Origin of the sequence: Mesorhizobium sp. M0598 (assembly GCF_040320865.1) — a bacterium.
In the GTDB taxonomy this organism is placed as follows: Bacteria; Pseudomonadota; Alphaproteobacteria; order Rhizobiales; family Rhizobiaceae; genus Mesorhizobium.
Genome location: NZ_JAMYQL010000015.1, coordinates 1 through 112865, shown reverse-complemented (window position 1 = coordinate 112865; position 112865 = coordinate 1). Strand labels below are relative to the sequence as shown.

General features: G+C 62.0%; 109 protein-coding genes and 3 pseudogenes (1 of these 112 running past the window's edge). 72 read left to right on the top strand and 40 right to left on the bottom strand.

What is annotated here, in order from left to right; genetic code table 11:
• The 5 genes from drmA to NKI59_RS19635 all read right to left on the bottom strand — a co-directional run.
• Positions 1-3417 carry the 5' portion of a DISARM system helicase DrmA gene (gene drmA / locus NKI59_RS19655; RefSeq protein ID WP_352706180.1) on the bottom strand. The gene continues 120 nt to the left of window position 1, outside the view, so the window shows 3417 of its 3537 coding nt (coding positions 1-3417); the start codon lies at positions 3415-3417; its stop codon lies beyond the left edge, outside the window.
• Position 3418: 1 nt separating this feature from the next.
• Complete coding sequence (locus NKI59_RS19650) at positions 3419-3928, bottom strand: hypothetical protein (protein WP_352706178.1); 510 nt, start codon at positions 3926-3928, stop codon at positions 3419-3421.
• A gap of 7 nt (positions 3929-3935) precedes the next feature.
• On the bottom strand, positions 3936-5039 hold the full coding sequence (locus NKI59_RS19645; protein ID WP_352706176.1) for a helix-turn-helix domain-containing protein: 1104 nt from the start codon (positions 5037-5039) through the stop codon (positions 3936-3938).
• A gap of 72 nt (positions 5040-5111) precedes the next feature.
• Positions 5112-5759, bottom strand: coding sequence for a hypothetical protein (locus NKI59_RS19640; RefSeq protein ID WP_352706174.1), 648 nt, complete (start codon positions 5757-5759; stop codon positions 5112-5114).
• A complete protein-coding gene (locus NKI59_RS19635) occupies positions 5747-9127 on the bottom strand; it encodes an Eco57I restriction-modification methylase domain-containing protein (protein WP_352706172.1) in 3381 nt (1126 codons plus the stop codon). Before NKI59_RS19635 ends, NKI59_RS19640 begins: the two co-directional genes overlap by 13 nt.
• A gap of 39 nt (positions 9128-9166) precedes the next feature.
• Between NKI59_RS19635 and NKI59_RS19630 the strand changes: the two genes are divergently transcribed.
• The gene (locus NKI59_RS19630) at positions 9167-9430 is read left to right on the top strand and encodes a hypothetical protein (protein ID WP_352706170.1); all 264 of its coding nucleotides are present in this window, start codon (positions 9167-9169) and stop codon (positions 9428-9430) included.
• A gap of 290 nt (positions 9431-9720) precedes the next feature.
• On the opposite strand, the gene drmD is transcribed toward NKI59_RS19630, so the two are convergent.
• From drmD to NKI59_RS19610, 4 genes are all read right to left on the bottom strand, one after another.
• Positions 9721-12924 (bottom strand): DISARM system SNF2-like helicase DrmD, encoded by a 3204-nt coding sequence (drmD, locus tag NKI59_RS19625; protein WP_352706167.1) that lies wholly within the window; start codon positions 12922-12924, stop codon positions 9721-9723.
• 278 nt (positions 12925-13202) lie between these two features.
• Positions 13203-13490: a hypothetical protein gene (locus NKI59_RS19620; protein ID WP_352706165.1), complete on the bottom strand. Its 288-nt coding sequence runs from the start codon at positions 13488-13490 to the stop codon at positions 13203-13205.
• Between the two features lie 50 nt (positions 13491-13540).
• Positions 13541-14092, bottom strand: a complete 552-nt coding sequence (locus tag NKI59_RS19615) for an NUDIX domain-containing protein (protein WP_352706162.1) — start codon at positions 14090-14092, stop codon at positions 13541-13543.
• A gap of 256 nt (positions 14093-14348) precedes the next feature.
• Positions 14349-15290: a hypothetical protein gene (locus NKI59_RS19610; protein ID WP_352706160.1), complete on the bottom strand. Its 942-nt coding sequence runs from the start codon at positions 15288-15290 to the stop codon at positions 14349-14351.
• Positions 15291-15623: 333 nt separating this feature from the next.
• Here NKI59_RS19610 and NKI59_RS19605 point away from each other — a divergent pair, with 333 nt between their 5' ends.
• Positions 15624-15770, top strand: coding sequence for a hypothetical protein (locus NKI59_RS19605; RefSeq protein ID WP_352706158.1), 147 nt, complete (start codon positions 15624-15626; stop codon positions 15768-15770).
• Between the two features lie 59 nt (positions 15771-15829).
• Here the strand turns inward: NKI59_RS19605 and NKI59_RS19600 are convergent, their stop codons facing one another.
• Positions 15830-16009, bottom strand: a complete 180-nt coding sequence (locus tag NKI59_RS19600; protein ID WP_352706155.1) for a hypothetical protein — start codon at positions 16007-16009, stop codon at positions 15830-15832.
• A 910-nt stretch (positions 16010-16919) separates the two neighbouring features.
• Between NKI59_RS19600 and NKI59_RS19595 the strand changes: the two genes are divergently transcribed.
• The 12 genes and pseudogenes from NKI59_RS19595 (at position 16920) to NKI59_RS19540 (ending at position 24588) form a co-directional block, all read left to right on the top strand.
• The gene (locus NKI59_RS19595) at positions 16920-17150 is read left to right on the top strand and encodes a hypothetical protein (protein WP_352706153.1); all 231 of its coding nucleotides are present in this window, start codon (positions 16920-16922) and stop codon (positions 17148-17150) included.
• Positions 17150-17389, top strand: a complete 240-nt coding sequence (locus NKI59_RS19590) for an RNA-binding protein (RefSeq protein WP_352706151.1) — start codon at positions 17150-17152, stop codon at positions 17387-17389. Before NKI59_RS19595 ends, NKI59_RS19590 begins: the two co-directional genes overlap by 1 nt.
• A gap of 73 nt (positions 17390-17462) precedes the next feature.
• The gene (locus NKI59_RS19585) at positions 17463-18077 is read left to right on the top strand and encodes a hypothetical protein (RefSeq protein WP_352706149.1); all 615 of its coding nucleotides are present in this window, start codon (positions 17463-17465) and stop codon (positions 18075-18077) included.
• Between the two features lie 2 nt (positions 18078-18079).
• Complete coding sequence (locus tag NKI59_RS19580; protein WP_352706147.1) at positions 18080-19162, top strand: helix-turn-helix domain-containing protein; 1083 nt, start codon at positions 18080-18082, stop codon at positions 19160-19162.
• Between the two features lie 254 nt (positions 19163-19416).
• Entirely contained in the window at positions 19417-20100 is a 684-nt protein-coding gene (locus NKI59_RS19575; RefSeq protein WP_352706145.1) for a hypothetical protein, read from the top strand.
• A gap of 507 nt (positions 20101-20607) precedes the next feature.
• Positions 20608-21054 carry a pyridoxamine 5'-phosphate oxidase family protein gene (locus tag NKI59_RS19570; RefSeq protein WP_352706143.1) on the top strand — a complete coding sequence of 149 codons (447 nt, stop codon included), beginning with the start codon at positions 20608-20610 and terminating at the stop codon, positions 21052-21054.
• An 897-nt stretch (positions 21055-21951) separates the two neighbouring features.
• Positions 21952-22062: pseudogene (locus NKI59_RS19565) on the top strand (exonuclease domain-containing protein); the annotation flags it as partial.
• 62 nt (positions 22063-22124) lie between these two features.
• Positions 22125-22385 (top strand): 3'-5' exonuclease family protein, encoded by a 261-nt coding sequence (locus tag NKI59_RS19560; protein ID WP_352706243.1) that lies wholly within the window; start codon positions 22125-22127, stop codon positions 22383-22385.
• A gap of 3 nt (positions 22386-22388) precedes the next feature.
• Positions 22389-22865: a hypothetical protein gene (locus NKI59_RS19555; RefSeq protein WP_352706138.1), complete on the top strand. Its 477-nt coding sequence runs from the start codon at positions 22389-22391 to the stop codon at positions 22863-22865.
• 84 nt (positions 22866-22949) lie between these two features.
• Positions 22950-23666 (top strand): pentapeptide repeat-containing protein, encoded by a 717-nt coding sequence (locus NKI59_RS19550; RefSeq protein ID WP_502901080.1) that lies wholly within the window; start codon positions 22950-22952, stop codon positions 23664-23666.
• Positions 23667-23791: 125 nt separating this feature from the next.
• A pseudogene (locus tag NKI59_RS19545) lies at positions 23792-24417 on the top strand (inorganic phosphate transporter); the annotation flags it as partial.
• Positions 24418-24432: 15 nt separating this feature from the next.
• On the top strand, positions 24433-24588 hold the full coding sequence (locus NKI59_RS19540; protein ID WP_352706133.1) for a hypothetical protein: 156 nt from the start codon (positions 24433-24435) through the stop codon (positions 24586-24588).
• A gap of 521 nt (positions 24589-25109) precedes the next feature.
• Here NKI59_RS19540 and NKI59_RS19535 read toward each other — a convergent pair.
• Positions 25110-25523, bottom strand: coding sequence for an XRE family transcriptional regulator (locus NKI59_RS19535; protein ID WP_352706131.1), 414 nt, complete (start codon positions 25521-25523; stop codon positions 25110-25112).
• 92 nt (positions 25524-25615) lie between these two features.
• Here NKI59_RS19535 and NKI59_RS19530 point away from each other — a divergent pair, with 92 nt between their 5' ends.
• The 3 genes from NKI59_RS19530 (at position 25616) to NKI59_RS19520 (ending at position 29300) form a co-directional block, all read left to right on the top strand.
• Positions 25616-26218, top strand: coding sequence for a patatin-like phospholipase family protein (locus tag NKI59_RS19530; protein WP_352706129.1), 603 nt, complete (start codon positions 25616-25618; stop codon positions 26216-26218).
• A 438-nt stretch (positions 26219-26656) separates the two neighbouring features.
• A complete protein-coding gene (locus tag NKI59_RS19525) occupies positions 26657-28072 on the top strand; it encodes an ATP-binding protein (RefSeq protein WP_023678416.1) in 1416 nt (471 codons plus the stop codon).
• A 205-nt stretch (positions 28073-28277) separates the two neighbouring features.
• Entirely contained in the window at positions 28278-29300 is a 1023-nt protein-coding gene (locus NKI59_RS19520; protein ID WP_352706126.1) for a glycosyltransferase family 4 protein, read from the top strand.
• A gap of 12 nt (positions 29301-29312) precedes the next feature.
• Here NKI59_RS19520 and NKI59_RS19515 read toward each other — a convergent pair whose 3' ends face one another.
• From NKI59_RS19515 to NKI59_RS19505, 3 genes are all read right to left on the bottom strand, one after another.
• Positions 29313-29672, bottom strand: a complete 360-nt coding sequence (locus NKI59_RS19515) for a tRNA-binding protein (protein WP_352706124.1) — start codon at positions 29670-29672, stop codon at positions 29313-29315.
• A gap of 6 nt (positions 29673-29678) precedes the next feature.
• Positions 29679-30179 carry a type III secretion system chaperone family protein gene (locus NKI59_RS19510; protein WP_023678420.1) on the bottom strand — a complete coding sequence of 167 codons (501 nt, stop codon included), beginning with the start codon at positions 30177-30179 and terminating at the stop codon, positions 29679-29681.
• A 331-nt stretch (positions 30180-30510) separates the two neighbouring features.
• Positions 30511-30813: an accessory factor UbiK family protein gene (locus NKI59_RS19505; RefSeq protein ID WP_352706241.1), complete on the bottom strand. Its 303-nt coding sequence runs from the start codon at positions 30811-30813 to the stop codon at positions 30511-30513.
• 131 nt (positions 30814-30944) lie between these two features.
• Here NKI59_RS19505 and lgt point away from each other — a divergent pair, with 131 nt between their 5' ends.
• The 6 genes from lgt to NKI59_RS19475 all read left to right on the top strand — a co-directional run bounded on the left by lgt (position 30945) and on the right by NKI59_RS19475 (position 36822).
• Complete coding sequence (gene lgt / locus NKI59_RS19500; RefSeq protein ID WP_352706122.1) at positions 30945-31796, top strand: prolipoprotein diacylglyceryl transferase; 852 nt, start codon at positions 30945-30947, stop codon at positions 31794-31796.
• On the top strand, positions 31793-32881 hold the full coding sequence (locus NKI59_RS19495; protein ID WP_352706120.1) for a class I SAM-dependent methyltransferase: 1089 nt from the start codon (positions 31793-31795) through the stop codon (positions 32879-32881). The genes lgt and NKI59_RS19495 overlap by 4 nt, the downstream gene beginning before the upstream one ends.
• Positions 32882-33020: 139 nt before the next feature.
• Positions 33021-33809 (top strand): peptidoglycan editing factor PgeF, encoded by a 789-nt coding sequence (gene pgeF, locus NKI59_RS19490; protein ID WP_352706118.1) that lies wholly within the window; start codon positions 33021-33023, stop codon positions 33807-33809.
• Positions 33809-34960 (top strand): M24 family metallopeptidase, encoded by a 1152-nt coding sequence (locus NKI59_RS19485; RefSeq protein ID WP_023678425.1) that lies wholly within the window; start codon positions 33809-33811, stop codon positions 34958-34960. Before pgeF ends, NKI59_RS19485 begins: the two co-directional genes overlap by 1 nt.
• A 54-nt stretch (positions 34961-35014) precedes the next feature.
• Positions 35015-35635, top strand: coding sequence for a hypothetical protein (locus NKI59_RS19480; protein ID WP_352450502.1), 621 nt, complete (start codon positions 35015-35017; stop codon positions 35633-35635).
• 251 nt (positions 35636-35886) lie between these two features.
• Positions 35887-36822: a ribose-phosphate pyrophosphokinase gene (locus tag NKI59_RS19475; RefSeq protein ID WP_023678427.1), complete on the top strand. Its 936-nt coding sequence runs from the start codon at positions 35887-35889 to the stop codon at positions 36820-36822.
• A 97-nt stretch (positions 36823-36919) separates the two neighbouring features.
• Here NKI59_RS19475 and NKI59_RS19470 read toward each other — a convergent pair whose 3' ends face one another.
• Positions 36920-37801 (bottom strand): AraC family transcriptional regulator, encoded by an 882-nt coding sequence (locus NKI59_RS19470; RefSeq protein ID WP_352706116.1) that lies wholly within the window; start codon positions 37799-37801, stop codon positions 36920-36922.
• A gap of 131 nt (positions 37802-37932) precedes the next feature.
• Here NKI59_RS19470 and NKI59_RS19465 point away from each other — a divergent pair, with 131 nt between their 5' ends.
• Positions 37933-39183 carry an MFS transporter gene (locus tag NKI59_RS19465; RefSeq protein WP_352706114.1) on the top strand — a complete coding sequence of 417 codons (1251 nt, stop codon included), beginning with the start codon at positions 37933-37935 and terminating at the stop codon, positions 39181-39183.
• Positions 39184-39306: 123 nt separating this feature from the next.
• Here NKI59_RS19465 and NKI59_RS19460 read toward each other — a convergent pair whose 3' ends face one another.
• Positions 39307-40497 carry a glycerate kinase family protein gene (locus NKI59_RS19460; RefSeq protein WP_352706111.1) on the bottom strand — a complete coding sequence of 397 codons (1191 nt, stop codon included), beginning with the start codon at positions 40495-40497 and terminating at the stop codon, positions 39307-39309.
• Position 40498: 1 nt separating this feature from the next.
• Complete coding sequence (locus NKI59_RS19455) at positions 40499-41869, bottom strand: SLC13 family permease (RefSeq protein ID WP_352706109.1); 1371 nt, start codon at positions 41867-41869, stop codon at positions 40499-40501.
• A 262-nt stretch (positions 41870-42131) separates the two neighbouring features.
• Here NKI59_RS19455 and NKI59_RS19450 point away from each other — a divergent pair, with 262 nt between their 5' ends.
• The 10 genes from NKI59_RS19450 (at position 42132) to NKI59_RS19405 (ending at position 50922) form a co-directional block, all read left to right on the top strand.
• Positions 42132-43736 carry a sensor histidine kinase gene (locus tag NKI59_RS19450; protein WP_352706107.1) on the top strand — a complete coding sequence of 535 codons (1605 nt, stop codon included), beginning with the start codon at positions 42132-42134 and terminating at the stop codon, positions 43734-43736.
• The gene (locus NKI59_RS19445) at positions 43714-44394 is read left to right on the top strand and encodes a response regulator transcription factor (RefSeq protein ID WP_352706105.1); all 681 of its coding nucleotides are present in this window, start codon (positions 43714-43716) and stop codon (positions 44392-44394) included. The genes NKI59_RS19450 and NKI59_RS19445 overlap by 23 nt, the downstream gene beginning before the upstream one ends.
• A 391-nt stretch (positions 44395-44785) precedes the next feature.
• Complete coding sequence (locus tag NKI59_RS19440; protein ID WP_352706103.1) at positions 44786-45280, top strand: DUF2938 domain-containing protein; 495 nt, start codon at positions 44786-44788, stop codon at positions 45278-45280.
• A gap of 247 nt (positions 45281-45527) precedes the next feature.
• On the top strand, positions 45528-46172 hold the full coding sequence (locus NKI59_RS19435; RefSeq protein ID WP_352469743.1) for a 50S ribosomal protein L25/general stress protein Ctc: 645 nt from the start codon (positions 45528-45530) through the stop codon (positions 46170-46172).
• Positions 46173-46195: 23 nt separating this feature from the next.
• Positions 46196-46921 carry an aminoacyl-tRNA hydrolase gene (gene pth / locus NKI59_RS19430; protein WP_352706100.1) on the top strand — a complete coding sequence of 242 codons (726 nt, stop codon included), beginning with the start codon at positions 46196-46198 and terminating at the stop codon, positions 46919-46921.
• A 3-nt stretch (positions 46922-46924) separates the two neighbouring features.
• A complete protein-coding gene (locus NKI59_RS19425; protein ID WP_352645069.1) occupies positions 46925-47488 on the top strand; it encodes a hypothetical protein in 564 nt (187 codons plus the stop codon).
• A 77-nt stretch (positions 47489-47565) separates the two neighbouring features.
• The gene (gene ychF, locus NKI59_RS19420; protein WP_352706098.1) at positions 47566-48669 is read left to right on the top strand and encodes a redox-regulated ATPase YchF; all 1104 of its coding nucleotides are present in this window, start codon (positions 47566-47568) and stop codon (positions 48667-48669) included.
• A gap of 215 nt (positions 48670-48884) precedes the next feature.
• Positions 48885-49859 (top strand): magnesium/cobalt transporter CorA, encoded by a 975-nt coding sequence (corA, locus tag NKI59_RS19415; RefSeq protein ID WP_352680846.1) that lies wholly within the window; start codon positions 48885-48887, stop codon positions 49857-49859.
• Between the two features lie 134 nt (positions 49860-49993).
• The gene (locus NKI59_RS19410; RefSeq protein WP_023678443.1) at positions 49994-50455 is read left to right on the top strand and encodes a MaoC family dehydratase; all 462 of its coding nucleotides are present in this window, start codon (positions 49994-49996) and stop codon (positions 50453-50455) included.
• Complete coding sequence (locus NKI59_RS19405; protein WP_023678444.1) at positions 50452-50922, top strand: MaoC family dehydratase; 471 nt, start codon at positions 50452-50454, stop codon at positions 50920-50922. The genes NKI59_RS19410 and NKI59_RS19405 overlap by 4 nt, the downstream gene beginning before the upstream one ends.
• A 43-nt stretch (positions 50923-50965) precedes the next feature.
• Here the strand turns inward: NKI59_RS19405 and NKI59_RS19400 are convergent, their stop codons facing one another.
• From NKI59_RS19400 to petA, 4 genes are all read right to left on the bottom strand, one after another.
• Positions 50966-51511, bottom strand: a complete 546-nt coding sequence (locus tag NKI59_RS19400) for an adenine phosphoribosyltransferase (RefSeq protein WP_254819181.1) — start codon at positions 51509-51511, stop codon at positions 50966-50968.
• Positions 51512-51725: 214 nt separating this feature from the next.
• Positions 51726-52598: a cytochrome c1 gene (locus NKI59_RS19395; protein WP_023679477.1), complete on the bottom strand. Its 873-nt coding sequence runs from the start codon at positions 52596-52598 to the stop codon at positions 51726-51728.
• A gap of 88 nt (positions 52599-52686) precedes the next feature.
• A complete protein-coding gene (locus NKI59_RS19390; protein WP_352450515.1) occupies positions 52687-53988 on the bottom strand; it encodes a cytochrome b in 1302 nt (433 codons plus the stop codon).
• A 17-nt stretch (positions 53989-54005) separates the two neighbouring features.
• On the bottom strand, positions 54006-54566 hold the full coding sequence (gene petA / locus NKI59_RS19385; protein WP_023719206.1) for a ubiquinol-cytochrome c reductase iron-sulfur subunit: 561 nt from the start codon (positions 54564-54566) through the stop codon (positions 54006-54008).
• A 281-nt stretch (positions 54567-54847) separates the two neighbouring features.
• Between petA and NKI59_RS19380 the strand changes: the two genes are divergently transcribed.
• The gene (locus NKI59_RS19380; RefSeq protein ID WP_352706239.1) at positions 54848-55192 is read left to right on the top strand and encodes a cupin domain-containing protein; all 345 of its coding nucleotides are present in this window, start codon (positions 54848-54850) and stop codon (positions 55190-55192) included.
• 27 nt (positions 55193-55219) lie between these two features.
• On the opposite strand, the gene NKI59_RS19375 is transcribed toward NKI59_RS19380, so the two are convergent.
• The 4 genes from NKI59_RS19375 to NKI59_RS19360 are packed head-to-tail and all read right to left on the bottom strand — an operon-like array spanning position 55220 to position 59891.
• Positions 55220-55534, bottom strand: coding sequence for a DUF6665 family protein (locus NKI59_RS19375; RefSeq protein WP_023679480.1), 315 nt, complete (start codon positions 55532-55534; stop codon positions 55220-55222).
• 24 nt (positions 55535-55558) lie between these two features.
• Positions 55559-57439 carry an ABC transporter ATP-binding protein gene (locus tag NKI59_RS19370; protein ID WP_352645076.1) on the bottom strand — a complete coding sequence of 627 codons (1881 nt, stop codon included), beginning with the start codon at positions 57437-57439 and terminating at the stop codon, positions 55559-55561.
• On the bottom strand, positions 57436-59325 hold the full coding sequence (locus NKI59_RS19365; protein WP_352706096.1) for an ABC transporter ATP-binding protein: 1890 nt from the start codon (positions 59323-59325) through the stop codon (positions 57436-57438). The genes NKI59_RS19370 and NKI59_RS19365 overlap by 4 nt, the downstream gene beginning before the upstream one ends.
• A 26-nt stretch (positions 59326-59351) precedes the next feature.
• Positions 59352-59891 (bottom strand): hypothetical protein, encoded by a 540-nt coding sequence (locus NKI59_RS19360; protein ID WP_352706093.1) that lies wholly within the window; start codon positions 59889-59891, stop codon positions 59352-59354.
• Positions 59892-60174: 283 nt separating this feature from the next.
• Between NKI59_RS19360 and NKI59_RS19355 the strand changes: the two genes are divergently transcribed.
• The 3 genes from NKI59_RS19355 (at position 60175) to NKI59_RS19345 (ending at position 61717) form a co-directional block, all read left to right on the top strand.
• On the top strand, positions 60175-60633 hold the full coding sequence (locus tag NKI59_RS19355) for a tRNA (cytidine(34)-2'-O)-methyltransferase (RefSeq protein ID WP_352450521.1): 459 nt from the start codon (positions 60175-60177) through the stop codon (positions 60631-60633).
• A gap of 170 nt (positions 60634-60803) precedes the next feature.
• Positions 60804-61247: a redox-sensitive transcriptional activator SoxR gene (gene soxR / locus NKI59_RS19350; RefSeq protein WP_023679485.1), complete on the top strand. Its 444-nt coding sequence runs from the start codon at positions 60804-60806 to the stop codon at positions 61245-61247.
• Between the two features lie 119 nt (positions 61248-61366).
• Positions 61367-61717 carry a hypothetical protein gene (locus NKI59_RS19345; RefSeq protein ID WP_156937440.1) on the top strand — a complete coding sequence of 117 codons (351 nt, stop codon included), beginning with the start codon at positions 61367-61369 and terminating at the stop codon, positions 61715-61717.
• A gap of 36 nt (positions 61718-61753) precedes the next feature.
• Here the strand turns inward: NKI59_RS19345 and NKI59_RS19340 are convergent, their stop codons facing one another.
• Positions 61754-62011, bottom strand: coding sequence for a hypothetical protein (locus NKI59_RS19340; RefSeq protein ID WP_023679487.1), 258 nt, complete (start codon positions 62009-62011; stop codon positions 61754-61756).
• A 103-nt stretch (positions 62012-62114) separates the two neighbouring features.
• Here NKI59_RS19340 and hemF point away from each other — a divergent pair, with 103 nt between their 5' ends.
• The 3 genes from hemF to NKI59_RS19325 all read left to right on the top strand — a co-directional run bounded on the left by hemF (position 62115) and on the right by NKI59_RS19325 (position 64011).
• The gene (hemF, locus tag NKI59_RS19335) at positions 62115-63029 is read left to right on the top strand and encodes an oxygen-dependent coproporphyrinogen oxidase (RefSeq protein WP_352469726.1); all 915 of its coding nucleotides are present in this window, start codon (positions 62115-62117) and stop codon (positions 63027-63029) included.
• Positions 63030-63286: 257 nt separating this feature from the next.
• Entirely contained in the window at positions 63287-63547 is a 261-nt protein-coding gene (locus NKI59_RS19330; RefSeq protein ID WP_023679489.1) for a DUF1344 domain-containing protein, read from the top strand.
• 278 nt (positions 63548-63825) lie between these two features.
• Positions 63826-64011, top strand: a complete 186-nt coding sequence (locus tag NKI59_RS19325) for a DUF1059 domain-containing protein (protein WP_023679490.1) — start codon at positions 63826-63828, stop codon at positions 64009-64011.
• A 3-nt stretch (positions 64012-64014) separates the two neighbouring features.
• On the opposite strand, the gene NKI59_RS19320 is transcribed toward NKI59_RS19325, so the two are convergent.
• The 3 genes from NKI59_RS19320 to NKI59_RS19310 are packed head-to-tail and all read right to left on the bottom strand — an operon-like array spanning position 64015 to position 66555.
• Positions 64015-65283: a CCA tRNA nucleotidyltransferase gene (locus NKI59_RS19320; RefSeq protein ID WP_352450523.1), complete on the bottom strand. Its 1269-nt coding sequence runs from the start codon at positions 65281-65283 to the stop codon at positions 64015-64017.
• Positions 65280-65912 carry a CoA pyrophosphatase gene (locus NKI59_RS19315; protein WP_352706091.1) on the bottom strand — a complete coding sequence of 211 codons (633 nt, stop codon included), beginning with the start codon at positions 65910-65912 and terminating at the stop codon, positions 65280-65282. The genes NKI59_RS19320 and NKI59_RS19315 overlap by 4 nt, the downstream gene beginning before the upstream one ends.
• Positions 65913-65925: 13 nt before the next feature.
• A complete protein-coding gene (locus NKI59_RS19310) occupies positions 65926-66555 on the bottom strand; it encodes a DUF1285 domain-containing protein (RefSeq protein WP_352456465.1) in 630 nt (209 codons plus the stop codon).
• Positions 66556-66700: 145 nt separating this feature from the next.
• Here NKI59_RS19310 and NKI59_RS19305 point away from each other — a divergent pair, with 145 nt between their 5' ends.
• From NKI59_RS19305 to NKI59_RS19290, 4 genes are read left to right on the top strand one after another with little or no spacing between them, the layout of a single operon-like run.
• Complete coding sequence (locus NKI59_RS19305; RefSeq protein WP_352450525.1) at positions 66701-67705, top strand: AAA family ATPase; 1005 nt, start codon at positions 66701-66703, stop codon at positions 67703-67705.
• Positions 67705-68619: a DUF58 domain-containing protein gene (locus NKI59_RS19300; RefSeq protein WP_352706089.1), complete on the top strand. Its 915-nt coding sequence runs from the start codon at positions 67705-67707 to the stop codon at positions 68617-68619. The genes NKI59_RS19305 and NKI59_RS19300 overlap by 1 nt, the downstream gene beginning before the upstream one ends.
• Entirely contained in the window at positions 68616-71438 is a 2823-nt protein-coding gene (locus tag NKI59_RS19295) for a DUF4159 domain-containing protein (protein ID WP_352706087.1), read from the top strand. The genes NKI59_RS19300 and NKI59_RS19295 overlap by 4 nt, the downstream gene beginning before the upstream one ends.
• Positions 71439-71441: 3 nt before the next feature.
• Positions 71442-73529, top strand: a complete 2088-nt coding sequence (locus tag NKI59_RS19290) for a hypothetical protein (protein WP_352706085.1) — start codon at positions 71442-71444, stop codon at positions 73527-73529.
• Positions 73530-73701: 172 nt separating this feature from the next.
• Here NKI59_RS19290 and clpS read toward each other — a convergent pair whose 3' ends face one another.
• The 3 genes from clpS to NKI59_RS19275 all read right to left on the bottom strand — a co-directional run bounded on the left by clpS (position 73702) and on the right by NKI59_RS19275 (position 74860).
• Positions 73702-74007, bottom strand: coding sequence for an ATP-dependent Clp protease adapter ClpS (gene clpS, locus NKI59_RS19285; protein WP_023679498.1), 306 nt, complete (start codon positions 74005-74007; stop codon positions 73702-73704).
• 256 nt (positions 74008-74263) lie between these two features.
• Positions 74264-74479, bottom strand: coding sequence for a hypothetical protein (locus tag NKI59_RS19280; RefSeq protein WP_352450529.1), 216 nt, complete (start codon positions 74477-74479; stop codon positions 74264-74266).
• Between the two features lie 36 nt (positions 74480-74515).
• Positions 74516-74860: a hypothetical protein gene (locus tag NKI59_RS19275; protein ID WP_023679500.1), complete on the bottom strand. Its 345-nt coding sequence runs from the start codon at positions 74858-74860 to the stop codon at positions 74516-74518.
• A 237-nt stretch (positions 74861-75097) separates the two neighbouring features.
• Here NKI59_RS19275 and NKI59_RS19270 point away from each other — a divergent pair, with 237 nt between their 5' ends.
• Positions 75098-75814, top strand: a complete 717-nt coding sequence (locus tag NKI59_RS19270) for a response regulator (RefSeq protein WP_352568020.1) — start codon at positions 75098-75100, stop codon at positions 75812-75814.
• Entirely contained in the window at positions 75811-77220 is a 1410-nt protein-coding gene (locus tag NKI59_RS19265) for an ATP-binding protein (RefSeq protein WP_352575764.1), read from the top strand. The genes NKI59_RS19270 and NKI59_RS19265 overlap by 4 nt, the downstream gene beginning before the upstream one ends.
• 236 nt (positions 77221-77456) lie before the next feature.
• Here NKI59_RS19265 and choV read toward each other — a convergent pair whose 3' ends face one another.
• The 3 genes from choV to NKI59_RS19250 all read right to left on the bottom strand — a co-directional run bounded on the left by choV (position 77457) and on the right by NKI59_RS19250 (position 80543).
• Complete coding sequence (gene choV, locus NKI59_RS19260) at positions 77457-78638, bottom strand: choline ABC transporter ATP-binding protein (protein WP_023679503.1); 1182 nt, start codon at positions 78636-78638, stop codon at positions 77457-77459.
• Positions 78635-79489: a choline ABC transporter permease subunit gene (gene choW / locus NKI59_RS19255; RefSeq protein WP_254819158.1), complete on the bottom strand. Its 855-nt coding sequence runs from the start codon at positions 79487-79489 to the stop codon at positions 78635-78637. The genes choV and choW overlap by 4 nt, the downstream gene beginning before the upstream one ends.
• Positions 79490-79607: 118 nt before the next feature.
• A complete protein-coding gene (locus NKI59_RS19250) occupies positions 79608-80543 on the bottom strand; it encodes a choline ABC transporter substrate-binding protein (protein WP_023679505.1) in 936 nt (311 codons plus the stop codon).
• A 237-nt stretch (positions 80544-80780) separates the two neighbouring features.
• Here NKI59_RS19250 and NKI59_RS19245 point away from each other — a divergent pair, with 237 nt between their 5' ends.
• The 9 genes from NKI59_RS19245 to NKI59_RS19205 all read left to right on the top strand — a co-directional run bounded on the left by NKI59_RS19245 (position 80781) and on the right by NKI59_RS19205 (position 91424).
• Positions 80781-81392: a thymidine kinase gene (locus NKI59_RS19245; protein WP_023679506.1), complete on the top strand. Its 612-nt coding sequence runs from the start codon at positions 80781-80783 to the stop codon at positions 81390-81392.
• A gap of 127 nt (positions 81393-81519) precedes the next feature.
• On the top strand, positions 81520-81909 hold the full coding sequence (locus tag NKI59_RS19240; protein WP_352706083.1) for a c-type cytochrome: 390 nt from the start codon (positions 81520-81522) through the stop codon (positions 81907-81909).
• Positions 81910-82124: 215 nt separating this feature from the next.
• Positions 82125-83213: a hypothetical protein gene (locus tag NKI59_RS19235; RefSeq protein WP_023679508.1), complete on the top strand. Its 1089-nt coding sequence runs from the start codon at positions 82125-82127 to the stop codon at positions 83211-83213.
• Positions 83214-83248: 35 nt separating this feature from the next.
• Positions 83249-84394: a hypothetical protein gene (locus NKI59_RS19230; protein WP_023679509.1), complete on the top strand. Its 1146-nt coding sequence runs from the start codon at positions 83249-83251 to the stop codon at positions 84392-84394.
• A gap of 24 nt (positions 84395-84418) precedes the next feature.
• Positions 84419-86329, top strand: coding sequence for an AAA family ATPase (locus NKI59_RS19225; protein WP_352706081.1), 1911 nt, complete (start codon positions 84419-84421; stop codon positions 86327-86329).
• Positions 86330-86466: 137 nt separating this feature from the next.
• Entirely contained in the window at positions 86467-86883 is a 417-nt protein-coding gene (locus NKI59_RS19220; protein WP_352568022.1) for an endonuclease domain-containing protein, read from the top strand.
• A 109-nt stretch (positions 86884-86992) separates the two neighbouring features.
• The gene (locus tag NKI59_RS19215; protein WP_352706079.1) at positions 86993-88297 is read left to right on the top strand and encodes a DUF6638 family protein; all 1305 of its coding nucleotides are present in this window, start codon (positions 86993-86995) and stop codon (positions 88295-88297) included.
• Between the two features lie 15 nt (positions 88298-88312).
• Positions 88313-89437 (top strand): DUF2333 family protein, encoded by a 1125-nt coding sequence (locus NKI59_RS19210; RefSeq protein ID WP_352706076.1) that lies wholly within the window; start codon positions 88313-88315, stop codon positions 89435-89437.
• Positions 89438-89744: 307 nt separating this feature from the next.
• On the top strand, positions 89745-91424 hold the full coding sequence (locus NKI59_RS19205) for a formate--tetrahydrofolate ligase (protein WP_352466802.1): 1680 nt from the start codon (positions 89745-89747) through the stop codon (positions 91422-91424).
• Positions 91425-91496: 72 nt separating this feature from the next.
• On the opposite strand, the gene NKI59_RS19200 is transcribed toward NKI59_RS19205, so the two are convergent.
• Entirely contained in the window at positions 91497-92144 is a 648-nt protein-coding gene (locus NKI59_RS19200; protein ID WP_352706074.1) for a cysteine hydrolase family protein, read from the bottom strand.
• A gap of 125 nt (positions 92145-92269) precedes the next feature.
• On the opposite strand from NKI59_RS19200, the gene NKI59_RS19195 reads away from it, so the two are divergent.
• The 3 genes from NKI59_RS19195 to NKI59_RS19185 all read left to right on the top strand — a co-directional run bounded on the left by NKI59_RS19195 (position 92270) and on the right by NKI59_RS19185 (position 94432).
• Complete coding sequence (locus NKI59_RS19195) at positions 92270-93259, top strand: helix-turn-helix domain-containing protein (RefSeq protein WP_352706072.1); 990 nt, start codon at positions 92270-92272, stop codon at positions 93257-93259.
• A gap of 187 nt (positions 93260-93446) precedes the next feature.
• Entirely contained in the window at positions 93447-93926 is a 480-nt protein-coding gene (parS, locus tag NKI59_RS19190; protein ID WP_502901081.1) for a type II RES/Xre toxin-antitoxin system antitoxin, read from the top strand.
• A complete protein-coding gene (locus NKI59_RS19185) occupies positions 93923-94432 on the top strand; it encodes an RES family NAD+ phosphorylase (protein ID WP_352706068.1) in 510 nt (169 codons plus the stop codon). The genes parS and NKI59_RS19185 overlap by 4 nt, the downstream gene beginning before the upstream one ends.
• Positions 94433-94489: 57 nt before the next feature.
• On the opposite strand, the gene NKI59_RS19180 is transcribed toward NKI59_RS19185, so the two are convergent.
• Positions 94490-95047, bottom strand: a complete 558-nt coding sequence (locus NKI59_RS19180) for a sugar O-acetyltransferase (protein WP_352706066.1) — start codon at positions 95045-95047, stop codon at positions 94490-94492.
• A gap of 147 nt (positions 95048-95194) precedes the next feature.
• Between NKI59_RS19180 and NKI59_RS19175 the strand changes: the two genes are divergently transcribed.
• From NKI59_RS19175 to NKI59_RS19165, 3 genes and pseudogenes are all read left to right on the top strand, one after another.
• Positions 95195-95656, top strand: a complete 462-nt coding sequence (locus tag NKI59_RS19175) for a DUF4126 domain-containing protein (protein ID WP_352706064.1) — start codon at positions 95195-95197, stop codon at positions 95654-95656.
• Positions 95653-97029, top strand: coding sequence for an FAD-containing oxidoreductase (locus tag NKI59_RS19170; protein WP_352706062.1), 1377 nt, complete (start codon positions 95653-95655; stop codon positions 97027-97029). Before NKI59_RS19175 ends, NKI59_RS19170 begins: the two co-directional genes overlap by 4 nt.
• Positions 97030-97143: 114 nt before the next feature.
• Positions 97144-97887: pseudogene (locus NKI59_RS19165) on the top strand (M14 family metallopeptidase); the annotation flags it as partial.
• Between the two features lie 14 nt (positions 97888-97901).
• Here NKI59_RS19165 and NKI59_RS19160 read toward each other — a convergent pair.
• The gene (locus tag NKI59_RS19160) at positions 97902-98672 is read right to left on the bottom strand and encodes an isocitrate lyase/PEP mutase family protein (RefSeq protein ID WP_352615501.1); all 771 of its coding nucleotides are present in this window, start codon (positions 98670-98672) and stop codon (positions 97902-97904) included.
• Between the two features lie 320 nt (positions 98673-98992).
• On the opposite strand from NKI59_RS19160, the gene NKI59_RS19155 reads away from it, so the two are divergent.
• Positions 98993-101182, top strand: a complete 2190-nt coding sequence (locus tag NKI59_RS19155; RefSeq protein WP_352706061.1) for an anthranilate synthase — start codon at positions 98993-98995, stop codon at positions 101180-101182.
• Positions 101183-101214: 32 nt separating this feature from the next.
• Positions 101215-102144: a cation diffusion facilitator family transporter gene (locus tag NKI59_RS19150; protein WP_502901079.1), complete on the top strand. Its 930-nt coding sequence runs from the start codon at positions 101215-101217 to the stop codon at positions 102142-102144.
• Between the two features lie 222 nt (positions 102145-102366).
• Here NKI59_RS19150 and NKI59_RS19145 read toward each other — a convergent pair whose 3' ends face one another.
• Positions 102367-103449 carry a hypothetical protein gene (locus NKI59_RS19145; protein ID WP_352706058.1) on the bottom strand — a complete coding sequence of 361 codons (1083 nt, stop codon included), beginning with the start codon at positions 103447-103449 and terminating at the stop codon, positions 102367-102369.
• A 135-nt stretch (positions 103450-103584) separates the two neighbouring features.
• Here NKI59_RS19145 and NKI59_RS19140 point away from each other — a divergent pair, with 135 nt between their 5' ends.
• The 4 genes from NKI59_RS19140 (at position 103585) to NKI59_RS19125 (ending at position 105885) form a co-directional block, all read left to right on the top strand.
• Positions 103585-104043 (top strand): DsrE family protein, encoded by a 459-nt coding sequence (locus NKI59_RS19140; RefSeq protein ID WP_352706056.1) that lies wholly within the window; start codon positions 103585-103587, stop codon positions 104041-104043.
• A 171-nt stretch (positions 104044-104214) separates the two neighbouring features.
• Positions 104215-105012: an SDR family NAD(P)-dependent oxidoreductase gene (locus tag NKI59_RS19135; RefSeq protein ID WP_352706054.1), complete on the top strand. Its 798-nt coding sequence runs from the start codon at positions 104215-104217 to the stop codon at positions 105010-105012.
• A gap of 49 nt (positions 105013-105061) precedes the next feature.
• Positions 105062-105358 carry a putative quinol monooxygenase gene (locus NKI59_RS19130; protein ID WP_352706052.1) on the top strand — a complete coding sequence of 99 codons (297 nt, stop codon included), beginning with the start codon at positions 105062-105064 and terminating at the stop codon, positions 105356-105358.
• Positions 105359-105738: 380 nt separating this feature from the next.
• A complete protein-coding gene (locus tag NKI59_RS19125) occupies positions 105739-105885 on the top strand; it encodes a hypothetical protein (RefSeq protein WP_352706049.1) in 147 nt (48 codons plus the stop codon).
• A 270-nt stretch (positions 105886-106155) separates the two neighbouring features.
• Here NKI59_RS19125 and NKI59_RS19120 read toward each other — a convergent pair whose 3' ends face one another.
• The gene (locus tag NKI59_RS19120) at positions 106156-106869 is read right to left on the bottom strand and encodes an SDR family oxidoreductase (protein ID WP_352706047.1); all 714 of its coding nucleotides are present in this window, start codon (positions 106867-106869) and stop codon (positions 106156-106158) included.
• Positions 106870-106986: 117 nt separating this feature from the next.
• Between NKI59_RS19120 and NKI59_RS19115 the strand changes: the two genes are divergently transcribed.
• From NKI59_RS19115 to NKI59_RS19100, 4 genes are all read left to right on the top strand, one after another.
• Positions 106987-107877 carry a LysR family transcriptional regulator gene (locus NKI59_RS19115; RefSeq protein WP_352706235.1) on the top strand — a complete coding sequence of 297 codons (891 nt, stop codon included), beginning with the start codon at positions 106987-106989 and terminating at the stop codon, positions 107875-107877.
• Positions 107878-108101: 224 nt separating this feature from the next.
• Entirely contained in the window at positions 108102-109190 is a 1089-nt protein-coding gene (locus tag NKI59_RS19110; protein WP_352706045.1) for an AbrB family transcriptional regulator, read from the top strand.
• A 180-nt stretch (positions 109191-109370) separates the two neighbouring features.
• Positions 109371-111458 carry a TonB-dependent siderophore receptor gene (locus NKI59_RS19105; RefSeq protein ID WP_352706043.1) on the top strand — a complete coding sequence of 696 codons (2088 nt, stop codon included), beginning with the start codon at positions 109371-109373 and terminating at the stop codon, positions 111456-111458.
• On the top strand, positions 111458-112672 hold the full coding sequence (locus NKI59_RS19100) for an MFS transporter (RefSeq protein WP_352706040.1): 1215 nt from the start codon (positions 111458-111460) through the stop codon (positions 112670-112672). The genes NKI59_RS19105 and NKI59_RS19100 overlap by 1 nt, the downstream gene beginning before the upstream one ends.
• Positions 112673-112865: the final 193 nt, after the last annotated feature.

Sequence of the window (112865 nt, the reverse complement as noted above, 5' to 3'; positions counted from 1 at the left end):
TGGGTCCTGCAGAAGGCGTCTAACTGGCTGCTCGTTCCCATATTTGAACGGATCGCCGCCACTGGTTTGCGTGTCGACAATGGCGATCCAGGCGTGCTTTAGCGCGTCGAGGCGCTGGAGGCAGCGATCGATCTCGGGTTGCGTGGCGCCGCTGACGATCATCTTGGCTCGCACGGTGGCAACAACCGCGACAAAGGCTTGGTCGAACTGCGCGAACCTGCTGGCCGCATCGTTCGGCGTAAGCCCTGGTTCGAAATGCCGAACGCCAGCTACCATGGTGGCCGCTAGAGCTCGGTCGAGAGCACGTGTCGAGAATGGCGTCACGCTAGTCGCTTCGACTGCTCGATAGAAGCTCCTGTGGAACGAACGGAACTGCTCGTAGTGCATGCGGTCGCGCGGTTTGTGCACATTCAGCAGCGTAATCACCAATCCTGGCTTGAGCGCCTCGCGACCGACTCGGGAGGTCGCCTGGATATACTCGGCGGCGGTCTTGGGCTGGCCTTGGACTACCATGAGACCGAGCCGTCCGATATCGAGACCCACCGAGATCATGTTGGTGGCGAGGGCCACGTCTACTGCGCTCTTCTCGCTTGCCGGACGCCCAAGTCGCGTGCGAGCCTCGGAGACCTTGTCAGTGCTGTAGCGCGAAGTTAGCTCCTGGATTTCCCGCAGCTGGCGATTGGCGAAAACTTGTCCGGCAGGTTCCAGTCGCACACGGCTCGACCCGTAGCTACCCAGATGAGCCCTCACCTCGTCATCGACGATACGCCGCGCGCCGCCCAGCTCGCGCAGGGCGTTGAAGTAGCAGAGCGCCGTCAGATACGGATCCGCCGGATCGCCCGCGCCTGTGCCCGCGCTTGCTAACGCCTCCGCTCCGGCCAGGAGCGTTTGAAGTGTCCTAAGGAATACGAGCTTGGGTCCTCTTCCGGGTGAGGCGACACCGACATAGAGCCGCGAGGGCGACGACGTGTCCGCCTCGGCGAAGAAGGAGTCGTGGCGGCTAATTCCCGGCGGTGGGAATATCGCTGTGCTCGTGCGCCCGAAGAGATTCCTGATCTGCGCGCTGGCTCGCCGCACCGTCGCCGTGGATGCTACGATCTTGGGACCGCGTGGCAGATCATTGATGTTGCGGGAAGCCAAAAGATCGAAGGCAGTTTCATACAGTCCAGCGATCGTTCCAAGAGGTCCAGAGATCAGGTGGAGTTCGTCCTGGATCACGAGATCGATCGGCGGCAACGGCACCGGAAGCCGCGTGCCGGCATTCGGTTCGGCGGCCCCATAGAAGCCTGAACCGTCATGGCGAGTGACATTGCCGAAAAAGGCACCAGCGCCTCCTACCCAGGGGACATTGGCGAACTTGTCGATGGTAGCGATCATGAACGCTGGCAACCGCCGATATATTTCTTCGTCGACCACCACGATCGGCAGCCTCTCGGTGCTGGAGAAGTCGCAGTCGATGTTGTCGCAGCGAATATCGAGGCACTTCGGGTCCTGCTGGTTGGGGTGGAGGTGGAACGCATCCGGCTTGAGTTCGCCGCCGCACCACGGACAATTCTTGAGCGGTGCCGGCGCAGGACCGTGGCCATTGCGATAGCTTCGCACCCACTGGATTGCGGAGCCCTGTGCCGGGGTCCTGGAGTTGCCGAAGCTGTTCGGCGTCGCACCACCGCCGACCCACAAGCCGATCTCGATGGGCCACTGACCAAGGCGGCCATGGTCTCGCCGTTCGAGTTCGAGCGCGCAAATCAAGCCCGCCGCACGCTGCAGTTGGTCGAGCGTCAACAGCCGCAGCGTATACCGCATCACGACTGACAGACCCGCGCCGCTCAGGCCAGAGTTGGACAATCGCCGCCGCGCAATCGCAAAGGCGCCGAGGCCAAGGTAGGCCTCCGTCTTGCCACCGCCGGTCGGGAAGAACAGCAAGTCTACCGTGGCGCAATCCTTGTGGAGAGGGTCGACTAGCCCGTCGAGGTTGAGGAGGACAAAGGCGAGCTGAAACAGGCGCCAACTGGGCGCGGTCTGCTGGCCCGGCTTCTTCCCGTTGATGGTGGAGCTACGCTGGCGGTTTGCGCGCGCCATGGTGCGATTCATGATCGCGAAGGCTTCGCGGCTCACCGGATCGGCGGTCAGGCGTTCGATACCGCTCGCGATGCGGCCCCTCGCGACTTTGATGTCATCGAGAAGCTGGTGCGCAACCTCCTGGCGCTTCTGACCGTCTATCTTGCCGACCATCGCGGCTTGTTCGGCGGCCCAAGCTGTGTAGGCAACGGGCAACTGCTCGAGCGCGGCGCGCAGGCTGTCGGCGCTTTCGGCCGCCTCGGCCAGTGCCTCCATGCCTCGCATCACACGAGGGAGGTCTATGTCGGCACCGAGTTTTTCGACGTCCTGACACGGTATGGGAGTGGTGAACACGGTTGTGACCAGGCCGTCACCATCCGCCGCATCCCAGTCGCCGGAGCTGTTGTGACCGGTCGCGTAGGAAGCGACGTCGCCGTAGTGAAGGTCAGACAGTCGCTCGTCAAACTCTTCTGCGTCATACGATGCGCGGTCGTCATTTGGCTCGAAACCGAGCGAGGACTTTAGCTCCAGACGTGCCTGGAAGCAGAAAGCCAGGTCGCCATAGCGCCTGAGGGCTTCGGAACGCCTGTTGACGAGGAAGACCGAGACGGCAAGGAGGTCGCGGCGGCGGCCATCAATGCCTGCGGTGTGCGTCGGCCTAATGGAAACCGCAAGTTCAAGTCCGCCCCCGGGATAAGCCGGGGCTGCACTTTCCGGAACGAGATACCGGTGGAGGCCGTGCTTCAGCGGAATCGACACCCAACGCTCGCGGGGGAGGCGGCGCCACTGAAGGCTGCTGCGAGCGGGCTCGTCAAGCTTGCGTTTCTCCTTGGCTGCGGCCTCGCGCTCCTCTGGATTCACGAGGGCTGAGGCCAAGGGCGGCTCGGTGACGTAGTCGCCCCATGTAACCCGCGCCTCGATTGACGTGGCCTCGCGCGCCAAAAGCACAGTAATCCCGATCGACGACGGCTCAAACGAGCGGCGCGGCGGCGGCTCGGCGGGGCCGGCGTCCTCGCCAGCTCCAGGTTGGGGTGCTCCCTGCTCGAGCCCTTCGGTCTCTCGCTGCGTTTCGAGGGCGAATTCGGCTTGCTGCTCCTCGGCAAGTTCGGCGCGCCTTTCGATGACCGTCTTGCGATGAGGTGCAAGGAACCCGGTCAAATACCAGGTCGACGGGCTTGTCCCCTCCAGCACCTCATACGCGAGATCCGGATCGAAGTCAGGGTGCGGGCCGACCAGATCACGCCTAAGCATTTCGACCAGTCTCTCACGCACCCCGACGGGAGTGGCTGGCTTGGGAAGGACGCTGAGCCGATCCTGCACCGCTAGTGCGGCGCTATTCGGTGGATTCGTGTTCGTCACCTTACTTCCCCTCCCGCTGCGCCAGTTGTGCCAGCGCCTGTTCCAGCCACTTTTGGGTGTATGCTGACTTGAGCTCGATCCTCGACCGGAAGCCGACGTCCCGCAGTAAGCGGTCAAGCGACACTAGGCGATCCTTCAAGCCGAGCCGGATGCCGATCCGGAGGCTCGCCTTGTCTGGGCCGCACAGAACGCAGTTATCCGTTCGGCTGGCCGCATGAGCCCAGAGTGCCTGTTCTCCCGCATCCAAGAAGCCGATCTCCGCGTCGCGCGTCAGCGCTTTGGCGAATTCGGCGTCCTCGACTGGGTGGACCGCTTTGAGCGTGGCCGTCAGCACCTTGCTGTCTATCTGCTCCTCCGGCCGGCGCCTCTGGAAGCCGGTCTGCGTCTCGACAAAGCACACGCCTACCGTTTCCAACGCGTAGCCTCCAGCCAAAGCCTTCCACGCACCAACCCGCCAGCATTCGATGATGACGTTGGTATCGACGAGGACTGGACCGGTGTGGCGCGCCATGTCGACATCACAACTCGTATGGCGCTTCCACGCTATGGGCGGCGAAGAGCTCCGCGAAATCGTCGATCGCGACGCCGAGGATCGAGGCGATCCGCCGCATCGAGGTCTTGCCCTCGTCCAGCGCTGTCGCAACGATCTGCACGAACGGCTTCGAGAAGAGTGGCGGCGGCGCCTGCTTTCCTGGCTTGCTGCCGTTGTTCCTAAGGCTGTCGTCGGAAATGGTTTCGTTCTGAGCGCGGCTCAGCCGCCCCATCCCGACGAGTCTCCAGCGCAGGGCCTGCGAGGTCACTAGCAACTCCTCCGCGACATCATTGAGGTGGTCGGTCAATGTCTTCTCGGTGAGCTGCGCCCAGTTGCCGAACCGATCCAGCACTGCCGACGGCATCAGCAGCGCCGAGGCGAAATTGTCTGCCAACTGCTCGACACGGTTGCGCTTCGTCGGCCTTGCCTCCTCGATATGCTCGGGCGGCATCTTTTCCCAGGTGAGGATATGGAAGAGCTCGTGAGCGAGGTCGAAATGCCGGCGGCCGGCGACCTCATTGCGATTGATAAGCACGACGTCCAGTTCGGGCAGTTGGCAGGCAGCGCCTGAGACACCCTCGATCGGGTCGACCATCAGAACCAGCATGCCGAGCCTTTCAGCCATGATTTCGGCGAGCTGGCGCGCCGGCACGTCTCCCAGACCGAACTCCGCTGCGAACCGCTCGCCGGCCGCAATCGCGTCATCGTAGCTTGACTGCTTGGTCAGGCTCAGCGTCGGCCGGATCAACGGCGGCTGGTGTCCTACCTGGCGTCCGAGCACGCGGAACGCCGCGATGAACCGACCGGCCGTCTCTTCGTAGCCGCGCAGCCTGTCGCCATCGACGCCGGTCTGACGCCAGGAGAAGCGCCCCTCGCCAGCGAGCAAGAACGGGTCAGTGAAGTAGTCGAGCGGAACGCCAAATATCTGAACGGCGCGCAGCAGCTCGTCCGCCGCGACCTTGCGCTCGCCGGTTTCTATAGCAGACAGAGTCTGCCGATCCTTGAAGCCTAATAGCTCGGTCAGGGCCTCTTGGGACAGCTTCCGCTGGTCGCGCAGCGCCTTTATACGCGCGCCGATCGTCGTGGTCATGGGAACCTCCAGGGCCCTATATAGTCTTGCAAAATGCAACTTGCAAGACTTCCTTGCGATCGTGGATTTGCGCTATGCCACCCGCTCCGTCTCGATCACCCGCGTCGCGACATCCGCCATGTAGTAGGTCGGCGCTCTGGAGAGGGCCTCGCAGAAACGATCGGCGAGCAGTGAGCCGATGCGCCGCATGTCTGTGTCGTAGAGGCAAAGATGGAGAACGCGCTCCGAGGTCTGCGTCTCTGGAAAGAATACCTGAAACCCGCTCAACCAAGTCTTGTAGGCCGGCCTTTCATGCTTATGGAGCGGTCTGATAGTCCGGCCGTCACCGTGGCCTATAGCGTTGCGGAGCCATTCTGCAAACGCTTCCACCGGCATGTCTTGGAAGTCGCCGTTGACCGACAGCTCGCGACTATTCGTGCCGATCTGCGGGACTAGCTCAAAGCGGGGCACACGACGCGACAGTGACCATGGCTCTGAGGTGATCAGCTCTTTTGCAAGGGCTTTCCGGAATTCGTCGGCAGCCTGGTCCGCTTCGCCGACCAAGGGTTGTCTTGCCTTCTTCCCAGCGACCCAGCCGCGGTTCTTTGTCCACAGTAGCACCGCGCTGAAGATCGCAAAGGTCTGGGTCACATTGAACTTCGTCGGAGGTGGATCATCCAGCATGGCCTTGAGGCGATTGATAACCGCCCACTCAACGTGGCCATCCATTATTCCGCCCATTCTTGCGTCTCCCGTTCAGTGTGCTCGTCTTCCTCCTGCCGGATACGCGTCCTGCCCTTCTGGTGCAGGCCGGCGGCGACTTCCTGCCGGTATCGTTCGGCATTGAGGGCGAGGAGGCGGGAGAGGACGAGGTCGCGTTGCGTGGCGGGCCAGAAATAGCGGCCCTGGTAGGTGTGGTCGTCCTCGGTGTCTTCGGTGAGGAACTCGGGCTTCTGCATATCGGCGAGATCATCCCAGCCATAGGCATAGAGCACGGCCCGATCCATCTCGTAGTGCAGGTCGCGCAGGCGATGGATGGCCGGACCGGTCTCGCTGTCCCTGTGGAAACGGTTGTAGGTCTTGGTCATCCCCTCGTTGGCGGCGATCATTAGTTCGGCGCGGTGATCGTGATAGGTCTGGCCGATGGCTTCGAGGGTGGAGTCGGTCTCGTAGTTTTGCGGGAAGGGGAAGGTCTCGAAGCAATCGGAGGGGGCGTAGCGCAGATCGTCCTTCATTGAGGACGAGAAGAATCGCGCCCAAATTTCGTGCACACGGGACTGGAGAATGGCGAAGGGAGAGTGCTTGGGGTAGGCGAAGACCACCAAGGTCGACGCAAATACTCCGTCGTTGGCCCGGCGGGCAATCTGCAAATGAGGCGACGTTTGTGGTGTCACGGTGATATAAGACAGGCCTTCCACCTTCTCATAAAGCCCCCTCTTTGGTTCCCCAAACTGCCACCAAACGCGTTTATAATGTTCGCGGTTGTCCGTTGCCCTGAGCGGGCCAACGCGAGTTTTCACTATCTCGAAGAGCGGAGGAGCAGCCTGCGCTGCTTCATTTTCTGATAGCTCGCCAAAGTCAATGACATAGCGCGTGTGCATATGATCCATCGAATTGGCTACGTTCTCGCCCGATGTATATGGCTTGATGAAATGTTCTAGATTCGGATCGCCGGCTATTAGCTTTATCCGAGTGTCTAGACTTTCGGTCTCGCCTTTTGCCGCGCCATCATCCGAAAACAGAAACCCGGCTCCAACTGGGTTCGTCCCCTGAAACGAGCGACGCGAGTTGGCCCTCATTAGCGACGGAGCGTTGTCGAACTCTCCTGCAACGAGGTAGGCCGAGATGCGGACCACCTCACGCTCATTCAATACTGCCGGGCATAAGCTCGTGCCCTTTTTGACGTGCACAATCGACACAACGACCGCGGCTCCCTCGTTCGGCCATCGATAGCGCTTTTTCGCTCGGAGGATAGTTCCGCCGGATTGCAGAATTGTCGCGAGTCCAGTTTCACGAGTATCCCCCTGCCCAACGGTGTTGGTCGCTATCAGTCCGAAAGCGCCGCCGTTCCGCAGGACGTGATACGCTCGCCGAAAGAAGTGTGCGACGAGATCGGCATTGCCATGCGCCCCTTCATGCAGTTGTTGGAGCCATAGCAAATAGCGTGGGCCGGAACTGGCGGTGATTGTGTTCTTGCCCGCAAACGGCGGATTCCCAACGATCGCGTCGAAGCCAGGATTGTCCCGCATGAACACTTCAGGGAACTCGATCTGCCAGTGAAACGGCCGCCAGCCATGGTCGGCCCGGAAGCGCCTCGATTCAGATTCGATCCTGTCCCATTCCGGCCGAAAATTCGCGGTGATCCAGCTCTCGACCTCAGTCCGTGCCTGTTCTCTCGCTTTCGCCTTGTCGGCCGAAAAGAACGCGGCGATCACGGCGTCGCCGACCTGCCTGGCAGGCTCGATCTCCTCCTCGACACGGCGATGTCGCGACTCCTGGATGGCTCGGGTCACGTCATCGGGCGCCGTGCGAATGGCCTCGCGACCTTCAAGCGCCTTTCGCACCTCGTCACGGATCAACTGCCGATAGAGCGGCAGACCAGGCTTGCTGTCGTCCCAGTTCGCCGCCTCAATCTCTTTCTGCGTTAACCCGACAAGACTATCGCCGGCCTTGATCGCATGGTCGAGGAATGAGAATTCGTGCTCGCGCGCGAGCGTCGCGAGCCATAGCGACAAGCGCGCCAGATCCACCGCCATGGGATTGCGGTCGACGCCGTAGACGCAGCGCTGCGCCACCAGACGGCGGGCATGGATCACTTCGTCCTCGTCTGGCGGTATGGTTGGTTTTTCAGCCTTGTGCATGTCCCAAGCCTGTTCAAGGCGCGTGCCGAGCTGGCGGCAGGCCTCGACGAGGAAGGCGCCCGAACCGCAGGCCGGGTCGAGCACCTTCAGCGAAAGCACTGCCTCCGGCGAGGCATTCTCGCCGATGCGCTCGAAGGCCGGCTCAAGCGTGTGGCGCACGATCGGCTCGGTGAGCGAGCGCGGCGTATAGTGCGAACCAGAGCGGCGTCGTTCGTCGGTCGGCTGCAGATAGGGCACGCCGGCGCCGATTGGCGTCGCCCTTGGCGATGCTCGCTCATCCAAGGCGTTGCCCAGCGCCTCAATCAACCCCTCGACATCTTCCGCGCCCTTCACGGCAGCGGCCTGTTTCGTCGAGAGCTTGATGGACAAATCCTTGAGCGATTTCTGCCGGTCGCCTGGCTTTTGCGCCAACAGCGTTTCGAGGCCGATGAAGCTGGGAAGCTTCTTTTCGTCCTTGAGCGCGATCATGCGCTCGGAGGCACGCATTGTGGTAAAACCCATCACCGTCTCGTAGACCGAGCCGATACTTTCAACATCGAGTGCGCGGTAGGAAAGCCGCTCGCGCGCCTTTTGCCCATCGAGGCCGCGACCCTCGACGGTCATCAGCCCGTGCAGGATGCGCAGGATCGTGCCGTCCGAGACCGGCAGCACCTCGACTGCGCCCTTCGGCGAATCCTTGTCCCGCCCTTCGAGAAAGGGGAAGGCATGGGGATCGAACAGCTTGCCGCCACGACGCGCCACCCAGTCGGGATAGCCCCCATGGATGATGCGGAACACCGCGAGCAACTGCCCCCAGGCGCCGCGCCGTTCGTCCATGGTATCGGGGTTTAGCGCCTCGTCATCGAGCAGGCGCGCATACAATGTCTTTATCGAGTAGCCTTGCTCCCACAAAGCCTTCAGATCCGGCTCGCTGGCCGAGGGCAACAGGTCGCGATCCTCGGCGTAGAGTAGGAAGACCAGCCGCATCAAGCAGGTTAGCAACCCCTCATAGAGATGGTGCGGATCGCTTGAGGCCAGCGCTTCGATGCGGGTGGGATCGGCGCGGTGCATACCACGCAACAATTCGTAAAGCGCCTCGAGCACTTGGCTCGACAGTTTCTCGGAAACCTCGTTCTGCGCTTCGCGCGACAACTTGAGCAGATGGCGGAGCCGCGTCTCCGGTGCGCCGGTCCAGAAAGCATTACGACCAAGACAGAGTTTCAGGCCCGCGAGCATCGGCCGGCCTTCGACCCGCCCAAGCGCCGCCAAAGGCCAGGTGATCCATCCTGCTGTCTCGCCGCGCGGCGCATGGATCAGCCGCAGTGTGTTGCGGGCCATGAGGATGCCGGTGCCGACGCCGGTCTCACGCAGCAGCCGTTCGAGTCTTTGGTGCGGGCTGGCCTCCCACTCATTTTCGCCGAACTGCCCGCGCGCGTCGGGATCGAGGTCGGGATGAACCAGCACCAGAACCTGCGCCGGCACGTTGGCCTCACCATCGCCATCGCGCCACAACAGCGCCATGTTTGGTTCCAGCAACGTGCCGTGCTCGGGCAGGGTTCGCGACAACTCTGACGGCACAGCCGATCCGTCCGGAGCCCCGGCGACATACCTTGCCGGCCAGCCGAGGAGCGTGTCGAGAAAGCGCCATGGATCGCGAAGCACAAAATCTCGATCATTCTCGCGCTCGGACTTCAGCGGCATGCCGAGGGCTTCCGCGGCGACGTCGGTGTCGAGCGGACCCTGCCGTAGCGGCGTCAGCCCACTGTTACGCAGCACATTCGCGCCAAGGACCAAGCCCTCGGGTTGCAGGTAGTTCAGCCAATGGCTGGTTTCGTCGATATCGCCCAATGCCAATTGTCGCCTCAGCTCGTTGTGGGCCAGAGATAGACCAGCCCGATCGGCTCGAGCTGGCGCGCCGCCACCGCATAGTTGTCGCGCACCTTCTGCGGCTCGGTATCGAGGTCCGCCTGCAGCCGCAGCAGCTTGCCGTCCCAGGAGCGGCGGTCGGTCTCGAATTGTCTAAGTTCGCGCTCGGCCTGCTGCTTCTGCTCTTCGCTCTGATAGAGATCGAATGAAAGCTGTGCCGGCGGCTCGGCATCGCGCATGCTTTCCCGCACACGTAGGATCTGGCGCTGCAGCAGGTCACGCAGGCCGACCGACTCGCGCTCGCCATTGCCGGCCAGATCGTTGATCGCCGCCGCTTCGGCGGAGGCGGCACGGCGTTCGAGATGTGGCCTGAGATCGGCGATATCCGCATCCACCGACTGCTTAAGGCGTTGGACGATGCCGTCCCCAGGCGACCGCCCGCTGCGCAATGCCTCTTCGAGCTGAGCGATGGTGGTTGCCTCGCCTGTATCACCGAAAGGCTCGAGCGGAACTTCTCGACGCACATCACGCCATGCTGCGGTCACCGGGATGATCTCTTCGTGCAACCTACGTGCATCCGGTCCGAACAGCGACAGCCGACCGATCAGCACGACGCGCGGCTGAGCGCTGGCCCCGACGATTGCCGTCACACGGCCGATAGACGTCCGGAAACCCTGCGACGCGAAGCGCGAAATCAGCCGCTTCACCAGCCGGTGTTCGAGATGCAGCTGGATGATATCCTGTGGCTCGGGCTCGCCATCGGCAAGAACCGGTGGATCGAAGACCAACCCGCGCACCGGTGTCTCCCGCCGCCACTTGGCGCGATCACGCTGGCGTGGTGGACGCCCCGGTCGCAGCTCGTCGAAGAGCGCCGCCCAGGTCGCATCCTTCGCGAAGGCTGGTGAGTCCGGATCGAGCGTGACCGCTTCAGGAACGGCGAAGTGGCCGGGCTCGAGCTTGGCGCCGTCGTCGGCCAGCGCGATCTCGACGATCCGCTTTACGTCCGCACCGGCAACGCCGACACGCTGGCGCGCATCTTCGAGGCGTCGCTGCAACCAGTCCTGTTGTTCCTTCAGTCGCTCGATGCGCCGATCTGCCTCGTCGTCAAGATCGCGCTTTGCGGCCCCAACGCCAGCGTCAGTGACGTTTTCGATCTCATCCGCAAGACGGTCCACCTCGCCACGCGAGATGCCGCCTTCCGCGAGCCGCGTCTCGATCTTGAGTCGCAGCACCTCGCCAGCCGTGCCCAACTGCTTGCGGATGATCTCGGTCTTGCGGATCAACGTATCGAGCACGCGATCTTCGACACGCTGCTTATAGAGAAAATATCGGCAGCTCACCGTGGCCGCGGGCTGCAGCTTGCGGTCGATGCGGCCATTGCGCTGCTCTAGCCGGGATGGATTCCAGGGCAGGTCGATGTGAATGAGGTCGCGGCAGCGGGTCTGCAGGTTAAGACCCTCGCGCGCGGCGTCTGTGCAGACGAGAACGCGGATCGGCGCGTTGTCGAAGGGCGCGTTGAAGCGCTGCTTGATGGCGTCGCGTTCATCAAGGCTGGTCCGGCCCGTGAAGCTGACGATGCGGCCCGCAAGTTCAATCCTGCCGCGGCTGCGCTCGCTCAGGCCCTCCTCGAGACGTTCCACGACCCAACGGCGGGTATCGTCCCATTCCGTGAACAGGATCAGCCTGCGATCCTTCCACGCGTGCTTCTCGTCGAGCATCTCCGCTTCGATCCAGTCAAGGAGCTTGTCGATCCGCTGGTCTGGGGCATGCCGATGCGCCTCAGTGATTTTCAGCATGGCTTCGACATGGGCGATCGCCGCGTTGAGATCGCCGAGTTCTCCACGCGCGTCGTGTGTAATCAGTTCGATGAGATCGTCGCTCTCGTTGACGTCCTCGGCTGCGTCCTCAGCACTTGCCAGCCTGTCCTGCCGGCGCTGGAGCGTCCGCAAGTGCGTCCTGAGTGTGCGATCGAAAGCAATGATCGAGGAAAACAGGCGCTGCTGCAGGTTGGCGAATAAAAAGCTCGCTCGGCTTCCGCCCATATTGCCCGATCGGTAGGCATCCAGCATGGCGGCCAGCTTCAACTCTGGCGCGTCGGACGGCAGCCCATCGATGACGATCGGGGCGACCAGGCGCTCGGGGAACTTGTGCCCAAGCCGGCGCAGGTCTTCCTTCAGCCGGCGCACCATGACCGGCTCGAGGTCTTTGGCGCTCACGTCGATCCCGCGGGTGAAACGCTGCGGGTCCAGGATGTCCAGCAGCGTGGAGAAGGAGTTGGAATGGCCGTTGTGCGGCGTCGCCGACAGGAACAGCCGGTGCTCGAACGGCTGCGCAATTTCCCTCACGGCGCGCGTCAACTGCGACTCGGTCGCCCAGGCGATCCCCCCGGCCGGAGCGGCATGATGGGCCTCGTCCAGGATGAACATCGAACGCGCCCGATATGAGCCGAGGACATCCCGCAAGCCGCTCATGTAGGTCTCATCCGCCAGCACACTGTGCGAGACGATGAACCGAGATCCGATGCTCCACGGATTGGCCGAAAAGCCACGACGCCGGCGACTCTCAAGCAAGTATTCGCGGTCGACGATGGTGAAGTCGAGGCCAAATTTTTGCGACAGCTCGTCCTGCCACTGTGATTGCATCGATGCCGGCGCAGCGACCACGACGAAGCTCAGCCGTCGGCGCAACATTAGCTCGCGCACGATCAGTCCCGCCTCGATCGTTTTGCCAAGACCGACGTCGTCGGCGATCAGCAGATTGACGCGAGGGAGTTCGAGCGCCTTCGCGAGGGGAAGCAGCTGGTATTGTTCGAGCCTGATTCCCGAGCGGAATGGGGCCTGAAATAGCCTCCGGTCGGCGGAAGTCGCCGTGCGCCACTCGGTAGCTCTAAGGTGGGCACCGAGGCGCCGCGGGCTCTCGAACGTGCTCTTTAGTAGGTTCGACCAATCCGATGTATCGACCGGCTCCAGGTCAAGCTCGGCCCTCACGGCGACTCGCAGTCCATCACCTTGTGAGTCGTCCTCCACCGACACCAGATCCAGCGTCGGCACAGGCCCACCCTCGGCGAGCGCCTCTACTATCCATGTCGTCGACCGGGCCCGAACAAAGTCACCCGGCCGAAATGTCAGTCTACCCGCCACAAAGAATCCCCCTACAGCATCATGGACGCGCTTTATCGATACGGTCAACTTAGACGACATCGGTCATACCGTTCCAGATCCAGAGTAAGGGCATTCCCGTGCCGGTTTTGGCCAGCCTGGCGAGTATTGCAGGGCCGATGACGCCAGGCGAACACGGCGCCTGGGCCACCCTATATGCACTGGCGCCGCTTGTTGCGGTCGTGCTGCTGGGTGGCGCTGTCGACCATACAGTTTGCAAGCGCGCCGGTCTGGACCGGCGCGCTCTTCTTGTTCCCCTTTGTCGCGATCTGGGGTGTGCTGCTGATCGACTGGAATAGGGTATAAGGCTAAGCAGCCCTTTAGTGTCGCACCGGTTTTTCAAGCGCCCTAAGGACGGCACCCCACAGGACGATAATGAGGGGCAGAGACACCCAATTCAGGATCAAGTGAAGACCTTGCCAGCTCTGTGGATCACAAAGCCACGGCCAATCGGAAGGCCAGAAAACAAGCTCGGCGGAATCGATTAAAGACAGGCCCGACCAGACACCATCGCGTAAGAACCAAAAAACCTGAATTACAAAACCAACGATGCCCGCATAGAAAATGGACTGTGCCCACAGCCAATCAATTCTGCTTCGACCGGCCATGATTCCTCCTGCCTCATTCGGCTATTTCGCCTCCCACAATGCACTAAAGGCTAAACAACGCGATCGTGAAATAGCGATTTGCGGAATTCCTCGTTACCGGAAAACAGGAAACGCTTGATGATTTTCCAGTGATCCTCGAAAAAGCGGTCCTTCATCGATTCGAGAGACGCGAACGGAAACCAGCCAACGCCACCTGCGTCATCCGCGGCTCCAACGAATAGATCGGTGTGCGGCATCATCAATTCGAACAGAAACGCATTGGTGACCACCCTGCCCCGCCGGGAGCGCTGCGGATCGTCGAAGACCTGGCTCTTGACGAGAACGCGTTCCAGATCGGCTTCTGTCAGCAGCGTGGCACCCTGCGCCGTGTAGCCAGAGAGACCGGTCTCCTCAATCAGCTCGCGCACACAGGCCTGGAAGAAGGTCTCCTGGAGGCCGACGAATCCACCTGGCAGCGCCAGCTTGCCCTCGCCAGGCGCTTTGCCGCGCTCGATGAGCAGAAGCATGCCGTCGCTGGTCGATACGAGCGCATCGGCGGTCAGAAACGGTCCTAGGCCCCTTTGCTTGGCATAGTCTGCGTAGAACTGACTGTCCTCATCCATTGTCTGAACCCTTTTCGCTTTGCTGTATAGAGCACGAGGAACGGTGGGGATAGCGTGTCTAGGTCTCGGCTATACCCTTTGCCCCTACAGTTTAGCTTTTGCCCTGTTTCGCCTTGATCCACATGTCGACTGCATGATGAGGCCTTTATCGGCATGCGATAGGCCACCAAGCCATGTGCGGCTCGGTCGTTTCAGGTCTCCCTTGCTTGCCATGATCGGCCGGTTAAAAACCGTTTCGCATTTGAATCCTTTGCGCTCAAGCGCTGGAGCTTAGGGGCCTATCGGGCACTGGTAACCGGCGCGGCTTTGTGAAGGACAGCTTCTTTGACAGGCCGAACTCGCCGTAGTCCTGCCGGGCGATCTGTTTTAGTTGCCGGGAATTGAAGACGTGGCGCTTCGCGGGCACGGCCTTGCCCCAGCGGCGCATCTTGGTGATGTAGGAAGTCCAACCGGTCGCGCCGGTGATCGGTTTGAGCTCAAGCTGCTTCTTAGCCCAACCGCGATCTTCGATCTCGCCGCCGGCACGAGTTAGCGCCTCGCGGACACGAACGGAATCGACGGTGCCCAATACCACGACACCGTGAGCGTGAAGCCGGTCGAATCCCTGATCGTCGCGGCAAAGCTCCAGTATGAAGGAGTAAGGAAGGTCATGCCCCACCGCCCGCCGAAACTCTCTGCTGATGTTGTTCGAGAGTAGCCGCGCCGGATCGTCGCTGTTCAGGAGCGCACTCTCACGTCCGATCCCCAAGTTGAGCGACCAGGCGAGCCCTCCTTGACGGCCGGCTGCCTCGATGCCGGCTTGAAGCTTGCCGAACTCACCAAGCTTTCGCCATTTCGGCATGGTGCTCTCGCGCTTGCTGCTCTTGGTCTTCGGCTGAGTAGCAGGCGCTATAGGGCGTGAGGGGTTAGGAGCGGTAGGGATACAGGGTGATCGTGGATGGGCTGTGCCGGTAACTGGCGCGTCGATATGGTTGGGCGCGGAATGCCTGGATTTCGGGGCTTCTGACGTATTGGCCGGAACCGCCGTTGTCGCAAATTTGCCGGTGTCGATCGGCTCTACGATCGGCGCTTCAACACGCGGGAAGCCGGTGGGGAGAGCGGCGATGAACTTCGCGAGATCACCGTCAAACTCGGTGTCATCAGGAGAGTCCGTATGTGCGCCCGCCTGACAGCCGGGCTCGGGATTGCTATAATTCATGTAATCACCGTTGTTAGACCGGTCGCTAAAGAAGATGTCGGCCGGTCCTTTTTTGATCGCAGCGAAACTTATAGCGAAAAGCGCGCCGGCTCTCGGGCGGCGTTGTCACTTTCTTCGTGTGCTAATCGGGATCATCCGGGCCAGCCCGCTCGTCGCTCACGCCTGTCCGCGCTTCTTGCTACCTGGCTGCTGAGCAAGACGCGGCGCGTAGCAGCCCACGCATTCACCTGATATCGAGCGCATAGCCGCTGCCGCTCCGGCCATTCCATTTGGCCAATGCGCCAGAGCGGATATATGCTTCACGGACAAATCGAGCCAATCGAGGGCATCAAAATGGAAAGCCTTTGGGAGCTAGTGACTGAGGACGAGGCGATCGAAGCCGCGATCACACGGCATGGCAAAGATCCCACAACGTCGGTCGTCTGCTGCGCCTTCGAGCTGTCCGGCCATGACAAAGACGACCCGGACTACAGGTTCTGATTTGATCTGTTTATGAGGCTTCTAAAGAAGGAACAGTAGGCTGGGGGCTTAGCTCAGTCCTACGAGTCGAGGCCGTAGGGCTCGTGCCCGAGCTCGTTGTGATGGAGGGCCTCCTCCATGCACCTAATGTCGAACGCCTGGCGGCATGCCGGGCAGACGACGAAATACTCTTCCTCCCGGAGGGGCGATGCGTCGTGGGCGTCTTGAGGGATGAGGATTTCGTTGTATTCGTCGGGCATTGGGTCCTCCGGCAACGCCGCCCGCTATTGCGGAACGCCTGCCGGCAGCATTTGTTTCAAAGTAACTGCGGTTGAGGATGAGGCTCTCGGAGCATGCCTACACAGGAGAGGCGCCTGGCCGAGTTTCGAAGCGTGGAAGGCAATGAGCCGGCGCTGCAATACCGAAAATAGCGCGGCTGACGGATCTCTTCGAGGCAAGGGACTCGAGGAACATCTCTTACTGCATCGTGTCACGGCAAAAACGCTGATGTGTGACTCTGGTGTCTCCTAAGTGTCCTTCCCGTGCACTGCCAGTCGCTGTTCAGATCCTCAGTTCGAATACCTATTTCGCCTTGTGATCCAACGCGCCGGATGTTGGGATGTCCGCTCTCGACCCATCATCTTTCGCCAGGTCCTGAACTATTCTGCTGCGGTGCACTAATGGGCGGTGGACCGCTTCTAGACCCTTTAAGCAATGGAGAACTCCCGGGTCTCGTCTGGCCGAACAGTGGTTTACGCATCGCCAGTTTTTTTTCACAGGTCTGGTTTGACAACTTGGTGGAAACCTAGGGTAAACCAGTTATCTTTGCGCAGATGATGACTTTACAGAATGTGGTTGCCAGGGTGACAACCGTGGCCTGGCCGGTAGTGGACCTGCCTGGGCGAAAGTGGACCTGTTGTTGACGTCCGTCACTGTCTAGGCAAGCAAAACCCGCGCCTCCACGGAGTTGGCGCGGGCCGACCGGTGCCACCCGATCTGGCAGCAAAGCGGGGGACTGCTTGCTGCCCGCATTAAACTTCTATCGCTGCCAGCTTGTTCCATGGGTAGTGTCTCAGGTTGAAATTCGATCTGCCGTCAATCGGCGTCAACCGGCTGTCGCACGACGAACCAAACTTCTATATCCTTAGCGGAAAGCATAGGAGATTCCGTATGGCTGACTTCGATATCAATATTTTGAACTCCCATGACGCCGCCGACGCGATCCCGCTGCAGTATATCGCGGCTGCCGTGTTATTGAACTGGAATGTCCTTTCGGATGAGGCGCGTCGGGTCGTGTATGAAACCGCCGTTGCCGGCAACGTCGTCGGACTCCCGCCGACAACCAGCCTAAAAGAACAGATCGACCGCCTTATTCGCAATAACGCGCCGGACGCCCCATAATGCCGACCGGACCTAAAGGCCAGAAGCGCCCCGCCGACGTTATCGGCAATGCCGCCCGCGTCATGCGCATTGCTACCGGCGAGCAAGCCGAGGACGTGATTGACGACGGCAAAGACCCTGCTGCGAAGGCGCTTGGTGCCAAGGGCGGAAAGAAGCGCGCCGAGAACATGACGCCAGAGCGTCGCGCCGAAATTGCTCGCAAGGCTGCCGCAACCCGTTGGAAGAACATACCAAAATAGAATTTGAATATTTTTTGTTGATTTTGCAAAACAGTCGCGTAAGTTCGTCTTTGAAGCAGAGGACCGAATCAACATGGACCAATATTCAGAGTCGGACGTCCGCGAAGCGCTGACTCCATACCACGCGCGAATAAGGGCAGTTATCGAGCGCGGATTTGCCGAATGGCTGTCGGTGTCGGAATGCCGCGCGTCGAAAGGCTTCTCCCCGGTTCTTTATCCGCGCACCATTTCGAACTACGTTTTCGATGCCATCGCGCGCTATGCCCGCACTGAGTTCGCCTCGGACAAATCAGTGCGGACTCTCGATGAGAGTCAGACCGTAAAGTTTTGCTTCGACGGCAAGGTCATCGCCCGGTTCAAGAAGGGTGATGACGACAACCTTGGGCAGAACATTCTCACCTTGGCTGTGTTGGACTTCATTGATCCCCAGATGAATTTGCCGGGGTTTCCGCCAGAGGCCGCGAAAGTCGAGTTCGTGTGGTCCGCGAACGACATCGGCACGGCAGTCCAGAGCATGTTGGTCGTGGCACGAAACAATGATCGTGTCTTGTGGTCCTACGAAATCGATGATGCCGGCGAAAGCAGCGAGAGCAGTGTCATTATCTTGCCGAGCAGCCCGCCGGACGACGACGGCCCGCTCGTGACGCCGAAGATCAAGACCGACGACGAAACCGCCAAAGGCGAATAGCTATGGCCACATTTGGAGATTTGCTGCGCCTTGCGCGGCAGTTGCGAGGATTCACGCAAAAGAAAGCGTCTGATGATTTGGGCATCGCACAGGCGGTTCTCTCTCGGATGGAGAACGGCTTAGTCGAGCCCGATCATCAGTTCATGGAACGGGCTGCCAGTGTCTTTGACCTGCCCGTCGAGTTTTTCTCCATTCAAGATACGGTGTATGGCCCCCCGGTCAGCGTTCATACAATGTTGCGTGGGAAAAAGTCGGAAGTGTCGGCGCGAGACGTGGATATGATTACAGCCGAACTGAATATTCGGCTCTTTCATCTTCGTCGCTTTATGGAGAATGTGGACCTTAACCCCGCCAATGAGCTGCCTGTCTTGGACGTCGAAGTGTATGGCTCGATTCCCAAGATAGCGTCGGTGGTGAGAGCCCACTGGAAGGTGGTCAACGGCCCCGTTAAGAACCTTACACTTCTGATGGAGAAGGCCGGCATCATTATTGGCGAGTCATCCTTTCACGGCGCGCCTGTGAGCGGTGTCACGTTCGCTGCGCCAGGTCGCCCGCCGCTCATACTCGTAAACCGCGATCATCCAGCCGATAGGCTTAGATTTACACTGGCGCATGAGCTGGGCCATTTGGTCATGCATCGTTTCCCGACTGCTCACATGGAGGACGAGGCCAATCAATTTGCTTCGGCGTTTCTCCTGCCGCCACAAGAAATGGTCGAAGCCTTCCGTGGGCGCAAGATCACACTGGAACTGCTTGCGTCGCTTAAGAAGGAATGGCGCGTATCGATGCAAAGTTTGCTGATGTCAGCGCAGTCACTCAATGCGATTTCAGACAATCAAGCGAGATACCTTTGGCAACAAATAAGCGCGCGCGGATGGAGAACGAGGGAACCGGCGGCTCTCGATTTTTGTTTTGATGCGCCGACGGTGCTCCCGAGCATTCTTCGGTCTCACGTGGACGATCTTGGTTTTGATGTGGCTGAGCTTGTTCAGATGTCGCGCGTGCGGGAGTGGGAGTTCAAGGAACTATACGGTTCGCTCGACCGCAACGAACCGACACGTCCGCGACTGCGCATTATAACGTGAACTTTAATGCTTGGCACTAAGCATAAAAGTTCAGATATTAGGGGCATGAACAAGCTGCCCCTCAAAACCCGCATCCAAATCTTGCGCCGAAGCCAGGGCCGAGGGGGCATACAAAAAGCGCGCTGCCTAAACGGGAAAAAGCGGGCTGCTCCCGCAACCCGCTTTCCCTTATTCCCGTCCTCTGGGGGTGTGCGTCAAGCGCAGGGACCGTTTCTAGAGGCTCACCACGTCAACTTAGAGCGGACGCTCCCAGTATGCAAGAGACATTTGAAAAAAACCCTGATTTCGCCACACTCTTTAAGAAATCCCTAAGCTCGCCACGCTTTGGGACATATCTAGGGGCGTCGAACAGCAATGAAAAGGGCGCTCTCCAGTTATACCAGTGGAATGCAAAAATCTCACAATCTCTCTATATATATCTGCAATCCTGGGAGATTTGCCTGAGAAACAAGATGAACGACTTTTTTATTTGGAAATACAGAGAAGGATGGCCGTATAAGCATGGAGAGTTCGTTCGAAACCTTAAAGGCGACGACCGAAGACGGCTCGACGAAACCATTCGCAGACAGGAGAGAGATCGCGGGGTGCGCCCCGTTAGCACGTCGGTTGTGGTATCAGATCTCTCAGCTGGCTTCTGGGTTTCCCAACTTTCAGCGAACTACAATCACTACTCGTGGCGATATAATCTGGCGAAGGTGTTTGCACATGATGCTGACTTGGACCGGGCCGCCGCGTGGACAATCTGCGACGAATTATTGACGCTTCGAAATCGTGTCGCACACCATGAGCCGGTGTTTCACTTACCTCTAGATGACCGTCGCGACAAGCTGGCGCGCATCGTCGCCGCTATGTGTCCCGCGACCTCTGGTTTCGCAGAGGCGACGTGTAACTTCGGAGAGATATGGAAAGAAAAGCCCAAGCTAGCGAAACAGGCCTAAATTTCAAACTGAGACACTACCGTCCATGGGCTCACGGCCCGGTAGTGGGCGTTCATTTCCTCATGCGTCAGGTGGTGATCGACCACGATGCACAGCGGGCGCTTGCCGGAGAAGCGGTTACGCCGCAGCAATCCTGGCTTTTATGCCCTCGCGATACGAATTCGATCCCAACGGAGTAAGCGGTTCGAGAGGGCCGAGTGGGACCAGCACCGTCTCGCCCTGAATCGTTTTGTAGCCTTCCTCGAACCCGTCGCAGAACTCGTCGGTCAACGCCGGCGAGGCCACGAGCAGCAGTCCGGCCGAACGGTAGTTTCCGCATCTCTTCCCCTAAGCAGCCAGAATACTGACGACCAGCCGATCATTGGCCGCCCTCTGACGCGAAATCCAACCGGAGATCAACCCGAAAGAAGCTACACTGCTACACTCGCAGAAGCGCAGTTTGATCCACGTCCTTGCGAGTGCAGCTGCCAAGGTGTGAAATAAGGCGTGAAAAATAGGAGATCGCCGATGCTGATCCGCACGCTGTCTTCACTGGAATGCACGAAAATGCTGGCAGCCAATCGCGTCGGCCACTTGGCATGCGCGAAGGACGGGCAACCCTACGTCGTGTGTTTCAACTACGCCTACGCTGACACTCACCTCTATGCGTTTTCCTTGCTAGGCAAGAAGATCGAATGGATGAGAGCCAATCCCTTGGTGTGCGCCCAGGTCGAGGAACACGGCCAAGGACGCGGATGGAGAAGCGTCATTGTCGACGGCCGCTTTGAAGAACTGAGTGACCGGACCGGCCACGAGTTTCAACGCGGTCATGCATGGGCAGTGTTGAGCAAGCACACGGACTGGTGGGAGCCTGGCGCGCTCAGGCCGATCACACCTCCCATGTCAGACAGCACGCCGCACGTTTTCTTCCGTATTCTCGTCGAAGAGGTGTCGGGCCGTGAAGCAAGTGAGTAGTAGTCGATGCGTTGAACAAATTCCGCCCTCCCGTAGGTCCTGAAGCCGCGGAGCTGATCCGCGGCGCTCGCCGGCAGCGTTGGCCTGGCCTGGAGCACAGCTTCGTTGCTCATGCCTCTGATGTCGTTGCTCTGCATGCATCAGCACGCGTCTCTGTGCGACGGGATGGAAATCCTGCCGGTATCGGCCACGCGTCATCGGTAGCGCCGAGTTGCCACTCAGCAAGATCGAACCCCGCATTTTATCCAATGTTGCCTGAAAGCGATCTCTTGAGAGAACCGTAGTCCGGAACTTGCCGCGCAGGATCCGCGCCGGATCGATCCAGAACAAACCAGGCAGTTTGCCGTCGGCCTTCCAGGTATCGAGCCCGTCCTCGCCTTCGTAGGATTTCGGAATGCTCGCGGGTCGAGTGGGCGTCCTCCGCGGGCGCTCCCCATGAGGATGGGCGCTTCCGGAATTTTATGCTCTGTGGCGCCAAAACGCATCCGGATGGAGGAACGGCGGGCGCCCTAGGACTTCCATTGGGGATGGAATGACGCGACGTTGAAAGTCGGTTGGTTCCTGGGGTTTTGGTCGGGCAGCGGCTGCGCGCAGGTGACGCAGCTGGTTTCGAGTGCACACCCGTTGGCGCAGCGCTTGCTGGCAATCGACGCGATACTTTGTCCCCGAACGGTTGGACATCAGCACCATCGGCAGTGGACCCGCGAATGCCGACTAGCTGCCGACTCCGAACGGATTCGTTGACATTCGAAAGTAGACTGGTCCCAGGCACTGTCGACCGTGTTCATCTCGTGATGGATCTGCCCGTCCCAAAGCGTCGATGAGTTTACTCGTTGACCCGGAGAACTTGCTCCTGGTGGCAAGCGTCGTGCATGATTCATCAGGGCGGGGCGGCGGATGGCTTTTATCTTCTACGATACCGAGACGACGGGTGCTGATCGCTGCTTCGATCAGATACTGCAATTCGCGGCGGTTCGGACTGACGATGATGTCAATATCGTTGACAGCTTTGAGATACGCTCAAGGCTGCTCCCACACATTGTCCCGTCACCACGCGCAATGGCACGGGTGTGCGCGTTGACCAGCTGTTCGATCTGCAGCTCCCGTCGCACTACGAAATGTGCACCCGAATTCATGAGGTATTGGCGGCTTGGTCTCCGGCGACCGTGGTCGGCTACAATTCGATCAGCTTTGACGAGGAGCTTCTCCGACGCGCCTTCTACTCGAGCCTCCTGCCGATCTACACGACCAACACCGGTGGCAATTCGCGGCTAGACATCTTGCCCCTGGCTATTGCAGCGCACACCTTCGCGCCGGACGGCTTTGCCTGACCTGTGAACGAGAAGGGACGGACAAGTTTCAAGTTGGATCGTCTGGCGCCTGCCAACGGCTTCGAACATAGCCACGCCCACGATGCGCTCGCTGACGTCCATGCGACCATTCACATTGCGCGCCTCATAAGGGAGCGTGCGCCTGCGGTGTGGAATTCCGCGATGGAATATCGGGTGAAAGCCTCCGCGACGCGATTTGTCGAGATGAATCCTGTCTTCGTGGCGACACGCCTGCGTTTTGGCCTCTGCTCTTCTAGCCTGGTGACAGCCATTGGGATCAACCCCGACAACTCGGGCGAGGTCTTCACGCTTGACCTGAGGCAGGACCCGACGCTTATCGCGAAGGGGAAGCCGTGGCGCAAGATGCTCGTTCGTGCTGGTCAGAACGGGCGACCGCTCACCACCCTCTGGCGAGGATGCCGCCGTGCAGCGGCATTGACTGGTTCGGGTCAAGAGCTTGAATATGAGAAAATGCGCTAACTGTGACGGCGGTGGTCACCGTGGCTCGAGTGTCAGCAGATGTGGTAAGGTTGAGTGTCGGCGAGTAGCAGAGGTCGAGCAACAATGACTTTGAGGCGAACCAGAGCTTACGGCGCATCCGGCTTGGTTCTAGCGGTTTGCACTGTGTTTGCTTGGCAGAACGCCACTGCTGCTCACAATTGCCAGGCAGCCGCGACGCCTGGCGTCAATTGGCACGAGTGTGACAAGAAGCTTCTCATGCTAGAAGGACAGGACCTGAGCGGGGCGAACCTGTTCGGTGTTGATTTCACTTCGACCGACCTCAGGAACAGCAATCTCGTTGCCGCAAATCTTGAGAAGGCAACGCTTGTGCGTGCTTCCCTGGCCGACTCGACCGCCAAAGGCGCCCGGTTCGACAGAATCGAGGCCTACAGGACCGACTTCAGCCGTATGGACGCGCAGGGCGCGGTGTTTGCGAGCGCAGAAATACAGCGCTCAAATTTCCAGGGCGCCAATCTGACCAATGTTGATTTCACAAAGGCAGAATTGGGGCGTGCGCAGTTCCATGACGCCGATATCAGCGGCAGCCGCTTCTCGTTTGCCAATCTCGCACGGGCGGACTTCCGAGGAGCGAGGTTCACCGCGCCGATAGACTTTGACCGCGCCTTTTTCTTTCTGACCCGTATCGAGGGCGTCGATCTTTCGGATTCGGCGGGTCTGTCCCAGTGGCAGCTCAACATGGCTTGCGGAGACGCCCGGACCGAGTTGCCTTCTGGCTTGACGAGGCCTGAAGATTGGCCCTGTCAATTCCAGCAGGAATAGTTGTCGGCAAGCGAACTGCGGCAATGCTGCACCCGACAGGATTCGAACCTGTAACTTTGTGCCGCGGACATGCCCATTAAGGTCAAAGCCATGCTTCGGCATTGGCGATAAACCGGCGCTCATCTTCAGCTGCTGGCTGGTCGGGGCTGCTGAAGACGGTCGCGGCCATCGTGCTGTCGCCGCTCACCGGCTTCGTGCTGGCTCTGGTGCTGATACTCACCGTCTCCTGGATTTTCGTGCGCCAGACGCCGTTCGCGGTCGACAATACCTTCCGCATCCTGCAATTCGTGTCGGCGTCGCTCTATTCGCTCGGCCATGGCGGCAATGATGCGCAGAAAACGATGGGCATCATCGCGGTGCTGCTCTACTCGCAGGGCATGCTCGGGGGCGAGTTCTACGTGCCCTTCTGGGTGGTGATCACCTGCCAAGCAATGCTGGCGCTAGGCACGCTGTTTGGCGGCTGGCGCATCGTCCACACGATGGGCTCGAAGATCACTCGGCTCAATCCGATGCAGGGTTTCTGCGCCGAGATCGGCGGCGCGATCACGCTGTTCGGCGCGACCTGGCTCGGCATCCCAGTCTCCACCACGCACACCATCACCGGCGCGATCGTCGGCGTGGAGCGGCACGGCGCATCTCTGCCGTCCGCTGGGGCATAGCCGGCTCGATCGTGATCGCCTGGGTGATCACCATGCCCTCTACGGCGCTGATTGCTGCTTGCTGTTATGGAATCGTGGCCCTCTTCAGTTAATGCGGAGCCGGAAGTTTGACTGACGATCGCGAAGGTCGACTGCTGCCGCTGCTCGAAGATCAGCTTTGGAGAAGCGGCCAGAATGTCGCGAAATGGCGCACCTGCAACGTGCTCGGCCGGCAGATCGATGCCGAGGTCACCTGGGAACTGGACCTCGGCCCATCGCCATAATCGATCGGCCCGTCAGTCGTCTGCGCTCCCGCATTCGGCGTCGCTTCTCATTCAGCCGCTTCTCCGGCGGCCATGCCGTGATGATGTGCTTGCCGTCCGACAGAACGTAGATCCGTTCGCCAAGACGATCGATTCTGACGGAGTAGATGGACGTCGTTTTCGATCGCTTTTCGATCGCTTTGGCATAGCCGGATTTGATATCCCGAACCAGATAGGAGAACTCGCCAGGCTCGAGCACGATGCTGTATCTGCGCCAGAGCTGCCGATGAAAATGCCAATGTCTTTTGGGGATGGAAGCGCCGAGCCACCGTGGATTGAAGTAAGGCTTTTTGCTCATTGGTCAGCTGCCCGACTTTGGAACATCTGTCGGAGTCGCTGAACTCGATCCAACGTCGGCGCTGGGTCGGTATCGCCGCTCGCGAGTCTGAGGAACTCGATCCATGCGAGTTCATTTGGCGTGATCGCCATCTCTGCGGTGCGCCTTCGGTAGAAGCCACCCGAAGCTTCGTCGTCGGCGCCCCTCATTTTCCGAATATCCCGCGGAGCGCAGCCCTCGACCTGGACGTCAGATTTGGATCTGAATAGTTTGACGCCTTGCGGATTTCCTCAAGCCAGGCGGCTTCGTTTTCCGTGACGATGGTCCCGAAAATGTTCCGGATTGCTAATTCTGTCGTGCCACCACCGAGCTGCTCGATGGCCATGGTGAAGAGTAAAGCCGGGTCGCATTCGAGTGCCCTCGCCAAGGCTGGGACTCGGTCGAGCGGCAGCTTGCTGCTGCCTACCTTGATGTTCGCCAACATAGTGTGTTGCGAGAAGCCAGCCTCGCTTGCTATTAGCGACTGTGTCTTGCGCGGCTTCAGCTCTAGAATGCGCCTTTCGACAAATTTTGCCAGTCTTGTGTCAGAGTAAGGCCTATTTGTTGTTTGTTTAACCATCGATCTACTCTCTTCGTCTCACAGCATCAACGTGCTGCTTGATCTGTTTATAGCGATCGACTTACGGGTTATTTAGCGTAGAACATGGCGAAATGCGGACGCGGCCAAAGTCGCCTCTCCGCAGCGACGCTCTCGACGAGATGCACCGCAATACGACACCGTCGCTCATCGAGGATATCGAGGCGGGTCAGAAGGCACCTAGGCATCGAGACGTGGCTGGTATCAGGTGTGTCCTGACAACTTTCCGGGAATGGTCGATCATCGGAGCTATGCTAGCCACCGACAAGCCTGTCGCCGAGATTCACAAGCTCTACAAGGAGCATGTTCCAAACGTCATGCGGCTCACCACGAAGACCGCGCGGTCCGCACAATTAGCCAAGCTTGCTGCCGATATCTTTAAGGACGACGGCTTCGATAAGGTCAAAACCGGCATCGGAATCGTCGCAACGCGCTGGCTCCAAGAGACACCCATTATTTTCAAAGCCGATGCAGGCCAGGCACATGGCCGGATAGCCAGCTTCGTCCCCGGCTTTGGCGTTAAGTTGGGAGATGCTGTTCAGGCGTCATGCTCAGCCTACCCATTCTTTTGGAAGAAGACCTTCACCATTCAGGGGACCGAAACCGTCCTGCTAGATGGCCGGTTGTGCGCCAACAATCCCACCCTTTATGCGATCGCCGACGCCGAACTGGCCTAGCTGCATGAAAAACGTCATCAACTGGATGCGCCTTCGATTGGTGCCCCTGACGGTCAGGTGCGTGACGCGATCGGCCAGCATGTTGGTCTTGCTGGAATCACCAGCACCAGCCCGCGATCGTTCCGTCGCCATGCTCAAGGGCCGGCACTGATATCGAGCGGCACGATTCCGTGACGTATATCTTAGCCCGTTTTGGTTTGAGAAAATCGCGAGGTGAGCATACATGTTCATCTATCGAATCGGGAGCAGTCTCGAGCGCAACGTGGAATTGTTGGGTTTGACAATATCGGAATAAACCCTTTGTTTTCAATGCTTGATAAACACGGGTTTGACAGCCTAACCACTTGAACTCAAACGGCTGTTCCAGAACGGCTCAGCGTGGAATAGAATGTCGCCGACAGCGGTCCTTTGCCGGGCCGCCGGTGAGCGAAAAGACGAATGGCGACCACGCAACTCGAACGGCCGGGAGATGGCGGCTTGAGCGCTCGCGCGACGCGGGCGCTCAAGGCCGTGCCGCGCGCCTGGAACCGTTTCTGGCGCCTGGTGTCGCTTTACATGCCGAAGCGGCTCTATGCCCGCTCGCTGATCATCGTCATCGCGCCGATGATCATGCTGCAGTCGGTCGTCGCCTTTGTCTTCATGGAGCGCCACTGGCAGACCGTGACGCAGCGCCTGTCGCAGGCCACGGTGCGCGACATCGCCGCCATCATCGACCTGATAGAGACCTATCCTCACGACGCCGACTACGCCAACGTCATCCGCATCGCCCAGGATCGCATGCAGCTGAAAGTCGACCTCCTACCGCCCGACCCGCTGCCGCCTCCCGGGCCAAAGCCGTTCTTCTCGATCCTCGACGAGATCCTTTCGTCCGAGATCACCCGCCAGATCAACCGTCCGTTCTGGATCGATACGGTCGGCAATTCCAATATCGTCGAGGTCCGCGTCCAGCTCGAGAACAAGGTGCTGCGCGTCTTCGTGCGCCGCAGCCAGGCCTATGCATCGAACACCCATATTTTCCTGATCTGGATGGTCGGCACCTCGCTGGTGCTGCTGATGATCGCCATTCCCTTCCTGCGCAACCAGATCCGGCCGATTCTGACGCTGGCCGAGGCGGCCGAGAGCTTCGGCAAGGGCCGGCCGATGCCGCGCGATTTTCGCCCGCGCGGAGCCGAGGAAGTCCGCCGCGCCGGCTTTGCCTTCATACAGATGCGCGAACGCATCGAACGCCAGCTCGAGCAGCGTACCGCCATGCTGAGCGGCGTCAGCCACGATCTGAGGACCATCCTCACCCGCTTCAAACTGCAATTGGCGCTTGCCGGGACCAAGGCGGCCGATACCCAGGCACTCGACCAGGACATCGACGACATGCAGTCGATGCTGGAAGGCTACCTTGCCTTTGCACGCGGCGAAGCTTCGGAAGACGCAGGTCAGTTCGATCTCGAAGCCTTCTTCGACAAGCTTCGCGAGGAAGCCGCGCTGCGCAAGCGCAAGCTGTCGACCGTGCTTGTCGGCGATCCGCATGTGCACGTGCGCCCCAATGCCTTTGCCCGGCTGCTGTCCAACGTCGTCGGCAATGCATTCCGCTATGCCAAGACGGTGGAGATCAATGCCAATCATGGGCGCGGGTCGCTGCTCGTCACCATCGACGATGACGGCCCGGGAATTCCGCCCGAAAAGCGAGAGGATGTATTCAAGCCGTTCGTGCGGCTGGACGAGGCCCGCAACCTCGACGCCAGCGGCACCGGCCTTGGCCTCTCCATCGCACGTGACATTGCCCGCAGCCATGGCGGCGACATCGTCCTCGAACGCAGCCCGCTCGGCGGCCTTCGGGCGGTGATCAAGGTCCCCGCTTGACGGCAGCGACACCCGGCCTTCATCGGCCCGTCATGAAACCATGGTGAAGAGCGCCAATGAAGCGCGCGATCCTGATTGATTCGGCCCTGCGGCCTCATTTCGACCCCGCGCCTGTCCGGGTGCGCCGGTGCGAGGTCAGAGTGGGGGCGTGGTCGCCGTTCAGGCATCGCGGCGAGGCAATCAAGCTTGCCGCCAAGGGACCGCCATGCGCATCCTGATGGTCACCGACGCCTGGCGCCCGCAAGTCAACGGCGTCGTCCACACGCTGGAGCGCCTCTCGGAGACCCTGAAATCCTTCGATGTCGAGACGGACTTCCTGACGCCGAACATCTTTCGCACTCTGCCTCTGCCGACCTATCCCGACATCAGGCTGGCGCTGACGACGCCGCACCGCGTGGCGCAGCTGATCGAGGCACGCAAGGCGGATCACATCCATATCGTCACCGAAGGACCGCTCGGCATTATGGCGCGGCGCTACTGCCGCAACGCCGGCCGTCCGTTCACGACCAGCTATCACACACGTTTTCCGGAATATCTGAGCGCACGCCTTCCGGTGCCTGAAGCATGGGCCTATCGCTGGCTGCGCGATTTCCACAATTCAGGACAGGGCACGCTGGTTGCCACACAGTCGCTTGCCAACGATCTTGCGGCGCGCGGCTTCACCAAGCTCCGGCCGTGGACGCGCGGCGTCGACACCGATCATTTTCGGCCGGACAAAAGAAAGGACCTGGGATTCCCCGGACCGATCTTCCTCTGCGTCGGCCGCGTCGCGATCGAAAAGAACCTGCCGGCCTTCCTAGACCTCGACCTGCCCGGCAGCAAGTTGGTCGTAGGCGAAGGGCCGGAATTGGCGAAGCTGAAGGCCAGATATCCCGATGCCCATTTCCTCGGCCATCGTCCGAACGACGAACTGGCCGAGATCTACGCCTCGGCCGATGTTTTCGTCTTCCCCAGCCGTACCGACACGTTCGGCAACGTCATCATCGAGGCGCTGGCCAGCGGCACGCCGGTCGCAGCCTATCCCGTCACCGGACCGATCGATATTGTGGGTGACGGCATCGGCGGCGCGGTGTCGGACGACCTGCGGCAAGCAGCGCTCGCCGCCCTTCACGTCGACCGCGCCGAGGCGCGGCAACGCGCGATGCGCTACAGCTGGAAGGCCTGCGCGGAAATGTTCATGGAAACGGTCGAAGAGGCGCTGGGTACCACGCGTAAACTGGCTGCGTGAACAACAGCGCAGCTAGAACAACCTGCCGCCGTCCGGCACCTTGCGCTCGATCGCGCCAAGGACGACGGCGCCCTCCTCGTCAGGAAAGCCGAGCGTCAGCACTTCCGACATGAATGGCCCGATCTGACGCGGCGGGAAATTGACCACCGCGAACACCTGCCGGCCGATCAGGGTTTCGGGCGTATAATATTTCGTGATCTGGGCCGAGGATTTCTTCACCCCGATCACGGGACCGAAATCGATTTTCAATTTGATCGCCGGCTTGCGCGCCTCGGGAAAAGGCTCGGCCTCGACGATCGTGCCGGCGCGGATGTCGACGCGGTCGAAATCGGCAAAGCTGATCTCGGGTTTTCGCGCGTTGCTCGAAACCATCGACGGTCAGGCGTTTCCGTAGGTTTCGAACAGCACGCCGGCCAACGCATCCTTGGCCGAAGTTCCCGACCAGACGACGAACTGGAACGCCTGGAAATAGCATTCGCAGGCCTCCAGCGCCGACGACAGCAGCACCTCGACCTGCTGGCTCGACGGCTCGACCCCACCGGCCAGCAGCAGCGACTGGCGGAACATGATGGCGCCTTCCTGCTCCCAGAGATCGAAATGGCCAAACAGCATCTGCTCGTTGATCAGCGAAAGCAGCCGCATCACCTCGAGCGCGCGCGCCTCCGGGACCTTGATGTCGAAGGCGCAGGCCAGGTGCAGCGCCTCGTAGTCCTCCATCCAGGAGAATGAAACGTGGTAGTCGGTCCAGCTTCCGGCAACCGAGATCGAGATCTCGTCGTCGCCGGCCCGCTCGAAGGACCAATCGTTGTTGTGCGCCACCTGCTCGATAACATCCACCGGATGGATTTCGCGGGAGAATTCGAGTTCGAGAAGTTCCATGAAATGCTTCCTGTCGTTCTGGGAGCGCCACCACACGCTCCGCGGGAGAGGCACACTCGAACAATTCTGCCTAGAACTCGGACGGCCAGGACTTCGTCAACGCAAAGACCCCGGACCGGACCCCACCGCCCGGCGCATGACCCTGCTCCGAATCATGCAACAAATTCAGTCTATTGATCGGGAGTCGCGTGACCAGCCAAATTTTTCGCACTGCGTCATTCGCATGTGGAAAGGCGCTGTCACAAAGATTCACGCAGTACCGGTAAGCGATTCACGACAAAGCGCTTTTTGCGATCCGGCTTTGTGGAAAAGTTTAACGATTTATTTCTTGTTATTTTTTTGCACGCGGCTTTGACGCAGCCGCAGGCGCTGCTTGACCGGTCAATTCGGCAAGCCTGGCCTCGAGCGCCTCGATGCGAGCGGCGAGGCGGGTGTTTTCTTCCCTGGCCTTCGCCGCCATGTCGCGAGCGGCCTCGAATTCCTCGCGCTGCACCACGTCCATGGAGTTGAGTATGCGCTCGGCCTGGCCCCTGAAGGCGGTCTCCACCTCGCGCCGCACGCCTTGCGCGGCACCGGCTGCATCGGTCATCAGCTTGGCGAATTCATCGAGAATGCGGTTCGGTCCGGTCGCCATGGCAAATCCTCGCTTGGTCGAATTGACGTAGTGGCGCACGATTCGGAATGCAAGCATATGCTTGCCTTGACCCCGCCAAAAGCCTGCCGCATGGTCCGCGCCCGAACCTGATTGGGAACCCGGAGACCCTGTTGAGCGAATATTTGCTGCCGCTGGCCGCCCTGCCCTTTCCCAACATCGACCCGGTCATCGTCCGGATCGGACCGCTGGCGGTGCATTGGTACGGCGTCGGCTACATCGTCGGCATTCTGTTCGCCTGGTGGTATGCCAAGCGCCTCGTCACCAACCCAAAACTGTGGCCCGACGGCACCCTGCCGATGAAGCCCGTCGACCTCGACGACTTCATCGTCTGGGCAGCCATCGGTGTGGTGCTTGGCGGACGCACCGGCTACGTGCTGTTTTACGATCTCAAGCGCTATATCGCCCATCCGCTCGATATCGTTGCCGTCTGGCAGGGTGGCATGTCTTTCCATGGCGGCCTGATCGGCGTCATTCTCGCAATGACGCTGTTTTCCCGGTCTCGTGGCATCCGCACATGGTCGCTGTTCGACGTGGTTGCCGCCGGCGTGCCGGTGGGGCTTGGCCTCGTTCGCCTGGCAAACTTCATCAATTCCGAACTATGGGGCCGGCCGACCGACGTTCCATGGGCATTCGAATTCCCCAATGGCGGCCCATTTGCACGCCATCCGAGCCAGATCTACGAGGCGCTGCTCGAAGGGCTGGTGTTGTTCCTTGTCCTGCGCTTCCTCACCCATTCGCGGCTCAAGCTGAAGGCGCCGCGCTTCGTCGGCGGCGCCTTCATCGCCGGCTATGGCGCCTCGCGCATCTTCGTCGAATTCTTTCGCGAGCCCGACCAGCAGCTTGGCTACCTCCTTGGCACGAGCTGGCTGACCATGGGAATGGTGCTGTCACTGCCGATGGTGCTGGCCGGCATCTGGGCGATGGCTACAGCCAAGCCGGTGACAAAACCGCAGCCGGCATGACGCGGCTGAAGACCCGCATCGCCGAGCTGATCGGTGCCGTGGGACCGATCCCCATCAGCGAATACATGGCGCTCTGCCTGTTCGATCCGCAGGACGGCTATTATACGACACGTGAGCCGTTCGGCGCCGCCGGCGACTTCGTCACCGCGCCGGAGGTCAGCCAGATGTTTGGCGAGCTGGTCGCCATCTGGCTCTATCAGGCGTGGCTGGCGATCGACCGGCCGACGCCGGTCGCCATCGCCGAAATAGGCCCCGGCCGCGGCACGCTGATGAGAGATATGCTGCGCACGCTTTCGCGGCTCGATCCGACGCTTACCGCCAGCGCATCGTTCGCCTTGATCGAGACCAGTCCGCGGTTGACCGAGGTCCAGAAACGAACGCTTGCCGGGACGTCGGCCACCATCGCCTGGCATGAGGCCGTCGACACACTGCCGCAGGGGCCGCTTCTGATTGTTGGTAACGAGCTGTTTGACGCGGTGCCCATCCGCCAGTTCGTCCGCGCTGGGGCCGGCTGGCGCGAGCGGATGATCGGTCTCGACGATGCGAACCGGCTGCGCTTTTTCGTCGGCGCCGGCTCGCTTGACCCGATGCTGCTGCCGGAGGGTGCCGAGAATGCGCCGCAAGGTGCCATCGTCGAGGTGGCGCCAGCCCGCGCCGCCCTGATGGCGGCCATCGCCGGGCGACTTGCCGGATTTGGCGGCGCCGGCCTGTTTCTCGACTACGGTCACCTCCAGCCCGGGATCGGCGACACCTTGCAGGCCTTGCGCAAGCACGGTCATGAGGACGTGCTGGCCAATCCGGGGCAGGCCGATCTCACAGCCCATGTCGATTTCGCTGCCCTCGCGGCAACCGTTCGGGCACACAGCCTCGATGCCCACCTTTCAACGCAAGGTGAATTCCTGCTCAAGATGGGGCTTCTCGAACGAGCTGGCCGGCTCGGCGCCAATGCCGATGAGGCAGCTCGCGAAAAGATCGCGGCCGACGTCGAGCGCCTCGCCGGCCCGCTGGCCATGGGCGAACTCTTCAAGGTGCTTGCCGTCCTCCCCGCCGGCATTGCCGTTCCGCCGTTTCCAAGCACGGATTGACTTTTCGCTGCCGCCTCTCTCACTCTCCCGTCTCCGACTAGCGCCCGACATCAACTGCGCCAGCCTTCAACTGACCAGCCTTCAACTGCGCCCCTTCAACTCGCTTGACGAAATCGCCCATACGGACAACAAAGCCGCCATGCTGAATCAGACCAAACCGGATCCCGTTCGGTCGCCCTTGCTGGAAACGGCGCAAGGCATCCGCCACGGCTACTTCACGCGAGTCGGCGGCATTTCCAGCGGCATCTACCGGGGCCTCAACATCGGCACCGGCTCGAACGACGACCAGACGCTGGTGCGCGAGAATCGCCGCCGGGTCGCCGAATGGATGGGCGTGCCTGCAAACCATCTGCTGACCGCTCACCAGGTTCATTCGCCGGACGTCGTCATTGCCAGGGAGCCTTTTGCCGGCGAGCGGGCCAAGGCCGACGCCATTGTCACCGACCGGCCGGGCATTGCCGTCGGTGCCTCGACCGCCGACTGCGGACCGGTCCTCTTCGCCGACGCCGAGGCGCGCATTATCGGCGCCGCCCATGCCGGCTGGAAAGGCGCTTTCACCGGAGTGCTGGAAAACACCATCGCGGCAATGGAAAGCCTCGGCGCCCGGCGCGACCGCATCGTCGCAGTGCTCGGTCCTTCGATCGGCCCACGGAATTACGAAGTCGGACCGGAATTCGTCGCCCGTTTCGTCGACGCCGATGCCGGCAATGCTCGCTATTTCGCGCCCTCCGCAAATGTCGGACACGCGATGTTCGATCTCAACCGCTACACGGTCGACCGGCTGACCAAGGCTGGCGTCAACGCCGAAGGACTTGGCCGCTGCACCTATGCCGAGGAAGAGCTTTTCTACTCCTATCGGCGCAGCACGCATCGCAACGAGCCCGACTACGGGCGGCAGGTTTCGGCAATCGTTTTGGAGGCTGACTGATGGCGCTGCATTTCGAACGCTCGGAATTCGACGCGCGGCGCGATCGACTGATGATCGAGATCGCCGAAAAGAAGCTCGACGCCGTCCTGCTGTTTGCCCAGGAAAGCATGTATTGGCTAACCGGCTACGACACCTTCGGCTTCTGCTTTTTCCAGTGCCTGGTGGTCAAGGCCGACGGCTCGATGGTGCTGCTGACGCGTTCGGCCGACTTGCGCCAGGCGCGCCACACCTCGATCATCGACAACATCGTTTTGTGGACGGACCGCAACGGCGCCAATCCGGCGGTAGATCTGCGCAATCTGCTCAACGAGCTTGACCTGCTCGGCGCCCGGATCGGCGTCGAATACGACACCCACGGCCTGACCGCCTATAATGGCCGGCGCCTCGACGAGCAGTTGCAGACCTTCGGGCAGATCGCGGATGCCTCCGGCATTGTCAGCCGGCTACGGCTGTTCAAGAGCCCGGCAGAAATCGCCAAGGCGGAAAAAGCCGCAAATCTGGCCGACGACGCGCTGGACGCAGCACTGCCGCTGATCAAGCAGGGCGGCGATGAGGCGCTGATCCTCGCCGCCATGCAAGGTGCGATCTTTGCCGGCGGCGGCGATTATCCGGCCAACGAGTTCATCATCGGCTCCGGAGTCGACGCCCTGCTTTGCCGCTACAAGGCCGGTCGCCGCAAGCTCACCAAGAACGACCAGCTGACGCTCGAATGGGCCGGTGTCTTCCACCACTACCATGCGGCAATGATGCGCACGGTGTTGACCGGCAAGGTATCGAAACGCCACCAGGAATTGTTCGATGCCGCCCGCGCCGCGCTACTTGCAGTCGAGAAGGCGATGACGCCCGGTAATACGTTCGGCGACGTGTTCGACGCCCATGCCCGCACCCTCGAAGCCCACAATCTGACCAAGCACCGGCTCAATGCCTGCGGCTATTCGCTCGGCGCCCGCTTCACCCCGTCCTGGATGGATATGCCGATGTTCTATCAGGGTAATCCCGAACCGATTGCGCCGAACATGACGCTGTTCGCCCATATGATCATCATGGACTCCGAAACCGAAACCGCGATGACGCTTGGCCGCACCTATCTGACCACCGAATCCCAGCCGAAGCCGCTGTCCCGCCATGATCTCGACTTGATCGTGCAGTGAATCCATAATGGAAAGAGTGTGAGGGGCGTTCGTCGCCAAGGAGTTTTCAGGCTAATGAGACGATCGCATGTGACGACCGTGTCATTGCTCGTGGCGCTGGCACTGGCGGCCTGCACCAATGCGAAGGACGTTCTCGAACCCTCGGCCATTGCCCCACAATCGACGCAATCGCTCTCCGGAGCCGGAGGTGCCGCAACGCCCCCCGCAACTCCGGCTCAGCCTGCCGGCACCGCGCAAACTGCAGATACAGCGCAGCCTTCCGCTGCAGCAGCCGTGCCGCTCGCCAAAAGCGCGGCTGCCATTGCGCGGACCCGGCTGCAGGTGGCGCCGATCGTCGGCGCCTCGGTAGAAGCCGCGACACCGCTGACCGCCGAGCTTCAGACACGCGCCAGGCAGCGCGGCATCACCTTGGCCGGCAGCACCGACCAGACCCCAACGCATGTGCTCAAGGGCTATTTCTCGACTATGACGGAAGGCAAGGACACTACCGTCATCTATGTCTGGGACATCTATGACCCGGCCGGCAACCGGCTGCATCGCATCAACGGCCAGCAGAAGGCGCCCTCTGTTGGCGGCGGCGAAGGCTGGACGGCGGTCGCGCCGGCGACCATGCAGGCAATTGCCGACCAGACAATCGACCAGTTCGCCACTTGGCTTGGCGGCGGCGCCGGCTGACCTGGAGCATAATTCCGAAAGTGGAATCCGGTTTTCGGAAAAGAGCATGCTCAGACTGAAAGATAGAGCTATCCCGATTCCGTCGGCATGGAACTGGCTCTATCGCCGCATGCTCAAGCCGTAAGCGTTTATTGAGATTAGCCGGCGGATTCCCATTCACGACGCTTGCAATACCGGCGCGGGCCGCTAAAAGCCCGACTAAGAGGCTGGAGTGCTATCGGAGTCTCTCAATCCTTCGCCAGGAACGGTGCATGAAGCTCTTCGCGGGCAATTCCAACAGGGTGCTGGCCGAATCAGTCGCCCGCTACCTCAACATTCCGCTGGGCAAGGCCAGCGTCAGGCGCTTCGCCGACCAGGAAATCTTCGTCGAGATCCAGGAGAACGTGCGCGGCGAGGACGTCTTCATCCTGCAGTCCACTTCGTTCCCGACTAACGATCATTTGATGGAACTGCTCATCATGATCGACGCCTTCATGCGCTCCTCGGCCAAGCGCATCACTGCAGTTATTCCTTATTTCGGCTATGCCAGGCAGGATCGCCGCGCCTCGGGCCGCACACCCATCTCGGCCAAGCTGGTCGCCAACATGATCACGAGGGCGGGCGTCAACCGGGTGCTGACCCTGGATCTCCATGCCGGCCAGATTCAAGGCTTCTTCGACATCCCGACCGACAATCTGTTTTCCGTGCCGGTCATGGCCCGCGACGTAAAGGCGAAATACAAGCAGCTTGCCAATGTCATGGTGGTGTCGCCGGATGTCGGCGGCGTGGTCCGCGCCCGCGCGCTCGCCAAGCGCATCGACGCCCAGCTTGCCATCGTCGACAAGCGCCGCGAGCGCCCCGGCGAATCGGAAGTCATGAACGTCATCGGTGACGTGCGCGGCAAGGATTGCCTGTTGATCGACGACATCATCGATTCGGGCGGCACGCTGTGCAATGCGGCCGATGCGCTGCTTGCCGACGGCGCCACCAGTGTCACCGCCTATACTACCCATGGCGTTTTGTCCGGCGGCGCCATCGCCCGCATCGGCGCCTCGAAACTGCAGGAACTGGTCATCACCGATTCCATCCAGCCGACCCAGGCAGTGCTGGACGCCGCCAATATCCGCGTCATCTCCATCGCCGAACTGATGGGCGAGGCGATCTCGCGCACGGCGACCGAGGAATCGGTGTCGAGCCTGTTCGATTGATGCGTGTCGCGCAAAGTGCAGCGGTTTTGCGATAACGACATGCATAAAAGCAAGAACCCAAAGCGCCTCGCATGAGGCCGGTCGAACGCGACGCCCTTCAGGGCTGCGACTCAGGCCGAGCCGGACCGCTTATTCGTCGCACACCTTCGCCAGCATCACGGGCGCCCCGCATGTAACCGCGTGGCGAGGCTCCCAGCATGCGCTTGAACATGGTGATGAAGGCCGGCACGCTGTCATAGCCGAGATCGAGCGCCACCCTCGTGATCGGCTCGCCGTCGGCCAGCCGTGGCAGCGCCGCGAACAGACAGGCCTGCTGACGCCAGGTCGACAGCGACAATCCGGTCTGGCGGTGGAACGCGCGGGTGAAAGAGCGGCGGCTCATGCCGACGATAGCGGCCCACTCATCGATCGTCGCATGCGGTGACGGTGCCGAGACGAAGCGCCGGCACAGCGTCGCCAGCCTTGCATCGGACGGGAACGGAAGGCCGAGCGGCCGTTCCGGCAGGTTCGGGATTTCGTGCAGCAGGAGCTTCATGATCAGTCCGCCCCGCCCCTCCAGCTCGGCGCCTTGCGGCAGCTTTTCCGATTCCACGATCAGGCTGTGCATCAGGTCGGTGATGCCGACGACACGCAACCCGTCCGGCAGGCCGGGAATGGCCTCCGGCATCACATAGACGGACCGCATGCTGACGTCGCCCAGCATCTCGACGGAATGTTCGGTGCCGGCAGGGATCCACATCGCGTGGTCCGGAGGCACCATCCAGCGCCCATGCCGCGTCGTCACCAGCACGACACCCACCAGCGCGTGCAGCAACTGGCTGCGGCTATGATGGTGCCGTGGCACATGGTAGCCGTCCGGATATTCGGTCGGCAGCGCCACTGCCGGCCCTACGGCCTGCTCCAGCCATTGCCAGCGACGCTCATGTAACAGCCCGAGATCGGTGTCGCCCGCTCTGAATATTTCCCTGCCATGCGGCATCAGCTATGGCCCACTTGCGAAACTATTGGACCAAACCACGAAAGAAGTCGCGTGACAAGCAACGTATAAGGCAGCCGGCCCTATAAGACCGCCTGCGGGAAGCGCCCGCCAAAAAGACCACGGAGCCTGCCTTGACCGATACCACAGCAACCGCCGACGCCAAGCCGGCAGCGGCCAGCCACATTTCAGCTCAGGCGACGGCCTTCACCGTCATCCTGGCGGTGAGCTTCTGCCATTGCATCAACGACATCATGCAGTCGCTGCTGTCGGCGATCTATCCGCTGCTGAAGGACAATTATGGTCTCGATTTCTGGCAGATCGGCCTTTTGACTTTCACCTTCCAGGTGACGGCATCCTTGCTGCAGCCGGTGATCGGCATGATTACCGACAAGCGGCCTATGCCTTATTCGCTGCCCTACGGCATGGCTTCTTCGTTGATCGGCCTGGTCGTGCTGGCCTATGCCGGACATTACTCGCTGCTCCTCATCGGCGCCTCGCTGATCGGCATCGGCTCGGCGATCTTCCACCCGGAATCCTCGCGCATCGCCCGCTTCGCCTCTGGTGGCAGGTTCGGTCTGGCACAGTCGCTGTTCCAGGTCGGCGGCAATTTCGGCCAAGCCATGGGTCCGCTGCTGGCAGCTTTCATCGTCGTGCCCTTCGGCCAGACCAGCATTGCCTGGTTCGCCGGCGGCTCGCTGATCGGCATCATCGTGCTGTGGCAGGTCGGCGGCTGGTACAGCCGCCTGCGTGCCGCACAGGGCACCCGCAAGGCGGCAGGTTTCGTCTCGCCCTTCCCGCGCCGCAAGGTCCTGGGCGCGCTGGCGGTGCTGACCTTGCTGGTATTGACCAAGAACGCCTACATCGCCAGCCTGTCCAGCTACTACACCTTCTATGCCATCCATAAATTCGGCGTTTCGGTGCAGATGTCGCAGGTCATGCTGTTCCTGTTCCTCGGCGCCTCGGCCCTGGGCATCCTGCTCGGCGGCCCGTTCGGCGACCGCTACGGACAAAAGGCGATGATCTGGTTCTCGATCGTCGGCGTGCTGCCCTTCACGCTGGCCCTGCCCTATGCCAATTTCGAGTGGACGATGGTTCTCACCGTGCTGATCGGCCTGATCCTGTCCTCGGCCTTCTCGAACATCGTCGTCTTCGCCCAGGAACTGGTGCCCGGCCGCGTCGGCATGATCGCCGGCATCTTCTTCGGCTTCGCCTTCGGCATGGGCGGCATCGCCGCCGCCGTGCTTGGCGTCGTCGCCGACATGAAGGGCATCGATTTCGTGTTCCAGGTCTGCTCGTATTTGCCGCTGCTCGGGCTGCTGACGGTTTTTCTTCCCAACATGAAGGAAGCGAGAAAGCTCAATGCGGGGACCACGATCGGGTGAAGTTTGGGTTGGACTTCGGCTTCCCCGCCCATCGGGCAGCGCGAAATTCGGTTCTCGACAAAGACTTCGAGCCGGTCAGGGCCGCCGCGTAGCGACATCGCGGCCATTGGCTGACACGCTCCGTCATCTGAACTTGAAAGCACGCGTCGCCCACATCAGCCGGAATGCCTGCTCGGCAGCGTTCGCCAGCAGCGTGTCGGCGTCACGGATCGCATCTTCGAGGGAACACGGTCGGCACAGAATGCTGAAGAAGGCATCGATGCCGATGTCGTGCGTCGCCTCTGCACCTGCTCCGATCGTTCCGGCCAAGGCGATGACGGGCAGATTGTGACGTTTCGCGCGCCGGGCAATCTCGGCTGGTATCTTTCCAAAGCTCGTCTGACCATCCAGGCCTCCCTCGGCTGTCATGACGATGTCGGCGTTTGACAGCCGATGATCGAGATCCATATACCGCAGGATCAGGTCGAAGCGCGGATGCAGCCGGGCCCCGGCAAAGGCGTGAAGTCCGGCGCCGAGTCCCCCGGAAGCTCCTCCGCCGACAAGCGGCGTCACGTCGACGCCGAGGTCGCGGCGAACGACGTGAGCGACATTTTCCATGCCCTGCTCGAGCAAAACCACCTGGTCAGGTGTTGCACCCTTTTGCGGGCCGAACACCCGGGCGACGCCTCTCTCGCCGAGCAGCATGTTGTAGGGATTTACCGCGACGTCGATACGAACATTCGAAAGGCGATGATCACGACTGGAAAGATCGACACGAGCTAGCGATGAGAGGGCCGAGCCGCTCCCCGAAATGGGACGGCCGCCGCCATCGAGCAGACGCACGCCTAATGCTTGGGCCATGCCGGTTCCTGCATCGTTGACACCCGAGTCACCGCAGCCGATCAGAATTCTTTCCGCGCCAAGATCGAGCGCAAAACGAATCAACTCACCAACCCCATAACTTATAGTGCGGGTCGGGTCACGCATGTCCGTGGGGACGAGCCGGAGCCCGGCAGCCGCCGCGATTTCCAGAACTGATGTCCGTTTCTTTCTTCGCCCGAGAAAACCGACATTGGCCGCCACGGGTTGTCCCACCGGTCCCGTCACTGTGACGGAATGCAGCTCGCCATCAGACAATTCAACAAGGGTCCGCGTAAAATCCTCGCCGCCATCCACCATTGGAAGGCCCAGGATCTTTGCTGTCGGAACGGCATTGCGAACGCCCCGCGCCAATGCAGCGATGACATCACGAACGCCGAGGCTCTCCTTAAAGCCGGAGGGTGCGACCAATACTCGAAGCCGTCTTCGTTTCGTCAATCCTTTCTTTTTCGACATTCTACGGCTCTCCAGGAAGTTGCAGATGGAGCGTGTTGAGCAGGGCTCCGGTGGCTGGCCACACGGCGACCGCGAACACGACGATGAGGATGAACTGCATCGGCAGCAGGATTGAGCTGAGCAAGGCGAGGTCTTTCGGGCCGTAGCCTTCCTCGTCGACCCCCGCGAAAAGCGCCACCGGTTTCGCGCAGATCGCGAGGGTTTGGCAAAAGCCAGTCGCCGAGACGAGGACAAACATTGCAAGGAGAGGGTCGAGCCGCGCTGTCGATGCGAGCATTAGCGCCGGGGGCAGCAGCACCGAGACACGCGCCGTGCGACTGTGGATCACGAGATGACTGAAAAGCCCAAGCAAGGCTAATAAGGAGATAAGCGCCAACGGGCCCAAGCCGGTGCCGCGCAGTGGATCGACCGTCGTCTCGATCAACCACCGATTGAGGCCTGATGCCGTCAGGCCGTCTGCCAAGCAGATCGTCGCCGCCAGAAACAAGAGCAGCTTCCACTCCGCACTCTTGATTGCATCGCCAAACGCCACGGAGCCGACTCCAGGAAGCGTGGCCAAGAGAGCGCCGCCAAGAGCGATAACGGTGGCATCAAGTCCGTGGACAGGTTCGGTCAGCCACGCGATGACAACCCCGCCGGCGATCCAGAGTATCGGCTGCCGTGCCAATCCGGCACCGCCACTAGTCACCGTCGTTGGCTGCAAAAGGGTCATCCGCCGTTCGACCGGCGACAGGAAAAGCCGGAGCAGGCATTCGACCGAAAGGAAGGTGCTCACGGCCGCAAACGGCAGGCCGAAAACGATCCATTCCAGATAGCTTACTTTCACACCCGAGAGGCGGCCGACCATTTCGATCGCCAGCAGATGGGCACCGGCGCCGACGGGCGATGCAATGGCCGAGAGCAGGATAACAGTGGGGAACAGCAGCGCGAAGGCCCTTCGCAACCGGGCGCTTCCACAGCGTCCCGCGATCGCCTGATAGGCGGGGATCATCAAAGCTGCGCGACCTGAGGTCGACGGAATGACGAAGGCTGTGGCGATCATGACGGCCGTCAAGGAATAGGCGATTGTGCGAACCGATCGCATGCGCCCCGTCACGAGGCCGAGAACGCGATCTGCGACCCCACTCGCCTTGAAGGTGGCCGCCAATATGAAGGAGGCAAGCAATAGCCAGATCAACTCATCGCCGAGCGCATGAAACAGCGCGCCTGGATCACGGTTGACCAGCAGCGCCATTGCCAATCCGGCGGCGATTGCAACGAAGGCATCGTCGAACCGCGTTAAGGTCCACCCGATGATCGCGACAAGCAGGATCTCGAGCGCTCGCCGGGCGTCGGACGGGAGCGCGGGGAGGCCGAATTCAATGATGGCCACACACAGGGATGCACAGGTTCCGATCAGTGCGGCTCGCCATATCGGCCAGAGCACCGGCGGTGTCCTTTCCCGAAGGGTGGCGTCACTGTCGGTCCGAAAATCTACTTGTGCCAACCGAAACCTCGTCTAGTTCGTCGCCAACGTGGCGATGAGGGCGTCGCACACCCTCCGCTCGAACTTAGGAGGTTCCGATTAGACGCTTGGGAGGGCTCCGGTTAGAATTTGGTGAGAGGCATTATCCGATCGCCGGCAGGATTACCGCATGACCGTTCGAGGCCGCATCTTCCTATTTCAAATCGTCATTCTCGCCCTTGTCGGACTGATTTCAGGACTGGCATTCGCAACACTCCAGCTGACAGAGGAATTCGTCCGCCGAATCGACAGCGTCCACGGGCGGTTCGAGGCGCTCGCCGAACTCAATGGGCATGCCAACAATTACACCGAGCAACTCGCTGAAGTCTTGCTGCTTGGGCCCGAGCAAATGCCGGATTTCGAAGCGGCACGAGAAGCAGTGAAATCCGGATTCTACAAGCTGGAGGGCGCCACTCGCGAGGAACTCGGCGCTCTCGGATATTGGAGCGATAGACGCCAGGAGGAGGCCGAACTCAGATTCGTCGGCCGCATCAAGGCGCTGTTTAAGGCGATCGATCGGGCCGCCCAGCGACTGTTTAGCCAGCGAACAAAGGGGGATCCAAAGGGCATCGTAGACGCCTTCCGCAACGATGTGGAGCATCGACTGGAGAGCGATCTCGAAGAAATGATCGAAGCCGCTTTGCACGATGAGCGCAGGGAGGTTGGAGAGGAACTCGCCGGCGTCCGTGGCGCACAATGGCGACTGCTGCTGCTGACCGGCGGCTTCGCTGCGTTGCTCATGCTGGGCAGTCTAGGGTTCGGCCTCGTCCTGCGACGATCAATCGCCACACCTGTGCGTGAACTGAACGAAAGCGCCAAAGCCATCGCTGCAGGCAAGCTCGACCATCGCGTTTCCGCGACCGGACGCGACGAGTTCGCTTCCCTCTCGCGAAGTTTCAACAGCATGGCCGAGGCCCTCGAGATCGAACGTGCTGCTCTGATTTCGGTACAGGACCGCTTGGAGGCGGAGGTTCAGTTGCGCACCCGTGAACTGCGGAAAGCCAATGAGCAACTGAGAGCTATCGATAGCCGACGCACACAATTTTTTGCGGAGGCAAGCCACGAACTCCGCACGCCGTTGACGATTCTCCGCGGAGAGGCCGACGTTGCCCTCCGCGGCCAACCGCGTGTTCGACCTTACCGCGAAGCTCTGAGCCGAATCCGCAATTACGCTGAAGATATGGCTCGCAACCTGGGGGACCTTCTGGCATTCGCCCGCTCCGAAGCCGAAAATTTCAGGTTCTCCTTGCACAACATCGATACCGGTGAGGTTGTGAAGGCGGCCGTTCAGGAGGCTTCCGTACTCGCAGGTCCCAAGCAGATTTCCGTTGATCTGTCGCTCAACCCAGACCATTGCCTCATTCGGGGTGACGCCCAGCGCCTAAAGCAAGCGCTGCTGATCGGCTTCGACAACGCCATAAAGTACTCAAAGCCATATCAGACGATAGCAGTCGAGATGGCTGAGCGTCATGGAATGGTTGAGATCGCCATCCGCGACAACGGTTCAGGGATCGATGTCAACGATCTCCCGTTCGTGTTTGACCGTTATTATCGCGGGCGTGTCGGCGGGAGGTCCGCAGCCGACGGCCTTGGTGTTGGCCTCGCGATCGCCAAGGAGATTATAGACGGGCACAATGGCACAATCGGCCTTGAAGGAATTGAGCCTTCGGGAACCCTCCTCAGAATCAGACTGCCGCTGGTACATCGCACCTATGATTCGAATCCTGATCGTTGAAGACGACCGGCGTGTCTCCGACTTTCTCCGCCGGGGGTTGGAGGCCGAAGGCTTCCACGTGAGTGTCGCGGAGGACGGTCGCGAGGGACTAGCCATTATTCGCACGGATCCATTCGATCTCGTGATCCTGGACCGTCTGCTTCCCTACCTGGACGGCCTTGAGCTGTGCCGGATCGTGCGATTGGAGCAGTGGCCGGTTCTCATCCTGATGCTGACCGCGAAGGAGACAATTCAGGATCGCGTAGATGGGCTCAAGGGCGGTGCCGACGATTACCTGACGAAACCGTTTGCGTTTGATGAACTGGTGGCCAGGATTGACGCGCTGCGCCGACGCCGTCAGGGTGCAGTGGATCGGCAGTTGCTTCGAGTGAGCCGTCTCAATCTCGACACGAGCGCTCGTCGTTTTACGGACGGCGACCGGGAAATCAGCCTTACCCGACGCGAATTCGACCTTCTGTATTTCCTCATGCTCAATGCGGGGAAAGTGGTTAGCCGCGAGCGCATCCTCAACAATGTCTGGTCATACAGCTTCGAACCCGGGACGAAGATCGTGGAGGTATACATTCGCTATCTACGTGCGAAGCTCGGGCCGGATGCATCGGCTAGCATTCAGACGGTTCGTGGGATCGGCTACATGCTGGTCGAGCGGAAGCCATAGAAGGTAGAGCGAACCTCTTTATCGCACCGTTCTCGCCACTCGCTGGAAACCTTCCCTTCCGCAACGCCGCTTCCACCGCCGAATAGGGTGTTCATTGGCTTCCCTTCATGCTTCCGGCGCGCCGTCCAGCCGCCGTGGGCATTGCCCCGCCGGGGTCCCAGCTTTCCATTTATATTCGGGCTCGGCCCGGCGACGCCGATTTGGCGGCCGCTAACCGCTTTCGTAATTCACGCCCTCTACCCCCAGGCCTGCAGCCGCCCAGTCGGGCAAGCCGCCTTCGAACCGGCGCGAGGCCCAGCTTCGCGCCCTCAGGATTGCCAAAGCGTCGGCAGACAGAACGCACTGGACCCCACGACAATAGGCGACAACGAGTGAAACAAGAGATGCCAAAATGTTGGAGTTCGTTGTTCGTGCGGCCGTCGTTGGAATCGGCGCGACAGCCCTGATGGACCTCTGGGGATGGTTTCTGAAGCGAATGTTCGCGATTCCACCGCTTGATTACGCCTGGGTCGGCCGCTGGATCGGGCACTTTCCACATGGACGTTTTGCACATGCGAATATCGCACAAGCTGCCCGCGTTCGCGGCGAAACCGCCATTGGATGGAGTGCGCATTACGCGACCGGCATCGTATTTGCCGCAGCGCTGATTGGAGTGTGGGGCCTCGACTGGGCACGGCACCCGACAGTGCTTCCGGCCCTGTTGGTCGGCGTCTGCACCATCGTCGCCCCGTTCTTCGTGATGCAACCGGCTTTTGGGATCGGCATCGCGGCTTCGAAAGTTCCCAACCCGCGCACTGCGCGCCTGCGCAGCCTTATGGCCCATCTGTCTTTCGGGGTTGGGCTGTACGTTGCAGCATTGCTTTCGGCATTGCTACTTCCGGCCTGATGGGACACGGTCCATCCTTGGCGCCCTTCCGCCCGCTTGCACCTCGCGCCGCCTTCCGCTATAGAGCCGCCACCCGCGTAGACACCCTTGGAGGCAACGCGGCGGAAGGCCGCCTTCCCGCATGATCCCAAAAAGTGGATTCCGGTTTTCGGACCAGGTCATGCGTTAGCTATGTCGGCTTTCGACGTTTACGGCCCCGGCACGTTGCCGGCCGCGAACGCTCCAGAACAACGCGAAAGGAAATGCCATGAGCCACGATACTTACGAGCTCAAGGCCGAAGCGCGCGAACAGGTCGGTAAGGGGTCCGCCCGTGCAGTTCGCCGCAACGGTAAAGTGCCTGCAGTGATTTACGGCGACAAGCAGCCTCCCTTGGCGATTGCGCTGACCTACAAGGACATCTACTACAAGATCCATGGCGGCGGGTTTCTGACCACGGTCGCCACGATCGATGTCGACGGCAACAAGATCCAGGTTCTGCCCAAGGATTTTCAGCTCGACCCGGTCAAGGATTTCCCTGTCCATGTCGATTTCCTGCGCATCGGCAAGGATACCGAAGTCAACGTCGATGTGCCCGTGCACTTCATCAATGAAGACAAGTCGCCCGGCATCAAACGCGGCGGCGTGCTCAACATCGTGCGCCACGAGGTCGAGTTCCACTGCCCGGCCAATGCGATCCCGGATTTCATCACCGTCGATCTCACCGGTACCGATATCGGCGATTCGATCCACATTTCGGCCGTCACCTTGCCGGCCGGCGTCAAGCCGGTGATCTCCGACCGCGACTTCACCATCGCGACCATTGCCGGCTCCTCGGCGATGAAGCCGGAGGCTGCGGAAGAGACGACTGAAGCGGCTGCGCCCGAAGCGGCTCCTGCCGCCGAAGAGAAGTAACCCCTTCCCGCCCGGAGGCGACGATGCTTGTCTTTGCAGGCCTCGGCAATCCGGGCGCGAAATACGCCAACAACCGGCACAATGTCGGCTTCATGGCGGCGGACGCGATCGCCCGCCGCCATTCCTTTTCGCCCTGGTCGAAGAAATTCCAGGGTCTGATCGCCGAAGGCACGCTTGCCGGCGAAAAGGTGATCCTGATCAAGCCGCAGACCTTCATGAACCTGTCCGGCCAGTCGGTCGGCGAAGCATTGCGCTTCTACAAGCTCGGCCCTTCGGCGCTGACTGTCTTTTATGACGAGATCGACCTTGCCGCCGGCAAGGTGCGGGTCAAGGTCGGTGGCGGTTCCGGTGGCCACAACGGCATCCGCTCGCTCGACCAGCACGTCGGCAAGGATTTTCGCCGTGTGCGCATCGGCGTCGGCCATCCCGGCGTCAAGGAAATGGTGCACGGCCATGTGCTTGGCGATTTCGCCAAGGGCGACCGCGAATGGCTGGACGTGCTGCTCGACGCAATCGCCGATGGTGCCGGATTGCTTGCCAAGGGCGACGACAATTCGTTCATGAACCGCGTGACGCTGGCGCTGCGCGACAAGCTCACGCCGACGGACGACGACGATCGCCCGCCGCCCAAGGCGCCAAAGGCGCAAAGCCACGTCCGCCAGGCGCGGCCGCAGCAGCCGGCGGCCAAGCTGCCCGAAACCGGCCCGATGGCGGCCATGCTGAAGAAGCTTTTTGGCGGCAAGGAATGAGCCATGGATCTGGATGACATTCAGGAATTGGTCCGTCTCATCAGACAGAAGTATGTTGATTATTTCGTCGCCGCTGCCGGCGAACTTGCTCGCAACAGCCAAGGATCGCATGCGACCGAAATCAAGTTTTCGAACGTCGATTCCTTCTATCGAAATTTCATCGCGGTTGATTTCGTCAGTAATGACGGACAGCCAAATCCGCAATTCATCAACAGCGATTCCTATGTGAAATTCTCTCCGGATATTCACGCCGGGATGGGTGGAATGGATGTCCTCATCTCACCTTTCAGGTGGGATGAGGTTCATTTTAAATTCCCTATAAATGAGCTCGACGGCGATCTCTTCGACGAATGGTTTCGCGGCTGGTTCGATATCGATGGCGAGCGTGAAACATCGGAGACCGTCGGAAACGTCATTCACAGTGCGCAATTGCTCGACGGGCAACTGACCATCGATTTCGGAACCGCTGAGGTCGACGCGTTCTGGCATCTTCTGCAAATACTGAGCAGGTCCGGCGTTCGTTCGTTGGCGATAGGCACCGATGACATCGCGCAGCGTCTGAATTGAATTGCGCCTTGACGATCATCGGCGCTTTCGCCCATAGCCCTGATCAAATTTCGATTTCCCGATAGGACCAGACAAAAATGGGTTTCAAATGCGGCATCGTTGGCTTGCCCAATGTCGGCAAGTCGACGCTCTTCAATGCGTTGACCAGGACGGCGGCGGCGCAGGCCGCCAATTATCCGTTCTGCACCATCGAACCGAATACCGGAGAGGTGGCGGTGCCCGACCCGCGCCTGCAGAAGATCGCCGCGATCGGCAAGTCGAAGGAGATCATCCCGACCCGCATCTCGTTCGTCGACATTGCCGGCCTAGTGCGTGGCGCCTCCAAAGGCGAAGGGCTTGGCAACCAATTCCTCGCCAACATCCGTGAGGTCGACGCCATCGTCCATGTGCTGCGCTGCTTCGAGGATGACGACATTACCCATGTCGAAGGCCGCATCGATCCTGTCGCTGATGCCGAGACCGTCGAAACCGAATTGATGCTTGCCGACCTCGACAGCATTGAGCGCCGCATCGTGCAGATCCGCAAGCGTGCCGCCGGCAAGGACAAGGAAGCAGCGACCGTACTTCCGATGATGGAAGCGGCGCTTGAACTGCTGCAGGCCGGCAAGCCCGCCCGCATCCTGCTCAACGGCATCTCGGCTGAGGATCTGCGCATCCTGCAGGGGCTGAATCTCTTGACCTCACACCCGGTGCTTTACGTCTGCAACGTCGCGGAAGCCGATGCCGCCACCGGCAACGCGCATACCAGGGCGGTCGAGAAGATGGCCGCCGCGCAAGGTGCCCGCACCGTTGTGATTTCCGCGGCGATCGAGGCCGAGGTCGCCCAGCTCTCGGACGAAGAGGAAATGGAATTCCTGGCAACGCTCGGTCTGGACGAACCCGGCCTGAACAAGGTCATCCGCGCCGGCTACGAGCTGCTCCAGCTCATCACCTACTTTACCGTTGGCCCCAAGGAGACACGCGCCTGGACCGTGCACAATGGCGCCAAGGCGCCGCAGGCGGCAGGCGTCATCCACACCGATTTCGAGCGCGGCTTCATCCGCGCCCAGACCATCGCCTATGACGACTTCGTCAGGCTGGGCGGCGAAGTCGCGGCCAAGGAGGCCGGCAAGGCGCGCGACGAAGGCAAGGAGTATATCGTCCAGGACGGCGACATCATGCTGTTCAAGTTCAACACCTGAACCGGCGAGGAAGCCCAATGGTCACCATTGCCGTCGCTCGATGACAAACTTCAAAGCAGGGTCGCAGTGCCTCTTGCGCTGCTTGACGGGCCATCGTGCGGGGTCTAAGGGGCCTCTGCACCGGCCTCGCGCCTCGCCTGCCCGCGTCCGTGCGATGTGACTGACGCGCCCCCTCCAAACGAACGCTCTTTGGCAACAGCAAGGGAGACCCGGCGATGATCAAGGCCTTCGTCGTCGACAATGATCGCCTGCGCCTGGTCGACGATCTCCTGCAAAACAGCGACACTGTCGTCTGGGTCGACCTCTTCAACCCGACAAAGGAAGAAGAGACGACAATCGAGACCTGGCTCGGCGTCGCCGTTCCGACCCGCGAAGAGATGGAAGAGATCGAGATCTCGAGCCGTCTCTACGTCGAGGACGGCGCCTACTTCATGACCGCCATTCTGCCGGCGCAGACCGAGGTGAACGATCCGTTGATGTCGCCGGTTACCTTCGTGCTCGCCGGCAGCAGGCTGATAACCGTGCGGTACCACGAACCGAAGGCGTTCAAGACCTTTCCGCTGCGCGCCGAAAAGGTGGCGACCGGTTGCACCAGCGGTGACACCATCCTGATCGGACTGCTGGAGGCGATCGTCGACCGCCTCGCCGACATTCTGGAGCGCGCCGGCCGCGACGTCGAGGCGATCTCGCGCGACATCTTCGAGGCACGCTCGACCAAGGTTTCCAAGCGCAACCGCGACTTCCAGGAGCTGTTGAAAGGCATTGGCCGCAAGGAGGACCTCGCCTCCTCGATCCGCGACAGCCTGATCTCGCTGCAGCGCCTTGCCGGCTTTCTCGCCCATGCCTCCACGCAAAGCAGGATGAGCAAGGACACCCGCGCTCGCATCAAGACCTTGTCGCGCGACGTGCTGTCGCTCGCCGACCACGCCACGTTCCTGTCGCAGAAGATCAGCTTCCTGCTCGACGCGACGCTCGGCATGATCTCGATCGAGCAGAACGCCATCATCAAGATCTTCTCCGTCGCCGCTGTCATCTTCCTGCCGCCGACGCTTGTCGCTTCGATCTACGGCATGAATTTCGACATCATCCCTGAGCTCAAATGGCACTTTGGCTATCCCTTCGCCATCGGCATGATGGTGCTTTCGGCAATCCTGCCCTTCTGGTATTTCCGCCGCCGCGGCTGGCTATAGGGTCGTCAATACCGCGCTGCGGCTTGGGCGCAGCGGGCTGGCGCAATAGAAATTGCTTGACCAAATGCCACGCTGCCTGCATCCGGGACCCGGACCCGTAGCGATCGTACAATCCTGAACAGGATTTCCAGACCATGACCGCAAAGACCTGGGCTTATGAGGATTTTGTCGAGGGCGCTTCGCTCGACCTCGGCACCAAGCTGGTAAGTGCCGCCGAAATCATAGAATTCGCCGGTGAATTCGATGCCCAGCCGATGCATCTCGACGAGGCCGCGGGCCAGGCCAGCATTCTCGGCGGGCTGGCGGCTTCGGGTTGGCACACCTGCGCCATGTTCATGCGCATGCTGTGCGATGCCTTCCTGCTCGACTCGACCTCCCAGGGCGCGCCGGGCGTCGACCAGGTCAAATGGAAACGGCCAGTCCTGGCCGGCGACCTGTTGACCGGCAGCACCACCGTCCTTGCCAAGCGACTGTCCAGATCGAAACCCCGCCTTGGCTTGGTGACCATGCGCAGCGAGTTGTTCAACCAGCGCGGCGAAGGTGTTTTCGAGCTCGAAAACACCGTCATGTTCCTCACCCGCGAGGGCCGTGCGTGAGCCTCGACGAATTCTTCTGCATCGGTATCACCGTCACGCTCGGTTCACATCGATTCGAACCGGAGGCGATCAAGGCGTTCGCCCGCAAATACGACCCGCAGATATTCCATATCGACGAAGAGGCGGCGAGGAACAGCATATTCGGCGGGCTCTGCGCCTCGGGCTGGCACACCGCCGCCACCTGGATGAAATTGAACCTCGAGGCTGGCATAGAGGCAGAGGTCGCCCGCTGGCCCGGTCCTGGGCCGGTGCCGGAATTCGGCCCCTCGCCCGGCTTCAAGAATCTCAAATGGCCCAAACCTGTCTATGCCGGGGAAACCGTGACTTTCACCCGCACCGCGCTGGCCCATCGTCCCATCGCCTCGCGACCGGGCTGGCGGCTGCTGACGCTCCGCTCAGAGGCCTTCGATTCGACCGGCGACAAGGTCATCGAATTCGAAAGTGCCGTGCTGGTGAAGGTGGAGTGAGCGGAGTTCTTTCCCTCTCCCACAGGGGAGAAGGAAGAAACGCTCAATGCCCCTCAAACCCGATCAGCGTCCTCACCGGTACGCCGAGCGCCTCTAACCTCTCTCGGCCGCCAAGGTCCGGCAGGTCGATGACGAAGCAGGCGGCGAGGATATCGGCGCCGATCTGCCGCAATAGCTTGACGGCCGCCTCGGCCGTGCCGCCGGTGGCGATCAAATCGTCGACGAGGATTACCTTCTCGCCTGGAGAAACACCGTCCTTGTGCATCTCCATCTCGTCCAGCCCGTATTCCAGGCTGTAGGCGACGCGCACCGTCTCGTAAGGCAACTTGCCCTTCTTGCGGATCGGCACGAAGCCGGCCGAGAGCTGGTGGGCGATGGCGCCGCCGAGGATGAAGCCGCGCGCCTCGATGCCGGCGATCTTGTCGATCTTGAGGCCGGCATAGGGATGCACCAGCTCGTCGATGGCGCGGCGGAAGGCCCGCGCATTGCCGAGCAGCGTGGTGATGTCGCGAAACAGGATGCCCGGCTTGGGATAATCCGGAATGGTGCGGATCGCGGCAAGCAGCGTCTCTTCGAGCGAGGATTTCATCAAGCGGCTCTCCGGGCTATTCAGATTCGGGTGAAGACGTGAAAGGAATGGGCCAATCGTAACCCGGTGCCGCCAAGTCCGGCTACCGCCATGTGGCGCCTGACGGAAAATTGTCCGGCAATGGGACCTGCTCAGCGTCGGCTGCGATGAATCGACATGCCTGCAATGAAAAGGGCGCCTTTCGACGCCCTCGCATTCTCGTATATCGCAGGGCTCAGTGCGCCACGCCGGCCCACACCTTGCGTTTTGTCAGGTAGACCAGCGCACCGAACAGCAGCAGAAAGACCAGCACGCGAAAGCCGGTCTTCTTGCGGTCCTCGAGGTGCGGCTCGGCCGCCCACATCAGGAAGGCCGACACGTCGCGCGAATACTGGTCAACCGTCTGCGGCGCGCCGTCATCATAGGTAACCTGGCCGTCGGAGAGCGGCTTCGGCATCTTCAGCGACACGCCGGACAGGAAGTACGGATTGTAGTGCGTGCCTTCCGGTATGACCATGCCCGCCGGCGGCTGCTGGTCGTAGCCGGTCAGCAGCGAGTGGATGTAGTCGGGACCGCCCTGGGCATATTGCGTGAAGATGTCGAAGACGAAGCGCGGGAAGCCCCGTTCAACGCCGCGCGCCTTGGCCAGCAGCGACATGTCGGGCGGTGCTGCGCCGCCATTGGCCGCCGCCGCCGCTTCCGCATTGGGGAACGGCGCCGGGAAATGGTCGGACGGCTTGCCGGGGCGATCGAACATGTCGCCGGCATCGTTCGGGCCGTCGTGGATCGTGTATTCGGCCGCCAGCGTCTTGATCTGCGCATCCGAATAGCCAAGGCCTTCCAGCGTGCGGAACGCCACCAAATTCATCGAATGACAGGCCGAGCAGACTTCCTTGTAGACCTTCAGCCCGCGCTGCAGCTGGGCCTTGTCGTAGGTGCCGAACGGCCCGGCGAAGCTCCAGTCCATTTCCTTTGGTTCGTGTATCGGGAAATGCGTCGGCGCCGCCTCGTTGTGCGCCTCTTCCTGGGCGCGCGCTCCAGTGCCTGTGGCCCCAATGCCCGCGGCCACAAGGCCAAGCAGCGCCAGCGAGGTGAGAATCTTCTTCATGCAAATCCCCTTGAGATTCTCTGACGCGCTGTCATCGTCTCGAGCATGATCTTGTCCGAAAACCGGTTTCCACTTTTCGGGATCATGCTCAGCCTTTGGTTTCCGGCGCGGCCGTGGCGCCGGCGGGATGTCCACCGCCACCCTTGTTCTTCCCGAGCACCGCCTCGGTGATCGAATTCGGCAGCCGCCGCGGCGTCTCGATCAGCCCAAGTACCGGCAGCGCTACCAGGAAGAAGGCGAAGTAGAACAGCGTCGCCATCTGCGCCATGAACACATAGCTGCCCTCGGCCGGCTGCGAGCCCAGCCAGCCGAGCAGGATGGCGTCGGCCACGAACAGCCAGAAGAACAGCTTGTACCAGGGCCGGTAGACTGCCGAGCGCACCTTCGAGGTGTCGAGCCACGGCACCAGGAACAGCATAACAATCGCGCCGAACATGCAGAGCACGCCGCCGAGCTTGGAGTTGATGGGCCCGATATTGAAGGTGATCGCGCGCAGGATCGCGTAGAACGGCAGGAAGTACCATTCCGGCACAATGTGGGCCGGCGTCTTCAGGGGGTTGGCAACGGTGTAATTGTCCGGATGGCCGAGATAGTTCGGCAGATAAAAAACGAAATAGGCGAAGACGAACAGGAACACGATCATGCCGAACCCATCCTTGATGGTCGCGTAAGGCGTGAAGGCGAGCGTGTCGGTCTTCGATTTGACCTCGATGCCGGTCGGATTGTTCTGGCCGACGACGTGAAGCGCCCAGATGTGCAGCACGACGACGCCGGCGATCATGAACGGCAATAGATAATGCAGCGCAAAGAAACGGTTCAGCGTCGGATTGTCGACCGCGAAGCCGCCGAGCAAAAGCTGCTGGATCCAGTCGCCGACCAGCGGGATGGCGGTGAAGAAGCCGGTGATGACGGTGGCGCCCCAGAAGCTCATCTGGCCCCAGGGCAGCACATAGCCCATGAACCCGGTCGCCATCATCAAGAGGTAGATGATGCAGCCGAGGATCCACAGCAGCTCGCGCGGCGCCTTGTAGGAGCCGTAGTAGAGCCCGCGGAAGATATGGATGTAGACGGCGATGAAGAAGAACGACGCGCCGTTCGAATGCAGGTAGCGCAGCAGCCAGCCGGAATTGACGTCGCGCATGATCTTCTCGACTGAATCGAAGGCGAGAGTGCTGTCGGCCGCGTAGTGCATGGCCAGCACGATGCCGGTCAGGATCTGCGCCGCCAGCATGAGCGCGAGGATGCCGCCGAAGGTCCAGGCGTAATTCAGATTGCGCGGCACCGGATAGGCGATGAAGCTGTCATAGACCAGCCGCGGCAGCGGCATGCGCGAATCGAACCAGCGTCCGATGCCGGTCTTGGGCGTATAGGTCGAGTGTCCCTCGCTCATGGAAAATATCCCTTGCCTCAGCCGATACGGATCTTGGTGTCGGAAATGAACTGGAACACCGGCACCGCCATGTTCTCGGGCGCCGGCCCCTTCCGGATGCGGCCGGCGGTATCGTATACGGAACCGTGGCACGGGCAGAACCAGCCGCCGAAATCGCCTTCCTGGCCTAGCGGGATGCAGCCGAGATGGGTGCAGACCTGGACCATCACCATCCAGGCTTCCTTGCCCGGCGTGGTGCGGTTGGCGTCGGTTGCCGGGGCGTCGGCCGGCAAATTGGCGTTGCGGGCGATTGGATCCTTGAGCTCGGCGAGATTGACCGCCTCGCCGTCCTTCATCTCTTGCTCGGTGCGGTTGCGCACGACCACCGGCTTGCCCCGCCACTTCACAACGAGCGACATTCCTGGCGTCAGCGAAGATACGTCGACCTCAACCGAGGCAAGGGCCAGCGTCGAGGCATCCGGACGCATCTGATCGATGAACGGCCAGGCGACAGCGCCCGCGCCGACCACCGCCGCCATGCCAGTGGCGACGTAGAGAAAATCACGACGGTTGGGATCCTGGGTGTCGGTTGCGCTCACGGGTGCCTGATCCTTTCGCCTTTTCCGTGCCGGCGGCCGAGCCTTGTTCCCCGCTCAATCGCGCCGGCCCGACTGCGCATGGCGAACAGGCTAGCGAATTCCTCCGGCATTTGGGACTTGGGTTTATGCGTGAAGCCTGTTTTTGTCCAGACGGGTGAAGGCACAAGGGCAGATTGTCGCGGGGGCGTAATTCGCACGGCGGAACGATTGGAAAACAGCAGCAAAACCAAATGGCTGCGTTCGCCTCGACAGCTGGCGCTGGCCCGGTTTATCCTCGGCCTATGGCGCATGTCATAGACCGCGACAAATGGGCCGAAGCGCCCGACCGCTGGCAGGGCGAGCTGCAAGGCGGAGCTTACGGCTCCAACATCTGCCTGATCTTCAACTACCTGCCTGAGATCGGCGGCGGCCCCAGGCTGCACAGCCACCCCTGTTGCGAGATTTTTATCATCCGGACCGGGACCGGCCTGTTCACCGTCGGCGACCGGCAGATCGAGGCCACAGCCGGCCAGATCCTGATCGTGCCGCCGAACACGCCGCACAAATTCACCAATCTCGGGCCAGGCCCGCTGGAAACCACCGACATACACGAGAACGGCAGCTTCATCACCGAGTGGCTGGAATAACGCTTCCCAAACCAGTTCCGGTTCGGATCATGCGCTAGCGCCGAGCCTGGCCAGCACGGCCTTGGGAATGTTGTATTCCCGGATCACCGCGTCGTGCTTGCGCAGGCCGCAGAGTTCGCGCTGGATGAAATACCCGTGCACCGCTTCGGCTGCATCCCTGAGCAGCCGGGCACGGTCGACACTGTCGCAATTCTCGCGCAGCCTCGTCAATGTTTCCTCGACGCGCCGGCCGGCGCGGCCGAGCGCTGCCGCCTTTTCACCGAGGATTTCATGGCCAAGCAGGTCCAACGCGCTCTCCTGCGCGCCGGACCGTCCGAAATTCGATGGCATTCTCACCGCCATGATTTCACTCCGCTTTATAGAAAACTACTCCGCCGGCCGGGTCTCGGCCAACGCGCTCTCTTCGTTGAACAGGAAGCCGCCGGACTGCCGCTTCCATAGCCTGGCATAGAGCCCGTCCAGCCCGACCAGCTCGTCATGCGTGCCTTGCTCGACGATGCGGCCCTCGTCGAGCACCACCAGCCGGTCGAGTGCCGCAATGGTCGACAGCCGATGCGCGATGGCGATGACCGTCTTGCCTTCCATCAGCCTTGCCAGATTTTCCTGGATCGCCGCCTCGATGTCGGAATCGAGCGCCGAGGTCGCCTCATCGAGCACCAGGATCGGTGCATCCTTGAGGAAGACGCGGGCGATCGCCACGCGCTGGCGCTGGCCGCCGGAGAGCTTGACGCCGCGCTCGCCGACATAGGCCTCGTAGCCGATACGATCGCGATTGTCGCGCAGACCGAGGATGAACTCGTGCGCCTCGGCCTTCTTCGCTGCCGCGACCACCTCGGCGTCGGTCGCTTCCGGCATGCCGAGCTTGATGTTGTCGCGCAGCGAGCGGTGGAAAAGTGCCGTATCCTGGCTGACGACGCCGATATTGGCGCGCAGCGAATTCTGCGTGACCCTGGAGACGTCCTGCCCGTCAATGGTGATCTTGCCGCTCTCGAGGTCATAGAGGCGCAGGATCAGATTGACCAAGGTCGTCTTGCCGGCGCCGGACGGGCCGACCAGGCCGACCTTTTCGCCCGGCCGCACGACGAGGTCGATGCCGTCGAGCACGCCGGACCCCTTGCCGTAGTGGAACTCGACATTGCTGACGTCGATGCGCCCGCCGCCGACGACAATCTCTTTCGCGTCCGGCGCATCGGTCAGGCCGAGCGGCTGTGAGATCAGCGCCTTGGAGTTTTCCAGCACGCCGAGGTTCCGCAAGATGCCGTTGAGCTGCATCATCAGCCGGCCGAGCAGCATGTTCAGCCGCAGCACCAAAGACAGCGTGAAAGCCACGGCGCCGACTGTGATCGAGCCCTCGACCCAGAGATAAACGGCAAAGCAGGCGATCGCCGTGATCATAATGCCCGACAGCATCGTCAGTGCCATGCGCACGCCGGTCAGCCGGCGGGTGAACGGGCGCAGCGCGTCGAGATAGATGTCGAAGCCGTTCCTGATATAGCGGTCGTCGCCATCGGCCGAGAACAGTTTCAGCGTCTGCACGTTCGAATAGGAATCGACAAGGCGGCCGGTGATCATCGAGCCGGCTTCGGCGGTGGCTTCGGCATGCTTGCGGATCGCCGGCAAATAGCGCCTGGCCAGCAAGCCGAAGGCGGTAATCCAGATCACCACCAGCACCGCCAGCCGGAGATCGAGCCCGGCGACCAGCGCCAGCGTCGTCACCGTATAGACGACCATGAACCAGACGACCTCGATGAAGCTTTCCATCAGATCGCCGGTCGCCTGTCCCGCCTGCCAGACCTTGGTCGCGATACGTCCGGCAAAGTCGTTCTGGAAGAAGGCGTAGGATTGGCGCGAGACATGGCGATGCGCCTGCCAGCGCACCAGATTATAGAAACCCGGCGTGATCGTCTGCTCGTCGACCAGCGCCGACAGGCCGACGACGATGGTGCGGATGACCAGCACCACCGCGATCATGAAGACAAGTTCCGGGCCGGCGGCAGTCCACAGGGCGTGCCAGCTGCGTTCGCCGGGAAGCTGGTCGAGGATGTCGACCAGCCGCCCGACGAAATAGAACAGTCCGGCTTCGACTAACGGCGCGATGCCGCCGATCAGCAGCATGGCGAAGAAGGCGATCTTCGCCTGCCCGACATAATGCCAGAGGAAACCCCTGACGCCGGCAGGTGGCCGAAGGTCCGCAGGCTCCCGGAATGGATAGACCCAGTTCTCGAACCAGCGGTAGATGGCAGTCATTCGGCGGCTTCACCCTTGACGAGTGCATCGTTGGCGGCTGCATCGTTGGCAGAGGGGCCCTCGTCGAGCAGGAAGCCGCCCGACTGGCGCTGCCAGAGCTGGGCGTAGAGCCCGCCGCTGGCAACGAGTTCCTCATGCGAACCTTCCTCGATGACGCGGCCCTTGTCCATGACGACGAGCCGGTCCATGGCGGCGATCGTCGACAGCCGGTGCGCAATGGCGATGACGGTCTTGCCTTGCATCAGTCTGTAGAGGTTCTCCTGGATGGCCGCCTCGGCCTCGGAATCGAGGGCGGAGGTCGCTTCGTCGAGGATTAGGATTGGTGCGTCCTTCAGCATAACACGGGCTATGGCGATGCGTTGCCGCTGGCCGCCGGACAGTTTGACGCCGCGATCACCGACATGCGCGTCGAAACCCTTTCGACCGTTAGAATCCGACAATCCAGCGATGAAATCCAGCGCCTCGGCGCGCCGCGCCGCCTCGACCAGCATCTGGTCACTGGCGTCCGGCCGGCCATAGAGGATATTCTCGCGCACCGAGCGATGCAGCAGCGAGGTGTCCTGCGTGACCATGCCGATCTGGGCGCGCAGCGAGTCCTGCGTCACCGCCGCAATGTCCTGGCCGTCGATCAGGACCTTGCCGCTTTCGAGGTCGTAGAAGCGCAACAGAAGATTGACCAGCGTCGACTTGCCGGCACCCGAACGGCCGACGATGCCGACCTTCTCGCCCGGCTTCACCGTCAGCGACAGGCTTTCGATTACGCCCTTCTGCTTGCCATAGTGGAAGCGGATGTCCTCAAAACGGATCTCGCCCTTGGTCACGGCAATATCCTTGGCGCCAGGCCGGTCTTCGACGAGGCGCGGCAGCGAGATCGAGGCGATGCCGTCCTGCACCGTGCCGATATTCTCGAACAGCGTGGACATCTCCCACATGATCCATTGCGACATGCCCCAGAGCCGAAGCACGAGGCCGATGACCAGGGCGACGGCGCCGATCGTCACGGCTTGGCCGAGCCACAGCCATAGCGAGATTGCGGTGACCGAAAACAACAGCAGCGAATTCAGGACGTAGAGCAGGCCGTAGAGCTGTGTCACCAGCCGCATCGACCGGTAGACTGTATCGAGAAAGCCGGCCATACCGTCCTTGGCGAAGGATGCCTCGCGCCGCGCATGCGAGAACAGCTTGACCGTCTGGATGTTGGAGTAGCTGTCGACGACACGGCCGGTCATGGTTGAGCGCGCATTGGCCTGCTCCTCGCCGACCTTGCCCAGCCGCGGGATGAAATAGCGCAACAGCAGGACATATCCGGCAAGCCAGACGGCAAGCGGCGCAGCCAGCCGCCAGTCTGCCGAGCCGACAATGAACAGCATGCCGAGAAAATAGACGACGATATAGTTGAGCACATCGATGAGCTTGATGACGCACTCGCGCACCGCGAGCGCGGTCTGCATCAGCTTGGTCGCGATGCGCCCGGCAAACTCGTCCTGATAGAAGCTCATCGACTGCTTGAGCAGGTATCGATGCACCTGCCAGCGGATACGCATCGGATAATTACCCATCAGCGTCTGCTGGTTGAGCAGCGAATGGAACCAGACCGTCGCCGGCAGCGCGAAAACCACGATGAAGGCCATGCCGACCAGCTTCAAGCCTTCGGTCTGCAGGAACGTCTCGCGATTCTGTCCGGACAGCCAGTCGACGATCCGGCCCATGAAGCCGAACATCCACACCTCGGCAAGGGCGATGGCCGTCACCAGTACCGCATCGAGAGCGATGTAGGGCCACGCGCCGCGCGTATAATGCACGCAGAAGGCGATCAGTGTCCGCGGCGGCTCGACCGGCTCCTTGGCAGGGAACGGATCGAGCCTTTTTTCAAACCAGCTAAACATAGAGATGCTCACAATACTGTTTCCGCTCACGCGGCACGCGAACGGACGAGGTGTCCAGACCGCATGGCGTCAAGGACCGGCGATACGGAATCGTCCGCCTCGCCGGTCCTGCTTCGCGCTATATAGGTTGTCGCGGGCCTTTCGCCGACAGTCTCGTTTGACGATGCTGACGACGTTTTGACGATCCGGATTTTCGCGCTGGTTTTTGCACCAGGCCGGATCAGCCTGATGATCCGGCGCACCAGCGACGGCCGGCTATAGTCCGGAACGGCGCGCGAGAAATCGACGTCCGGCAGCATGCCGCGATGCGGACGCCGGCGGGTCTCGTGAACCGCCGTCGAGTAGGTCTCGCCGATCAAAAGCGCCCAGGTCGCAGTCTTGCGCTCGTGCAGGCTTCTTGAGCCGGGTATTCTACAGGGATCGAACATCGGTCCGTCCTCCAGTTGAAGATGCAGATAGAAGGGTGAACCAACCCAGGCCGCGGGCACGCGCGGCGCGGCAAAGGTGGCATCGGTCGAAGCGTGTTCAGGTGGGGCGTTCAGCCCCTTCCACAGCTTGAAAAACATCGCAGGATTCCTTCAAAGGCCGAAAAAGGTTTCGGCGGGAATCGGTGCGATTGAAGTCTAGAAGGTCAGGAGAATCGTCGTACCGAAACCGCCGTCGGGCTGGTAAGCCCACGAGAGGGGTGGTGGATGTGCATGGCCATCATGAATTACCCCTCCATCGGTTCGGGTTGACAATGCTGGCCGTATAACCGACTTCGCAGAAAATGACCACCCGCCAGTCCAGGAATTTCCAAAACCGCGAGAGCTCTGTGGCTGATCTGCCACTTATTAGAAAGACGCGGAAATGAACGACCGTCTCCGTATCGCGCTCTACCAGCCTGATATCGCCGGCAACACCGGGACAATCCTGCGCTTCGCCGCTTGCCTCGGTCTCGGCGTCGACATCATCGAACCGGCGGGCTTCCCGCTCGGTGACCGGGCGCTGAAACGCGCCGGCATGGACTACCTCGAAATGGCGGCGCTCACCCGCCATGTCGACTGGCACGCCTTCGAGGACTGGCGCAAGCTTGCCAAGCGGCGGCTGGTGCTGCTGTCGACCAAAGCAGCTGCCGCCTACACGGATTTCGCCTTTGCCGGCGACGACATTCTCTTGTTCGGCCGTGAATCCGCAGGCGTGCCGGACGCCGTTCACGAGGCGGCGGATGCGCGACTGATCATCCCGATGCAGCCCGGCGCGCGCAGCATCAACGTCGCGCTTTCCGTTGCGATGGTGGCGGCCGAGGCGATCCGGCAGCTCCGCTAGGATGTGTACGCGATCGCCGGCCGCAGCGACCAAGGCGTCGTCCTCACGCAACACTGCGTCCTCTCCGGTCATTCTCATCCAGACGCCCATCGCCTTCTCCTGCCGTTTGCATCTTCGAGGCTTCTTCGCTACAAGCTCAACTTAACTTGAGGTCAAGCGGAAAATCGGAGATGGCTGCGGCAACGGAATTAACAGTCGGCCAGGTGGCGATGCGCAGCGGCGTGGCGGTGTCGGCGCTGCATTTCTACGAAGCACGCGGGCTGATCCGCAGCCACCGCACATCAGGCAACCAGCGGCGTTATGGCCGCGACGTGCTGCGACGGGTGGCGATCATCAAGGTAGCTCAGGAGGTCGGCATTTCGCTGGCCGAGATCGGCACAGCCCTTCGATCATTGCCTGAAGGCCGGACGCCGACGCGCGAGGATTGGAACCTGCTTTCGACGGCTTGGCGCGATGACCTCGACCAGAAAATTAGTCAGCTCAAGAAGCTGCGCGACGGGCTGAGCGACTGCATCGGCTGCGGCTGCATGTCGATCGACAAATGTCCGCTGCGGAATAAGAACGACAGGCTGGCAAGGGACGGCGCGGGCGCCCGCAGGCTGGTCGTGCGTTGAAGCCATGACGGTCTGGACGGGTTCAGCGAACTTATCCTGTCCGTTAGTCACTATACAGTCTTGTGAAGTTCATGTGCCCGTGCTTGATACGCCCCTGCAACTAACCTTGGGGGGCAGAATTGAAATTTGCATACAAGACTTACGCCGCGTTGCTTGGCGCCATTGTGTTGGCTGGATGCATGCCGAGCGAAGGTGAATGGAATACGGCAAGGACTTTGGTTCAGGGCAGTCCTGCCATGTATAAGAAAGTGCTTACGGAATGCATCAGGCATTCGGAGCAATCGCCTCTCAGTTCGAAGCAGGAAGCTGGCAAGATCATGAATGTCAGCGCAGCCGCGGCGCCACGTGTCTGGTGCGGAAGAACCGTGCGGGCCTTCGCGAATGGGCGCCTGACGTATGCCGAGATGAAAAGAGCGCATCTTGGAACGGGCGACAGAAGCGTGTTTATCAAGATCGTTCAGGGCAGATGAACTAGCCCTGATACGTTCAGCCTCGAGACCGGAGCGTTAATCGGCCGCCGGCAGCCGCCTGATGGTGAATTCGATGACGTCGCCCGGCCGCTCGAACCAGCTTTCGATCTCGGTCCAATAGGCCTGCTTGGGAAAGCGCTCGAACCATTCCTTCGCCTTGAGACGAGCATCGGAGCGCGGCAGCACGAACGTCTCGCGCAGGAAGCCGTCGCGCGGCATGCGCGCGTTCTCGGCGCGCGAACGGTCGAGCCTCTTCTTCAGGCCATCCAGCGGCGGTCTTGCCGGGGTGCGCACGAAAGAACTCCATTCACAGTTGACCCTTGCACCCAAGAGATTAGGGATCGCGGCCGGAAAAGACGAGTCATTTGTCGGGCGCGCCCGCAACCGGAGACAGGATTTGCAACGACCCGAGATACCGGCGGGGCTGCCAGCCGACATCGAACAGAAGAAGACGAAGGCACGGCTGTGGTTCGAGACGTTGTGCGAGCGCATCTGTGCCAGCTTCGAGCAGATCGAGCAGGACCTGCAGGGGCCGCAGGCTAGCTGGTCGCCCGGCCGCTTCGAAAAGACGCCGTGGCAACGCGATGCCGGCAAGGGCGGCGGCGGTATCATGTCGATGATGCACGGCCGCGTCTTCGAGAAGGTCGGCGTCCACACCTCGACCGTCCACGGCGAGTTCTCGCCCGAATTCAGGAAGCAGATGCCGGGCGCCGAAGAGGACCCCTCCTTCTGGGCAAGCGGCATTTCGCTGATCGCCCATCCGTGGAACCCCAACGTGCCGGCCGTGCATATGAACACGCGCATGGTCGTCACCTCGCGCCAGTGGTTCGGCGGCGGCGCCGACCTGACACCGGTGCTCGACCGCCGCCGCAGCCAGGACGACCCCGACACGATCGCCTTCCACAGAGCGATGCAATTTGCCTGCGAGAAGAACGCGGCGATCGCCGACTACGTGAAATTCAAAGCCTGGTGCGACGAGTACTTCTACCTGCCGCACCGCGACGAGCCACGCGGTACCGGCGGTATCTTCTTCGACTGGCTGCATTCGGATGAGGACAAAGGCGGCTGGGACGCCGATTTCAACTTCGTCCAGGACGTCGGGCGATCTTTTCTCGTCGTCTACGGACATCTGGTGCGCGCCAACTTCAATGACAACTGGACCGATGGCGACCGTGACGAGCAGCTCATCCGCCGCGGCCGTTATGTCGAATTCAACTTGCTTCACGATCGCGGCACCATCTTCGGGCTGAAGACCGGCGGCAATGTCGCCTCGATCCTGTCCAGCCTGCCGCCAGAAGCGAAATGGCCGTAAAATCTCGGTGAGCACGACGTGAGCCGCAATCGGGTCCAAATCCCCAGAATTTGACGGCGAATGTGGCGCAAGGCGCGCCAGAAAATATCTTTTTCGTCTAATATACCATTGTAAAGATTGGGTTATTTGTCGCGTCGGGCCGGGAAACGCCGGCGGTTCTTTACTCCCGAGAGCCGCGACCCGACGTGACCGGACGGCCCATGATTGAATGGGGCACCTTTCCCAAGCGGTGCCCGCATTTTCCAGGAGAGCATGCCATGCGCAAGCTTATTATGACCGCAGCCGCCGCTGCCGTTCTCGCCTCTGGTACTGCCGCATTCGCTGCGGTCAAGCACACCACCGGCACGATCAAAAGCTTTGATGGAACGGCGATGAGCCTAGTTCTGGATAACGGAGCCACCTTTACGTTGCCCCAGACCTTCAAGGATCCTGGCCTGAAGGTCGGCGAAAAGGTCCGCGTCACGTGGGATATGAGCGGCAAGGATAAAATTGCCGAGGCAGTCAAGATCGTGAAGTGATGTCCTGCCCGCTGGAGCAAGACGAGGTCTTACTCCTGGGTGGCGTAAGAGGGCGGAGCAGCGATGCTCCGCCTTTTCGCAACCCGATCACCAGAGGGCCGCGTGTCGGCTTGGACGCACGGCACTCTAAGGCAACCAAAACCGTTCGATCGTGTTATGCTTAGCTGGCCAGCGTGTAGCCCGGACCGTACGCGGTTTCCGGATCGCGCAATCAAAGGTCTGGAGCTTCCGTGTCAGTGCGCTGCGCGGCGCTCCAAGGAGGAGATGAGGAGAAGCCGATGAAGGAATTCCATTGCGGGTCGCTCGTACCCGGCTGCGAGTGGCACACACGCGCCGAGGAGGAGGCTGAGGTCATGCGCCGTGCCGTCGAGCATCTGCGCGAGACGCACGGCGAGACGGTGATCCGCGAGACGATGATCGAGGCGATCCGCTCGCGCATCGAAAAGGTCCGCGACGCAGCGTGACAGTCAGGATTCGAGTGCCTCCGCGGCGCGCTTGAGCAGCGCGCCGCGATCAAGCGCAAAACCGGACTCGACCCATTCCTTTTCGAGATTCTTCAAGGTTGCACCAAGCTTCGGCCCCGGTGATGCGCCAAGCGTCGTCAGATCGGCGCCCTTGACCGGAAAAACAGGGTTTTGCCATTTTGCAGCGAAGGCAAGCAGGCGCGAGAAGCCGCCGGCTTCGAGCAGTGCGTCATTGTCCTCGACCGCGCGGGCTCGAGCGGAAGCGAGCAACAGCCGCAACCGATCGACAAAGCCTTGGCGGTCGCCAAAATAAAGCCTTTTCGCCAACTCTCCTTCGGTCGTTTTCGGATCGACGGCAGCTGTGATCGCCCAATTCCGCAGCCGGCTTGCTTCGCTCACGGAAAGCCTCAATCTCTCGGCAAGCGTTTTCATGCGCGCGGCATCCGGCGGCACGATGGCTTCCAGCCTGAGCAGCGGGTCCGGCGCCCAGGCCAGATCCTTCTCGGTCTTGGTCAGCCCGTGGATGGCATCGATGCCCCATTTCTCGCTTTCCGGCAAAACGGCGGTCAGAACGCCGGCCTGGCGCATCCACAGCAGCGCCCGCGACGGATCTGGCGCTGACAGCAATTTCTTCAATTCCCACCAGACGCGCTCGACCGAGAGCTGGTCGAGCCCCTGCTTCAGCCGGGCACAAGCCTTCAACCCTTCGGCATCCGGCCTGCCGTCGCCATACCATGCGAAGAAACGGAAGAAACGCAGGATGCGCAGATAATCCTCGCGGATACGCGCTTCCGGATCGCCGATGAATCGCAGCCTCCGCGCTTCGATATCGGCGATACCGCCGACCAGATCGACGACCGTTCCATCGGCTTCGGCATAGAGTGCATTGATGGTGAAATCACGCCGCTCAGCGTCGGCTTTCCAGTCGCGGCCGAACGACACTTTGGCGCGCCGGCCGTCGGTTTCGATATCGGCACGCAGCGTGGTGACCTCATAGGCCTTGCCGTGGCCGACCGCGGTGACTGTGCCATGCTCGATGCCGGTCGGTACCGTCTTGAAGCCTGCCGCCTCGGCGCGCCGGATGGTTTCCTCGGGCACCGTGGTGGTGGCGATGTCGATGTCGGCGACCGGCTGGCCGATGAGCGCGTTGCGCACCGCACCGCCGGCGACACGCGCCTCCTCGCCGCCATCAGTCAGCGCGGCGAGCAGGCGCTGCAGGTGGCGTTCGCCGAGCCACCCGGCCTTGCCCGCGATCGACACTGGATCGCTCACGAATAGAGCCTTTCATAAAGCGTACGGATGATGCCCGCGGTGACGCCCCAGATGCGCTGGCCGCCATAGGGCATCTCGTAATAGAACCATTCGAGGTCGTTCCACATGCGACTGTCTCTGGTGTGGTTGGCGGGGTCCATCAGAAAGCCCAGCGGCACCTCGAAGACGGCATCGACTTCGTCGGAATTCATCGTCAGGCTGAAACCGGGCCGCACAATCCCGAGCACCGGGGCGATGCGATAGCCGCTGCCGGAAACGTAGTCCGGCAGACGGCCGATGATCTCGATGTAATCACTATCGAGACCGATCTCCTCGGATGTCTCGCGCAACGCCGCCGCTTCCGGGCTCGCATCGGTTGGATCGATGGTACCACCGGGGAAAGCCACCTGCCCCGAATGGTTGCGAAGCTTTTCCGCCCGCCTGCTCAAAAGGACCGTGGCTTCATGGCCATGATCGACCACCGGGATCAGCACGGCGGCATCGCGCAGCGCCTTGGCCAGCTTCAGCCTGGGATGGCCCGGATTGAAGCGGTGGTCGCCAAAATCGTCGCCGGCATGCGCCAGCGGCTGCGCCGCGACGCGCTGGCGAAACCCGGCAGCGGAAAACGGCAACGGCATCACCTGATCCATCATAGGCGGTCCATCATGCGCTCAGCCGTTTCAGTTTCTCAGCCGGCATGATCGGATAGACCTCGCCTTTGGAACGGACGGCAAACATCGTCTTGCCACCGATGTCGATCTCTTCGCCGTGCTCGACCAGCTCGTACATCACCGGCCGTGCCACCAGCGCCTCCAGCCGCCCGCGCACCAGCACATAAGGCTTCAGGCCACCTGTCTCGTCCTCATCGACGAAGCGCAGCGGGTGTCCCGCCCCAGCCTCTACCACGTCGCCGACATTGGTGCGAAAGGTGACGATTTGTCCGTCGCCGGCGCCCGACACGTCCATCTCGACGGCAATGAAGGGCGCGTCGGCGACGCGGATGCCGACCTTTTCCACCGGCGTCACCAGGTAGGTTCTACCGTCCGCGTCCTTGCGCAGCACTGAGGAAAAAAGCTGCACCAGCGGCATCCGGCCGATCGGCGTTCCCAGATAGAACCAGGTGCCGTCCTGCTTGATTTCCATGTCGAGATCGCCGCAAAATGCCGGATTCCAGCGTTCCACCGGCGCCGGCCCCTTGCCAGCGCGCGTCGCGCGCGAGACCAGCGCCTCCAGCCCGCGCGCCTCGGTCGCGGCTGTCAGCCTCTCTTCACGATAGTCGGCGGCTTCCGTCATGGTCACGAAATAGTCACTGTTGTTCCGCTTGTCAGCCTAAGTCTGTGATTTAAGTTCATTGCAGGCGCCATGCGAGGCCGAATCGCGGCATTCTCTGCGGCACCAAGGTGCCAAGCGGTGTTTCCAACAGAAGGATCGATGCTGCATGAGCGTTATGATCAAGGAAAGCCCGATCAGCGAAAAGGACATGGTGGCGCAGGCCGAGAAAGCGCTGGCCGACATTTCGAGGGTCCGTGACGGCGTCGGCCGGGTCATTTTCGGCCAGGAAAGCGTCGTCGAGCGCACGCTCGTCGCATTGCTGGCCGGCGGCCATGCGCTGCTGGTCGGGGTGCCCGGCCTCGCCAAGACCAAGCTGGTCGAAACGCTGGGCATCGTGCTTGGCCTCGATTCGCGCCGCATCCAGTTCACACCCGACCTGATGCCATCGGATATTCTCGGCTCCGAGGTGATGGAGCAGGATGAATTCGGCAAGCGTTCGTTCCGCTTCATTTCCGGGCCGATCTTTGCGCAACTGCTGATGGCCGACGAGATCAACCGCGCCTCGCCGCGTACCCAGTCGGCGCTGCTGCAGTCGATGCAGGAATACCACGTCACCATTGCCGGCGTGCGCCATGATCTGCCGTCACCGTTCCACGTTCTGGCGACGCAGAACCCGCTGGAGCAGGAAGGCACCTATCCGCTGCCGGAAGCGCAGCTCGACCGCTTCCTGATGCAGGTCGATATCCTCTACCCCGAGATCGAGGCGGAGCGCCGCATCCTGCTGGAAACCACCGGTATCGAGGATGCCAAGGCTGAAAACGTGCTGCAGCCGGCGCGGCTGAAGGACATCCAGACGCTCATCCGCCGTATGCCGGTGCCGGAAAGCGTCGTCGAGGCGATCCTCAAGCTGGTGCGCTCAGCGCGCCCCGGCCAGGGCAACGCCGATACCGACAAGCACGTCGCCTGGGGCCCAGGCCCGCGCGCCAGCCAGGCGCTGACGCTGTGCACCCGCGCCCGCGCCCTCTATGATGGCCGGCTGGCGCCGTCGGTCGACGACGTCCGCGCGCTCGCCGAGCCGGTGCTGCAGCACCGCATGGCGCTGACCTTCGCCGCCCGCGCCGAGGGCACCACGGTTCGCGATGTTGTGGCGAAGCTCGCGAAAGGGATTTGATGGCGCGCATCGGTGAAGCGCAGGCACCGGCAGCGACGCGCGATGCGCTCGCCAGAGGCCGGTTGCGGGCTTCGTTGGTGCCGGACCTACTGGTCGAGGCGCGCCGCATCGTCAACACGGTAATTGCCGGCTGGCATGGCCGCCGCAAGCGCGGTATCGGCGAGAATTTCTGGCAGTTCCGGCCCTATGTCGAAGGCGATTCTTCGCGCATTGACTGGCGCCGTTCCGCCCGCGACGATCACACCTATGTCCGCGACCGTGAATGGGAGGCCGCCCACACGGTGTGGCTGTGGGCCGATCCCTCGCCTTCCATGCTCTACAAATCGACCGGAGCCAGCGTTTCCAAGGAATCGCGCGCCCTGGTGCTGGCGCTGGCCATGGCCGAGCTTTTGTCGCGCAGCGGCGAGCGCATTGCCTGGCCGGGCCTGACCGACCCGTTCACCGCCCGCAATGGCGCCGAGCGCATCGCGGCGCAACTGATGCACGCCGGCGACCTGCCGGCAAAGCCCGACCTATCCGGCATTCGCCGGTTCTGCGACATCGTCCTCGTCAGCGATTTCCTCGACCCGGTCGAGGACACCATTGCGTGGCTGGACGTGCTCGCCCGCCACGGCGTGCGCGCCCATCTGGTCGAGGTCGCCGATCCGGCCGAGGAAAGCTTCCCCTATGCCGGGCGCACCGAATTCACCGATCCTGAGACCGGCGACAAGCTGACCGCCGGCCGCGCCGAAATGCTGGGCGAGGAATATCGCCTGCTTTATGCCGCTCGCCGCCAGGAATTGGCCGCGTGGTGCAAACGGCTTGGCTGGAGCTTTACCGTCAATCATACCGACCGTCTTGCCTCCGAGGCGCTGGTGCGCATCCACATGGCGATGACCGGCGAAGGCGCCTTTGCCGGGAGGGCTCGCGCATGAGTTGGCTGCCGCTCTCTTTCGGGGCGCCGATGGTGCTGTGGGGCCTGCTGGCGCTGCCGGTGATCTGGTGGCTTCTGCGGCTGACCCCGCCAAGGCCGCAAACCGAGGTGTTTCCGCCGCTCAGGATTCTCGCCCGCGTGCTGAGGCGCGAAGAAACGCCGCAGCAAAGCCCTTGGTGGCTGACGCTGCTCAGGCTGCTGATGGCCGCGCTTATCGTGGCAGCACTTGCCGAACCGGTCTTCAACCCGCGCGAAAAGCTGCCGGCCGAGGGCGCCGCCCTGGCGCTGGTGATCGACAATGACTGGGCAAGTGCCGCCGACTGGGGCAAGCGCGTCGCCACCGCCGAGCGGCTGATCGCCGATGCCAATTCGAACGGCGTGCCGGTGCTCATCGCTTTCACCGCCGAGAAGCCGAATGCCGAGATCGGTCCCTTCGATGCCGCTGCCGCGCTCGACCGGCTGCGCGCGGCAAAGCCGCGGCCGATCCCGACCGACCGCCCCGCCGTCTATGCCCGCGTAGCGTCAGCCTTGGAGTCGCTGCCTGGCGCCAGCGTCGCGGTGCTCGCCGATGGTCTGGCGGCGCAAGGCGACGAAGCCGCGTTCAACACGCTGTTGTCGAAGAACGCAGCACGGGTCGTCTGGGCCGTCTCCGACCGGCTGTCGCTGACCGGTCTGACCGGCGCCGACAACCAGGTCGACGGCTTCGCCCTGACCGCCATCCGCGCACCGGGCGATCCGGCACCTGCACAGGTGACGGCCGGCGCCTTCGACGACAAGGGCCGCCGCATCGCCGACGCGACGCTGACCTTTGCCCCGGGCGGATCCACCGCAACCGGCACGATGGCGGTGCCGTTCGAACTGCGCAACGACTTCGCCTACGTCGCGCTCGATGGCGAGCGCCAGGCCGGTGCCGTCCGCGTGCTCGATGAGAGCTCAAAACGCCGGCGCGTCGGGCTGTTGTCGCAGGCCGAGGCCGACCAGGCGCAACCGCTGCTGTCGCCGCTCTACTACATCCGCCGCGCCCTGCAGCCGTTCGCCGATCTGGTCGAGCCGTCGAGCGTCGATCTCGCCGACGCGATCCCGCAACTGCTCGACCAGAAGCCGGCGATGATCGTCATGGCCGATGTCGGCACCATTCCGGAACAAGCGCGGCAAAGGCTGGTTGACTGGGTCGACAAGGGCGGCACGCTGGTGCGTTTTGCCGGTTCGCGGCTGGCCGCCGCCGGCAATGACGACGATCTGCTGCCTGTCCGGCTGCGCACAGGCGAGCGCTCGCTTGGCGGCGCACTATCATGGACGGCGCCGCAGCCGGTCACCGAATTCCCGAAAACCGGCCCCTTCGCCGACCTCGCGCCGCCCAGCGAGGTCACAGTCACCAGGCAGGTGCTGGCCGAACCGACGCCCGACATGGTCGAGCGCACCTGGGCCACGCTTGCCGACGGCACGCCGCTGGTGACTGGTATGAAGAAGGACAAGGGTACCCTCGTGCTGTTCCACGTCACCCCCGAGGCGACATGGTCCAACCTGCCGATCTCCGGCAGCTTCGTCGAGATGCTGCGGCGCATCGTGCAACTGTCGCGCAACCAGGGCGCGGCTGTCGCCAATGCCGAGGCCGCCGCCACGTCGCTGGCACCCTATCGTATGATCGCCGCCGACGGCACGCTGGTGCCGCCGACGCCGGATGCCAGGCCGCTGGTGCCCGGCGCCGGCCCGCTGCCGGTGACGCTGGAAAATCCGCCCGGCCTCTACGGCTCCGAGACAGGAGTGTTCGCTCACAATCTGCTCGGCGGCGACAGCGCATTCACGCCGCTGGCCCGGCCTGAAATCACGGTGCCGGTCACCACCATCCAGTATGCCTTCGACGAGCAGCACAACCTCAAAGGTCCGCTTGTCACGGCCGCCCTGGTGCTGATGGTGCTCGACACGCTTGCCGTATTCTGGATGGGCGGCCTGTTGTCGCGCCGGCCGCGCCGTGCCGGCGCTGCGGCGACGGCAGCCGTCCTGCTGATTGCGCTCGGCGCCTTGATTGGCCACGCGGACGTCGCGCGCGCCGACGACGCCAAACCGGGAGATACGGAGGCGATCGGGGACATTTCAAAGACCCGGATCGCCTACGTGCTGACCGGCGAGCCGGGTGTCGATTCGATCAGCCGCGCCGGGCTCGAAGGCCTGACCCGCTTTCTTATCGAAAAAACCGCGCTCGAACCCGGAGCACCGGCCGGCGTCGACATCTCGAAGGACGAACTTTCCTTCTATCCGCTGATCTACTGGCCGATCGATCCCTCGGCCCCGCTGCCCAGCGAGGCCGCCATCGCCCGCATCGACGCCTACATGCAGCAGGGCGGAACGGTCTTGTTCGACACCCGCGACCAGTTCGCCAATGGCATTGGTGCGGATTCGACCAGCCCGGCGACGGAGCGGCTGCGCGACATCCTCGGCAACCTCAACGTGCCACCGCTGGAGCCGGTGCCGTCGGACCACGTGCTGACCAAATCCTTCTACATCCTTCCGGAGTTTCCTGGCCGTTTTGCCGGCAGCCCGCTTTGGGTCGAGGCATCGCTCGAAGCCAGCAACACCGAGAACCGCCCGGTGCGCACCGGCGACGGCGTTTCGCCGATCATGATCACCGCCAATGATTTCGCCGGCGCTTGGGCCGTCGACGAGAATGGCGACCCGCTATTGCCGACGGTGCCTTCGGATCCGATGCAGCGCATCTATGCGCTGCGTGCCGGCGTCAACATCATGATGTACATGCTGACCGGCAACTACAAATCCGATCAGGTGCACGTCCCGGTGCTGCTCGAACGGCTGGGGCAATAGACCATGAACTGGTCGCTCTCCTTCGAACCGCTCATCACCTGGCCACTGCTCGCAGTGGTTCTGGTACCGCTGCTGCTGCTGGCGCTGGTCGGCCTTTGGTTTCGCCAGCGCGGCGCGGTCTTCCGCCTGGCAGCCCTGATTGCGCTGGCTGCGGCGCTGCTCAATCCGGTGTTCCTCGACGAAGAACGCGAGCCGCTGAAAAGCATCGTCGCCGTCGTCGTCGACCGCAGCCAGAGCCAGGATATCGGCGACCGCACCAAGCAGACCGACGCGGCGTTAGCCGGGCTTCAGCAGCGTCTCGGCCGCTTCAAGCAGTTCGACGTCCGTGTCGTCGAAGCCGGCAAGTCCGAAGCCGCTGACGAGCGCACCGAGACGCGGTTGTTTTCCTCGCTCGAAAATGCTTTCCGCGACGTGCCGCCGTCGCGCATCGGCGGCGCCATCATGATCACCGATGGCGAGGTGCATGACGCGCCGCCCGGCGCACCCGATTTCAATGCCCCGCTGCACGCGCTGATTACCGGCAACGAGCATGAGAAGGACCGCCGCATCCGCTTCGAGAATGCGCCGCGCTTCGGCCTCGTTGGCAAGCCGCTCGACATGACCTATCGCGTCATCGCCACCAACAACGAAACCGGCCCGGTCGATGTCCGCGTATCGGTCAACGGCGAGCAGGTATCGGTCGAGCACGCCAACATCGGCCAGGCGATGCCGCTGCAGGTGACCATTCCCAGCGCCGGGCGCAACATCGTCGAACTCGCCATCAACCACGAGCCGGGCGAACTCACCGACACCAACAACCGCGCCATCGCGCTGATCGACGGCATCCGCGAAAATCTGCGCGTGCTGCTTGTTTCCGGCGAACCGCATGCCGGCGAGCGCACCTGGCGCAATTTGCTGAAATCCGACGCTTCGGTCGACCTCGTGCACTTCACCATCCTGCGCCCGCCGGAAAAGCAGGACGGCACGCCGATCAACGAATTGTCGCTGATCGCCTTCCCGACGCGCGAGCTGTTCGTCGAGAAGATCAAGGATTTCGACCTGATCATCTTCGACCGCTATCAGCACCGCGACGTGCTGCCGATCCTCTATTACGACTACATCTCCGAGTATGTCGAAAAGGGCGGCGCGCTACTGATCGCGGCAGGCCCCGAATATGCCGGCGAAAGCTCGATCGCCCGCACGCCGCTGATGTCGGCGCTGCCGGCAATGCCGACCGGCGAGGTCATCGACAAGGCCTTCTATCCGCGCCTCACCGATACCGGCCAGCGTCATCCGGTAACGCGTGGGCTCGACGGCTCCGCGACCGAGCCGCCGCACTGGAGCCGCTGGTTCCGCACCATCGGCGTTGAGAACCCCGAGGGCGAGGTGGTGATGAAGGGCGCCGACAACCGGCCGCTGCTACTGCTCGATCGCAAGGGCGAAGGCCGCGTCGGCATGCTTCTGTCCGACCAGGGCTGGCTGTGGGCGCGCGGCTTCGAGGGCGGTGGCCCCCACGTCCAACTCTACCGGCGCATCGCCCACTGGCTGATGAAGGAGCCCGAACTCGAGGAAGAGCGGCTGACCGCCGACGGCCGCGGCATGGTGCTGGAAATCCGCCGCCAGACGATGAGCGACGACCCCGGCCCGGCGCAAGTCATCACGCCGTCCGGCAAGGCACTGATCGTCAGGCTCGAGAAATCCGAACCAGGCGTCTTCCTCGGCAGCGTCGAGACCAGCGAAATCGGTCTCTATCAGGTCGGCAATGGCGACCTGACGGCATTGGCCCATGTCGGGCCGGTCAACGCTCCGGAATTCACCGACGTCGTCTCCACCGAGAACCGGCTGAAACCACCGGCTGACGCAACCGGCGGCAGCGTTCGCCGGCTGGCGCCGGCATCGGCCATTGGCAACCTGGCCAGCACCGTCACGCTGCCATCCGTAGTCCCGGTCCGTTCCTCGGGCGCGGCTTCCGGCAATGACTGGATCGGCCTGCGCACCACCGACGACAGCGTGCTCAAGGCCGTCTCGCGCGTGCCGCTGTTCGGCGGCTTCCTCGGCCTCGGCCTGCTGCTTCTGGCGATGGGCTCGATGTGGTACCGCGAAGGGCGGTAACGCGGTTTATCCTTCTCCCCTTGTGGGAGAAGGTGGATTGGCGCGCAGCGCCAAGACGGTTGAGGGGTGCTGGACGGAGTGCCGTCCTTGCCAAGCTGGAACACCCCTCATCCGACCGAGCTTCGCTCGGCCACGTTCTCCCACAAGGGGAGAAGGAAGAAAGCGAACCGCCCTACTCCTCCGGCTCCGTCGTGAACATCAGCGGGTAGCCCTTGGCCTTGCCGGCATCGGTTGCCCGCGCCGCCTTAGTCTCGGCGACATCCCTGGTGAAGACGGCGACAACGCAGACGCCGCGCCGGTGCGCGGTGATCATTATCCTATGCGCCTGGTCTTCGCTGAGCTTGAACTCGGCCTTCAGCACCGTCACGACAAACTCGCGCGGCGTGAAATCGTCATTGACCAGGATGACCTTGTAGAGCTTCGGCCGTTCGACCTTCGGCTTCGTGCTGGTACGGGGTTTTGTCGTGATTTCAGGCATTGGACCGGCAATTGCGTACGACAGCTTTGCGGTCATTTTGACATGGGCAAAAGCGGTCGTCCATTCAACCGCGCGCGATCGGCTTCCCGGCAGGCGCAGTTCAAAAGTCCGTGCCTATGTGGGAACTGCCGTCTGGCGTTCAACGGGGGTGTGGGCCGGGACTGGCCCTACTGTCTGCACGCAACAAAAAAGACGACCGCTCCAGGCAAATCGCAACTGGAGCGGTCTTCTCATAGGGTAGAAAGATGTCGCTTGATCAGGCTTTCGGAGCTGCCTTGACCGCGTGCTTCTTGTGCTTCTTGACGGTCTTCTTGGCAGCGACCTTCTTCACGGCCTTGGCCGGCGCAGCGGTCGTCGTTGTCGTCGCAGCCGGGGTGGTGGTCGCGGCATTGGCGCTGCTGGCGCCGAGAACCGGCATCGAGACGGCCAGCGCGATGGCGAGACCGAGGGCGGAGAGGAGGGACTTTTTCATGGCTTCACTTCCTTTTTGTGCAGATCGGATTGAGTGTCACTGAACGGGATCGATCGGTGTCACTCCAAGCAGCTTCAAAGCGTTCGCGAGCATCCGGATTCCCTGTGCCTGTTTCTTGTTGGCGCAGAACCGGTTTCCCTTTCTTTGAAGTGCTTTCGCCGCGGTGACCTGCGTTGCCGCGGCATGGGTTTCGAGGGCTTCGTCAAACTGGCGGTTCAGATCGATGCAACGCTCGCTGCGGGTGGTCGCCACCTTTGCATCGGCCGCCTTTGCATTGGCCACCTTCGCATCGGCCAGTTTTGCATCGGCATGTTCGACCGCGGCAGTGACGAGCGAAATGGAAAGCAACGCACCCATCAGACTGATCGAGAACCTTTGCATTGGTCTGTCCGTAATCCCGTAACGCGTGTCGCAGCCGATGACCTGACCGCCACGGCACCACTTATGCCTTTGATTTTTTTCGGCAGTTTTTCCGGATTGTAGAATTTTGTTTCTGGATTGTTTCTGGGCAGCCCGGATCGGGCCGCCGATCTTCACTGGCCAACTTATGGCCTGAATTCTATCGTCTGGCTGACGGCCGAAGCAGCGCTTGGGCGATCCACAAATGACAGGTTCCCGGTGAAATCCGACCCCCACATACTGATCGTCGACGACGACAAGGGCATTCGCGACCTCCTTCAGGAATTTTTCCAGAAGCGAGGGCTGCATACATCGATCGCCGCCGACGGCACCGAGATGGAGACCATCCTGCGCCGCGCCCAGGTCGACCTGATCGTCCTGGACGTCATGCTGCCCGGCAAGAGCGGGCTGGAGCTCTGCCGCGAGTTGCGCGCCAATTATTCGACGCCGATCATCATGCTGACCGCGGTTACCGAAACTACCGACCGCGTGGTTGGGCTGGAGATGGGCGCCGACGACTACGTGCCGAAACCCTTCGATCCGCGCGAGCTGCTCGCACGCATTCGTGCCGTCTTGAGACGCAATGGCGCCGCCGAACCGCGACGCGCCGCCTCGCGGCAGATCTACCATTTCGCCGGCTGGACGATGGACTGTTCGCGCCGCCGGCTGATGGCGCCCGGCGACGTCAGGATCGAGCTGACGATGGCCGAATTCAATCTCCTGCAGACCTTCGTCAAGAGCGCGCAGCGCGTACTGAGCCGCGAGCAGCTGATCGAGCTGTCCGGCGGCGACAGCGGCTACAGCTTCGACCGCAGCGTCGACATTCTGGTCAGTCGGCTGCGGCGCAAGATGGAGGACGACCCGAAAACGCCGAAGCTGATCTTGACGGTGCGCAGCGGCGGCTACCAGTTCCTGCCTGAGACGACCTCCGAATGAGACGCATCCTGCCGCAAACGCTGCCGGTCTGGGTGCTGCTCATCGTCATCGCCGGCCTGCTGATCAGCCAGATCGCGACCCTCTACATCGTTTCGCGCGACCGTGCCGCCGCCAATGACGTCGTCGATCTCTACCGGCTGAACGACCGCGCCTTCTCGCTGGTACAGCTGATGCATGACGCCACCCCCGAACAGCGCAAGGCGACGGCCTCCGGCCTGTTCAACGCCACTTATGCGCTCACCGTTTCCAACACGCCCGCCGTTACTTCCTCGATAGCCGGCGACGACGAGCTGGCCGAATTGGAGGACATATTGGTCGGCCGGCTATCGAAGTTCGGCATCACCGACGCGCGGGTCCGCCGCGACCCGGCAACGCACGAAGCCGACGCTCCCGGCGGGACGGTCGCCGGTCCCGATATTGGCCAGGTCGAGCGCGACCTGCTGGTGCTGGCGGCCGATTTCGCCCAGAGCGACAAGCTGACGGCTTCGCTTCGTTTTGCCGACGGCCAATGGCTGAACTTCACCGAGCCGAACACGCCGGCCGGGCCGATACTGAGCTTCGATAGCCTGCCACTTTATGCCTTGATCGCCGGGCTGGTGGTGGCTTCCTCGATCTGGTCGCTGCGCCGGCTGACGGCGCCCTACCGGATGATGGAGACCGCGGTGAAGCGGATCGGCGAGGACCTGAAAAGCCCGCCGATCGCCGAGAGCGGCAGCCGCGAGGTGCGTACCGCGGCAAAGGCGGTCAATGCCATGCAGGCGAGGCTGCGCGCCTACGTCGAGGACCGCGAGCATCTTGCGGCCGCACTGGCGCACGACCTGCGCACGCCGCTGACCAGGATGCGGCTGCGCCTCGAACTGCTGAGGAATTCGTCCGTGCGCGCCGCACTGGCGCACGACCTCGCCGACATCGAAGGCATTGCCAGCTCGGTCATCGACTTCGCCACTTTCGAGGTGACCGAGGAGAAGAGCGAGAGGATCGATTTCTGGTCGCTGGTAGAATCGATCGCCGACGGCTTCGACGAGGTCTCCTTCGACAATGAGGACGCGCGCTCGCGCGGCCTGATCTGCGTCGCGCGGCCGGTCGCGCTACGGCGCTGTGTCACCAACCTCGTCCAGAACGCGGTGACCTATGGCAAGAGGGCGCATCTCAGCCTGCGTCAATCAGGCAAGACAATCACGCTGGCGATCCATGACGAGGGTCCGGGCATACCGCAAGCCGAGCTCGACGCCGTGTTCGGCTCGTTCGTGCGCCTGGAACAGTCGCGCAACCGTCAGACCGGCGGCCTCGGCCTCGGCTTGACCATCGCCCGCAACATCGCCCGTAGCGCCGGCGGCGAAGTCAGCCTGTCCAACCATCCCGATGGCGGCCTGATGACGGAGCTGCGCCTGCCGCTTGCGGTTTAGCTTGCGGTATCGGGCTAAGCCGGCGTTCCTTCGCGCCCCCTCTGTTCTGCTGGACACCTCCTCCACAGGTGGGAAGATTGGCCGTCGTCGCCGATTTCGCCAATTACAAACGTTGGAATGTGAGAGCCGTCCGCGAAACCGCCGATCTCCCCCAAGTAGGAGAGATGTCCGACAGAACAGAGGGGGGCGCGACAGAACTCGGCGTTTGGTCTTGGTTCTCTCCCCAAGGAGAAAAACTACCTTCTCAACACCGCGCTCAGCACATCCCTGACGCCGATGGCGCCGACAAAGCGCGACTGGTCGTCGAACAGCGCCACCGGTGCCGTCTGCGAGCGATGCATGGCCAGCATCACGGTCTTCAGCGAGGTGCCGGGATTGGCCCAGAACACCTGCGCCGTCTCCTCCGGCTGGGCTTCGACATCGGCGCAGGACACCCATACCGCGGGCTTGCCGTCGCGCTCGGCCGCCGCCACCAGCCCATGCTCGTCGATCTTGAAACGCGTCGTCCTGCGCCGGTCGAGCCACACCCAGCCGTTCTCGCCGTGTTCGAGGTCGCGGCGGTCGCGCATGACGTTCCACGCGGTCAGCACCGAGAGCGGGTTCACATTGGCGATGAAGTCGCGGACATAGTCGTTGGCGGGCCGCAGCACGATGTCTTCCGGCGCGCCGGTTTGCACGATGCGCCCGCCTTCCATGATGGTGATATGGGTGCCGATCTTCAGCGCCTCCTCGAGGTCGTGGCTGACGAAGATGATGGTCTTCTTCAGCTCGGCCTGGAGCTGCAGCAACTCGTCCTGCAGCTTGGTCCGGATCAGCGGATCGAGCGCCGAGAACGGCTCGTCCATGAGCAGGATCGGCGCCTCGGTGGCAAAGGCGCGCGCCAGGCCGACGCGCTGCTGCATGCCGCCGGAAAGCTCATGCGCATATTTCTTCGACCACTGGTCGAGATGAACCAGCTTCAGTTGCCTGTTCACCCGCTCCTTGCGCTCGGCTTCGGGTACGCCGGCGAGCTCGAGGCCAAGGCCGACATTCTCCTCCACCGTGCGCCACGGCAGCAGCCCGAACTGCTGGAACACCATCGCCACCTGCTTCTGCCGCAGCCGCCGAAGCGTCGCCTCGTCGCAGGTGACGACGTCGACCGTACCGTCGCCGTCCTTGACCAGCACCTGGCCGCGCGAGACGACGTTCAGCCGGTTGACGGCTCTGAGCAGCGTCGATTTGCCGGAGCCGGAAAGCCCCATCAGCACCGAGATCTCGCCCTCGTTCACGGTGAGGCTGGCGCCGGCGCAGCCCAGTACGTTGCCGGTCTGTTCGAGGATCTCGGCTCGGGTGGCACCACTGTCGATCAGCGCCAGCGAGCCTGCCTGGTCGGCGCCGAAGACGATGTCGACATTCCTGAAATCGACGGCGACGGTCATTTCTTGCCTCCCACGCCGATGCGCGTCATCCGGTCGAGCACGATGGCGAGCACGACGATCGCCAGCCCTGCCTCAAGCCCGAGGTCGATCCTGCGCGAACCGAGCGCCCGGTTGATTTCCGTACCGAGGCCGCCGGCGCCGATCAGGGCGGCGAACACCACCATCGACAGCGACAGCATGATCGACTGGGTCAGCCCAGCCATGATGGTCGGCAGCGCCGAAGGCAGCTCGACCTTCCACAGCAGCTGGCGCTTGGTGGCGCCGAACGCCTCGCCCGCCTCGACGATCGATTTCGGCACCGAGGTGACGCCGAGATGGGTGAGCCGAACCGAGGTCGGGATGACGAAGATGATGGTGACGATCAGGCCGGGCGCGTTGCCGAGGCCGAACAGGGTCAGCACCGGGATCAGGTAGACGAAGGTCGGCAATGTCTGCATCAGGTCGAGCACCGGCAGCATGACGCGATACACCTTCGGCTTGTGCGCGGCCCAGATGCCGAGCGGCACGCCGATGGCCATCGACACGGCGGCGGCGGCGACCACCAGCACCAGCGTCTCCACCGTCTGCTTCCACAGGTTCTGGTTGAGGATGAACAGCAATCCGATGAATACCGCCAAAGCCAGGCCTTTCGAGCGCTGCAGGAAATAGGCGAGCAGAGCGATCAGCGCGATCAGCAGAACCGGCGGCAGCAACAGCAGCCCGTCGACGATGCCGTCGAGCAGGAAGTTGAGGCTGTTGGAAAAAGCCCTGAAGATGGTGTCGAAATTGTCGGTGAGAAAGCCGAAAAACGCCTTCCCCCATGCCCCGATGGGAATCTTGTAACTGACCAGGAATTTGGAGATCGGATCCATCTAGCCCCTCTTCTACCGGCGCCGTCCTTCGCCGGACGGTCATCTTGTCACAGGATATGAAAAAGGGCAGCCATTTCTACCGTGGCTGCCCCTTGTCTCGTCATGCCAGATGGTCGGGTCAGCTTCCGAGCGCCGTTTTCACCGCAGCCGCCGCATCGCCGCCGTCGAAGGTGGTGACGCCGGCGATCCAGGGAGCGACCGCGTCCGGGTGCTTCTTCAGCCAGTCGGTCGCGACCGTATTGGCGTCGCCGCCCTTCAGGATCGCGTCCATCATCTCGCCTTCCATGTCCAGGTTGAACTTCAGATTGGCGATGAACTTGCCGGCGTTCGGACATTCGCTCATGTAGCCCTTGCGTACATTGGTATGCACCGTGGCAGCACCAAAGCCGCTATCTCCCATCCCCTCGAGATAGGTGATCTTCATGGCGCCCATCACCGGATGCGGCGTCCAGCCGAGGAAGGCGATCCATTCATTGTTCTTCATCGACTGGTCGGCCTGGGTGAGCATGCCGGCCTCGGAAGATTCGACCAGTTCGAAGCCTTCGAGATTGGTCTTCGGATCCTTGATCATGTCGAGGATGATGCGGTTGCCGTCATTGCCGGCCTCGATGCCGTAGATCTTGCCGTCGAACTTGTCCTTGAATTTGCCGAGATCGGTCAGCGTCTTGACACCGGCATCGGCGACATAGGTCGGAACGACGATGCCGTAGCCGGCACCGCTGAGATTTTCACTGACGGTCTCGACCGAGCCTTCGGCGGCATAGTCCTTGATGTCGTTGGTCATCGACGGCATCCAGTTTCCGAGGAACACGTCGAGATCTTTGTTCTTCAGGGACGCATAGGTCACCGGCACCGAAAGCTGGATCACCTGCGGCTCGTAGCCGAGCGCCGTGAGCAGCACCGAGGCGACGCCGGTGGTCGCCTGGATGTCGGTCCAGCCGACATCGGACAGACGCACCGTCTTGCAGCTTTCCGGATCGCCGGCGAAGGCCCCAGTCGTGGATAGAAAAGCCGCCAGGCCGAGGCCGGCGACGAATGAACTCATACGCGACATGAAAATTCTCCCATTTCAGTTCTCGGTGAAGCGAAGCGACGGTTTTATCTCCGCCTTTGTTCCGTCAGCCAAACATCATTCTGCTGCGGTTTCAAGCACTAAGGCAATCACGAACAACGGCGCAGGCTGGCCGATCAGCGACACGCCCGCCGCTTTCCGGATGGAAGTCGCCTTTTCCCGGTGGAATGTAGGCGCTCCCCCTCCCCGCTTTGTTGCAACTCGGCTTAAAAGGACGGCATGGCCAAGCTGTACTTCCATTATGCGACGATGAATGCCGGCAAGACGACGATGCTGTTGCAGGCCTCGTATAATTACCGCGAGCGCGGCATGACGACGATGCTGTTCATCGCCGGCCACTACCGCAAGGGCGATACCGGGCTGATCTCGTCGCGCATCGGCCTGGAGACGGAAGCCGAGATGTTCCGCGACGGCGACGATCTGTTTGCCCGGGTCGCCGAGCATCACGACCACGCCACGGTCCATTGCGTCTTCGTCGATGAGGCGCAGTTCCTCGAAGAGGAGCAGGTCTGGCAACTCGCCCGCATCGCCGACCGGCTGAACATCCCGGTCATGTGCTACGGCCTGCGCACCGATTTCCAAGGCAAGCTGTTTTCCGGATCGCGCACCCTGCTGGCAATCGCCGACGACCTGCGCGAGGTGCGCACCATCTGCCGTTGCGGCCGCAAGGCGACGATGGTGGTGCGCCTCGGCGCCGACGGCAAGGTGGCGAAACAGGGCGAACAGGTGGCGATCGGCAAGGATGTCTATGTCTCGCTCTGCCGCCGCCATTGGGAAGAAGAAATGGGCCGCGCCGTGCCCGACGATTTCATCGGCTTCACCAAAACCTGACCAGCGCTATTGCTTTCATCCGACCTCCCGGCCGACATTCGTTCACCAATCGCGCCATCGTGCGGCGCTTGTTTAAGGCCTGCTTGCTATTTCAGAACCTCTCAGCCAGAGCCGTCGGGGAGTTCCCATGCTTCGAGCCATTTCGTCTGCCGCTGCTTTCCTCATCGCCGGCGCTCTTGCCGCGCATGCCGACGGCGATGCCGCTCTCGGCAAGAAAGTCTTCAACAGATGCATGGCCTGTCATGAGGCCACGAGCGACCACGACAAGGTCGGCCCGCATCTGCTGGGTGTCGTCGGCCGCACCGCCGGCACCGCGGACAGTTATCTCAGCCGCTACTCGCAGGGGATGAAGGACGCCGGCGCCGCCGGCCTGGTCTGGGACGAAGCAAACCTCGCCGAATACCTGCGGGCGCCGCGGCAGAAGGTCCCCGGCAACAAAATGGCCTTCTCCGGCCTGACCAGCGACGACGACATCGCCAATGTCATCGCCTACGTCAAGGCCGATCCCAAGCCCTGAGCGTCGCTCCCGACCTAAAGTCCAGCCGCGGTTGAAGCGGTGTCTGACCGGACGGCAGTTACACCGTAATCATTGCCTGACTATCCTGCGGTCGGCCTCCTGAAATTCTTTTGTTTTCCTGTAATCCCATGTCTTCCGTCTTTCATTCGCCAAACCCGGCACATATATTCGCGGCGGTTTGCGAAACGAAACCGATGCCGAAGCGGGAGGCCCCAATGGCGACATTGCAGAATTTCGATGCCGAGATTGCCAAGACCAAGCAGGTCGTAGAGGACATGCGCACCAAGATCGAGCAGTCCGGTACTGTGCTCGACACGCTCGCCACCGCCGACAAGAAGATCGGCGACGCCAATTTCGACATCGAGAATGCCCGCATTGAGGATGTGCTGAAGCAGCAGAAGGTGATGGAAGGCAATATCGCCGACCTGATTATCGGCCTCGAGGACGCCACCAACGTCTTCGGCGCCGAATTCGAGAGCATGAAGAACTACACCGGCTGGGAAAATTTCGTCGGTGTCTTCTCCAGCCAGCGCAAGCAGCGCCTGCGCACCGACCGCGTCCGCAACATGTCGCTGGCCGGCAATCTGCAGGAGCTGCTGGCGAAATCCGACACCATCGTCGGCATCCTCAAGGCTCAGAAGCAGGTTCTCGACACGCGCTACAAGACCTCCGAGGCCAGCCTGTCGCAGGTGATCGAGCGCCGCAAGACCACCATGTCCAATCTCGAGACCGTGCAGAAGCGCATCGAGGAGCTCAACCCGATGCTGCTCGACATCGAGAACAAGATCGCCGCCTCGACCAGCCAGAAGGTGCGCACGCAGCTGGAAGGCGAACGCTCGAAACTGGCCACGGAATACAACGAGAAGCAGGCCAAGGAGCAGGAATTGCTGGCCGAAAGCCAGACGCTGGAGCGCTACACCTCGATGTTCCAGACCTTCGTCGATTCGCTCAACAACCAGATCGCGGCGCAATCGACGCTGATCAACAAGCTGACCATCGATACCGAGCAGCGCATCGTTCTGTACAAGGCGCTGGAAGATTCGCTGAAGACCGCCGCCCAACAGGATGTCGCCCACAAGATCAACACGCTGGGCAGCCAGGTCGACAACACCGCCGAAGAGACCATGGCCGGCATTGGTGCCGCCTCGCAAAAGCACATCGGCGATCTGCTTGAAATGCACGAGAAGAACATGGTCGCCACCGCCGACATCCAGCGCCGCAAGAAGCTCGCCGACGATGCCTTCGCCCGCCGCTTCGACGATGTGATGAAGAAGCACAATTCGGCAAATTACGTGCAATCGTAATTGCTGCACGTGCACTGCTCCCAAGGGCTGGCAGCATGACCCCCGAAAACGAAGCTGCGGCGCGCTATTTCTCGGCGATCACGGCGGCACTTGGCGGCCTCGAAGTGTTCATGCGCGACGATCGCTCGCCGCTCTATCGGCACGGCATCGTCGCCAAGGTCGTCGCCGAATATATTGCGCGGCTCGACAAGTCGTTCTCGTGCTGGCGCAACCGGCTGGGCTTCACCGAGACGTTCCGCATCTCGCGCGCCGAAAGCGGTTTTCCGGTCTTCCAGAACCTGCTCGAGTTGGAGAACGACCGGCTCCAGGCCGATGCGCGCCTCGCCAACCTTCCGCTGGCCGATGAGCTGCGCGAGGAAATGGCGGACTTCATCCTGCGCCACAAGGAATTTCCCGAAGCGCTGCAGAAGTCGATGGCCGAGCGGCTTTACCTCGAGGACGTCAAGAGCGAGACCACCTTCGGCCCGTTCACGCTGGCCCAGACGGTCAAGGTGTCGGTCAATCCGAAGACGTTGCGCCCCTATTATCTGGTCCACTGGGCCTGCTTCGACGGCAGCGCCAACCTGCCGCTTGTGTATATGGTGACGGTCGAGGATTCCTCGGACGACATGATCCGGCAGCTTGTCGACTCCAGTGGCAAACTTAATGAGAGGGTCGACATTCCGCTGCCGGTCGACGGCTTGCTCAATCCCGAGCTTGCCCACCGTTTCGACGATTTCACCGAGAAGAATTCCGCCTACGCGCTGTCGCCGGCGACCATCGCGGTCAACCTCGACAAGGATTTCGAGCCGCTGCATCCCAAGCAACTGCGTCGCGTCGTGCTCGGCCCGTTCTATTCTGCAGGGATTACCGACAACAATTCGACGGTGAGCGAAGTGCTGGCCAAGGTGCGCAAGCCGGAAAACGCCTGGCTGCTGACCTGGACCATCCAGGAGGTCTTTTCCAAGGCCGAAAAGCCAGGCCGCAAGGGGCTGTTTTCGAGCGAAAAGACGACGCAGGAATTCTTCATCAATACCGACGATCTCGAGGCCGCGCGGCAAGGCGTGTCGAGCTATGAGAACCATGCGTTGATTCCGCACGAGGCCTATCAGGCGCTCTATGCCGCCGGCGAGGCGCAGAAGATCTTTTCGGGCTACAAGGTCCACATCCTGTCCAAAGGGCAGGTCATCAGCGACGTCTGACCATCAAATCGCGGAGCATCCTCCATGGACACCGGCCTGACCACCATCCCGGAAGCGGCAATTGAAAAGCACCGTGCCACTGCGCAAAGTTTCATCACTCGCATCGTCGTGCTGGAGGACCCATCGCGCGAGTCCGGCACCGCGCTTGCCGGCACCAACCGCCGCTTCGTCTCTACCGTCTCGGTCGGCTCGGTGCGCCGCACGCGCGAGGTCGAGCTCTCCAAAACCGTCGCCGCCGTCCATTCCGACGACCAGTTGCTGACTATCCCGCAGCACACGCTGTTGTTTCGCGCCCGGCGCGGCACAGCGATAGCGCTGGCCATATCGGATGTCTTCGCCGAGGGCTCGGACCTCGAAAGTCTGCAGGCGAAAAACGCCCGCGCGCCGCTCGAAGGCGATGAAGCTGCCACCTTCAAGAAGCTGCTGTCGGCCTCTGCCTACATCTCCGCCTTCAGCCTTGCCTCCTATTTGTTCCAGCTGATCGACAGCGACGGCGAGGCGCCGAACGACACGCCCGAGCCGGACTTTCTGTTCGACACGCCACAGGATGCGGTGAAGTCGATCGTGGCCGGGCTCGACAGGGCGATAGCGGGTTCGAAGGACGATGCCGACCTGATGACCCGCGCCCGCGCCTTTGCCCGCGTCGCCATCGACGGGCTGTTGGCGCGAAAGGGCCGCTTCGACGGCATCGGTCCGTTCGAGAACGCGCATATCCGCATCGACGTCGACGATTTTACCCTTGACGGCTTCGACGTCGCGCCGGGTAAGCGGGCAAAGCCGCTGGTGATGACCTTCAAAAAACCGGAAGAGGTCGTCGGCAACCACATCGCCAAATACCAGTCGGTCAAGCTTGCCAAGATGCTGATGGCCTATGACTTCGAGCGCGAGCTGAACCCGTTCGTCGAGCTCGGCGGCTTCCTGTTCACTTTTATCGGCGATGGCGCGCCCGGCACCGGCAAGACAACCTTGATCCAGATGATCGCCGGTCTTCTCAATGGTTATTGCCAGGTCGCCGGTTATCCCTTCGCCTACGAGAATTTCGGCGTCGACCAGATCTCCTCCTACCAGGGCAAGTCCGGCCAGAACTGCCGCCAGTTCATCAACAATGTGCTGAACCCGCGCGTCATCGGCTTCGGCACCATCGACGATATCGACCAGGTGGCGGCACGCCGGTCCGACGACCGCGCCTCGGCCGGCCAGCAGGAAATCACCGGCGTCCTGATGGACGCCTTTGGAGGTGCGGCGACCGTGGTGCGCGGCAACTGCTCGTTCGGCATGTTCTCCAACTATCCCGAAAACGTCGACGACGCGCTACGCCAGCGCGCCGGCGCGCGCTGGCTGGTCGACGGCCCGCAGAGCCGCGACGACTACATCGACATCTTCGTTCTGCTCGCCGGCAAGAACCACAAGATCCCGCTCGGCGACCACAAGCTCTATGTGGCGCAAGAGATCCAGCGCGCGGTGATGGAAGCTTACGAGGAGCATGAGAAGCCACAGGAAGACGGGTTGATGAAGGTCTATGAGCGCTACATGAAGGAGAATGGCGCGCCAAAGACGATGGCCGACATCGGCACTTATCTGCATATGATCAAGGATGCCGAGCCGCGCTTTACCGGTCGCGCCATCAAGAACGTCACCGATGCCATCAAGATGCGTGCCATGGACATCGAATTGCCCGACGAGTGGTTCGAAAAGCCGGAAGCCTTCATGCACAAGGGTTACGACGACAAGAAAGCGATGATCGAGGAGCTGCGCGGGCCATTCTCGATGGACATGGTCATGCAGGAGATCAACCGCTACGCGGATTCCGAATTCCGCTATTCCGACAAGTCCGATGATGCGGCGGTGACCAAGATGATCCGCGACACCCGTCTGCGGGAGCGTGCCGTGCGCGAGATCGAGGAGTTGAAGAAAAAGGGGCTGTGGAATGCGTGAGGTTTCTTCTCGCCGGATACCACTGCCCCTGGTGCGCTGCATAAGCTCCCACAGCAACGCTGAAAGACGTGGCTCAAAAGCTGACGCCCCCCTCTCCCCGTTCTTCACGGGGAGAGGGTAAGGGTGAGGGGCAGCGCATGCGTGGACCAGAAATAGACATAACCAAGCGCGCAAGGCGCCTGCGTCAATCCGACAACGATGCAGAAACCGCGCTCTGGATGGAGTTGCGCGACCGCAGACTGAACGGCCATAAATTCGTACGGCAGTTGCCGATAGGCTCTTACTTCGCCGATTTCGCCTGCAGAGACTGCCAGCTGGTCGTCGAAGTCGATGGCAGTCAGCATGTCGGCAGCCAATATGATCGAATCCGGGATCGCTTCATCGTCTCGAATGGCTGGTCCATGCTGCGCTTTTGGAACGTCGACGTATTGAAGGACCGGGAAGCAGTCCTTGAGACAATATTGGCTGCGATCGAAGGACGCCTCGAACGCCATATCGAAACGCATGATCTTCGATTTGTCGCCGCCAAAGGGTATGGAGAGACATGTCCTTGACCGTTCGCGCCGCCCCTCACCCTTACCCTCTCCCCGTGAAGAACGGGGAGAGGGGGGCGTCACCGCTGGAGCTCGATCCTCCAGCGCAAGATCCATTGGTATCGCGCACATGAGCCCCGCCAAGAAACCCGATCTGTTGCGCGACAACGAGCTGATCTACGGCCGGCTGCTGACGATCGACGAGCCGCACCTGATCCAGCGCTACAACAAGGCGATGGTCGCGTTCGGCTTGAAGCCGACCAAGTTGAAAAGCTTCGAGATCGATCGCACTGGCTTCTCGCCGCAGGTCGCCGAGGAATGCGGCGACTACAGCTACCTCGATCCGAACGAGGTCAACCGTCGCTTCATCATCCTGACGCCGTCGCAGATCGACCTGCCGGTGGTGCACACGGCGTTCTCCAACACTTCGCTGCTGATGTACGAGTTCATGTCCAAGAACCAGCGCGCCATCGATGCGCTGACGATCAAGGACGTCATCTACGGCGAGATCGAGGATTCGGTCCCCAAGGTCGACGACATCGAGGACCTGCTGTCGATCAATCAGGTCGAGTTCAAGGTGTTGTCGGCGGAGGATGTGCTCGGCAAGGCCGCCGAACTCGGCAAGCTGGTCGACCGGCTGAAGCAGGAGCCGGATGCCTGGCGCGACAACGCCATGCTGGCCCACATGGTCGAGCTGGCGAAGATCTGCGGCGACATCCGCGAGAATGCGCTGGTGCCGGACCAGGTGATCTTCCGCCACAATGCCTATTGGACCAGCCATTTCGGCGGGCTCTATGTGTTTGTCGATCCGGACGTGACGACGGTGATCAGCGACCCGGCAGCGCCGGGCTTCCGCCGCTCGCGGCCATGGCAGGTGAGTTACCTTTCGATCCACGACGCCGACAAGGTGTTCAAATTCCTCGCTTCGACCGGCCGCATCGAGCTGCCGCGCGCCTCATGGATCGAAACCTCCGGCTATCTCGAGCATCGCGCCGAAATGGTGGTGCGCGCGCTGATCCGCGACGCCGAGCCCGACCGCAATCTGACCGACGTCGACAAGGTCTGGCTGCAGACCTGGATCCACGGCCATACCGATCTGATCACCAGGGACGGCAATTTTCCCTTCCTCAACGCCGCCAAGCGCGAGATCGCCCAGCTCGGCCATCTCAAGATCGAGGACGTGTTCCCGCAGCAGCGCTTCCTGGTCATCCGCGCCAAGCCGGACCATCCCGACGCCTGGCTGACCAACCAGCTGATCTCGGACTTCGTGCCGCAGGACTTCGTTTCGCGTTACGTCTTCAACAAGCCGGGCTTCTACAGGGACTATGAAGGCTTCAGCGACGCCTGGCGATCGCATGTTGTGGACGTTCTGAAAACCACATATCTGAAGGACAAGGTGGCGTTTCGCACACGCCTCTACGGCTTGACTGACTGAGGGGGTGACATCGCCATGCTTGATCCGATTGTGAATTTCTTCACCCGGATTTTCCAGTGGATTGGCCGCGGCATCGGCCTGCTCTTCAGTGCGGTTCTGTGGCCGTTCCTGTGGGCGGGGCGCTGGTACACGCAACGCGGCTGGATCCTGAAGGCGGTGCTCGGCCTGGCTGTGCTCGTGCTGATCGGTCTCTATGTCAACTTCTTCTACGCCACCCAGTGGTGGAACAATTTCGACCCGAATTACGTCGACAAATACACATTCGAAAAACGCAACAGCTCCGCCGGTGAACAGGTTTCCGCCGGCGCCGGCACCGACACGGCCAAGACCTGCGGAAATTCAGCCATTGCCCAGGTCGCTGCCGACCTGACCGACTTCAACGTCAACCAGAATGCCTGGGTGTCGTCGATGATCCTCTACAAGCTCGGCCTGTTCGGCATCGACTGGGACCACACGCCGTTCATGGACAACAAGGCGTCGTTCCAGCGCGGCATCAACCAGGCGGTGCGGCGCACGGCGACCGAGCTTGCCGACAATCTCGGCCGCGTCCGCACCACCTCGCAGATCGACGCCGACCTGCAGGACGCCCGCGGCAATCTGCAGTTCGATGAGGAAACCTGGTATTTCGGCTTGTACCCGTTCGGGCCCAAGACGCCGACGCCGAGCTACTATCGCGACGCGGTGCGCAAGCTGCGTTCCTTCAACGCCCGCCTCGCAGCCTGCCAGGCGACGTTCGATGCCCGCGCCGACAATCTCAAGCAGTATATCGACCGCATCTCGTCCGACATCGGTTCGACCTCGGCGATCCTCAAGGAGCGTGCCGAAAACCACAATAATGGCTGGTTCGACACACGCGCCGACGACCGCTTCTGGTTCGCCTATGGCCAGCTCTATGCCTATTACGGGCTGATGAAGGGCGCACAGGCCGACTTCGAGGACGTCATCAAGGAAAAGCACCTGCAGAACCTGTGGGATACGATGGACGCGCAATTCGTCTCGGCGCTGCGCATCCAGCCCTTCATCATCGCCAATGGCCGCGAGGACGGCTGGCTGTTGCCGACACATCTGACGACGATGGGTTTTTACATACTCAGGGTGCGCTCGAACATGGTCGAGATCAGCAACGTGCTGACGCAGTAGCGGATCGTCCCGCACAGCCGGCGCTGGTGAATTTGCGCCGTTGCTTCTGTCGCTTTTCGCGTATTACGCGGCTGTTTTGAGACGGCGGAACCGCGCCTGCTCTGGCTTCTATACGGCGCGGCAACCGGCGCGAAAAGAACCTGTAGCAGGGCAGCCGGCCGCAGAGGCATTTTCTTCGTAGGAAACATAGTTGCATGAAAGTTGACGCCGCGGCAGCGACAGGGGTAGAACATGCCCGCGCCTGCAATGCCGGGCTATTCTTGCGACCACACTAGTCAAATCCGTCCAATTCAGAGGGAAGTCGTCCATGGCCGAAGTGAAGTCCGACATCGAGATCGCGCGCGGCGCCAGGAAGAAGCAGATCCAGGAGATCGGCCAGAAGATCGGCATTCCGAGCGAACATCTTCTGCCCTACGGCCACGACAAGGCGAAGATCTCGGCCGAGTTCATCAAGTCGGTGAAGGGCAACAAGGATGGCAAGCTGATCCTCGTCACCGCCATCAACCCGACACCGGCCGGCGAAGGCAAGACGACGACGACGGTGGGCTTGGGCGATGGCCTCAACCGCATCGGCAAGAAGGCCATCGTCTGCATCCGTGAGGCTTCGCTCGGACCGAATTTCGGCGTCAAGGGCGGTGCCGCCGGCGGTGGCTACGCGCAGGTCGTGCCGATGGAGGACATGAACCTCCACTTCACCGGCGATTTCCACGCCATCACCACCGCCCATAACTTGCTGTCGGCGCTGATCGACAACCACATCTACTGGGGCAACGAGCTCGGCATCGATACCCGCCGCGTCGTCTGGCGCCGCGTCATGGACATGAACGACCGGTCGCTGCGCGAGATCATCTGTTCGCTCGGCGGCGTCGCCAACGGTTTCCCGCGCGAGGCCGGTTTCGACATCACAGTCGCCTCGGAAGTCATGGCCATCCTGTGCCTGTCGACCGACCTGAAGGACCTGGAAAAGCGCCTCGGCGACATCATCGTCGCCTATCGTCGCGACAAGTCGGCCGTCTATGCCCGCGACCTCAAGGCCGACGGTGCGATGGCCGTACTCTTGAAGGACGCCATGCAGCCCAATCTCGTGCAGACGCTGGAGAACAACCCGGCCTTCGTGCATGGCGGCCCCTTCGCCAACATCGCGCATGGCTGCAACTCCGTCGTTGCCACGACGACGGCGCTGAAGCTTGCCGACTACGTCGTCACCGAAGCCGGTTTCGGCGCCGATCTCGGTGCCGAAAAGTTCTTCGACATCAAATGCCGCAAGGCCGGCCTGAGGCCGGCGGCGGCGGTCATCGTCGCCACGGTTCGCGCCATGAAGATGAATGGCGGCGTCAAGAAGGAGGACCTCGGCAAGGAGAACGTCGAGGCGGTCAAGAAGGGCTGCGCCAATCTCGGCCGCCACATCGAGAACATCCGTCAGTTCGGTGTGCCGGCTGTGGTCGCCATCAACCATTTCTACTCCGACACAGAGGCCGAGATCCAGGCGATGAAGGACTACGTTGCCTCGATGGGCGAAGAGGCGATCCTGTGCAAGCACTGGGCCCAGGGATCGGCCGGCATCGAGGAACTGGCCAAAAGAGTCGTGGCATTGGCCGAATCCGGCGCGTCGCAATTTGCCCCGCTCTATCCCGACGCCATGCCGCTGTTCGAGAAGATCAACACCATCGTCCAGCGCATCTATCGCGGTTCCGAAGCGATCGCCGACAAATCGGTGCGCGACCAGCTCCACGCCTGGGAGCACGCCGGCTACGGTCATTTACCGGTCTGCATGGCCAAGACGCAATATTCCTTCTCCACCGATCCGAATCTGCGCGGCGCGCCGACCGGCCACACCGTGCCGGTGCGCGAGGTCAGGCTGTCTGCCGGCGCCGGCTTCGTCGTCATCATCTGCGGCGAGGTGATGACCATGCCCGGCCTGCCCAAAGCGCCATCCTCGGAAAAGATTTTCCTGAATGAAATGGGCCAGATCGAAGGCCTGTTTTAGGGATAATCAACGCTTGAACGGCAAAGGGCGCCGCAACGCTGCGGCGCCCTTCTGCCTGTTCGCAACAGTCTCCTACGCCGCGCTTCGCGCCAGCGCGCGCTGGTTGGAGGCATAGGGTGTGTCGTGCTGGGGTACCACGCCGGTCTTCAGGCAATCGATCCACTCGGCGGTTTTGAGAACGGCCGCGAAGCGCGACTGCAGGACGATCGTCACCACGCGATGGATTTCCTCCCCCGAAGCGTAGCCGGCGCTGTTGGCGTACGGCAATGACCCCGTTGCGTCCGACAGGAACTCCACCTCGAAGCCCATATGCACGGCATGGATGACCGTCGACAGATCGCAATTGTGCGTCATGTAGCCGATGACCGTGATCGTATCGATAGAGTTGGCGCGCAGCCACTCCTCGAGGTCCGTGCCGGTGAAGGCGCTGGGCAAGTTCTTTTCGATGTAGTGGTCACGGTTTCGCCTGGCGATTTCCGGGTGCAACTCGGCGCCATGGCTGCCCTTGGCGAAGACCGGTGAGGTTTCCGGCGCCAACTGTTTGATGACCACCACCTTGACACCTGCCTCGGTGGCCGCGTCCATCGCTCGCGCTACATGGACGACGCTGTCGCGGAACGGCGGATGCTGGATGGCGAGGTTGCCGCCGTCATAGTCGTTCTGAACATCGATGACGATGAGGGCGCGGCGTGGAGCTTTGCCTTTGGCTGGTTGCGACATGAGTTTTCCTTTCCCGTTGGACATGATGGTGGACGATAAGCTCGGCACCGGATTGCAGAAAGTGTCCCGATTGACATTATTCGAAAGAATTGGGACAATCGGCCTCACCCGTTGCTGGAGCTCCCATGACCGATCCTGCCGTTGCCGCCATCGCCTTCGATGGCATCAGCCCGTTTCATCTCTCCGTGCCGTGTCTCGTGTTCGGCGCGGATCGCACGGAGCTCGGCCTGCCGCGCTTCGACTTCCGGGTCTGCGCGATTGAGGACGGGCCGATCCGCACCGATGCCGGGCTGACCATCAGCGTCCCGCACGGGCTTTCCGCGCTCGATGACGCCGACATCGTCATCGTGCCAAGCTGGAAGGATCTCGGGAGCTCGCCTCCAGCCGCATTGATCGACGCGTTGCTTGGCGCGCACGAGCGCGGCGCGCTGATCGTCGGACTGTGCTTGGGAACGTTCGCTGTTGCGGCTACCGGACTGCTTTCGGGGCGGCGAGCGGCGACGCACTGGGCCTACGCGGATCAGCTGCAGGAACTCTATCCCGACATTCTCGTCGAACCGGAAGTGCTCTACATCGACAATGGCGATGTCGTGACATCCGCCGGCGTCGCCGCCGGGCTCGACTGCTGCCTGCACGTCGTACGGGCTCGTTACGGCGCCGAGGCGGCACTTCGCCTTGCCCGGCAGATTGTGCTTTCTCCGCACAGGCAGGGCGGGCAGGCGCAATTCATCGAACGTCCCATCGCCAGGACCGGCAATGCGGACCGCTTCACCCAGGCTCTCGAAGCGGTGCGCAAAACCCTGGGTGAGCCGCACAGTCTGGACAACGTTGCCGGTCTCGCCGGCCTCACCCGCCGGACGTTCACGCGCCGTTTCCAGAAAACGATCGGCACCAGTTTCGGCGACTGGCTGACCGATCAGCGCGTCCAGCTGGCGCAACGGCTGCTGGAAGCAACGGAAAAATCGATGGACACGGTTGCCTTCGAGGCCGGCTTCGGCAGCGCTACCTCGCTGCGCCAGCATTTCGCAGCGCGCCTCAGAACCTCGCCGGCGCAGTACCGGCGCGAATTCTCGAAGAGTGCTCAGGAGGAGCGCGTGGCGCACATGCCGAGGTGAAATTCGGCTCGCGCTCGATTCCAGGGCAATCGCTTCAGTGCCGACGTTGGACTGCCATCTGGCCCGAGTAGGCTATCTTTTCTCTCGAAGCGATTGCCCTGCTCTCGATCCTGTCGTGCTTGAAAGGCTCTGCGTCATCTGTCATATATTAAAGCGACAGATGACGCGAAGAGGGCTCGCCGTGGCGATGGCATTGGAAAAGACTGCGCCAGCAGCAAAAAACAAAGAACTTCAGAAGGTGGCGAAATTGCTAGGCGGCAGCCGCATTCTGGCAAGGCGCCTCAGCAGCGCTTTGGATGCCCACGAGTTGCTTCTGCACGGCCTGCCGGCTTCAGCGCTGGACCATCTTATCGGGCAACTCGTCTTCATCCAGAAGACCGATTCGCTGGAGAAGGCCGTCGGCATGAGCCTGCGCACCTACCAGCGCCGCAAGGATGCTCCGTCCAAGCCTCTCAGTCAGGACCAGAGCGGACGAACCTGGAAGTTCGCGGAGATCCTGTCGAAAGCTACCGACGTGTTCGGTTCGCAGGCGGAGGCAGAGCAATGGCTGGAGCGCCCGGCGATTGGGCTCGACCAGCGTCGTCCAATCGACCTTCTGGCGACGCCGGCGGGGATCGAGCTTGTAGAAGACTATCTGGAACGGCTTGAATATGGCGTTTATGCATGACGCCGCTGCCGGCGGCGCTTGGTGGCTCCGACCTCATCGGATGGCGCCTCGATCAAGCCGCGTTTGCGCCTACATGGGATAGTGGCGAGGGCGCATACAGGGTGGGCGGACGCTGGAACAGCAAGGGCGTGCGCGCCGTCTACTGCTCGATCGATCCGTCGACTGCGATCCTCGAGGTTGCGGTCCATAAGGGCTTCAGGGCGCTCGACACGATTGCGCATGTCATGACGGCAGTAATCGTCAGCGATGTCGCGGATGTGCATATCGTCGACCCCGCCGCCGTGCCCAACCCCAACTGGTTGCGCCCGGGCATTCCGAGCTCCGGGCAACAGGCGTTTGGCGACGATCTTCTGCAACGGCACCGGTTCGTGGTGATTCCGAGCGCGGTATCGCAGCATAGCTGGAACCTGATCTTCGACGCGAGCCTCGCCAGAGGGGCATACGCCATGAAGACCCAGGAGGCGTTTGCGCTCGACACACGGTTGCATCCACCTCCGGCCAAGTGACATAGCCGCCCCATGTCCATCAGAACGAGGACGTGACCGGCGACAGAAGCACGGTGCTCAGTTGTTGCTGATTACCCGTGCCGGATTGCCGACCACCGTGGTGTTCGCCGCCACGTCGCGCGTCACCACAGCACCGGCGCCGACGATGGCGCCATCGCCGATCCTGACTCCGCCGAGGATGACGGCACTGCCGCCGATCCAGGCATTGTCGCCGATCTCGACCGGCTTGGCGATCTCCAGCCCTGCCCGTCGCCCGGCAGCCTCCTTGTGGTGCTCGGCGCAATAGATCTGCACATTCGGGCCGAGCAGCGTTCCCTTGCCGATGCGCACTGGCGCCGTGTCGAGAATGATGCAGCCGGCATTGAGAAAAACGCGGTCGCCGAGAAAGATGTTGAAGCCATAAGCGCAGTGGAACTGCGCCTCGATCCGGGCGCCCTCGCCCGCAGCGCCGAGCAGCGTCCGCAATCCAGGCCCGATGTCGCGACGCTGCCGGGGCGGCAGGCTGTTGTGCTCGAACACCGCGTCTCGCGCCGTGATGCGCAACGCCTCCAGTTCCGGATCGAGGCAGCAATACCACTCGCCCGCCGCCATTTTCGTGCGTTCGCTTCCGGCCATGGCCGCAACTCCAGTTTCAACTTTGCCAAAGCACAAGTGGTGAAAATACGGAAGCGCCGGCGGCGACACCACCTCTGGTCAAATACCGGACCTATGGTAGCTTGCTCTCTCGGACCTGTCCCAAGCCGGCCATCGAGGGGATCAATCATGCTGTACATTTTTGCACTCCTGATTGGCATCGTTGCCGGGCTTCGCGCCATGACCGCGCCCGCCGCCGTCGCGTGGGGCGCCTGGCTTGGCTGGTTGCCGGTCGCGGACACCTGGGCGAGCTTCATGGGCCACTGGATCGCCGTCGGCATCTTCACCATCCTGGCCATCGCCGAACTGGTCACCGACCAGCTGCCCTCAGCGCCGAGCCGCAAGGTGCCGCAGCAATTCGGCACGCGTATCGTCTCGGGCGCTTTCACCGGCGCGGTGATCGGCGCCACCGGTGGCGCCACCATCGGCGGCCTGATCGCCGGCGCCATCGGCGCGGTGATCGGCACGCTGGGCGGCGCCGAGGCGCGCAAGCGCCTGGCCACCGCCTTCGGCAAGGACCCGCCCGCCGCCTTCATCGAGGACGCGGTGGCGATCGTCGGCGGGCTTCTGATCGTGGCGGCGGCGGCATGACGGCAAAGACATTCGACGCCATCATCGTCGGTGCCGGGCAGGCCGGCCCACCGCTCGCCGGCAGGCTGAATGCGGCCGGCATGAGCGTGGCGCTGATCGAGCGAAAGCTGGTCGGCGGCACTTGCGTCAACACCGGCTGCACGCCGACCAAAACGATGGTGGCAAGCGCCTATGCCGCGCATCTCGCCCGCTCCGCCGCGGATTACGGGGTGACGCTATCCGGTCCCGTCGGCGTAAACTACAAGGCGATCAAGGCGCGCAAGGACAAGGTCTCCAACGACGCCCGCGGCAATCTCGAAGACTGGATTGCCGGCATGGACAAATGCACGCTCTATCGCGGCCATGCGCGCTTCGTAAGCGCCAACACGGTGCGCGTCGGCGACGATCTGCTGAGCGCCGAAAAGATATTCCTCAACACCGGCGGGCGCGCCTCGGTGCCCGACCTGCCCGGCATCGACGGCATTTCTTACCTGACCAATTCCTCGATGATGGATCTCGACGTGCTGCCGCGCCATCTCATCGTTGTCGGCGGCAGCTACGTCTCGCTCGAATTCGCGCAGATGTTCCGCCGCTTCGGTTCCGAAGTCACGGTCATCGAAAAAAGCCCGCGTCTGATCGGTCGCGAGGACGAGGATGTCTCGGACGCCATTTTGTCGATCCTCGAAAACGAAGCCATTGCCGTCCATCTCGGCGCCGACGACATCCGCTTCGCCAGGCGAGGCAACGAAATCGCCGTGACCTTCTCGCCAGGCAAGGCGGCTGCGGTCGGCTCGCATGTGCTGCTGGCGCTCGGCCGCACGCCAAACACCGACGATCTCGGCCTCGACAAAGCCGGCGTCGAGGTCGACAAACGCGGCTTCATCGTCGTCGACGACCAGTTGCGCACGAGCGTGCCCGGCATCTGGGCGATGGGCGACTGCAACGGCAAGGGCGCCTTCACCCACACCTCGTACAACGATTACGAGATCGTCGCCGCCAACCTGCTCGACAATGATCCGCGCAAGGTCAGCGACCGCATCGAGGCCTATGCGCTCTATATCGACCCACCACTCGGCCGCTGCGGCATGACCGAAGCCGCGGTAAGGAAATCCGGCCGCCGCGCCTTGGTCGGCCAGCGGCCAATGACCCGCGTCAGCCGTGCAGTCGAAAAAGGTGAGACGCAAGGTTTCATGAAGATCCTGGTCGATGCCGACACCAAGGAGATCCTCGGCTGTTCGGTGCTCGGCCCGGGCGGCGACGAGGCGGTGCACTGCGTGCTCGACCTGATGTATGCCAAGGCGCCGGTCAGCACGCTGGCGCGCGCCGTGCACATCCACCCGAATGTCTCGGAGCTTCTGCCGACCATCGCCCAGGAACTCAAGCCGCTGGTGTGACGGCCGGGTAGAATCGTGCGCCCATGGCGGCGCCGGCTGGACCAATCGACAGCCCAGCGGCAAAAGGGCATGTGTTCCGCCTCTTCTCCCGGAGGCATCCCATGCAGAAGTCCATCGAACGGCTTTCCGCGGCTCGCCGCGCCCGACCTCACGCTGCTGCCGGCGCACGGCACGGTCGACCAGCGGCTGAAAACGCGGCTGCTGCAGCTCTCCATCGGCCACGACATCGTGCTCGACCTGCATTGCGACGATGAGGGCCTCGCCTATCTTTACGTCCACACCAGCCTGTGGCCGGCCATGGCGGATTGTGCAGCGGCCATGGGCGTCGACGCGGTGATGCTGTGGGACGAAGACCCCGACGGCACCTTCGAAGGCGCCTCGATCATGCCGTATCAGAACGTTCCCGCCGACGTCGCGTGCCTCGACCGGCGCGTCGCCACCACCGTCGAATATCGCGGCATACTCGATGTCGACGGCGCCCTCGCCGGCGCCGATGCCGAAGGGCTCTACCGGCTGCTGGTGGCGCGCGACGTCATCCAGGATCAGGCGCTGCCCGCGCCTGGCAGCTTCGTTGGGCTCGTCGCGCCGCTCGAAAACATCGAGATGATGCCGGCGCCCTGCTCGGGCGCGATCCTTTACGACGTGAAGCCGGGCGACCGCGTCACCAAGGGTGCGCGCCTTGCCACCATCGTCCACGCGCCCGGCGAGCCCGACGGCCGCACGGAAGTGTTGGCGCCGCAGGCGGGCCTCATCCTGACGCGGCGTTCCCGCCGCATCATCCGCGCCGGCGAAGACCTCTTGAAGCTGGTCGGCGACGGGACGAGCGCCGATGCAAGGTCGGGAACGCTGGAGGACTGACGCACCCCGCCAGGTTATCCCGAAATCGCTTGTCGCGCCTTGGCCTCCAGCCATTCGGCCATCTGCCGGTACGGCACCGGACCATGGCTCACGCGGGCGACGCCGAGTTCGGCAAGCCTCTGGCGCGGCGGCACATGCGCCAGGGCAATGATGTTGACCGGCAATGCCGTTGCCTCGCAGAGCGCCTCGATCAGGCCTTCATCGGCAAGCCCCGGCGCAAAGAAGCCATGCGCTCCGGCCCTTTCGTAGGCGTGCGCCCGCTCGATCGCCTGATCGAGAAGAGCCTTGTCGTGCGCATTCGGTTTAGTCTTCAGGAAAATGTCGGTTCGGGTGTTAATGAAGGCCGGAATACCCGACGTCTTCACCGCCGCTGCAGCCGCTTCGATCCGCCTTACCTGTATGGCGATGTCGTGCAGCCCACTGCCGCCGACGATCTGATCCTCGAAATTAAAGCCGACGGCTCCAGCCTGCACGGCGAGCGTCACGCTGCGGGCGACAACCTCCGGAGCAACCCCGTAACCCCCCTCGAGGTCCATGGTTACCGGCACATCCACCGCCGCAACGATGCGTTTGATGTTTTCGAGCGCCAGTTCCAACGGGATTTTCTCGCCATCGGCGAATCCGAAAGCGGCCGCGACCGGCCAGCTTCCGGTGGCGATGGCCTTGGCCCCTGCTTTCTCGATGACCTTGGCGGAGCCTGGGTCCCAGGCATTGTAGAGGACAATCGGGTTTCCCTTGACATGGAGGGAATGGAACGTCCGTGCGCGGTCGAACTGCTGGGTCATTTGATGTTTTCCCGTCTTCCTGCTGTTTGATGCAGAGTCTAGGCAGGACTGCCGGTCTTGGCCATGTGCCATGGGTTGCGAAAGCGGCAGCCACCCCACAGACTTTCAAACCTGTTGCGCATACCGCTTTTCGCGGCTATGGATTTCGCCATGAATATGCGTTCGATCAAGACCATTTGGTGGTGGGCTCGCTGACAGCGGCCTGTTCGAACGCGTTCGCGTGACAATAGAGGGTGGCCGCAGCGGAATGTCCGGGCGGCCATTTGTTTTTTCAAGCCATTCCCGGGTCCGTTGCCCCAAAGACGCTGATGGAGACGGCAATGACGACGAAAATTCTGGAGAATGGCGCCGAGCGCTTCGTCACGGCGGGTGGCGTGGCGATTACCCGCCAGCGCCATGACCGGCCTTACGAGGGGGCGATCGACGGCTATGTCGATGGGCTGAATTCGCGCCGCGGCGCCGTGTTCTCCTCGAATTACGAATATCCTGGCCGCTATACGCGCTGGGACACCGCCATCATCGATCCGCCGGTGGTGATCTCGGCACGCGGCCGCGCCATGCGCATCGAGGCGCTGAACCGCCGCGGCGACGTGCTTTTGCCGGTGATCGGCACGGTGCTTGCCGGCCTTGACGATGTCACGATCGCCGAGACGTCCAACAAACTCATCCGCCTCGAGGTCGCCAAGCCCGATCGTATCTTCACTGAAGAGGAACGCAGCCGCGTTCCCTCCGTCTTCACCGTGCTGCGCGCCATCACGGCTTTGTTCAGGACCGAGGAAGACGCCAATCTCGGCCTCTATGGCGCCTTCGGCTACGACCTCGCCTTCCAGTTCGATCCGGTCGACTACAAGCTCGAGCGCAAGCCAAGCCAGCGCGATCTCGTGCTGTTCCTGCCCGACGAGATCCTCGTCGTCGACCACTATTCGACCAAGGCCTGGACCGACCGCTACGACTATTCCGGCGATGGCTTCTCGACCGAAGGCCTGCCGCGCGACGAAATCGTCGAGCCGTTCAGGACCGCCGACCGCATCCCGCCGCGCGGCGACCACGAGCCCGGCGAATATGCCAAGCTGGTGCGCAAGGCGATGAAGAGCTTCGAGCGCGGCGACCTGTTCGAAGTGGTGCCGGGGCAGATGTTCTACGAACGCTGCGAAACCCAGCCCTCCGAGATTTCCCGCAAGCTGAAGAGCATCAACCCTTCGCCCTATTCCTTCTTCATCAATCTCGGCGAGGGCGAATATCTGATCGGCGCCTCACCGGAAATGTTCGTGCGCGTCAACGGCCGCCGCGTCGAGACCTGCCCGATCTCCGGTACCATCAAGCGCGGCGACGACGCAATCTCCGACAGCGAGCAGATCCTCAAGCTGCTCAATTCGAAGAAGGACGAATCCGAACTCACCATGTGCTCGGACGTCGACCGCAACGACAAGTCGCGGGTCTGCGAGCCGGGCTCGGTGCGCGTCATCGGCCGCCGCCAGATCGAAATGTACTCCCGCCTGATCCACACCGTCGACCACATCGAGGGGCGGCTGCGCGAAGGCATGGACGCCTTCGACGCCTTTCTGTCGCATGCCTGGGCGGTCACCGTTACCGGCGCGCCGAAATTATGGGCCATGCGCTTCATCGAGCAGAACGAGAAGAGTCCGCGCGCCTGGTATGGCGGGGCGATCGGCATGGTCAATTTCAACGGTGACATGAACACCGGCCTGACGCTTCGCACCATTCGCATCAAGGACGGCATCGCCGAGGTGCGCGCCGGCGCCACGCTGCTCTTCGACAGCATTCCCGAGGAAGAAGAAGCCGAAACCGAACTGAAGGCATCCGCCATGCTCTCCGCCATCCGCGACGCCAAATCAGGCAATGCCGCCAGCACCGAACGCAGCACCGCGCGTGTCGGCGACGGCGTCAACATCCTGCTGGTCGACCACGAGGACAGTTTCGTCCATACGCTCGCCAACTATTTCCGCCAGACCGGCGCCAACGTCTCGACGGTGCGCACGCCGGTGCCGGACGAGATCTTCGACCGGCTGAAGCCAAACCTGGTCGTGCTGTCGCCCGGCCCCGGCACGCCGAAGGACTTCGACTGCACCGCCACCATCAAGCGGGCCCGTGCGCGCGACCTGCCGATCTTCGGCGTCTGCCTCGGGCTGCAGGCGCTGGCCGAGGCCTATGGCGGCGAGCTGCGCCAACTGCACATCCCGATGCATGGCAAGCCGTCGCGCATCCGCGTGTCGAAGCCGGGCATCATCTTCTCCGGCCTGCCCAAGGAGGTGACGGTCGGCCGCTATCATTCAATCTTTGCCGATCCGGTGCGGCTGCCTGATGGTTTTGTCGTCACCGCCGAGACCGAGGACGGCATCATCATGGCCTTCGAGCACCGCAAGGAGCCGATCGCCGCAGTGCAGTTCCACCCAGAGTCGATCATGACGCTCGGCCACAATGCCGGCATGCGCATCATCGAGAACATTGTCGCGCACCTGCCGCGCAAGGCCAAGGAAAAGGCTGCTTAATTCGAGGGCTCAGCGTTGGGATCTTTTCCCCAGTGACCGCGGCGGAAATCAAAGCCGCCGCCAGGCAGAAGGTCGCCAGCCTCGCCTTCTGGTCGATCGTCGTCGCCTGCGTCGTGCTCGGCCTGAAGCTGGTGGCCTGGTACGTCACCGGTTCGGTCGCGCTTTATTCAGACGCGCTGGAATCGATCGTCAACGTCATTGCCTCTGCCGCCGCCTTTTGGGCGATCCAGGTCAGCTACAAGCCAGCCGACCAGGACCATCCGTTCGGCCACCACAAGGCCGAGTATTTCTCGGCCGTCCTCGAAGGCGTGCTGATCGTGCTTGCCGCCTTGCTGATCCTCAATGAGGTCTGGTGGTCCTGGCAGCATCCCGCCCTGCTTGAACAGCCATGGACCGGCCTTGCCGTCAATGGCGTAGCAACGGTCATCAACGCCGTCTGGGCCATGACGCTGATCCGCACCGGCCGAAGCGAAAAATCGCCGGCTCTCGTTGCCGACGGCAGGCACATCATGACCGACGTGGCGACCTCGGTCGGTGTGTTCATCGGCCTGGTCGGCGCCGTACTGACCGGCTGGCAGGTTCTCGATCCGGCTCTTGCGGTGATCGTGGCGCTAAACATCCTGTGGCAGGGCTGGCACGTCATCGGCTCGTCGATGAACGGGCTGATGGACCGCGCCGTCGACACCCAGGAACATATCCGCATACGCGACATCATCTCGGCCAATTGCAAGGGCGCGCTCGAGGTCCACGACCTGAAGACGCGCATCGCCGGCCGCGCCACCTTCATCGAGTTCCACCTGGTCGTCGACGCCGACATGTCGGTCGGCGCCAGCCACGTCATCTGCGACCGCATCGAGGACGCGCTGCAGGCAGAGATTCCTTCCGTCCGCGTCATCATCCATGTCGAGCCCGACGACGAGGCGAAACTGCCCAAGGGCACGACGGCCGTGCCCTTCGCGTGAGGTGGCGTCGCGGAGAAAAATCGCTCAGTCGTGATCCTTCGCGCCCCCCTCTGTCCTGCCGGACATCTCCCCCTCAAGGGGGGAGATTGGATGTCGCTTCGGCTTTCGCCAATCTTCAAAGAAGAACGCTGTCGGTGAAGCTGCCGATCTCCCCCCTTGAGGGGGAGATGTCCGGCAGGACAGAGGGGGGTGCTGTCTCGCCGGCATCGCGTCTCTGAACTGCTACAGCCCGCAGGCAGCCTGCGGCATAGGCTCCAGCCGGTAGACCTTGTCGTCGGACATTGTGTCGCCTTCCGCCGCTTTCGAGCACAGATCGACGATCGGCAGGCCGCTGTTCGGGTTGGCCAGCATCATCATGCCGTTGGCGCCGCGGCGAAGGAAGACCTCCTGTTGCGCGATATCGCAGGAGGCACCACCCGTCTTCGCGCTCGCCGCGCAGCGCCACTGGTCGCCCTCGCCCTGACAGTTATAGACCTGCGTGACCTTGGCCGATTTCTGCCGCGTGGTAACCGAAACGGCGATATCGGCGCCGCTTGGCCAATTGGCCGGATCGCCCTCCTTGGCGAAAGACGCCAGCTCGACCGGTCCGCGGAACACCCTGATCGACTGGGTCAGCTGGTCTGGATGCGAGCCGAGATGCGCGGCATCGTAGTCGCGTCCGTAGCAGAAGGCCTGGTCCGGCTTCAGTCGTTCGCGCAATGGCGGGCCAAGGGCCGGGTCGATCGGGTCGATGCGCGCGAACTCCGCCTTGCAGGTGGCGGCCGGCATCGGGTCGAGCCTGAAGCCGTTGTCGTCCTTGCCCAGCGCCTGCCTTTCATACTCCGCCTTGCCGAGCTCGTCTTCCGATCCGGCGTCGAGATAGAGGTCGGGCTGCACGTCCGAGACGATCAGCCGGCCTTTGTCGTCGACCTTCAGCGAAGCCATGGTGCGATCGCAGTCCATGCCGCAGCGGATCGGGCCGGTCTTGCCGTCCTCCGACTCATGACTGCACCAGCCGCCGAGCCATTCAGGCGCCTCGGCGCCGCGCACCGTCGTCGCCATGAAGCCATTGTAGGAGGAATCGATGCCGGCGCTTGGCTCCTCGTCTGGCCGGCTGACCGGATCGCGGCCGTAATAGAAGAAGATGCGCGTCACCTTCTGCTGCGGATGCGACTTGAGATGCGCGACGTCATAGACGCGGCCGAAGCAGGCGTCCTTGCCGTCGGGGCTGAGCTCGGTGAGTTTGAGCGTGTCATCGGCGAAAGCAGAGCCGGCGACGGCGGCGAGCAAGGCAACCCCAACTCCGGCGCCCACAATGGTCCCCATTATGGTCCTCCCCATTATGGTCTTCAACGTCATGCTACCCCTCCGTTGCCCCGACAAGACGTGGCTTCAATTTATGCTAGGATCGAGGCCGAGGCCACGCAATTTGCGCCGGCCGGATAAATGGGAGATGAAGCCATGCGACGCCGCGATATTTTCCGCGTCGGTCTTGCCGGGGCCGCGGGGCTTTTCGGGCTGCGCCCCATCAAGGCCGCAGCTAGTGAAGTCAAGCCGGCGGCTGCCGAAGAGGAAAGGCAAAAGGTCGCCTATCACCTCAGCGACCTCGACAAGGTCAATTTCGTGCTCGGCAACATCAAGAACCACTTCGAAGGCACCGACGGCAAGGTCGACATCGCGCTTGTCGTGCACGGCCCGGCACTTGCCGCCTTCAAGTCGAAGGGCATATCGGCCGCCATTTCCGGGCGGTTCGCCGGCCTTGTCCAGGATGGGCTCAGCCCGCACGCTTGCACCAACACCATGCACGGCATGGATATCGGCCTGGCCGACCTGCTCGACGGCTTCCATGCAGCCGACAGGGGCGGCGTCGTCAAGCTCGCCGAATTGCAACGCCAAGGCTACGCCTATCTCAGGCCATAGGGCAATTCCAGGAAAAGTGTGAAACGGTTTTCCGTCCGGAATTGCGTCAAGACAAAGAGGGAGCGGTTCGCCGTTTCCGTGAAACGGTGAACCGCTCTAAACTTTTACGGACTTGAACGCGAGGACTGCGAGGGCCTACGAAGAGCAGGCAGAGTCCCCGGAGGAATAGACGTGCCAGCCACCACCACCCTTGTCAGCCCCTCTCTGGTCATCCCCGACCTTGCCGGAAAGGCGGTCCTGGTCACCGGCGCCTCGACCGGCATCGGCGCGGCGCTCGCACTCGCCTACGCCGCGCAGAAATGCCGCGTCGCGCTGCACTACAATTCGAGCCGCGCGGCTGCCGAAAACCTGGCCGCGACCATTCGCAACGGCGGCGGCGACGTGTTCCTCGCCCAGGGCGATTTCTCGATCCCCGCCGATGTCGAGCGCGTCGTCGAGGACAGTGCGCAACATTTCGGCCGGCTCGACGGCCTCGTCAACAATGCCGGCGGCATGCTCGGCCGCGTGCCCTATGCCGAGCAGACCGAGGCGCATTACGACGCAGTGATGGACCTCAACGCGCGTTCCGCGCTGACAGCTTCGCGCAAGGCGATCCCATGGCTGAAGCGGCAGGGCGGCTTCATCGTCAACACCTCCTCGATCGCCGCGCGCAACGGCGCCGGTGGCGGCGCCGGCCTTTACGGCTCGGCCAAGGCCTTCGTCTCCAACATCACGCGCGGCATGGCCAAGGAGCTGATCGGTTTCAACATCCGCGTCAACGCGGTGGCGCCCGGCACGATCGCGACACCTTTCCACGAGCGCTACTCGACCGACGACCAGATGAAAGGCATGATCGCCACCATCCCGCAGGGCCGCGCCGGCACCGCCGAGGACTGCGTCGGCGCCTATCTGTTCCTCTCCTCCGATCTGTTGAGTGGCTACATCATCGGCCAGGTGATCGAGGTCAATGGCGGGCAGTTGATGCCGTAGACGGCGAACTGCATACTCCTGGTTGCGTCATCTCAACGGAGCAAAGCGAATGTACGGACTGATCGGCAAGATGCGGGCGATGCGCGGCCAGCGTGACGCAATGATGGATATCCTGCTCGCCAGCACCGGCGCCATGCCCGGCTGCCTGAACTACATCATCGCCACCGACCCGGCCGATGCCGACGCGATCTGGGTGACCGAAGTGTGGACTGACGCCGAAAGCCACAAGGCTTCGCTGCAGCTGCCCGAAGTCCAGGCGGCAATCGCCAAGGCACGGCCGATCATTGCCGGCTTCGAGTTCCAGGTGGAGACGCATCCTGTTGGCGGGTTCGGGTTGGCCGATTGAGGCCGGAGAGCGGGCGCTGATCGAAATTTACAGCCTATGTAGGCCGCACCAGCATCCCTGCCTCGTCACAAGAGGTCAGCGCAACGCCTCCACCTTGTTGCGATCACCGTCGTCATTGCTGCCCCTGCGGTGGTTCTAGTCTAGGCGTCTCGTCGCCCGGAGCATCGCCTGGGCTTATGCACCGGGGCCGGAGCCTCATTCCGAGGATCACCCGCTGGATCTCGCCGCGGAGGGAAAGCGTGCCGTCAGCGTCCACGGTATCGCGGCACTCGAGAAATGGACCTGAACTCTCCTCCGCTCGAAGGGCTCGTTCTCCGTTATGGGCAGCTCTACGGGCCCGGAACCGGCACGGATCTGCCCACAGGTCCGCCGCACTGAATGTGGATGCCGCCGCCTATGCTGCCTTGCTGGCGGTCGACAGGGGACGAGACGGCATCTTCAACATTGCCGAGCCGAACGAGTTCGTGGCGAGCGAAAAAGCCCAGATGAAACTCGGCTGGCGCGCCAACTTTCGCCTGTCAACATGATGGCGGCCGGCTGCTGCATCACCTCGGCGTGTGCTCGCCGAATAACAGATGCAGCTGGCGACGGCGCTTGTGTCATGAAATTGAAAAGGCAATGTCAGCGTGATGGAGACGGCCACTATGATTGGCTTCAACAGCATGGGCGGCGCCTTCACGGTGGCCTTCAGCAATCACACGGACCCAGCACTTTTCGCGAGGAAGCACAGCCGCTCCAAGATTGCAGAGGTGCAGCAGGGGCAACACCTTTGTCGGTCACCGCGCGTTGAACGCTGTCTACGCTATCGCACCGCCGCCATCGACGCGCACGGTCGAACCGGTGGCAAAAGGCGTCGTCAACAGAAACAGGACAGCATTGGCAACATCTTCCGGCCGGCCGATGCGGCGCGTTGGGAGGCTCAGAGCCGCCCGCTCGAACATGGCGCTTCGCTTTTCCTCCGGCACCTTGCCCCAGAGCGGCGTATCGATCAGCCCCGGCGAAACAGCATTGACGCGCATCGGCGCAAGTTCGAGCGCCAGGCCGCGGGCAAGCGCTTCCAGTGCGGCATTGATTGCGCCTTGCAGGACCGACGTAGCTGAGGGCCGCACGCTCAGAAAGCCGGAGACGAATGTGAGACTTCGACAGTCCCGGATTCTGGCCGCGCGCGCGACACGATAGGCGCCCCAGAACTTACTTTCCATCGCGGCTTTGGCGTCGCCAAGAGAGAGACCGCGAACCGGGCCCGTCGGAGTTTGTGCCGCAGAAATGACGATGTGATCCCAGCCGCTGCCAGCGGCGAAAAATGCTTCGATCGCATGCTCGTCGCCCGTGTCGAGTTCTTTCCCGTCACTCTGGGAACCAAGTATCGAGAGTGCATCATCCAATTTTTTGGCTGAGCGGGAAGCTATGGTCACCTGCGCGCCGGCAGCGGCAGCTACTTTGGCCGTCGCCAGCCCGATCCCGGAACTGCCGCCGATAACAAGAACCTTCTGATTGGCGAGAACCGGCATGAGCGCTTTCCTTTTTCAACTGAGGCGAAGATACGCCCTATCCGTTGCAGCAAGAATGGCTTAAATCTGAAAGAAATTCTTGCTGTGTGGACAACAATGGTCGACAGACTTTTGGATATGACCGTGTTTGCGCGCATCGCGGAGGATGGCAGCCTCAGCGCTGCAGCGCGGACGCTCAACCTGTCGCTCCCAGTCATCAGTCGAAGGCTTTCGCAGCTGGAGGATCGGCTTGGAGTCAGGCTGATCAACAGAACAACGCGGCGTCTGACGCTCACCGATGACGGCATCGCCTTCCATGCGCGCTGTGCCCAGATACTCGCCGACGTCGACGAGGCCGAAACGGAAGCAAGCAAGGGCCGCGACAAGGCGACGGGACTTTTGCGCGTCACATCTTCGGTCGCCTTCAGCCGCAGGACGCTCGCGTCCCTGCTTCGAGAGTTCGCTGAGCGGCATCCGGATCTTAAGATCGAGCTCCATGCCACCGACAAGGTCATCAACATCGTCGATGCCGGTTTCGACCTCGCCGTCCGTTTCGGCACCCTCAACGATTCCAGCCTGATCTCACGGCAGCTTGCCGCGAACGTTCGTGTGATTTGTGCGGCACCGGCTTATCTCGACAAGCACGGTCGGCCGGCAAGTTCGGACGATCTTCTCGATCATGATTGCATCGTTTTCGGCGATCCACCCCTTGATCATTGGACGTTCGTGGATGGCCAGGAGGTACGGGTCAAAGGGTGCCTCAAGACGAATGATGGCGAACTCGCCCATCAATGGGCGCTTGACGGTGTCGGGCTGGTGATGAAGTCGATCTGGGATGTCGGCGGTGATATCCAAGCTGGCAGGCTGGAATTGGTGCTTCCCGAATTCAAACTGCCGGCCGCGCCCATTCACGCGATCTACCCGCATAGCAAGCTCGCCGCGGCCAAGGTCCGGCTATGCGTGGCGTTCCTGCGGGAGCGAGTGCATGCGAGGGCGCCAGGGGCCATTCCAGGATTGCGCGGTTGGTGAGACCACAATTGGAGCGGCCGCAGATTTTCTCGATCTCAGCTTTCGACGAACGGCCGCTTCGCATTGAACGCTTGAAGCTTGTGAGGCGCTACGCCCACACGGCCAAACGGCACTGCCAATATCCGGTGAAATCGGCTGATGGCTTCCGCTTCAAGGCGTTGCCGGCAAGACGCTCGACTTGTTCGCCGTAGCGTTGCGCCGGCCACCGGTCTAAGAGACCATCTATGGATTCTTCCCCGAACCCACCGGCCATCGAGCACCTGGCGCGGATCCACAAGGCCTGGCAGTGGCCCGTCCTGGTGGTGGTCTCGGTGCTGTTTGCCGGCGCGCTGGAACTCGCCGCCCTGCCCGCCGCGCTTTTGATCGGACCGATGCTGGCGGCCATCGCTGCCGGCACCAACGGCGCCACGGTGCGCGTGCCGCGGGTTCTGTTCGGTTCAGCCCAGGCGGTCGTCGGCTGCCTGGTCGCCAGCTCCATCTCGGCCGACATCTTTCCCGTCTTCTACAGGGAATGGCCGCTGTTCCTTGGCGTCGTGATGGCGACGGTCGCGGCATCCAGCCTGCTCGGCTGGCTGATCAGCCGCTGGCGCATCCTGCCCGGCACCACCGCGGTCTGGGGCTCGTCGCCGGGCGCCGCCACCGCCATGGTGCTGATGGCCGGTGCCTTCGGCGCCGACCAGCGCCTCGTCGCCTTCATGCTTTATCTGCGCGTCATCTGCGTCTCGATGACGGCAGCCCTGGTGGCCAAGCTCTGGGTCGACACCTCGGGCATCGAGGTGCCGGCCATCGTCTGGTTTCCGCCGATAGACCCGCAAGGCTTGGCCGCAACATTCGGCGTGGCGCTGGTTGGCGGCCTCGCCGGAAAGCTTTTCCGGCTGCCGTCGCCGTTTTTCCTCGGCACCTTCATTTTCGGCACCGTGATCCATCTCGGGCTCGGCGTGACCATGCAGTTGCCGCCCTGGCTGCTCGCCTTGAGCTATACGATGATCGGCTGGAGCATCGGCCTGAATTTCACCAGGGCCATTTTGCGCCACGCGGCCCGCGCGCTGCCACAGATCGTCGGCTCGATCATTGCCCTGATCGTCTTTTGCGGCGGCCTCGCCTTCCTGATCAGCCGCCTGCTCGGCATCGATCCGCTGACCGCCTATCTGGCAACCAGCCCCGGCGGCATGGACAGCGTCGCCATCATCGCCGCCGCAGCGCAGCATGTCGACATCTCCTTCGTCATGGCGCTGCAATCGGCACGCTTCCTGATCGTGCTTCTGGTCGGCCCAAGCGTGGCGCGGCTGGTGGCGAGAAGCCTCAAACCATAGCAGCTTGCCTCTCCCTGATTGGCAGCTGGTTTTCCCGAAACCGGTCGCACTTTGCTGTCGCCGACCGTATCGGGCCAACGCGCACGAGCTCAAAAAATAACTTGACTCAAATACTCAGATTTGAGAGCCCCTTCCGTCAATGTACGGAAGAGTGGAGACGAGTTGATGCGGAAACGGACGATGACATGGCTCCTGGGGTTATCATTGCCGGGCAGCATGGCCCTGCTCGACCTGTCCGGGCCGGCTCACGCCCAGGACCAGGGCGGCGTCACCGTTCTCAACAAGATCGAGGTCGATGCCGAGAGCGACGAGATCCTCGTGCAGGACGGCTATGTCGCCAAGAAGGACCGCATCGGCACCAAGACCGACACGCCGATGGTCAAGATTCCGCAAGCCGTTTCGGTTGTGACGCAAAAGCAGATCGAGGACCAGAAGCCACGCACGCTGAACGAATCGCTCGGCTATGTCGCAAGCGCCAATCCGAACAGCTTCGGCTTCGACACCCGCTATGATGCCTTCTTCCTGCGCGGCTTCCAGGCCTTTTACAACGGCATGTTCCGCGACGGGCTGCGCCAGTACAACGGCCCCTCGGCCTGGTTCAAGACCGAGCCCTACGGCATCGAAGGCGTCACCATCCTGAAGGGTCCGGCCTCCTCGCTTTACGGCATCAGCGGTCCGGGCGGCATCGTCAATCTGGTCACCAAGCGCCCCAAGGAAGAACAGTTCCGCGAGGTCGAAATGCTGCTCGGCGAGCACAATCGCTTCCAGGCCGCACTCGACGCTTCCGGCCCGGTGAACGAAGACGGTAGCATTCTCTATCGCTTCACCAGCCTCGGCCGCACCAGCGACACCGACCTGGTCGGTTATCCCGACGACAAGATCTATCTGGCGCCGGCAGTCACCTTCAAGGCGGATGAGGACACCAAGCTGACCATCCTCGGCGAATATTCGAAATCCGTCACCGGCGGCACCGCTGCCTTCTACAATTCGGGCGGCGCTCTGACGGACCTTTATGAGGGCGATCCCGCCTGGAACGACTTCGACCAGACCCAGGGCCGCATCGGCTACGAGTTCGAGCACCGTTTCAACGACGTGCTGACGGTCCGGCAGAATCTTCGCTACAGCGCCGTCGACAGCGACATCGAGTACAGCGGCCATTACCCGGACGGCCCGGACCTGAAACGCTACTGGGGCCACTACACCGAGACCATGAAGAACTTCGTCGTCGACAACATGGCGCAGTTCGAATTCGATACCGGCCAGGTCAGGCACACGGCGGTAGCCGGCATCGACTACGCCTGGTCTAATTATGACGCCGGCAGCGGTATCTCCTATGTCTCCGTCGACGACATCAAGGCTGCTCCGGTTCCTTACTATGGCGGGCAGGAGATGAACCAGCTCGGCGCCTATCTGCATGACCAGATGGAGTGGAACGATTTCACCCTGTTCGCCAGCGGTCGCTACGACTGGGCCGACACCACCTCGACCGCCGCCGACTTCACCAAGTCCAAGCAGAACGACAGTGCCCTTTCCGGGCGGCTCGGCCTGTCTTACCAGACCGAATGGGGCATCACGCCCTATGTCAACTATTCGACGTCGTTCTCGCCCAATATCGGCTTCGTCTATGACGATGTCAGCAGCCCCATCGGTCGTGTCGCCCGTCCGACCATCGCGACGCAGAAGGAAATCGGCGTCAAATACGAGTTTGCCGATTACAACGCCGCCATCAGCGCCGCTCTGTTCGACATCGACCAGAAGGATGGCGTCGTCTTCGACGCCTCGACCGGCATCAACAAGCAGCGCCAGCTCGACCTCAACTCGCGCGGCGTCGAGCTGGAAGCCAGCGCCTCGCTCGACAACGGCCTCAGCATACTCGCCTCTTACACCTATCTGCGCGTGAAAATCGAACGCGGCGCCACGGGAACCGCAGGCAAGGAACTGTCGGCAACGCCAAATCACATCCTGTCGCTCTGGGGGCAGTACCAGTTCGAGGACGGCACGCTGCAGGGGCTCGGGCTGGGCAGCGGCGTTCGCGTCGCCGGCAGCAGCTATGGCGACGACACCAACACCTTCAAGAACGACGCGCGCGCCTTCGTCGACGCCTCGCTCTCCTACGATTTCGGCTACCGCAATCCCAAGCTCGAGGGCGTGAAGCTGCAGGTCAACGCCAAGAACCTGTTCGACACTCAAAAATCCATCTGCTCGGCCGGCTATTGCTACCGCGACGAGGGCCGCTCGCTGTTCGCTAGCCTGCGCTACCGCTTCTGATGTCGATCGCCGTTTCCAGCCGGGCATCGACGCCTGTCGCGATCGTCCTGGCGATCGGCGGGCTCTACGTCGCGCAGAGCCTGATCGGCGGCATCACCTGGGCGGGCCTGCCGGCGGTGATGCGCGACCAGGGCCTGCCGCTCGACCGGATCGGCCTGGTTTCGCTGATCGCGCTGCCATGGGCGCTCAAGTTTCTATGGGCGCCGGCCGTCGAGCGCTATCGGCTGCCGCCGGTCGGCAAGAACCGCACCGGCACGATCGTCGCCGCCGGTGGGCTCGTGTCCATCGCCGGGCTGTGGGCCGTCGGCGCGCTCGGCCCGGAGGCCTGGTGGCCTGTCCTGGCCTGCCTGACCATCGTCGCCTTCGCCGCCTCGACGGTCGACATTGCCTGCGATGGTTTCGCCGTGCAGAGCCTGGCTAAGGAAAACCACGGTTGGGGCAATGCCGCGCAGGTCGGCGGCGCCTATCTCGGCTCGGCCATCGGCGCCGGCCTGTTTCTGCTTCTGGTCGACGCTTATGGCTGGCGCATCGCCGTTTGGGCGATGGCCTTGCTGCTCCTGCCGCTCGGCCTTCCCTTCCTGCTTGGCGTGGCCAACCGCGCGCGCGAGGAGACGCGCGAGCATGTTCCCAGCCTTCTCGACGCGTTGAAGCGTCCCGAAATTCGGCGCGGCCTGGCAGCGTCGGCCATCTATGTCCTGGCCCAGAAGGCGGCGCTCGCCATGCTCGGACCATTCCTGATCGACGCCGGGCTCGACCTCTCGATGGTCGGGCTTGTCAACGGCGTCGGCAGCATGTTCGTCGGCCTGGCTGCCGCACTCGCCGGCGGCGCTCTCGTCAAATGGTTCGGCCCGCGCAACGTGCTCGTCCTGGCGCTTTTCCTGCAGGCCGGATCGCTGTTCTTCTTTTCGGTCTTCGATTTTCTTGGTGGCTTCTCGACCACCGCTTTGATGGCCATCGCGGTGCTCAGCTCGTCCGGCTTCATGGCTCTCGGTTTCGTCGCGCTTTACGCGCAGTTCATGCGCTGGTCAGATCCAAGACAGGCGGGCGTCGACTTCACGCTGTTCCAGTGCATGGACGCACTGATGAGCATGGCCGGCGGGATCGCGGCCGGCTACGCCGCGCAGTATTTCGGCTATGGCGCGTTCTTCGCAGGTGCCGGCCTCGTTGCGCTGCTGGCGGTGCCGGCGATCATCATCGTATCCGACCGCCGGTGACCCCGCCCGCCCTTGTGCAGCAGGGGAATCGCATATTGAAGTTTGGGGCATTTGCCAGGCCGCGTACCCCCACCCCTAACCCCTCCCCACTGTTTGGACTGGGGACATCGCGAACAGATGTGCGAGGACATCGCGAACAGTTTTGCATGCTATCGCGCCAGGACATTGAGGTCGATGGTTTCTATTTTCTGAT

What these genes read in the sequence shown, in the direction of transcription:
- NKI59_RS19355 (WP_352450521.1), top strand. Translation starts at nt 60,175, where the DNA reads ATGAACGACCGTCTCCGTATCGCGCTCTACCAGCCTGATATCGCCGGC.
- NKI59_RS19470 (WP_352706116.1), bottom strand. Translation starts at nt 37,801, where the DNA reads ATGCCGCATGGCAGGGAAATATTCAGAGCGGGCGACACCGATCTCGGG.
- NKI59_RS19360 (WP_352706093.1), bottom strand. Translation starts at nt 59,891, where the DNA reads ATGTTTTTCAAGCTGTGGAAGGGGCTGAACGCCCCACCTGAACACGCT.
- choW (WP_254819158.1), bottom strand. Translation starts at nt 79,489, where the DNA reads ATGGATCCGATCTCCAAATTCCTGGTCAGTTACAAGATTCCCATCGGG.
- NKI59_RS19570 (WP_352706143.1), top strand. Translation starts at nt 20,608, where the DNA reads ATGCTGATCCGCACGCTGTCTTCACTGGAATGCACGAAAATGCTGGCA.
- NKI59_RS19475 (WP_023678427.1), top strand. Translation starts at nt 35,887, where the DNA reads ATGAAGCTCTTCGCGGGCAATTCCAACAGGGTGCTGGCCGAATCAGTC.
- NKI59_RS19370 (WP_352645076.1), bottom strand. Translation starts at nt 57,439, where the DNA reads ATGACTGCCATCTACCGCTGGTTCGAGAACTGGGTCTATCCATTCCGG.
- NKI59_RS19595 (WP_352706153.1), top strand. Translation starts at nt 16,920, where the DNA reads ATGGCTGACTTCGATATCAATATTTTGAACTCCCATGACGCCGCCGAC.
- NKI59_RS19300 (WP_352706089.1), top strand. Translation starts at nt 67,705, where the DNA reads ATGGCGCGCATCGGTGAAGCGCAGGCACCGGCAGCGACGCGCGATGCG.
- NKI59_RS19235 (WP_023679508.1), top strand. Translation starts at nt 82,125, where the DNA reads ATGGCGACATTGCAGAATTTCGATGCCGAGATTGCCAAGACCAAGCAG.
- NKI59_RS19425 (WP_352645069.1), top strand. Translation starts at nt 46,925, where the DNA reads ATGGATCTGGATGACATTCAGGAATTGGTCCGTCTCATCAGACAGAAG.
- NKI59_RS19305 (WP_352450525.1), top strand. Translation starts at nt 66,701, where the DNA reads ATGAGCGTTATGATCAAGGAAAGCCCGATCAGCGAAAAGGACATGGTG.
- NKI59_RS19180 (WP_352706066.1), bottom strand. Translation starts at nt 95,047, where the DNA reads ATGGCCGGAAGCGAACGCACGAAAATGGCGGCGGGCGAGTGGTATTGC.
- NKI59_RS19585 (WP_352706149.1), top strand. Translation starts at nt 17,463, where the DNA reads ATGGACCAATATTCAGAGTCGGACGTCCGCGAAGCGCTGACTCCATAC.
- NKI59_RS19105 (WP_352706043.1), top strand. Translation starts at nt 109,371, where the DNA reads ATGACATGGCTCCTGGGGTTATCATTGCCGGGCAGCATGGCCCTGCTC.
- NKI59_RS19645 (WP_352706176.1), bottom strand. Translation starts at nt 5,039, where the DNA reads ATGACCACGACGATCGGCGCGCGTATAAAGGCGCTGCGCGACCAGCGG.
- NKI59_RS19140 (WP_352706056.1), top strand. Translation starts at nt 103,585, where the DNA reads ATGCGACGCCGCGATATTTTCCGCGTCGGTCTTGCCGGGGCCGCGGGG.
- NKI59_RS19295 (WP_352706087.1), top strand. Translation starts at nt 68,616, where the DNA reads ATGAGTTGGCTGCCGCTCTCTTTCGGGGCGCCGATGGTGCTGTGGGGC.
- NKI59_RS19160 (WP_352615501.1), bottom strand. Translation starts at nt 98,672, where the DNA reads ATGACCCAGCAGTTCGACCGCGCACGGACGTTCCATTCCCTCCATGTC.
- drmD (WP_352706167.1), bottom strand. Translation starts at nt 12,924, where the DNA reads ATGTCGTCTAAGTTGACCGTATCGATAAAGCGCGTCCATGATGCTGTA.
- NKI59_RS19395 (WP_023679477.1), bottom strand. Translation starts at nt 52,598, where the DNA reads ATGAAGAAGATTCTCACCTCGCTGGCGCTGCTTGGCCTTGTGGCCGCG.
- NKI59_RS19130 (WP_352706052.1), top strand. Translation starts at nt 105,062, where the DNA reads ATGTACGGACTGATCGGCAAGATGCGGGCGATGCGCGGCCAGCGTGAC.
- NKI59_RS19230 (WP_023679509.1), top strand. Translation starts at nt 83,249, where the DNA reads ATGACCCCCGAAAACGAAGCTGCGGCGCGCTATTTCTCGGCGATCACG.
- NKI59_RS19120 (WP_352706047.1), bottom strand. Translation starts at nt 106,869, where the DNA reads ATGCCGGTTCTCGCCAATCAGAAGGTTCTTGTTATCGGCGGCAGTTCC.
- NKI59_RS19330 (WP_023679489.1), top strand. Translation starts at nt 63,287, where the DNA reads ATGCGCAAGCTTATTATGACCGCAGCCGCCGCTGCCGTTCTCGCCTCT.
- NKI59_RS19145 (WP_352706058.1), bottom strand. Translation starts at nt 103,449, where the DNA reads ATGGGGACCATTGTGGGCGCCGGAGTTGGGGTTGCCTTGCTCGCCGCC.
- NKI59_RS19610 (WP_352706160.1), bottom strand. Translation starts at nt 15,290, where the DNA reads ATGAATTATAGCAATCCCGAGCCCGGCTGTCAGGCGGGCGCACATACG.
- NKI59_RS19325 (WP_023679490.1), top strand. Translation starts at nt 63,826, where the DNA reads ATGAAGGAATTCCATTGCGGGTCGCTCGTACCCGGCTGCGAGTGGCAC.
- corA (WP_352680846.1), top strand. Translation starts at nt 48,885, where the DNA reads ATGATCAAGGCCTTCGTCGTCGACAATGATCGCCTGCGCCTGGTCGAC.
- NKI59_RS19450 (WP_352706107.1), top strand. Translation starts at nt 42,132, where the DNA reads ATGACCGTTCGAGGCCGCATCTTCCTATTTCAAATCGTCATTCTCGCC.
- NKI59_RS19535 (WP_352706131.1), bottom strand. Translation starts at nt 25,523, where the DNA reads ATGGTTAAACAAACAACAAATAGGCCTTACTCTGACACAAGACTGGCA.
- NKI59_RS19240 (WP_352706083.1), top strand. Translation starts at nt 81,520, where the DNA reads ATGCTTCGAGCCATTTCGTCTGCCGCTGCTTTCCTCATCGCCGGCGCT.
- NKI59_RS19650 (WP_352706178.1), bottom strand. Translation starts at nt 3,928, where the DNA reads ATGGCGCGCCACACCGGTCCAGTCCTCGTCGATACCAACGTCATCATC.
- NKI59_RS19400 (WP_254819181.1), bottom strand. Translation starts at nt 51,511, where the DNA reads ATGAAATCCTCGCTCGAAGAGACGCTGCTTGCCGCGATCCGCACCATT.
- NKI59_RS19170 (WP_352706062.1), top strand. Translation starts at nt 95,653, where the DNA reads ATGACGGCAAAGACATTCGACGCCATCATCGTCGGTGCCGGGCAGGCC.
- choV (WP_023679503.1), bottom strand. Translation starts at nt 78,638, where the DNA reads ATGACCGTCGCCGTCGATTTCAGGAATGTCGACATCGTCTTCGGCGCC.
- NKI59_RS19110 (WP_352706045.1), top strand. Translation starts at nt 108,102, where the DNA reads ATGGATTCTTCCCCGAACCCACCGGCCATCGAGCACCTGGCGCGGATC.
- NKI59_RS19375 (WP_023679480.1), bottom strand. Translation starts at nt 55,534, where the DNA reads ATGGCGGTGAGAATGCCATCGAATTTCGGACGGTCCGGCGCGCAGGAG.
- NKI59_RS19155 (WP_352706061.1), top strand. Translation starts at nt 98,993, where the DNA reads ATGACGACGAAAATTCTGGAGAATGGCGCCGAGCGCTTCGTCACGGCG.
- NKI59_RS19520 (WP_352706126.1), top strand. Translation starts at nt 28,278, where the DNA reads ATGCGCATCCTGATGGTCACCGACGCCTGGCGCCCGCAAGTCAACGGC.
- NKI59_RS19215 (WP_352706079.1), top strand. Translation starts at nt 86,993, where the DNA reads ATGAGCCCCGCCAAGAAACCCGATCTGTTGCGCGACAACGAGCTGATC.
- NKI59_RS19290 (WP_352706085.1), top strand. Translation starts at nt 71,442, where the DNA reads ATGAACTGGTCGCTCTCCTTCGAACCGCTCATCACCTGGCCACTGCTC.
- ychF (WP_352706098.1), top strand. Translation starts at nt 47,566, where the DNA reads ATGGGTTTCAAATGCGGCATCGTTGGCTTGCCCAATGTCGGCAAGTCG.
- NKI59_RS19275 (WP_023679500.1), bottom strand. Translation starts at nt 74,860, where the DNA reads ATGCAAAGGTTCTCGATCAGTCTGATGGGTGCGTTGCTTTCCATTTCG.
- NKI59_RS19600 (WP_352706155.1), bottom strand. Translation starts at nt 16,009, where the DNA reads ATGCCCGACGAATACAACGAAATCCTCATCCCTCAAGACGCCCACGAC.
- NKI59_RS19435 (WP_352469743.1), top strand. Translation starts at nt 45,528, where the DNA reads ATGAGCCACGATACTTACGAGCTCAAGGCCGAAGCGCGCGAACAGGTC.
- NKI59_RS19615 (WP_352706162.1), bottom strand. Translation starts at nt 14,092, where the DNA reads ATGGATGAGGACAGTCAGTTCTACGCAGACTATGCCAAGCAAAGGGGC.
- pgeF (WP_352706118.1), top strand. Translation starts at nt 33,021, where the DNA reads ATGCTGAATCAGACCAAACCGGATCCCGTTCGGTCGCCCTTGCTGGAA.
- clpS (WP_023679498.1), bottom strand. Translation starts at nt 74,007, where the DNA reads ATGCCTGAAATCACGACAAAACCCCGTACCAGCACGAAGCCGAAGGTC.
- NKI59_RS19630 (WP_352706170.1), top strand. Translation starts at nt 9,167, where the DNA reads ATGGATCAGCCGCAGTGTGTTGCGGGCCATGAGGATGCCGGTGCCGAC.
- NKI59_RS19530 (WP_352706129.1), top strand. Translation starts at nt 25,616, where the DNA reads ATGCGGACGCGGCCAAAGTCGCCTCTCCGCAGCGACGCTCTCGACGAG.
- soxR (WP_023679485.1), top strand. Translation starts at nt 60,804, where the DNA reads ATGGCTGCGGCAACGGAATTAACAGTCGGCCAGGTGGCGATGCGCAGC.
- NKI59_RS19220 (WP_352568022.1), top strand. Translation starts at nt 86,467, where the DNA reads ATGCGTGGACCAGAAATAGACATAACCAAGCGCGCAAGGCGCCTGCGT.
- NKI59_RS19590 (WP_352706151.1), top strand. Translation starts at nt 17,150, where the DNA reads ATGCCGACCGGACCTAAAGGCCAGAAGCGCCCCGCCGACGTTATCGGC.
- NKI59_RS19280 (WP_352450529.1), bottom strand. Translation starts at nt 74,479, where the DNA reads ATGAAAAAGTCCCTCCTCTCCGCCCTCGGTCTCGCCATCGCGCTGGCC.
- NKI59_RS19445 (WP_352706105.1), top strand. Translation starts at nt 43,714, where the DNA reads ATGATTCGAATCCTGATCGTTGAAGACGACCGGCGTGTCTCCGACTTT.
- NKI59_RS19175 (WP_352706064.1), top strand. Translation starts at nt 95,195, where the DNA reads ATGCTGTACATTTTTGCACTCCTGATTGGCATCGTTGCCGGGCTTCGC.
- NKI59_RS19485 (WP_023678425.1), top strand. Translation starts at nt 33,809, where the DNA reads ATGGCGCTGCATTTCGAACGCTCGGAATTCGACGCGCGGCGCGATCGA.
- NKI59_RS19100 (WP_352706040.1), top strand. Translation starts at nt 111,458, where the DNA reads ATGTCGATCGCCGTTTCCAGCCGGGCATCGACGCCTGTCGCGATCGTC.
- NKI59_RS19510 (WP_023678420.1), bottom strand. Translation starts at nt 30,179, where the DNA reads ATGGAACTTCTCGAACTCGAATTCTCCCGCGAAATCCATCCGGTGGAT.
- NKI59_RS19495 (WP_352706120.1), top strand. Translation starts at nt 31,793, where the DNA reads ATGACGCGGCTGAAGACCCGCATCGCCGAGCTGATCGGTGCCGTGGGA.
- NKI59_RS19115 (WP_352706235.1), top strand. Translation starts at nt 106,987, where the DNA reads ATGACCGTGTTTGCGCGCATCGCGGAGGATGGCAGCCTCAGCGCTGCA.
- NKI59_RS19460 (WP_352706111.1), bottom strand. Translation starts at nt 40,497, where the DNA reads ATGTCGAAAAAGAAAGGATTGACGAAACGAAGACGGCTTCGAGTATTG.
- NKI59_RS19640 (WP_352706174.1), bottom strand. Translation starts at nt 5,759, where the DNA reads ATGGGCGGAATAATGGATGGCCACGTTGAGTGGGCGGTTATCAATCGC.
- parS (WP_502901081.1), top strand. Translation starts at nt 93,447, where the DNA reads ATGGCATTGGAAAAGACTGCGCCAGCAGCAAAAAACAAAGAACTTCAG.
- NKI59_RS19440 (WP_352706103.1), top strand. Translation starts at nt 44,786, where the DNA reads ATGTTGGAGTTCGTTGTTCGTGCGGCCGTCGTTGGAATCGGCGCGACA.
- NKI59_RS19580 (WP_352706147.1), top strand. Translation starts at nt 18,080, where the DNA reads ATGGCCACATTTGGAGATTTGCTGCGCCTTGCGCGGCAGTTGCGAGGA.
- NKI59_RS19185 (WP_352706068.1), top strand. Translation starts at nt 93,923, where the DNA reads ATGACGCCGCTGCCGGCGGCGCTTGGTGGCTCCGACCTCATCGGATGG.
- NKI59_RS19250 (WP_023679505.1), bottom strand. Translation starts at nt 80,543, where the DNA reads ATGTCGCGTATGAGTTCATTCGTCGCCGGCCTCGGCCTGGCGGCTTTT.
- NKI59_RS19380 (WP_352706239.1), top strand. Translation starts at nt 54,848, where the DNA reads ATGGCGCATGTCATAGACCGCGACAAATGGGCCGAAGCGCCCGACCGC.
- NKI59_RS19390 (WP_352450515.1), bottom strand. Translation starts at nt 53,988, where the DNA reads ATGAGCGAGGGACACTCGACCTATACGCCCAAGACCGGCATCGGACGC.
- NKI59_RS19605 (WP_352706158.1), top strand. Translation starts at nt 15,624, where the DNA reads ATGGAAAGCCTTTGGGAGCTAGTGACTGAGGACGAGGCGATCGAAGCC.
- NKI59_RS19505 (WP_352706241.1), bottom strand. Translation starts at nt 30,813, where the DNA reads ATGGCGACCGGACCGAACCGCATTCTCGATGAATTCGCCAAGCTGATG.
- NKI59_RS19210 (WP_352706076.1), top strand. Translation starts at nt 88,313, where the DNA reads ATGCTTGATCCGATTGTGAATTTCTTCACCCGGATTTTCCAGTGGATT.
- NKI59_RS19575 (WP_352706145.1), top strand. Translation starts at nt 19,417, where the DNA reads ATGCAAGAGACATTTGAAAAAAACCCTGATTTCGCCACACTCTTTAAG.
- NKI59_RS19200 (WP_352706074.1), bottom strand. Translation starts at nt 92,144, where the DNA reads ATGTCGCAACCAGCCAAAGGCAAAGCTCCACGCCGCGCCCTCATCGTC.
- NKI59_RS19480 (WP_352450502.1), top strand. Translation starts at nt 35,015, where the DNA reads ATGAGACGATCGCATGTGACGACCGTGTCATTGCTCGTGGCGCTGGCA.
- NKI59_RS19265 (WP_352575764.1), top strand. Translation starts at nt 75,811, where the DNA reads ATGAGACGCATCCTGCCGCAAACGCTGCCGGTCTGGGTGCTGCTCATC.
- NKI59_RS19195 (WP_352706072.1), top strand. Translation starts at nt 92,270, where the DNA reads ATGACCGATCCTGCCGTTGCCGCCATCGCCTTCGATGGCATCAGCCCG.
- NKI59_RS19365 (WP_352706096.1), bottom strand. Translation starts at nt 59,325, where the DNA reads ATGTTTAGCTGGTTTGAAAAAAGGCTCGATCCGTTCCCTGCCAAGGAG.
- NKI59_RS19310 (WP_352456465.1), bottom strand. Translation starts at nt 66,555, where the DNA reads ATGACGGAAGCCGCCGACTATCGTGAAGAGAGGCTGACAGCCGCGACC.
- NKI59_RS19245 (WP_023679506.1), top strand. Translation starts at nt 80,781, where the DNA reads ATGGCCAAGCTGTACTTCCATTATGCGACGATGAATGCCGGCAAGACG.
- NKI59_RS19515 (WP_352706124.1), bottom strand. Translation starts at nt 29,672, where the DNA reads ATGGTTTCGAGCAACGCGCGAAAACCCGAGATCAGCTTTGCCGATTTC.
- NKI59_RS19620 (WP_352706165.1), bottom strand. Translation starts at nt 13,490, where the DNA reads ATGGCCGGTCGAAGCAGAATTGATTGGCTGTGGGCACAGTCCATTTTC.
- pth (WP_352706100.1), top strand. Translation starts at nt 46,196, where the DNA reads ATGCTTGTCTTTGCAGGCCTCGGCAATCCGGGCGCGAAATACGCCAAC.
- NKI59_RS19205 (WP_352466802.1), top strand. Translation starts at nt 89,745, where the DNA reads ATGGCCGAAGTGAAGTCCGACATCGAGATCGCGCGCGGCGCCAGGAAG.
- NKI59_RS19410 (WP_023678443.1), top strand. Translation starts at nt 49,994, where the DNA reads ATGACCGCAAAGACCTGGGCTTATGAGGATTTTGTCGAGGGCGCTTCG.
- NKI59_RS19315 (WP_352706091.1), bottom strand. Translation starts at nt 65,912, where the DNA reads ATGGATCAGGTGATGCCGTTGCCGTTTTCCGCTGCCGGGTTTCGCCAG.
- NKI59_RS19225 (WP_352706081.1), top strand. Translation starts at nt 84,419, where the DNA reads ATGGACACCGGCCTGACCACCATCCCGGAAGCGGCAATTGAAAAGCAC.
- NKI59_RS19550 (WP_502901080.1), top strand. Translation starts at nt 22,950, where the DNA reads ATGACTTTGAGGCGAACCAGAGCTTACGGCGCATCCGGCTTGGTTCTA.
- NKI59_RS19525 (WP_023678416.1), top strand. Translation starts at nt 26,657, where the DNA reads ATGGCGACCACGCAACTCGAACGGCCGGGAGATGGCGGCTTGAGCGCT.